Source organism: uncultured Parabacteroides sp. (assembly GCF_905196875.1).
In the GTDB taxonomy this organism is placed as follows: Bacteria; Bacteroidota; Bacteroidia; order Bacteroidales; family Tannerellaceae; genus Parabacteroides.
On record NZ_CAJJWO010000018.1, the window covers coordinates 1 to 83,614 of the forward strand.

Here is an 83,614-nt window from a genome sequence, read left to right on the forward strand (position 1 = left end):
AGCAAAGATAGAATATTGGTTTTAGATAGCAAAAATTATGGCTGACGGATTTATGAATAATTAGTATGTAGAAGAGAATAACTTTTAGTGGATGATAGTATACGATTGAGGGTATACTATCTATAAAACGTAAGAGATGGTTTTGATAAAATGATCATTTTGTCATTTTGATACCTATGCTGCGGGAGAACTCGTTGTATGCGGGGAAACGGACGGTGGTTTTCAAATAACGAACGGAGCAAACGTTGGGCATTGACATAATGATAGCGGTTTGTTTATAATGGTAAAATAAATTTCATTATTTGGGAAAGTCCCGGCGGGTAATTCACTCATCGGTTATCGGTTGGTTAATATACAGATGAAAATGTCAACCGGGAATAAGCTTATTCGGACGAGCTTCTGTGTACAAAAGGCTTTTGTATGATATAGATGAGGATGCTTTTAGCAGATATTTTCCGAAAAGAAAAATTCTCTGCGCGGTTGGTTCGGATTACCCGGCAGGTAATCGCGACTACCTGCCGGGTAGTTGGCATCGGGCAGAACTTAATTTGCAAATACCTGCCGGAAATTGGCTAATAGCCGGCTTTTAGGACTGCATAAAAAGAAGGTACTGTTATAAATATTCCATAAAACCGACCATTATGTTCATTGTTGTACTCAATTTACATCTGTTTGATATTTACGTAGCGAAGCATTTAATACACTAAAGCCTTTTTCTAATCTTCCCGATAAATAACACATTATTATCATTCTCATTCAAAGAAGTAGCCAGCTCTTCGAGTTTCTTTTTGTCCTGGGCGGGGCATTTGCCGGAAGCGAGATGAGTCTCTATTTGTTCTGCCAGCTGTCCCGGTTCCAGATTCTGGATAAAATATCCGCGGTAAAAGCGGTATCCCGGATTGGAGATCGGGAGATTTCCGTAGAAATCGTTTACGAGGCGGAAATGGGAGGAGGCATTCTTTTGCGTATCTACCAATATGTCTCCACCATTTTCCGGACCGTTTTTCCCAAAATAGTAATAAGTAATCATAAAATGGTTCGGTAGTCTGTAATAAAAATGTACCGGTTTCTCTTTCGGATTTGGAAAAGTCATGGTGAATTCCGGCAATAGCCGGTTGCCGGCAGGATCGTAGACAAAGAGAGTATCTATACTGGTGTGAAAGAAATCGAAATCGTTGCAGTTTCTGGGAGAAAAAACTTCTCCGTTGAAGTCACTTACTTTCGTTGTTGCGGTTGCCGGGATTTGTTGCAGGATGTTACCTTCCGGATCCATGCGGAAAGCAAAATACTCTCCTTCGGCAAAAGGCATGTGCACGACCGATAAGTTGCCGTCTGTGTTTAAGTATATTTTAGGCTTGTTGAGTCTTGTGGGGAGCTTGATGTCTTTTATCCAACTGCCGTCTGTACTATACATCATGATTTTGTCGCCGACAAAAGGAGAAAGAAAGATATGGCCGTTCTTTTCGTCGATGACTTCATCGTAGATGGAAATGGCATATTCTCCCGCCCCATTCCCCACAGAGCCGATATCATGCAGGAACCTACCCTCTTTATCGAAAAGTTTGAAGGGGGCGCCTTCTTGCCGTACCCCGATATACTGGTCGGTGGCAAGGGTGAACCAGGCTTTAAACATAGCTTTGTCGGAGTTGTCGAAATGTATGATTCGACAGTCGTTGATAAATTCGCTGAGCGGCACGTCGATGGTATCTTTCGCGAGGGCGAAGTCGCACACGGTCAGTTTGTGCCCGTCTATTTCAACAGTGGTGATACTTCCGTCGTTTGCTTTCTGCGTTTGTTGTTTCCGGGTGGAGGTGTCGCACGCTGATAAACATCCTGCTAACAGAATGGAGGAGAGGAGTAGGCCAGTTGTTTTCATACAAGATCATTTAAACTTATTTACTGTATACAAAAATACGAATGATTCGTAGTTACGGGCTGTTCGTACAGGAATGTTTGAGTCCGATTAGATTATATTAACTGTTCCGGAGTAAGCTCCAACTTGTGGCACAAACTGTGGAACCAATACGCTGTTTTGTGCCTGTATTAGGTGGAAATGTGCCCGGAAAAGTGTTAAAAAGTGCCGTTTTTAAGGAACAAGTGGCCGCCAATAAGCGTGTTTTTGCCGATTGTGTTCCGAGCAATAGGCTGGTAAAAGCCTGTTAAAAGGGGATTCGATGTAATTTGTCGGTTTAGGATTTATTGTTTGATAATCTGTGTTTTATCTGTGAAGTCGCTCTGGGGCGAGATTCCTCTTTTTAGTAATCGGGGGCAGATGGGGGCAGCAAAAAGCCCTTTTGGTAAACTTCTGTATAGTATGTTCCATGTTCCATCTACGACCTCCTCGTAGATGGAACATGGAACATCTTATTATAAAGTTTTCAAAACAGCCTTTTTGCTGCCCCCATCTGCCCCCCAATAAGATAAAATGGCTGCTGCAGCTAATTTATTTTACTCCGGCAGCTACCAAAAATAGTTGCCGCAGCCACTAAAAACGACTGCGGCAGTCATTTTATTTCTAAAACAAGCTCCAGGCCACCGTCAATCCCGCCATCACGATGGCTACCATGCTCATCAGTTTGATCAGGATATTCAGACTCGGGCCGGAAGTATCTTTGAAAGGATCGCCTACGGTGTCGCCAACAACGGTTGCTTTGTGGGCTTCGCTGCCTTTACCGCCGTGGTTGCCTTCTTCCACATGTTTCTTGGCGTTATCCCAGGCTCCGCCGGCGTTTGCCATGAAGATAGCCAGTACAAATCCGGTACTCAGACCGCCTATCAGCAGGCCGATCACACCCGTTACACCGAATATAAGCCCTGTCAGGATCGGGGCGATAATTGCCAGCAGGGAAGGTACGACCATTTCATGCTGTGCCCCTTTGGTGGATATTTCTACACAACGGGCGTAATCCGGTTCGGCTTTTCCGGTTAGGATACCCGGTATTTCGCGGAACTGGCGGCGCACTTCTTCTACCATGTGTCCGGCGGCACGCCCTACCGCATTCATCGTCAATCCGCAGAACATGAAAGCCATCATCGAACCGAGGAACATGCCCGACAAAACTTTCGGGTTCATCAGCGTAACGTCATAATAGACCATAAAATCGGAGAAAGAGGCTTTCGATACCTCCATCGTGCGACCGTCGGCAAACGAAAGAACTGTTTCGCCCAGTCGCAACAGACCGATCTTTATCTCTTCAATATAGGATGCCAGCAGCGCCAGTCCTGTGAGGGCAGCCGAACCGATGGCAAAACCTTTACCTGTAGCTGCTGTGGTGTTTCCCAGCGAGTCGAGGGCGTCGGTACGTTTACGCACCTCTTTTCCCAGTCCCGACATTTCGGCATTTCCCCCGGCATTGTCTGCTATCGGCCCGTAAGCGTCGGTTGCCAATGTAATACCCAAGGTGGAAAGCATTCCGACAGCGGCGATACCGATACCGTAGAGCCCCATTCCAACGTTATTGAAATCGAATCCGGAAGCAAAAAGGAATGAACAGATGATACCTACCACGACGGCCAGCACCGGAATGGCAGTAGATAACATCCCCAGTCCCAATCCCGAGATAATAACGGTTGCCGGACCTGTCAGCCCCGACTCGGATACCCGCTGTGTCGGTTTAAACGATTGGGAAGTGTAATATTCCGTGGCCTGTCCGATCACAATGCCGACCAGCAAGCCGATAATTACCGAGCAGCTGATCCAGAACCAGTTGTCGAGGCCAAGCAGGTACAGGATACCGAAGGTGGAAATGGCGATCAGTACGGAACTTAGGTTGGTACCTACAGCCAGTGCTTTCAGCAATTGCCGGATCGTGGCATTCTCGTTCGTGCGTACGGCAAATATTCCAATGATGGAAAGGACGATCCCTACGGCGGCGATCAGCATTGGGGCGATCACTGCTTTGTACTGCATTTCTACGTTTCCGGAAGAAACAAAGGCTGCAGCTCCCAGGGCAGCCGTGGCGAGGATAGAACCGCAGTACGATTCATACAGGTCGGCACCCATACCGGCAACGTCACCTACATTATCCCCCACATTGTCGGCGATGGTGGCCGGGTTGCGCGGATCGTCTTCCGGAATGCCGGCTTCCACCTTTCCTACCAAGTCGGCACCCACATCGGCAGCTTTCGTATAGATACCACCTCCCACGCGGGCAAAGAGGGCCTGGGTAGATGCACCCATTCCGAAAGTAAGCATGGTGGTGGTGATAATGGTCAGTTTATGTGTAGGATTTAATGCTTCATCGGGGATAAGTGCGTTCAGCAGGAAGTACCAGAAAGAGATATCCAGCAGTCCTAGTCCGACCACCACCAGACCCATCACGGCCCCGCTGCGGAAAGCTACCTGCAAACCTTTGTTCAGGGATGTACGGGCGGCATTGGCGGTACGGGCGGAAGCGTATGTGGCTGTTTTCATCCCCAGAAATCCGGCCAGCCCTGAGAAGAAACCGCCGGTCAGGAAGGCGATGGGAACCCATTCGTTTTGCACACCGAAACCATAGGCCATAATGGAAAACAGGATGACCAATACAAGGAAAACCGAAGCTACTACCTTGTATTGTTGCTTCAGATACGACATCGCACCTTCACGCACGTACGAGGCGATTTTTGCCATCGTTTCCGTTCCTTCACTCTCTTTCATCATTTGCCGGAAGAAGAACCAGGCAAATACCAGCGCCAGGATCGACGCAACGGGAATAATCCAAAAAATACTAGTTATCATAGCAGTTCGATTTAAAAGTTTCTTTCGGAAGAAGGCTTTCAAAGCCTTGTTTCGGTCACCGTAAATGTAGTAAAAATAAAGACGTAGAGAAACTTTTTTGGAAATAATACTGTTTCATTCTAAAAAAAACAGCATATTTGTTACCGTTAAAGAGATGAAACATACAATGACGCAAGATTCAAACCATACGACAACCTATAAATTGGGCCTGGCTCTGAGTGGAGGGGGTGCAAAAGGATTTGCACACATCGGTGTGTTTAAATTACTGGAAGAGTGTGGGTTGATGCCGGATATAATCGTGGGAACGAGTGTCGGTGCGTTGATGGGTGCTTTGTTTGCCGACGGTTATTCGGCAGACGAGATAAAAGAACTTTTTAGCGGCCGTGAATTCTCCGAGTTTGCACAGCTTCAACTTCCCAAGTCAGGGTTGTTTGACAGTAAACGTTTCCGGCATTTCCTGCGACGCCATTTGCGGGCAAAAACATTTGAAGATCTGAAAATTCCTCTGATCGTAATGGCTACCGACCTCGACAACGGCGAAAGCCATGAGTTCCGTAGCGGACCGATCGTGGAAGCTGTTACCGCTTCGTGCAGTATACCTATTATCTTCAGTCCGGTGGTTATCAACGGGGTGCATTATGTAGACGGCGGTCTGTTCCATAACTTCCCGGTTTCCATTATCCGCGATTCGTGTGAAAGGGTGATCGGTGTGAACGTGAGCCCGCTTGTTTCACAGAAATACAAGCAGACGATCTTCCATATTGCCGAGCGTTCCTATCATTATATGTTTCGCGCCAATACGATTGAAGACCGTGAAATGTGCGACGTACTGATCGAGGCGGAGGAGTTCGGCAAGTATAAAACCTTCGATCTGGAGAATGTGGATCAGATTTCCCAAATAGGTTATTCTGCCGCTGTCCGTGCATTCGAACTGGTAATACAAGAGAATAAATATGAAACTCTGGTAAAAGCAATTACATCCCATAAGACAAATATCCTTATGCCGTAATTGATTCCGGTCTATGCCGGAGTTACTTTTACCGATAACTTAAAAGTTGATAAAAACGATGAAACAAAAGGACAAAATGATCATATATCAGGTATTTCCCCGTTGGTTTGGAAATTCGACCTATCCATTGGTGAAAAACGGCAGTATTACGGAAAACGGAGTAGGTAAGTTCTCTGCTTTTACTCCTACGGCGCTGGCAAAGATCAAGGAACTGGGTACTACGCATGTTTGGTATACCGGTGTGATCGAACATGCTACCCAAACGGATTATACTGCTTACCAGATACGCAAGGATCATTCGGCTGTTGTAAAAGGGAAGGCCGGTTCTCCTTATGCCATAAAAGATTATTACGATATCGATCCTGACCTAGCCGATCGTGTGCCGAACCGTATGAAAGAGTTTGAGGCATTGGTGAAACGGACGCACGATGCGGGGATGAAAGTAATCATCGACTTTGTACCGAACCATGTGGCACGCGAATATCATTCGGATGCACGTCTTTCGTTTGTGGAAGATTTGGGACAACATGATAATACGACGAAAGCTTTCGATATTAACAATAACTTCTATTATATTCCCGGACAGCCTTTGCAGTTGCATTTCGGCGACCATCAGGAAGATTTCGAATACAGCGAGTTTCCGGCTAAAGTAACGGGAAACAACCATTTCGATGCAACTCCCGACCGGAACGACTGGTATGAAACCGTGAAGTTGAATTATGGAGTGGATTATGTGAATGGTGGCATCTGTCATTTCGACCCGATACCGAATACCTGGACGAAGATGCTCGACATCCTTCTGTTTTGGGCGGCAAAAGGCGTCGACGGTTTCCGTTGCGATATGGCGGAAATGGTCCCGGTAGAGTTTTGGAACTGGGTGATCCCGAAGGTGAAAGAGAAATATAATGTATGTTTTATCGCTGAAGTTTATAACCCGAACGAATACCGCAATTATATCTTCAACGGCCATTTCGATTATCTGTATGATAAGGTAGGCCTGTACGATACCGTACGTGCCGTGATGTGTAACCAGGCTCCGGCAACTAATATTTCCGGCTGCTGGCAGGCACTGGAAGGTATACAGCCACATATGCTGAATTTCCTCGAAAACCATGACGAGCAGCGTGTGGCGTCTTACTTCTTTGCCGGTGATCCGCGTCCGGGTATTCCGGGGATGATCCTGTCGGCCACTATGAATACTAATCCGGTCATGATCTATAGCGGTCAGGAACTAGGTGAGCCCGGTATGGACGAAGAGGGTTTCAGCGGACGTGACGGCCGTACTACCATATTCGATTACTGGAGCGTGGAAACTCTGCGTAACTGGATCAACGACGGTGCTTTCGATGGTGGTAAACTGACTCCGGATCAACGCCTTCTTCGTTCGAAGTACGCAAAAATACTGAACATAGCTAAAACAGAACAGGTAATTACTCAGGGAGTATTCTACGACCTGATGTATGCCAACTCACGCAATCCGTATTTTAATGTGAACCGCCAATATGTGTTTATGCGTAAATACCTGAATGAAGTGCTGCTGGTTGTTGTCAATTTCGATAAGAACGAGCAGACCGTACGGGTGAAAATTCCTTCTGAAGCATTTCATTCGCTGGGATTTGACGATAATAAGGCAGCCGTTCTGACCGATCTGCTGACGGGAGAGACGAGTATCAGTACATTGACGGCGGCTTGTCCGTTTCAACTGACTCTTTCTGCTTATTCTGGTAATTTACTGAAGTTTACGTACTCAAAATAATCCGCTCGCATACGGAATATAGATAGTGAGGGCAGGGGGACTTGCTCTCACTGTTGAAAGTTTTCTGAAGATAAGGAGATTATTGCAAATAAGTTTTGTACTTTTGCACCACAATTCAAATCTATTTACTTAAGATAAATATTCGGAATAATGAGTGCACAAACTCCTTTCTTGGTGTTTTCGGGAACCAACTCCCGGTATCTTGCAGAGAAAATTTGCAATAGTCTTGGTTGTCCTCTGGGACAGATGAACATTCAACATTTTGCTGACGGTGAATTTTCAGTTTCTTACGAAGAGTCTATCCGTGGTCGCGATGTGTTCCTGGTTCAATCGACATTTCCTAATTCGGACAATCTGATGGAGTTGCTCCTGATGATTGACGCTGCTAAACGTGCTTCTGCACACTCTGTAATTGCTGTCGTTCCTTATTTTGGTTGGGCCCGTCAGGACAGAAAGGATAAACCCCGTGTGTCTATCGGTGCGAAACTGATCGCTGATATGTTGAGTACAGCCGGTATCGATCGTTTGATTACGATGGACTTGCACGCAGACCAGATCCAGGGATTTTTTAATGTTCCGGTGGATCACTTGTATGCTTCTTCCATCTTCCTTGATTATATTAAAACGGAATTGCCTTTGGATAACTTGTGTATCGCAACTCCGGATGTGGGTGGTACGAAACGTGCCAGCAGCTATTCTAAGTATCTGGGATTGCCGATGGTTATCTGTCATAAGTCACGTTTGCGTGCCAATGAGGTGGCAGAAATGCGTATAATCGGTGATGTAGAAGGTCTCGACGTTCTTTTGGTGGACGATATGGTGGATACAGCCGGTACAATCACGAAGGCTGCCAACCTGATGTTGGAGAACGGTGCGAAGTCTGTTCGTGCTATTGCCAGCCACGCTGTTATGTCTGATCCGGCTTCAACACGTGTCGACCAGTCGGCGCTAACTGAAATGATCTTTACAGACTCTATTCCTTACGCGAAGAAATGCGAAAAGGTGAAGGTATTGTCTGTCGCTGATATGTTTGCCGAAGCGATCCGTCGTGTTTGCAGTGGCGAGTCTATCAGTTCTTTGTATGCTATTTGATTTTATACAAAATAATAAACAGGCACGGATTACACATTTATTTGTGGTTCCGTGCCTGTTTTTTTATGCTTATTCTCCAATATAGCCTTTTAGGGCATTGACATAGTTTTCGAATGCCTGCCTGCCGGGAGGTGCTATGCGGCAGGTGGTACGGGGTTTTTTCCCGACGAAACTTTTTTCAACTTCTATATAGCCGGCTTCACTGAGTTTGTCTATCTGTACGCTCAGGTTTCCCGCCGTAGCCTGTGTCTTTTCTTTTAGGTAGACGAAATCCGCTTCTTCTACCGAAAGAAGTATCGACATCACGGCAAGCCGTAATTGTGAGTGGAGTAACGGATCTAGTTCTTTAAACATTCTTTCTTGGCTTTATAATTAGTAACATGCCCGGGGATAATCATCATAAATACGAATGATAAACCGAAGTAAAGATACCACAAAATTGTTACTTTTTCTCCCATCATCAGCATAGTTAGCATATAAATGGCAATGATGAAGGCTACTAAAGGAGTATAGATCATCCAGCGCCCTTGTACGATAATACCGGTAATAGATACTCCCAAACCGCAGTATATCAGGGATAACGGTAGCATAAGAATGAAGTCGACGTATCTACCGAAAATAAACTCGATGGTACCTGTAGTCAGGAAAGTGATGATAAACATCCAACCCATTACCTGCCATACCTGCATGATTACTTTGTCGGTATAGGTAACGACTTTTGGAGGTTGTTGCTTTTTCCAGTAAGCGATGAAGGGCCATACAACAAACATCAGCATCCATCCCCAGCTCCATACTAAATTGTGTGTCAGGGTAATCAGTGTAAAGAGTATAATCGACAGGGCGGTCGTGAAATAACCCCATACCAGGAGATAATTCCCCTGACCGATCTCCATATTCTTTTTGCTGGAGTTTATCATTTGTGTGATAAGTTCCAGGCTTTCTTTCTCGTTCAATTGTTTTTCTTCCATGATACGTTTGTTTTATTTGTCATTTAATCTGTTTATTTCTGAATCGGAACTTCGTTCGACAGTTCTCTTTTTCACCTTTTGCCCGCTGTTGAAGTTCCAGGCCAAAGATACTTTAAATATCCGTCCCTGATGTCCGCTTTCAAAATGACTTTGCGCGGTATAAGCTTCGATATGGCTGGCAAAGTTATTGTAGCGATTGAAAATATTGTCGACCGAGGCGGTTATAAGCAACCGGTTATTGGCCAGCTTCTTCCGGACGGACAGGTTGAATATATGCCGGGACGCAATTTCGCTGTTGCCCGAATACAAACGGCTGGTTCCGTTATACTGTGCTTCCAATGTAATATTTGCAGGTAGTATAAAAGACAGGTTCGCATTGGCAAAAGCCAGATAATGATGCGCGAAGCCAGCCGTTTCGGTCATGCGGATATCCTGGCGGACACCTACGAAATTAGCAGAAAGGCTGCACCATGAAACCGGTTGCACGGGTATATTGGCGGCAATGAACCAGTGGTTTTCGACATCATGATTTTCGTAAGTGATGAACGATACATCGGGATTGGCGGCATCTTCTTTGCAGAATTCCCGGATCAGGTCGCGATGCAGGTTGCCGCCTATCGTCAGTGTATACCGGTAATTATAGACGATGGTTGCACTGAAACGGTTGATATGCGTCGGTTTCAGGTACGGGTTTCCCATGTTGTAGCTATAATCGGACGTTTGAAGACGGTTTGGATTGAGAGTGTAGAAGGCCGGACGTTCGATGTTGCGGGCATATTGGGCTACAAACAGCCAGGTTTTCAGGTTGTTGAATGCGTATGTCGCGCTCAGGTTGGGAAAGAGGTCGAAATAATCCCGCCGGATACGGTCGCTTTCGTTCGAAGTCCGGGTATACTCTCCCCTCAACCCGGCGATAAACGACCAGCGGTCGATCTCAGTCGTGAAGGAGGCGTATGCTCCCAGAATGTTTTCATTGTATTTGAGCGCATATCCGTAATCCGGATTGGCAGTCCACTTCCGCTCTTCCGACAAGCCTTCGTACTGGGAGTTATCATCCATGAATGTATGCGTATACTTTATTCCGGCGTTCAGCGACATTCCTTTCCTGATATGCTTCTTCATTGAAACGTCGGTGGTGACGATCTCGTAGATGGCATTTGCATTGCTGCGGTAGGTGCTGTCTTTATCCCCGTAGTGTAGCCGCTGCAGGACATGGTAGTCGTTCTTCCCGGTCGACTTCTTATTGGCGTAATCCACGATCAGTTTAAGGATGGAGCCTTTACTGTCAAAATGGTGCAGATAGTTGGCGGTGGCGGATAAGGTATTGTAATCCTCCTTCTGGCGATAATCGCCTGAGCTGTTTACCATAACTCCGTTCTTCGTCAATTCGGTCTGGCTCGAAGAGCTTCCTTTGGATACTTGTCTTATATATTCGATTTCTCCACCGATACTGTTGAGCGTATCGATTTCGAAGATTGTACCGATGCGTCCGGTGCCGTAGTTGGAACGGTTTTCGAATTCGGAACGGCTGGAAAAACGGTTGTTGCTGTCCGGGTATATCCGTTCGGAAGACATTTCGCTGTCATTCTCGGGCGTGAAAGAACCGGAGACGGCAGCGTTTACCATCCATTTCCCGATACGTGCATTCAGTGTTCCCGAAGGAAGATAGCGGTTCAGGGAAGAGGATAAGCCTGCCCCCATAATTACACTGCCCTGGATACCGTTGTTTTGCCGCCGGCGAAGCGAGATCAGTATGATTCCACCTCGTGAATTGGCTTCATATTCAGCTCCTGCAATCGGTATTACTTCTATCCGTTTTATATATTCCGACTTCAGGGAGCGCAGGTAGGCCATGAGTTCCCCGCCGGTCAGTCTGATCTCCCGGTTGTCGACGAATACTTTCGTGCCCTGGGCGCCGTTGATGGAAATGTCGTCTTCTGCCAGCCAGACGCCCGGTGCCTGCGACAGCAATTCTGTTCCGTCTTTTCCCGCTGACGGTGAAACCGATATGACAAACCGGTCTGCTTTACGTTCGATATTCCTGGCTTGTACCACCACCTCTTTCAGGGAATAGGTGGAGGTCTTTAGGACAAGGGTATCCTGGCCGTATACCGGTAATTGTATGTCTTTTCGTATCGGTTCGTATCCGATACATTGAGCGATTACCGTGTATGATCCGGCTTTTGCTTCCAGGATGTAATTACCGTTGCTGTCGGTTGTCCCGCCGGCTTTCTGATCGTTATCCTGTAGCAAAACGACTGTTGCATACTCTACTCCGTTTCCCTGCTCATCGGTCAGACGACCGGAATAGGGTTTTGTTTCTGCCGGCTTTTGGGCTATACCCGCAAAGCCGGCAGAAAACAGGTGCATTAGGAATAGGAGCCTTTTCATGATTTTATTCGTTTGACGGATAATATAACTTCAACTTAACTGTTTCTTCCTCTTTCTGAGTTTTACAGTTTTTCATTGCATATCCTTCCGCAGGCATTTTGTTGTCTGTGAAATCCATCTTATAATTACCGTTCTCATCATGAAAAACCGAAAGGTCGAACTGTTCCCATTCTACATTCTCAAGGGTAATGGTGGCTTCTCCTTTTTCCGGTTTTGCCATGCCGTAAACAGGTTGACTCTCTTTTCCGTACTGGGCCATGACAAGGATCGTACCTTGCTCTCCCCGGATATTGCTTACTTTTACAATAATGGTGCGTGCCCCGACTGTGCTATAACTGAAAATCATTGCCAGAATGATTAATAATGCTGCTCGTTTCATCGTTTCTCTTTCTTTAAATGGTGAAATAAATAAGTTTATAATATAAACCATGTATGGATTAAAAAAGTGTAAGGAGCTGCGCATTTCTCACCTACACGCTGCAAATATAAAATGGTTTATGTTGTAAACCAAATAATATAGAAGGAAAATGATGGAATACGGCATAAATTTATTTTTCGATGGGATCTGACAGGAGTTATATGCCTTACTAAATCAAATGTTTTTAAAGTCGTCGTTTCCATAGTTGTATATGTTATAGTCTGATACAAAGATATGTATGATAATTGACAAACGGTTACTCCGTTTCGTCAATTATCATACCGCTTCCCAGACAAAGGCGATGATCTTTATCGTAGACAACACCGTACTGGCCCGGGGCGATTCCCTGTATTTTGTTCTCTGATTCGATACGGTACAGGTCGCCTATACGGCGGATACGTCCAGGAGTGAAGTCTGGTGTATGACGGATTTTGAAGGTGATCTCCTTCTCATCGGCGAATTCTCCCCACGGATCTTCGGTGATGAAGTCGAAACCGTGCAGGTTGATCGTTTTGCCGTACTGGGTTTCCGGGTCATAACCGTTGGATACGTAGATGATATTGCGTTTGATATCTTTTTTGATAACGAACCAAGGACCTCCGCTAAGGCCTAATCCTTTGCGTTGTCCGATGGTATGGAACCAGTAACCGTTGTGTTTACCCAGTACTTTGCCTGTTTCCAGTTCGACGATCTTACCGACGCGCTTACCCAGGTAACGTTCGATAAAGTCGTTGTAGTTGATCTTTCCGAGGAAACAGATTCCCTGGCTGTCCTTACGCATGGCGCTTGGCAGTTTTTGTTCAGCGGCAATAGCACGTACTTCGGCTTTCATCAGGTGGCCGATGGGGAACATCAGTTTCTGTATTTGCAACCGGGTGATTTGTCCGAGGAAATCGGTCTGGTCTTTCACCGGGTCTTTGGCGGTAGAAAGCCAAACTTTTCCGTCGATCTCAGTCGTTGTGGCATAATGGCCGGTTGCGATCTTGTCGAAGTCTTTTCCCCATTTCTCTTCGAAGCAACCGAATTTGATGAATTTGTTGCACATCATATCCGGGTTGGGAGTGAGGCCGCGTTTCACCGAGTCGATCGTGTAGCTGACCACTTTGTCCCAATATTCATCATGTAGGGATACCACTTCGAAGCGGCAACCGTATTTGCGTGCTATATAAGATGTTATTTCTATGTCTTCTTCGGCAGGGCAGTCGATATATCCGTCTTTATCTTCCATACCGATACGGATATAGAAGATGGTAGGATCATATCCCGCCTCCTTCAACTGGTGGACTACTACGGAGCTGTCCACACCTCCTGATACTAATGCTGCTATTTCCATTCTTTCTAAATATATCGGATGCAAAGGTACAAAATATTAGGGTGATATTCCTACGGGTTCGATTTATTCGTTACCTTTGCGGGAGAGCCTTTCGTTGTAATACTTCAGAAAAAACAAAAGAATTAGTATAAATAATATGAGAAATACAATTGTATCGCTTATGACAGCAATGGCATTAACCGCCTGCACAGGCCAGAAGGGGGATAACGCCCAGGTTCCGCAGGGAGAGTTCGATTACGTAGTAGACCAGTTCGCAGACCTGCAGATACTTCGCTATCAGGTTCCGGGATTCGAGTCTCTTTCGTTAAAACAAAAACAGTTATTATATCATCTGGCGGAAGCTGCACAGATGGGACGCGACATATTCTTCGACCAGAATTGCCGTTATAACCTGCCGATCCGCCGTACATTGGAGACAATTTATACGGAATATAAGGGAAATCGTGAAGATGCGCAGTTTAAAGCATTGGAGACTTATCTGAAGCGGGTATGGTTCTCCAGCGGTATCCACCATCATTATGCTGAAGATAAGTTTGCTCCCGGTTTCACTCCCGAGTTCTTCCGGAGTTGTCTGGAGCAGGTCAACGTGTCGGATCTGCCTTTGCGTGAAGGACAGACATTGGAACAATTTATTGCCGAAATATCTCCGGTAATCTTTGATCCGACTGTCTTGGCAAAACGAACCGTACAGAGTGGCGATCAGGATTGGATACAGGCTTCAGCCAATAACTATTATGGTGGCGGTATCACTCAAAAAGAGGTGGAAGATTATTATGCAGCGATGAAAGTCGGTCAGGATACCGTCACTCCGATTTCTTACGGACTGAACAGCCGGCTGGTGAAAGAAAACGGTAAGGTTGTAGAAAAAGTCTGGAAAGTAGGCGGTCTTTATTCAGCCGCGATCGAACAGATTGTAAAAGAACTTCAGAAGGCTGTTCCCTTTGCAGAGAATGAAGCGCAGAAAGCTATCATCGAGAAGTTGATCGCATATTATCAGACAGGCGATCTGAAAACGTTCGATGCTTATTCGATCCTTTGGGTGGAAGATACTACCTCGGATGTGGACTTTGTGAACGGCTTTATCGAAACATACGGCGATCCGCTGGGAATGAAAGCCAGCTGGGAGTCAACCGTGAATTTTATCAATAAGGAAGCGACCAAACGTACGAAAGTGATCAGCGATAACGCGCAATGGTTCGAAGATCATTCTCCGGTAGACAGCCGCTTTAAGAAAGAAAAGGTGAAAGGGGTAAGTGCAAAAGTGATCACGATCTCTATGCTAGGTGGTGATTGTTATCCGGCTACTCCGATCGGTATTAACTTGCCGAATGCAGACTGGATCCGTCGTGATCACGGTTCTAAGTCCGTTACCATAGAGAATATAACCGAGGCTTACGACAAAGCATCGCAAGGTAATGGTTTCAATGAAGAGTTTATCTGGAGCGATACGGAACGTGAAGCTCTCAATAAATACGGCTTCCTGACCGACAACTTACATACCGACCTTCACGAATGCCTTGGACATGGTTCCGGTAAGCTTTTACCCAATACAGAGTCGGGCGCTTTGAAAGCTTACGACTCTACTTTGGAAGAGGCCCGTGCCGACTTGTTTGGACTCTATTATCTGGGGGATCCGAAGCTGGTAGAGCTGGGGCTGGTACCGGATGGCGAAGCTTATAAAGCTGAGTATTACAAATACATCATGAACGGTTTGATGACACAGCTTGTCCGCATCGAAGCGGGTAAGAACGTGGAAGAAGCACACATGCGTAACCGTCAGCTGATAGCTAAATGGGCTTACGAAAACGGTAAAGCCGACAATGTAATCGAATACAAGAAACGTGACGGGAAGACATACGTCGTGGTGAACGATTACGAAAAGTTACGTACACTGTTCGGGACCCTTTTGGCCGAAGTTCAGCGTATCAAGAGCGAAGGCGACTTCTCCGCCGGCAAGAAGCTGGTAGAGGATTACGCCGTGAAGGTGGATCAGGCATTGCATGACGAAGTGCTTGCCCGTTATGTAAAACTGAACCTGGCACCATACAAAGGTTTCGTCAACCCGGTCATGAAAGAAGTGAAGAACGATAAAGGCGAAGTAACCGATATCGTGCTCGACTATACTGAAGGTTATACCGAACAAATGCTCCGTTACAGCAAAGATTATTCATTCCTCCCATCTTACAACGACTAAGCGAATATGTTGCAAGACCAATTAAGAGAAATACGTACCCAACTCCGCATGGCTATGAATGGAGTTATCTCCACCAGCATGCGGGAGAAAGGGGTAGTTTATAAACTGAACTTCGGTGTTCCTCTACCCGAAGTCAAGCAGATTGCGGCAACGCATCAGCCCAGCTCGGAACTGGCAGCGGCTTTGTGGCAGGAAGACATTCGCGAGTTCAAGCTGCTGGCTCCCTTGTTGCAGCCCGTTGAGGAATTTCCGTTTAAACAGGCCGAGCAATGGGTGAAAGAAATACCTTACCTGGAAATTGCGGAGCAATGCAGCCGTAACCTTTTCTGCAAACTACCCTATGCCGATAATCTCCTCCTCGGACTTATCTTTAATGTAGAGGATGAGTATGCCCGTACGGTAGCCTATCTCATTTGGACAGAATTGTTTAAGGAAGGGAAGACGGTGTCTGCTCCGGTAAGAGCCGCCTTCATTGTAGAATGTATGCGTACGGTTGCCTGGCCCGACTTCGGCGTTTCCTGGAAAGAGAAGCAGGCGGCGGTGAGGGCAATGAAATTTTACGGACGTCAGTCTGCCGATCGTGCCAAACAAATATTGAGCGGTTTCGATGACTTTACGGAGTTTATGAAGACTCCCGAAGGGCAGGAAATCTATAATGAATTAAAATTTGAATTTGAATATTATAGCTAAGGCTTTGCGTTTAAAATAAATGCGCTAACTTTGTCGGTCGCGTGGTGTCGCAACAGAATGGATGAAAAGAAGTACATAGAGATGAAACAGTCATTTACGGAGTATCTGACTGAGAAAAAACTACGAAAGACCGAAGAAAGATATGCTATCTTTGAATGCATATGCGGTTTCTCTGGTCATTTCGACATGTACTCACTTCAGGAAAAGCTGGAAGAAACAAACTTCCATGTGAGTAAGGCTACGCTTTACAATACACTGGATGTGTTGGAGGATGGAGGGATGATTGTGCGGCATCAATTGAACGCTCAGTCGGTTCAATACGAACTGCGGGCCCTGGCGGAAACGCATTTGCATCTGATCTGTATGAAGTGCGGGGCGATCAGGGAAATGAAAGACAGCGTGTTGAAAAAGGATGTCTGCAATTTGAAGATATCCCGTTTCACACCCGAGTTTCATTCGTTATATATCTACGGGATATGCAGCAAATGTAAATTCAAGCTTCAGCAAAGAATTGGAAAATAAGAATATTAACAGCCTATTATAAAGATAAAATGAAAGTAGATGTTTTATTAGGATTGCAATGGGGTGACGAAGGCAAAGGTAAAGTTGTCGACGTGCTGACTCCCAACTACGATGTAATCACTCGTTTTCAGGGAGGTCCCAATGCAGGACACACATTGGAGTTTAACGGAGAAAAGTATGTTCTTCGTTCTATTCCGTCAGGTATTTTCCAGGGAGGAAAAGTGAATGTAATCGGTAATGGTGTCGTTCTCGACCCGTTATTGTTCAAACAGGAAGCCGAAGCGCTTGCTGCCAGTGGTCACGACCTGACCAAACAACTTTGTATTTCTAAGAAGGCACACCTGATCCTGCCTACTCACCGTATGCTCGATGCTGCTTACGAAGCAGCCAAAGGTTCCGGTAAGATTGGTACGACAGGTAAAGGTATCGGCCCGACATATACAGACAAGATCAGCCGTAACGGTCTCCGCGTAGGTGACTTGCTGCATAACTTCGATGAAAAGTATGCCGCTGCCAAAGCACGCCACGAAGCGATCCTGAACTCATTGAACTATTCTTACGATATCAAGGAACTCGAAGCCCAATGGTTTGAAGCACTGGAATACCTGAAGAAATTCAACCTGATCGATAGCGAACATGTCGTAAACAACTACCTGAAAGAAGGTAAGTCTGTTCTGGCAGAAGGTGCACAGGGCACTATGCTGGATATCGACTTCGGTTCTTATCCGTTCGTTACTTCATCTAATACGATTTGCGCTGGATGTTGTACCGGCTTGGGCGTATCTCCGCGTAATATCGGCGAAGTGTACGGTATCTTTAAAGCTTATTGCACCCGTGTAGGTAGCGGCCCGTTCCCGACTGAACTGTTCGACGAAACAGGCGATCAGCTTTGTACGTTGGGACATGAGTTCGGTTCCGTTACAGGACGTAAGCGCCGTTGCGGTTGGATCGACTTGGTAGCGTTGAAATATGCCGTTATGATCAACGGTGTAAGCCAGCTTATCATGATGAAGAGCGACGTGCTCGACGGTTTCGAAACGATCAAGGCTTGTGTAGCTTATAAGATCAACGGGGAAGAGGTAACAGAATTCCCGTTTGAAATCGACGATACGATCGAACCTGTATACGTTGAACTGCCGGGTTGGAAGACAGACATGACAAAGATGCAGAGCGAAGACGAATTCCCCGAAGAATTCAACGCATACCTCGCTTTCCTTGAAGAAGAGCTGGGTGTCCCTGTTAAAATCGTGTCGGTAGGACCCGACCGTGAGCAGACAATTATCCGGTATATCGAAGAATAAACATCAGATACTATTACAAAATGGCAGAAGACCACCTCTAAGCAGGCCAATCTTCTGCCATTTTTGTTTCTGGCAGACTTTTTGTAAGACATTTCTTGTATAACACTTAATTAATTAGAGCATTATGAGCATGTATTGGATTATATTTATTGGTTTTGCCTTGTTAAGCTGGCTGGTGTCTTCCCGACTGAAAAGCAAGTTTGAGAAGTATTCTAAGATTCCTATGCCTAACGGGATGACCGGAAAGGATATAGCTGAAAAGATGTTGCACGATAACGGCATCTACGATGTGAAGGTGATTTCTACTCCCGGACATTTGACAGACCATTACAATCCTGCCAATCAAACGGTAAACCTGAGTGAGTCTGTATATTATAGCAACAGTATAGCTGCTGCGGCTGTGGCAGCACACGAATGTGGTCATGCGGTACAGCATGCAACGGCATACGGCCCTTTGAAGATGCGTTCGGCTTTGGTTCCGATCGTAAGTTTTTCTTCTAACATCATGACCTGGGTATTGTTGGGAGGTATGCTGATGTTGCATACATTTCCGCAACTGATGCTGATCGGTATCATTCTGTTTGCAATGACTACGCTGTTCAGTTTCATAACACTGCCGGTTGAGATCAATGCCAGCCAGCGTGCTTTGGCCTGGTTGAGTAATGCCGGAATAACGAATGCCTATACACATGATAAGGCGGAAGATGCTTTGCGTTCTGCTGCTTATACTTATGTGGTTGCCGCTTTAGGTTCTCTGGCTACCTTATTATATTATGTGATGATCTTCCTGGGTGGAAGAAGTCGCGACTAAAGTTAGTACCGTATCAAAATAAAAAGCAGCCCGAGGCATTCTGAATGCCTCGGGCTGCTTTTTATTTTTTCTTTTTCTTCTCTTTACGTTCTTCCTTCTCAATAAAATAAACCCAAATTAGTGATCCTATAAGTAATATCATAGGAATTGAAAATGCCATGAGAATATTTGCCATAATTATTCCTCCTTTAATTTAATTAGAAATAAGCCAACTGTAAAAAAGGAAATGCTTGAGATGACTCCTGTTAAATAGATAACAATAGTGTTCTCTCCGAAATCCTTTAGTAAGGCTGTTACAACAACGCCTGTTGTTATGTACTTCGCTAAATCGATAGCAAAACTACCAATCTCGCCATACAATGCTTTCTTTTGTTTCTTTTTCATAGTCTCGTCATATTTTGATTACGTTACAAACGTAACGAAAAGAAACGGATAAAACAATCAACCTTCCCAATAAATAACGAAATTGAAACAAAATACCTACCTTTGCATTCCGAATAATAACATAATAGATAAAAGTCGGTTAGCTCCGACGATAAAGAAGAGCAAACAGTATATGCAGAAGCCATCTATACCAAAAGGTACAAGAGATTTTTCGCCCGAAGAAATGGCGAAACGTAATTATATATTCAACACGATTCGCGAAGTATATCATCTGTACGGATTTCAACAAATAGAAACTCCGGCCATGGAGAACCTGTCGACTCTGATGGGCAAGTATGGTGAAGAAGGTGACAAGCTGCTTTTCAAGATATTAAACTCCGGCGATTGCTTCTCCGGCATTACCGACGAAGAACTGGCCGAACGTAATGCCGTAAAGTTCGGTGTGAAGGCCTGCGAGAAAGGCCTGCGTTACGACCTGACCGTTCCCTTTGCCCGCTACGTGGTGCAGCACCGCAACGATATAACATTCCCTTTCAAACGCTATCAGATACAACCTGTATGGCGTGCCGACCGTCCGCAGAAAGGGCGTTACCGTGAGTTCTATCAGTGTGATGGCGACGTGGTAGGTTCCGACTCGCTGGTCAATGAAGTGGAACTGATCCAGATCATGGATGAGGTATTCCGTCGTTTCGGTATCCGCGTCTGCATCAAGATGAACAACCGTAAGATATTATCCGGTATTGCCGAAATCATTGGTGAAGCAGATAAGATCGTCGATATTACCGTAGCTATCGATAAACTGGACAAGATCGGCCTGGATAACGTAAACGAAGAACTTCGCAGCAAAGGCCTTTCTGAAGAGGCAATTGCCCGTCTGCAACCGATCATCATGCTGTCGGGAACCAACCGCGAAAAGCTGGCAGTTCTGAAAGAACAGCTGTCTACCTCGGAGATTGCTGTGAAAGGTATCGAAGAAATGACCTTCATCCTCGACCGTATCGACCTGTTGCCTATGCATTCCGAACTGGAACTCGACCTGACCCTGGCACGCGGACTGAACTATTACACCGGAGCTATCTTCGAAGTAAAAGCACTGGATGTTCAGATCGGAAGTATCACCGGTGGCGGACGTTATGACAACCTGACCGGTGTATTTGGCATGGATGGCGTATCCGGCGTAGGTATCTCTTTCGGTGCAGACCGTATCTTCGACGTACTGAACCAGTTGGAACTTTATCCTGCCGACTCGTTATTGACAACACAACTACTGTTCGTCAACTTCGGAGAGAAAGAAGAGAGCTATCTGCTGCCTATCATCGCCAAAGTACGTGCCGCCGGTATCCGTACCGAACTCTTCCCGGAAGCAGCCAAGATGAAGAAGCAGATGGGATATGCCGATACGAAGAAGATCCCGTTTGTGGCTATTGTTGGTGAAAATGAAATGAACGAAGGTAAGATAAACCTGAAGAATATGATCACAGGAGAACAAGTACCTGTGACCGTAGAAGAGCTGATCGCACAGTTCTAACCTGATTCAGAAAACTAACAAATACAACGACTTCTCCTGCTCAAAGAGAAGTCGTTGTCCTTTATATTTAAGCCTTATGAAGACATCTTGTTTAATTTTCGCAATTACTTTATTCATTTCTTCCTGCTCTTTCCAACCAAGAGCTTCCTGGGTGACAACCACTGAAAGCGAACCGTGGCAGGAACAATCCGACCTCGTTTCTGCTTCTCCCGATACCATTCCTGAGATCGACGCAATAATCCATACCCGTAAGAAACAACAGAAGATAGACGGCTTCGGCGCCTGTTTCAACGAACTGGGCTGGATCTCTTTGAGCAAACTCGACCCAATCGTAAGGGAAGAAATCATGGAAGAGCTCTTTTTCCCCGAGATAGGAGCGAACCTCACCATCTGCCGTATGCCGGTAGGAGCCAACGACTTCTCCCGCGACTGGTATTCCTATAATGAGACGGATGGCGACTTCGAAATGAAGTATTTCACCATTGCCAACGACCAGCAAACGTTGATCCCGTTTATCAAGAGTGCGCAGAAATACAATTCAGACCTGCGTATCTGGGCTTCCCCCTGGTGCCCGCCATCCTGGATGAAATACAATAAACATTACGCCTCTGCCTATACCGGCGAGAACTTTAACGAGAAATACCGCAACGGGCTCCCGGCCGATAAAGTCGGTTACGAAGGTACGGATATGTTTATCCAGGACTCTCTCTACCTGCAAGCCTACGCCTTGTATTTCTCTAAATTCATCGAAGCCTACCGCGAACAAGGTATCGACATCTTTGCCGTTATGCCGCAGAACGAATTTAACTCGGCACAAATATTTCCCAGCTGTTGCTGGACGTCTGCCTCTTTGGCAAACTTTATCGGCCGTTATCTCGGCCCGGCGATGAAAGAGCAGGACGTAAAAGTAATGTTCGGAACAATGGAACGTGCCAACGAAGCCCTGGTCGATACCATCCTGACCGATCCGGCAAGCAGCAAGTATATCAGCGGTGTCGGTTTTCAATGGGCAGGGAAAGGTGCAATCAAAGGTATACACGAACGTTATCCCGATATGAAGCTCTACCAGACCGAGCAGGAATGCGGTGATGGGCAAAACGACTGGAGCGGAGCCGTCTATTCCTGGAACCTGATGCGTCATTACCTCGATAACGGAGCTTCGGCTTATATGTATTGGAATATTTCGCTGGATAAAGGCGGTATCAGTCGGTGGGGATGGGCGCAAAACTCTCTGGTGGTTGTCGATCCCGATACGAAGACTTTCCGCTTCACTCCCGAATATTATGTCATGAAACACCTGAGCCACTACGTACAGCCCGGCGCTCGTAAACTCGAAACTTCCGGTCTTTTCGCTAACCTTCTGGCCTTTATCAACCCCGATAAAAGCATCGTAGTCGCTTTGGCTAACGAAGGAAACGACGACCGGCAGGTGTCTGTCGAAATAGATGGCCGCGTGTATCAACCTGTATTACCGGCACATTCCATTTCCACTCTCCTGATAGACTAACCGGTAGCCTACTATATATTAATGTAAGGGACGTTAGAAACTAATTCTTTCCTCCCTTATTTTTTTGCTTTTGAGCATGGTCGAAATCAATTTTGAGCTAGCTCAAAATTAAATTGAGGCATGCCCAAAAGAATAAAAATATAGCACTTAACAGTTAAAAGATAGTGACCTATGAACTACTTTACAGGCACTTTTGTTCTAGTCGGGAAGCTGGTAAGGCGGAAAGGATAGTCATCCTGTCAGTCGTGTCGGCACGATAAACTGTCGGGTTATGCAAATTTGTCAGTCTTTTTCCTGCCAATTGTTTTGGCACAGATTTCGCATAGGAGTAAACGTGAATTAGAAATACACATATTATACATAATATTATTAACATTAAAAATATATCGAAAGATGAACATTAGACCATTAGCAGACAGAGTGCTTATCAAGCCCGCTGCAGCAGAAGAAAAGACACTTGGCGGAATCATTATCCCGGATTCAGCAAAAGAAAAACCTTTAAAAGGTGAAGTTGTTGCCGTAGGTAACGGAACAAAAGATGAAGAAATGGTTGTTAAAGCAGGCGATACTGTACTGTACGGAAAGTATGCAGGAACAGAAATCGAACTGGATGGTGAGAAATATCTTATCATGCGTCAGTCTGATATCTTAGCTATTATCTAATTCATTAACGGACAATAAAAAAGTAATATAATCATGGCAAAAGAAATTAAGTACGATATGGATGCCCGCGACCTTTTGAAGAAAGGTGTGGACGAACTGGCAAACGCAGTAAAAGTAACATTAGGCCCGAAAGGCCGTAACGTGATCATCGAAAAGAAATTCGGTGCTCCTCACATCACAAAAGACGGTGTAACGGTTGCTAAAGAAGTGGAACTGGCTTGCCCGTTCGAAAACATGGGTGCACAGTTGGTGAAGGAAGTAGCTTCCAAAACTAACGACAACGCTGGTGACGGTACGACTACTGCTACTGTATTGGCACAGTCTATCATCGGTGTAGGTTTGAAGAACGTTACAGCAGGTGCTAACCCGATGGACCTGAAACGCGGTATCGACAAAGCCGTTGCCAAAGTGGTTGAAAAGATCGCTGACCAGGCTGAAGAAGTAGGCGACCAGTTCGAAAAGATCGAACACGTAGCTAAGATCTCTGCCAACGGTGACGAAACAATCGGTAAACTGATTGCTGAAGCTATGCAGAAAGTGAAGAAAGAAGGCGTTATCACAGTGGAAGAAGCAAAAGGTACTGAAACTACAGTTGACGTAGTAGAAGGTATGCAGTTCGACCGTGGTTACATCTCTCCGTACTTCGTAACAAATACGGAAAAGATGGAATGCGAGATGGAAAATCCGTATATCCTGATCTACGATAAGAAGATCTCTGTACTGAAAGACCTGCTTCCTATCCTGGAACCGGCTGTTCAGAGCGGTCGTCCTCTGTTGATCATTGCAGAAGATATCGACAGCGAAGCGTTGGCTACATTGGTTGTAAACCGTCTGCGTGGTTCTTTGAAGATCTGTGCTGTAAAGGCTCCGGGCTTCGGCGACCGTCGTAAAGCTATGTTGGAAGATATCGCTGTATTGACAGGCGGTGTTGTTATCTCTGAAGAAAAAGGCTTGAAGTTGGAAGGCGCTACAATGGATATGTTGGGTACTGCCGAAAAGATCACTGTAGACAAAGATACTACTATCATTGTGAACGGTGCAGGCGACAAAGCTGCTATCCAGGCTCGTATCGGTCAGATCAAGACTCAGATCGAAAACACTACTTCTGATTACGATAAAGAAAAACTGCAGGAACGTCTGGCTAAGATGGCAGGTGGTGTAGCTGTTCTTTACGTAGGTGCTCCTTCTGAAGTGGAAATGAAAGAAAAGAAAGACCGTGTGGACGACGCTTTGCATGCAACCCGTGCAGCTATCGAAGAAGGTACAGTTCCTGGTGGTGGTGTAGCTTACATCCGTGCTATCGAAGCATTGGAAGGCATGAAGGGCGAAAACGAAGACGAAACAACTGGTATCGAAATCGTTAAACGCGCTATCGAAGAACCGTTGCGTCAGATCGTTGCCAACGCAGGTAAGGAAGGTGCCGTTATCGTTCAGAAAGTGAAAGAAGGTAAAGGCGACTTCGGTTACAATGCCCGTACGGACAAATATGAAAACCTGTGCGCTGTCGGTGTAATCGACCCGGCTAAGGTAACTCGCGTTGCTTTGGAAAATGCTGCCTCTATCGCTGGTATGTTCCTGACAACAGAATGCGTAATCGCTGAAAAGAAAGAAGAAGGTCCTGCTATGCCGCCGATGAACCCGGGTATGGGTGGCGGAATGGGTGGAATGATGTAATTCTTTCTCCTGAAAATAAAACACGAAACGGCTGCTTCCGAAAAAGGAAGTGGCCGTTTTTTTATTATATTTGTCACGGTTTACATATATAATAATGTATAGTGATAAAGATTAAAGAAGGATTTAAGGGAGAGCGTTTTGTCTCTTTGCCGGACGAATTGCTGAACGCTTATAGCCGCGAGCCGCTTATCGGAAATCTGTATGTCCGTAAGATCGGTTTCTTTCCCAGGGTAAAGTACCATTATGTACAAAAAGACCAGGGATGCAGCTATGCCATGCTTATCTATTGTATAGAAGGGGAGGGTTGGTATACGATTAACGGTAAGACTTATCCGGTGAAACAGAACCAGTACATTATTATACCTCCGAATGTTTCCTATTCTTTCGGTGCTTCCGAACACGATCCCTGGACTATTTACTGGGTTCATTTCATGGGAAAACTCAGCGGGGAGTTTCTGCCCTCTACTGCGGTGCCGGGAACAATCCTGCCGGGAGAGTATTCACGCCTGCAGGACAGGATACAATTATTCGAGGAGATATACAGCTGTTTTTCGATGGGATATATTAAAGAGTATATGGTTTACTCATCGATGTGCCTGTATATGTTCCTCACCTCTTTCTTGTATCTGGAACAGTATCGGTATATTAATTTGCCTAATCATAAGGAATACTCTTTTGCTTCCCGTGTGATCCATTATATGAGCGAGCGTATGGAACATAACCTCACTTTAGAGCAGTTGGCAGCCTATTTCAAGTATTCACCTTCTCATTTTTCGATGCTTTTCCAGAAAGAGACGGGCGTATCGCCCATCAGTTATTTTATCCGGCTGAAGATACAGAAGGCCTGTCAGTATATCGTATTGACTAATCTGAAACTGAACGAGATATCTACAAAGCTGGGTTTTGAAGAGCCGGCTTATTTTTCGCGCACCTTTACAAAAGTAATGGGTATTTCTCCTTCCGATTACCGAAAGAAAGAGTCGGAGCATGGCAGAACACAATGAGGCTGATTTACTATGTCCTTAAAACCGCATTATTTGTACGATTTAATCCAAGAATCGGATAAGAAAGCATGGTTAAAGGGAAAAAAATATAACAAAAAAATAGTGCAACTGAAAAAGATATGTATCTTTGCAATACGATTTAGGTGCGAAGTATGCACAGATTAGAATGATAGAGATAAATCGTTAGAGCTTTATTTTATAGCAGCATAATATTATTTGAACTTTATATTTTATTACTAATTAAATTATTTGATTATGAACAAAAAGTTTTCTACTCTTCTTGTCGGCGCCCTGCTGACAACAAGTCTCGGAGCTTTCGCGCAAGGTACTACAACTGTGCATACCAATACAAATGAGATTGGTCACGGTATTACTCTTCGCCCAACTGCAACAGCTAGCGCTACTATCGGTGCTGGTGTCAATCATTTTGATGCAGACAAATTGTATCAATTGGCAGACGCAGATGGAAAAGTATTGATCCAGACTCGTAATTATCAAACAGGTGAATTGAATTTGAAGTTGGTGCCGGTAGCTAATGCTCCTATCAATGCTTCTTTGTGGTCTATCAAAGTAACCAGCGACAACGTAAGTGGTGTCAGCTATACGATGACCAATAAGGAAACAAACCTGGAGTTGGTTTACGCACATGTTAATGCAACTAAGTTCGATGCGCCGACAGTTACTTCAACCGGTTATTCAACTACTTTCTCTATCCTGGAAGGATGTTTGACTAACTGGACTTGGTATTCTACGATTTCTCAGAATACTGATTTTGATTTCAAGCCTATTTATTCTTATTTTGCAAATCGTGACTCGGTTGTTGTTCTGCAGAAGAATGTAAATAACGAGATCATTGCTGCAAAATATTCACACGTAGAAGCCGAAACGAATGTTCAGGCTATTACAGATGCTGTGAAATTGAAACCGGTTCTGGCTGGTGGTATTATCCTGACTGCCGATGACCTGAACAGAATGGTTGACTTCCAGTATGATGGTACATTCGGTATCGTTTCTGCCGTAGCTCCTAACACAGAAAGTCCGTTGCTGACAGAAAAGTTCACTGCTGTAGAACTTAATGACACAGACTTCCCTGTTGTTGCAGCTGCAACAGCTGGTGACGGAACTATTAGAAAGCAGCTGGGGCTTAGCGATGTTCCTGGTCCAGGTGCTTTAGTAGCGGAAGAATTCGTATATTTAAAGAATGCAAAGGGTGAAGTTCTGTCTGTTGGTACAGAATTCTATTCAAGCTTGAGTAAGGAACTGCCTTTGGTTCTGTTGGAAGATGCTCCTACAAGAGTTGCTATTCCTGATGGAACAAACTTGACAGCAGCTACTTGGGAAGCTCGCAGCTTGTTTAGATTTACTTACTATCCTTCAAATGATAGTTTGTTTATCGAGCCGATGAATGCTTTGCCGAAGAATCCAGCAAGTAGCTTATGGCAGAATTCGGATATCGCGTTCAACTCTGTTTATAACGATTTGACGAAACTTCATACTAGCCCTGCTACAGTAGGTGCAGGCCTTCATACTGCAGAAAATGGCCAAGTAGCAGTTCGTATCGCTTATTTGACAGAAGGTAAAGCAGTTATCACTGCTAAGAACACTGAAACAGATGGTGGTATCGAACTTCCGGGTTCTCTTCAGACTAAGTTTACTTTCAAAGACAGAAACTTCGATTATTTGGTTCGTGCTAACGTGCCTCAGGGATTATATTTCTTGAAAGATGTAGCTACCGGTAAGAATGTGGTTGACAACTTTATCGGTCGTCTGATGCTGGATGCTGCTACAACTGCTCAGGATTACAATGATATGCCGGCTACTATGTGGGTTGTTAAGACTACTGGTTGCGGTGCTGTTCCTACAGTTGCTGTTTACAACCGTGAATATGCAGACGAAGTATTCGAAGGTCAGCTTTATCAGGATAAGACAGGTGTTTACTTCATCAATCAGGATTTCAACAATTTCAGATGGAAAGAACTTCAGCACGAAGATACTTATACATTCACTGCTGTAGAAGATAATGAAGCTAAAACAAGTCCTCGTCATGGTTACAAGCACTTGAAGACTGAAGATCTGCTTTATACTAAGTATTATCTGAACTATAACCTGTTCGCAAATCAGGATCTTTATCTGAATGTGACTGAAGATAAGAGCTTTGCTCCGACTCCGGGTCAGTCTACTACTTATGAATTGATCGAAGCGAAAGATGTTCCTGTGGAAGATCAGGTAGCTATCGATGTTCCGTTCGGTTACGGTGCAGAAATCGGTTTGCCACAGTTGGCTAGAACTGCTTATGTGCTGAAAGTAAGCGACAAGAACCTGATCGATAACGATAAAATATATGTATATCTGGTAAGCCCGCAGGGTAAGACTCCTTACTACAAGGCTATGACTAAGGCTCAGGCTGAAGATAATGCTGCCGATAATCCTAAACTGGGTGTATTCTATCTGAAAGCTGACCAGGTGAAGGGTGACGAAATCTGCTATGTATTGGTAGATATCAACAGTGGTGCAGTTCTTGAATCTGATAATGGTTGGATGCAGGCACATTGCGAAGACGGTGTTGGCGAAATGAGCTACCTGCCTTTGAACAACGTAGCTACTGAAAGAGCAACTGCATTTGCAGTTATCACTGACAACCGTCCGTTGTATATGGATCTGGGTGAAATCGGTAAGACTATCAATATGTTCCGTGCAAGAGGTACAGGTTCTGAATACCTGTTCGAAGACGCTAACAACCAGAGCGGAGCTCCGCAGGTAGTGAAAGACTTCGGTTACCTGGGCGTGACAGCTGAAAAGATCCAGCCGATAGGTAAGGAAAGCACAAAAGCTTTGTATGCAGACTATGTAGTAAGCTCTTCTGACCGTATGCCTCAGTATCTGTTCGTTGTACGTCCGGATTCTGTAAAAGACGGCAAATGGTGTGACGCTCACGGTTACAACCCGAATTGCGAGCACGAAGTGGATTACAACGGTTACCTGGCCGGTAGCTTCCTGATCAACCTGACAGACTCTGTTCAGGGTAGCACGAACATGTTGAACAATCCTGACGTTTACAAATGGCAGTCTTACACTCGCCTTGGTTTCGTAGAAGGTGTTCACCAGGTAGATGCAACAGGCGAATACCTGTATATCCTGAAGAACGGTAAGAAATTGGCAGACCTGAGAACTAAAGACGGCGTTCTTGATCCTCGCGACCTGTACAACGAAGCTATCTTCGAAAAGAAACCGGTAGACGGCTTACATAAGAACTATGCATTCTCTCTGCGTTACACAGACGACGATCATAAAGACTTCTTACTGGAATCTAATCTGGATGGTGTATCTCACGTTGCTTCCTTCAAGGGTGCATGGGTGAAAATCCACAATGGCGTACCTGTATTGGCAGAATACACTGTAGATAACGGTAACCACGCAGATGACGATCAGAAGATGCAGGAATTGATCAACCAGGCTCAGATTTTCAACCTGGAAGATACTAGCGACTTCGCAACTTCTAACGAAGGTGTTTCTACATCAACTGTTAATGTAATTGCAGGTGAAGGTCAGATCACTATCCAGAATGCTGCTGGTAAAACAGTAACTGTAAGCAACATTCTTGGTCAGACTGTAACTGTTCAGACTATTAACTCTGACAACGTAACATTCTCTGCTCCTGCAGGTATCGTGGTTGTTGCTGTTGACGGTGAAAGCGCAGTGAAAGCTGTCGTTAAGTAAATAAGGCACTCCTGGTAAACCGTTAGGTTGACAGGTTACATACAACAAAGCCCCGCTGGTTATCCGGCGGGGCTTTATTTCTTTTGAACGTTTGTGGCGATTAATCATAAAAATATCTGTCATATATTTTGTAATATCAAAATAATCGCTACCTTTGCACCGCAATCATGAGAGATTGCTTACCTGAAAGTAATGAAATGCCCAGGTGGCGGAATTGGTAGACGCGCACGTTTCAGGTGCGTGTGTCGCGAGGCGTGCAGGTTCGAGTCCTGTTCTGGGCACTTCCGAAAGCGGACAACTGTAAAGTTGCCCGCTTTTTTTATATCCGTATTTTTTTATATATTTACGCCAAAATGGAGAGGATGCAGCAGTATACAGAAGATGAATTAGTAGAACAGCTACGAGATCCGGCCAGGCAAAGGGAGGCTTTTGCCCGGGTGGTAAATCTTTATGGGGAAAAGTTGTACTGGCAAATACGTAAGATGGTTTTGAGCCATGATGATGCAAATGATCTTTTGCAGAACACATTCCTGAAGGCCTGGACAAATATCGATTATTTCCGGGGGGAAGCAAAATTATCTACCTGGCTGTATAAGATTGCTATCAATGAATGTATCACCTTTTTGAACCGGCAGCGGAATATGAATAACGTGTCGATCGACGATACGGATGTTTTCCTGCTGGAACGTCTGAAAGGGGATGAGTATTTTGACGGTGATGAAGCGCAGATGAAATTACAGAATGCTATCCTGACTTTGCCCGAGAAGCAACGTTTAGTGTTTACCATGAAATACTTTGACGAGATGAAGTATGAAGATATGTCGGAGATGTTGGGGACTTCCGTGGGAGCCTTGAAAGCCTCTTATCATCATGCCGTAAAAAAAGTAGAGGAGTTTTTAACAAAAGACATTTAAACCTTTTGGACGAACGCTCGTCAAAAGAATATTAAAACGTAGGAGTATGGAAAAAGAACAAAATAATCTGGATCGTTTTAAAGGAAAGAATCCTTTTACCGTGCCTGATGGGTATATGGAGGATTTGACGGCTAATATAATGAGCCGGTTACCTGAGAAACCGCAAGTAGAGGTGAAAAAAATCTCTATGATGGATCGTATGCGTCCGTGGTTGTATATGGCAGCTGTATTTGCCGGACTGGGACTGTTCTTTAAAGCTATTGTCGGTATCGATGGTGATCAGAGTAAGACGGATACATTATTAGTTCAGTCTAATGACGCTTCTGCTACGATATCTGCTATACAGGATGCTGAGAATGAAGAATATCTGGAGTATCTGGAGGCACAGTACACGGATTATCTTTTAGCAGAAGAATTGGGCAATTATGAATAATTTGATGAAAAAAAGAAGTTATTAGCATATTTTTGTAATAATACTTGTATGAATAAAATATTTTTTATTACATTTGTGGCGATTTCAGTTTTATTCTCTTCGAAAGTGTTGGCGCAGGGAGATAAAGAACATCGACATTTTGACAAAGAAGCCTATCAGGCAAAGAGAAGTGCTTTTATTACGGCAGAAGTAGGTCTTACACCGGAAGAAGCGGCAGCTTTTATTCCGTTATGTAACGAGTTACAGCAGAAGATGTTCGAAGTTGGCCGTGAATGCCGTAAGTTGGCGAAGGAGGTGAGGCATAAAAAGAATCCGACAGACTCTGATTATTCTAAGGTTAACGATGAATGTCTCGGGGTAAAGATGAAGGAGGCTGCTTTAGAAAAAGAATATTACGAGAAATTCAAAAAAATATTATCGCCTGAGAAACTTTATAAATACCGGCGGGCAGAATATAAGTTTGCACGGAGTTTTATGAAAGGGCCGGACGATAAGAAAGATGGAAACAAGAAAAAATAAAATATTATCATTATTTGTGTTTTTTGTTTAGATTTAGTTTTGGCGTTTAAGTTAAGGGAGGGGTGGCGACGTGATGTCGGTTCCCCTTTTGTTTTTTATAACCCTTTCGATTTAGCTTCGTCCCAGATCTTATCCATTTCTTCCAGTGACATTTCTTTTAAAGAACGTCCTTCCTTAATGGTATGGTCTTCCAGGTAATTGAAGCGACGGATGAATTTCTGGTTCGTACGTTCTAGTGCATTATCCGGATTGATCTTGTATAAGCGGGCGGCATTGATCAGGCTGAAGAACAAGTCGCCGAATTCGCCTTCCATTTTGTCGGCGTCCATCTTGTTTATTTCCTCTTTCAGTTCGGTAAACTCTTCATGTACTTTATCCCATACCTGATCGCGCTGTTCCCAGTCGAAACCGACGTTGCGAGCCTTATCCTGGATACGGTGAGCTTTAACCACGGACGGGAGAGAGGAGGGGACACCTTCCAATACGGTTTTGTTTCCACCTTTTTCTTTTAGTTTTATTTGTTCCCAGCTCTGTTCTACTTTCTGGGCTGTATCGGCAGAGGCATCGCCGAATACGTGAGGGTGACGAAATATCAGCTTTTGGCAGAGGCTGTCGCATACATCTTTAATGTCGAAGGCTTCTTTTTCTTCGCCTATTTTAGCATAGAAGACGATATGCAGGAGCAGGTCGCCCAACTCTTTTTTGATGTTGTTGTTATCGTCTTTCATGATTGCGTCGCACAGTTCGTAAGTTTCTTCGATCGTGTTGGTGCGCAGGCTCTCATTTGTTTGCTTTCTGTCCCAGGGACATTTTACCCGGAGTTCATCCAGGATGTCGAGCAGCTGCCCGAAGGCTTCCATCTTTTCTTGTTTCGTTGACATATTATCAGGGCGGATAGACCACGCCAGGGTTTATAGTTATAAAAAAGGGGTAGGCAAAACCTACCCCCTATGGTGTTTTATTTACTTTGCTCTTTAAATGTCTTTAATCCGTTTTCAAGGAATTGTACATATTTCGATACATCTTCGTTGAAAGCATAAGACGGACCGAGCGGTTTGCCTTCGTCGTTCAATAGGATGTAGAACGGTTGGGCGTTAGCACCGAATTTGCTTCGTTGCAGATAGCTCCATTTGTCACCGATCGTTTTCAGCTTACGCACTTTGCCGTGTTCTTCGATCTCGATCGGATGAGGCAGTTTCGTTTTATCATCCACCATCAGGGTGATCAGGACGTAATCTTTTTCAAGTAACTGTTTTACTTTCGGATCTGTCCATACGGAAGCTTCCATTTTACGGCAGTTTACACAACCGAAACCGGAGAAGTCGATCATCACCGGCTTATTTACCCGTTTAGCATAAGCCATACCGCTTTCGTAATCGTCGAAGGCCGCATGTACTTCATCGTCATACAGGCTGAAATCCTGTGTATATAAAGGAGGAGCGAAAGCACTGATTGATTTCAGAGGTGCACCCCATAGTCCCGGAACCATATAAACGGCAAAGCCGAACGAAATGATTGCCATGAACAGGCGCGGTACGGAAACATATTTCACGTCGCTGTCGTGGCTGAACTTGATCTTTCCTAAAAGGTAGAAGCCTAATAGAACGAATATCACGATCCATAATACGATAAATACTTCACGATCCAGCAGGCGCCAGCCGTAAGCTAGGTCGGCAACAGAAAGGAACTTCAAAGCCAAAGCCAATTCCAGGAAGCCTAATACTACCTTTACGGAGTTCAGCCAACCACCTGATTTAGGCATGCTTTGCAGCATATTCGGGAAGATGGCGAACAAACTGAACGGGATGGATAATGCCAAGGCAAATCCGAACATTCCGATAGCCGGGCCAACGGCATTCCCCATCGAGGCAGCTTGTACCAATAATGTTCCGATGATCGGGCCGGTACAAGAGAAGGATACCAATACCAACGTAAACGACATAAAGAAGATACTCAATATACCGGTCGTCGAGTCCGCTTTGCTATCCAACTTTGTAGTCCAGGAAGCAGGTAATACCATTTCGAATGCTCCGAAGAACGAGATGGCGAATACAACCAGCAACAGGAAGAATATGATATTAAAGATTGCATTTGTCGATAAGTCGTTGAGTGCGCTGGCCCCGAATATACCGGTGATCAGTAATCCCATAACCAGATAGATAACGATGATAGACAGACCGTAAGTCAATGCATCGCGTATTGCTTTTTTACGATCCTTGGTACGTTTCAGGAAGAAACTTACTGTCATCGGGATCATTGGCCATACACAGGGTGTCAGCAGGGCAATCAATCCACCCAGGAATCCGGCGAAGAAGATAAATAACCAGGAGGTATCTGTGGCAGTAACAGTTGTATCACCGAATGCTTTCAGATTATCGATGACCGGTGTCCAGAGAGCAGCGTCGTCTGTCAGCTCATTGGCAATCTTTGCCGGACTCGAAATTATATTATCGGTCTTTGCTGCCGGGTCAGGAGTCGTAAGCGTTTCTGCTTCTTCCACCACCTGTTCGGTATCCGGCTGAATAGCCGTTACATCCTCTTTGTCGACAGCCGGGGCATCCGACAGTAAGGTTAGCTTTGTGTTCTTTGCGTCGAAAGTAAAGCTTACACGATCAGGCGGTAAACAGGTCTCGTCGTTGCAAGCCATGAATTCAACCTCGCCTTCAATCTTGAATTTCTTAGGATCGGTGATTTTGACTTTTTGAGTGAATGAAACCGTTCCCGGATACCAGCGGAGATCCATCGCGAACAGTTCGTCGTAAACTACAGTCGGTTTAACGGATGAAACCGGTTGTCCGATCAATTCGACCCCTTTTAAGGTTTCGAATGTGAATGAAGTGGAAACCGGTCCTCCCTCAGGCAGATTCATATCGTACAAATGCCATCCCTTCTCGGAAGTGGCGGTAAACACGATTTCTTTTTCGGCAGTTTTAGAGTCCTCCAGTTTGATTTTCCACTTAACAGGCTGATGTATCTGAGCCTGTACAGCCAGTGTTACGAACACCAGCAAAAAGATACTAAAGAGTTTCTTCATACTTGTCTATATTTCTGTCTTAGTTATTTAGCTAATGAAGCGAAAGCATCCGGAATACGTGTTTCAAAACGCATCTCTTCACCTGTCTCCGGATGAATAAAGAAGAGCCGTCGGGCGTGAAGCATCAGCCGTCCGGCGGGATCAGTTTCTGCGCCGTACTTATAATCGCCGGCGATGGGGTGTCCGATAGATTCCATCTGGACACGTATCTGGTTCTTACGGCCTGTCTCCAGGTCGAGTTCCAGTAAAGAGTAATGACCGTTGCTGTGCAGTACATGATAACGGGTGATGGCTTCCTTTCCGTCGCCCTCGGCTGTTACATATACCTGCATTTTGGCATTTTCAACCAGGTTGGAGACGATCAGGTCGGTGTTTTTTTCCGGCCGGCCTTCTACAACGGCAACATACGATCGCTGGGTGATGGCTGAATTCCAGTTAGACTGCAATGCTTTCTGCACACGCTGGTTCTTGGCGAACATCATCAAACCGGATGTATCGCGGTCGAGACGGTGCAGGACAAATATCTTATTTTTGGGATCGCTCTTTTTCACGTAATCGCTAAGCAGATGGTAAGCGGTACGTTCCTTTACACGATCGCTGGAGACGGACATGAGTCCGCTTTTTTTGTTGACCACTATCAGGTCGTCATCTTCCCAGACAATGTGTAGTAAAGGGTTGGTGAACTCCACTTTACCCCGTTCATAACTGATCTCGACTTCGTCTCCCGGCACTAAAGGAGCGTTGAACTGGGAAGTAACCTTCCCGTTTATCAAGATTTGTCCGTGGCCCAATAGCGCTTTAACGGAACTTTTGCTCTGTTGGCTCAGCAATTCGAACAGGAAAGGAAGAAGAGTGTTCTCTTCCTTCACCGATACTTTGCGTCCGCGAGGGGCTTTTTTTAGATTTGTGTCTTTGTAACCTGAGCGTCTTCCCATTTTATTATCATAAATAATTCACAAAGATACTGGCATTTGCGGAATGTTGCAAGTTGTGTTTATATATCTTAGTTATTAATCCATAGGGGATGCTTTATTTTGTGATTTTTTTCACAGCCAGCACATGTTTGCATGGGCCTCTTTCTCCCTGATATTTACTGTACCACTCACAGGTGCAACGTTCATTCCGGTCGTCCAGGATAACGGTGTGTCTGACTCCGCTTCCATCAACGCGCGCCTCGATCCGTTGCGGGGAGTTACTGATGATCTCGACTTTCCCCTCATCAATCAGTTTATCCGCTCCCTTCATACGTGGGTTCAGACTCATGATACGGCTTAATTTGAAAGGAAGGCGGCGGTAAAAGAACTGGTTGTCATCCAGATCGTATCCCAGAAGTCCCATTGCTGCCAGCCGGCCGGTAAGGTTATCCACCCGGTCGAAATCCAGCTGCTCGTTGATGGCAAATAATGTCGGGTTGAAAGCCTGGTTGGCATAAACATATTTGTCAAGTGCGTCTATCCATTCGTCTTCGACTTCATCTATCAATGATTCGAGTGCGGCACCTTCGCCGGAAAAGCCTCTCCATGAGTCGCGGGAAAGCGAGAAGCTGAAACGGATATTTCCGAAATAAAGCTGCCAGGTAGTCGATAGCATCGCTGGGTGAGGAAATATCTTCATCGAGTCGATATAAGGAATAAGCGGTTCAAGCAAACGCAATCGGTGAAGGCCGCCGATACAAATAGCATTTACAGATTTGACAGGAGTAAACATCGGAACGTTCCCTCTGACTGTCAGATAATAATCACTCTTCACTTGTCCTTTGGGGATTCCCCGGAATAGTTGTAAAGTTTGTATCTTGTTAAATGTATAAGCCTCTTCAGCGTTCGACAAATAGATTTGTACGGTACTTAGTCCTTTGATCCATTTGGTTGGTAGCGGTACTTTGCGTTCGGTGACTTTATTCCCTTCCAAATGCAACCCTACTTCTTTCTGTCCGATCGATAGCAGTACTTTCTCGTTTTGCCGGATGCTGCCTAAAGCTGTTAACATCGGTTGGTTAAAGTCAACGTTCGTTGTGCCATTCTCCAGAAACTCGCCGTCTATTCCATCAGGTAAGACATCGATACGGGCATAAACTCCCGCACAATGGGAAAATCCTTCAAACCGTATCCGCCCGTTTCCGGCTGTCACGATCGGATCTTTCAGCAGGGATAGCTGGAATGTCGACATGTTGAAACTCGACTTGACAATGTTTGACAACGCTATCAGACAACGAGCCATGATAAACGGGTTGGCAATATTTCCCCAAAAGAAACACGGTGCATCCGTGTTTTTCTGTATCTCACTGTATTTGGATAAGAACAGTTCTTCTTCATTTCCATGCCTGACGAGTCCGGAAGGACGGGCATAGGTGTAAGTAAGCAGATCTTCCATTTTTTATCTTTGCTTTTATTGGTTACCGATCAGTTGTTTGGCTATCTTTTTCAGGTTGCCTTCTTTTTCCCAGTCACCCAGGCGGGCAATCATCTCTGTCCGGGGTTTTTGTTTGCACTGCACCAACAGTTCATTGTATATTTCCAAGAGCTTCTTCAGGTTCTTTATCGGCTTTACCTGTAATTGCAGGCACATAGCTTCGACTGTTTCCAGCAGGGCTTTGCTATGCAACGGACTGACTCCTGTCAGGCTTTCCGACATCAGGTCGGTCAGTCGTTTGAGCGGGCAGAGTTCAAGACGTTCAATCTTCCCGAGTGCTATACCTAGCCGTTCGTTGTCAATCGTTTCCGATGCCACCCGGTCGATCCATATCTGACTGGCATAGTTGCGAACAGTCTTGTCCGGAGCCAATAAGCAGATGGCAAGGAATAAATAATGCATCTCTCTGAAAGGAGTGGCAATCTGCTGCATGAATGTGATGGCTGTTGTTATCTGAGTCTGCTCGGCTACTTCCCAGCTGCATCCGTAATAGATATTTTCGAAAACGATTCTGCCATAAAAGTTGTCCGGCATATTAGGAAATGCAGTCAGCAGATATTGAATATTGTTTTCGTTAATACCGCCTTGGTACCCTTCTTTCTTTTTCAGGGTATATTCCAGAAATAGAGGAGTGTGACTGTTTTCCCTGTTTTCATAATCAGGAGTGAGCCAATGCAGATCCGGTGTGGTTGCCGGATACCGGTCGTAATCTTTCTTTTCCCGGTTGTAATTGCCATAAGCCATATATTCTCGCATATAAGACTCCCAGGAATGATTGCCGAAAAGGTAAGCTTCTGGTATTTCGTTATATTCGAAAGAAGAAAATTCAGGAAAACGACATTCGGGCGAGCGGGTTATTCCGGCAATCATCCACCAGGCTGGATGTAGAAATTCGCCTTTCGGGGATTTGTTTACTCCCAGCAGGAATAGGAGCAAATCTTTGTATTCCCCTGATAATTTTTCCTGAGCCAACCGGGTGGCTTCGGAAAGATTTTCCGGCGCACAACGTTGTAGTGCCAGTTGCATATCCATTTCTTCCGGTTCTTCTTTCAGTTGCTGATATATAGAGAGTCTTTCCACGAACGTAGCCGGATCGATCCAAGCAGGGCTATGTGTCGGAGTTGATAGCAAAGGCAATTGCTTTCGTGTCTTCATTTTCTTCAGAGTGAAGCCGGCAATCCCGTAGAAACCTTGGAAACAAGTAGAAATAGATAGTTTGTCGAAGTCAACAAGCCGGCGGGAATAGTATTTGCTATTCTTATCCCTCTGAATATCGTTTTCGATTGCTTTCGTACGTATCTTTTCTATTTTGGAAAGCTTTGCAGGGTATTGCTTCATCAGCAGATTGCCGTAAGCAACAACCATATAGCAGGGAAGACCATCTATTGCAGGAGTGTCCCATTGACTTATGATTTTGTAGGCTTTTTGGAAAACCGGCTCTAAAAGGATCAAAGAGTCTTCATCCACCTGGTTGCCCCAGGCGATCAGGTTGTTTGCCAGCAAGTCGAAGTAATAAGTCTCTGGTTGGTCGAGTGCCTGTGAAAGGAAAAAAGCGAAGTCTTCAAACGAGTTGATTGAAGGGATTCGGTTGTCTTCCCGTAGCAAGGTCGCGGGTTCGGTTATTTCCGGATAATCCGGCAGAACGTCTGCACTTTCTTTGTTCTTCTCCAGATAGTCGGTCAATATCGGTTGCACGCTCATTAACAGATTCTCGGAGAAGGCGGCCAGCGCTTCGTTTATCTCCGTTCCGGGAGTCGCATAACGGGAAATCAACTCGGCCGTTTTCTTTTGGATCGCCTCATCTTTGGATAGAAAAGCAGTACAAAGGCTAATGCAGATCTCCTGACTGTTCTCCGGTTTCTTCTTCAATATGTTTTCGATAATAACCAGTGTTGTAGCAATGATCGATTTAACTTCCGAACTAAACAGGATCGGAAGATAGGGTAGGAACTCGTTAGTTTGGAATCGTTCTTCGATACAAAGTTTTTTGAATAAGTTCAAAGTTGTATTGACAGGCTTTGACTGTACACAATTTAGTGTGGCGAACAATTCGTCCTGCATCTCCAGCAACTCTCCAGCCGTAGGTTTCAGAGCTATAAACAATGCGGAGAACCAGCCGGTCAGTATTTTATTGTAGTTTCTGTTAGCTGTCAGCAGACATTCTTTCAGTACTCTCATCCGGTTGAGCCGACCGTTTGCTGTATAATGGATAAAGACTTTAATCCAGTTCCCTTCATTATTCTTTATCTCCTTCTGATTCAGATACCACCTGTCGGCCCAGTCGATGTTCGACGGGTATTCGAAGAGATACCAGATATGTTCATTCAGGGTAACCGGATATTTCTCGATCCGTTCCGGTTCGTATATTTTGCTGTTTCTCTTATCTTCTTTGAAAATGACATTCGGCAATACGGCTACGATCCGTTCGGCTGTCGGCGTGATATACCCTTTTTCCGTCCAGTCCATGAGGGTCAGATAACTTTTCCTGTTGAATTCGTTTTCACTATTTATATAGTTGGAAAGCCATGCCGGACAATACCAGGGGAGAATCTTTTCAAGTTCTTCCTCCGGTGGGAAGTTCCACCAGCGTAATGTCTTTATTTCCGCTTCTGTGAAGCATACAAAAGCGGAAACCCTTAAAATATATATTTTCTCTTCTCCCTGGAATCCTTGTCTGATGTCCCATTCTTCAAATCTTTTTAACTCCTTTTTGAGGAAAGGCACAAGTTCCCGTCGCTCTTTCTGTTCCAACTTTTGAAGGAAAGGGATGACTGCATCCTTATCGGCACGGTTATACAGGTCGGTAAATAGTTCTGTCATAATTGTTTATTAATGTAATTCCGTTAATGTCTCTTTTATGTTTGCGGACATAAATGCTGCAAGATAAGCAATATTCAAGAGAAAGATGCGATTGGTTAAGCTGAATGTGGCATATTTCAATTTTCCCGTCTTTTTTGCTTCGTAAATGATTAATTTCATCCTGTTGTTTAAAAGTTGGAATAATATATTACTTTTGCTAAAAAGGATTTGATTGGGATGGTTTATACTCAAAGTAATTTTGAAAAGATATATAAATTGTATTATCCGAAGATGTCTGCATTTGCCAGGAATTACATATCGGCAAATGAAGATGTGGAAAATATAGTACAGGATGTCTTTTTGGTACTTTGGGAGAAAAAAGATGAACTGGAACTGTCCTGTACACTTACTACCTATTTATTTACCCTGGTCAAGAACAGATGTCTGAATTTCCTGCGACATAAACTGATTGAAGAAGAATATAATACGCAGTTGAAAGATGAATTAGGCTTTAAGCTGTATGCTTTGGAATCGTTGGAGTATTCATATCATTCGGAAAAAGAATTGCAGGAGATCATTCAACGAGCTTTGGACACATTGCCGGAGCGTTGCCGCGAGGTGTTTATAAAAAGCCGTATCGAGGGACTGAAGTATAAGGAAATATCGGATGAGCTGGGAATCTCAGTAAACACAGTTGAAAACCATATTGTTACAGCCTTGAAGAAGTTACGTATAGAACTAAAGGACTACTTGCCCTTACTCTTGTTCTTAGTTAATTAATGTTTATTTCGAGGCGGTTTATAGTGGTCTTTCTCCCGGTGAGGGTTTAACTTTATAAATAAAGGAAAATATGTACGATCTGTTATCAAAATATTTGACAGGAAATATTTCATCAGAAGAAAAGCAAACTCTTTTTCAGCAATTGAAAGAAGATGCGGAACTGAAGAAAGAAGCAGCTGATATACAAAATTTGTCGGCGCTTATATCGATGGTCAGGGAAGAACATTCTGCCTCCGATATGCAATACAGGTCGTTTGTCCGTTTGAAGAAAAAGCGTGCTTTCTTATTTAATATGCGAAAAGTTGCCGGGTATGCTGCCATCGTGCTGTTCTCCGTATTGTCGACCTATTTATTAATGACTTATGCCGCGGAAGGAGGAGAGGAAGTCGCCTGTTACCAGGAGTTCTCAACACCTCCCGGACAACGTGCCAAAGTCTTATTGGCTGACGGAACCGAGGTTTGGCTGAATGCCAATTCTACTTTACGGTATCCGGAACGTTTTGATAGGAAACAACGGGAGGTAGAACTGCATGGAGAAGCTTTTTTTGAAGTAGAAAAAAATAAGGAGAAACCTTTTATCGTAAAGACAAGTAAAATGGATATACTGGTGACTGGCACAATGTTTAATGTGAGCGCTTATGAGACAGAAAAGTATTTTGTTACCTCTTTGGTTGAGGGTGCTGTTTCTGTTTCCTGTGCAAACGACCGAAATCGAACCTTTTCATTGCGTCCACAACAGCAAATTGTAGTGTCGGATTCTTCATCAGAAGTCACTTCATTTGAGGATATCGATTTTCTATCTTGGAAAGAGGGGGTATTTGTGTTTGATGATATGGTGTTGACGGATATTATTAAAAAATTGGAGTTATTTTATGATGTGTCAATTACTGTGAAAAACATGAAACTAGGTAACTACCGTTATACCGGAAAATTCAGACAACGTGATGGAGTGGAAAGCGTTTTGCGGAAATTACAAATTGTATATCCGTTCACTTTTACCAAGGATGATGAACGTAATCTAATTGTTTTACAGTAAATAATTCTAAACATGAAAAATTTGTATCGTTATGTTATAGCATTGACTATGACAACTATGGGTATTGTCTTGACATCATGTGTGGTACAGGATGAACCGATGGAAAAAGTAATAGAGAGAGGTTTGAACCGGACAACGGAGCAAGCTTTGTTGATGGCTAAAAAGTTAGAACCGGAGGATGGGAAATTGCCGAAATCAATAGGAAAAGACGGTAAGCTGGAAATGAGTGGTTATGGTTGGTGGTGTTCGGGATTTTATCCGGGAACGCTTTGGTATTTGTATGAAAATACCCCTATACCGGAATTGAAAAAGTATGCCGAGTTGTATACAGCTCGTGTAGAACCTGCAAAGAATGTAACTAATAACCATGATGTCGGGTTTATGTTGAACTGTAGTTTTGGTAATGGATACCGATTAACTCAAAATCCGGCATATAAAGATGTAATGATTACCGGTGCACGTTCATTGGCAACCCGCTATAATGAACATATCGGTGTTATCCGTTCATGGGATTTCAATAAGTCCAAGTGGCAATATCCGGTTATTATTGATAATATGATGAATTTGGAGTTTCTTACAGTCGTTTCCCGTATGGCGGAAGAAAAACAGTTTTATCAGATCGCAGTGAATCATGCAAATAAGACAATGGAGCATCATTTCCGTTCTGACTACAGTTGCTATCATGTTGTATCGTATGATACAATAACCGGTCTGCCTCATATAAAACAGACACATCAGGGATGGTCCGATGAATCGTCCTGGTCCAGAGGTCAGGCATGGGCATTGTATGGATATACCATGATGTACCGTGAAACAGGTAAGAAGGAGTATCTTGAACTGGCAAATAACATAGCGGATTATCTGATGAATCATCCGAATATGCCGGAAGATAAGGTACCCTATTGGGACTTCGATATGCCTGAAATACCGAACACGACGCGTGATGCTTCAGCTGCTGCTATTATGGCATCTTCGTTAATAGATTTAAGCCAGATGAATTCGAACGAGTTTGGTGGAAAATGTTTAAAAATGGCGGAGCAGCAGATTCGTTCATTGACTTCAGCCGCTTATCTGGCAGAAAAAGGTACTAATTGTAATTTTGCTTTAATGCATTCTACCGGACATTTTAGGGGTAATATTGAAGTGGATGTTCCGCTTACTTATGCAGACTATTATTATGTAGAAGCGTTGATGCGCATGAAGAAATTACTGAATGAAAAATAATGTTCATATGAAAAAGTGGTTCGTCTTGTTCTTTTTATTTTCAGTTTGTTGGATGTCCGTTTTACAAGCACAAAATAAAAAAGAGGTTCCTACAGGGGCAGAAGAGCGCAAGTTGTGGATTGAAGTTTTGACAAAGATTGCAGATCCTGTTTTGATAAATTTGGCAGATGGGACTTTAAAGCAGAATATGCCTTATGAATCTTTAGATAAAGAGCGAGGAAAGTTTTCCCATTTGGAGGCTGTAGGTCGTTTGGTGTGTGGGATAGCTCCCTGGTTGGAGCTTGGGACGGATCAAACTCCCGAAGGAAAGCTTCGTGAAAAGTATATAAACCTGACTTTGGCCGGTTTGAAAAATGCAGTAAATCCAGCTTCGCCCGACTATCTGATTTTCGGAGAACCTCATCAACCTTTGGTAGATGCCGCCTTTTTAGCGCAAGGCTTATTGCGTGCCCCTAAACAGCTATGGGGAAGAATGGATGTAAAGATCCGGGAGCGCATGGTTACGGAATTGAAGCGAAGCCGTAATATAAAACCAAATGAGAATAATTGGTTGTTGTTTGCTTCTATGGTGGAAGCCGCTTTATTGGAATTTACCGGTGAATGCGATATGCAGCGTTTGACTTATGGTGTGTTTAAATTTCGTAATCAGTGGTATAAAGGAGATGCGTTTTATGGAGATGGTCCCAGGTTTCATATGGATTATTACAATAGCTTTGTGATTCATCCTATGTTGACGGATGTTTTGGTTATCATGCGAAAACATAATTTGGAAGGCGCTGATTTTTTGAATGAACAATTATTACGACATGGTCGTTATGCAGCCCAGCTAGAGCGGTTTATTTCTCCGGAGGGGACTTTTCCGGTTGTTGGCCGGTCGATTGTTTACCGTACCGGTGCTTTCCATGCTTTGGGGCAAGCTGCATTGATGCATATATTGCCTTCTCCCGTACAAGCTGCTCAGGTGCGCTGTGCATTGACGTCTGTAATTCGGAATTTATTTTCTTCATCAGCAAACTTTGATAGACAAGGGTGGCTTCGGGTTGGTTTTAATGGCGGAGGACAGATCCGGATTTCTGAATACTATATCAATACGGGTAGTGTTTATTTGTGCGCTACAGGCTTTCTTGCATTGGGGCTTCCTGAAACAGATGGCTTTTGGTCTATGCCTTATACTGAGTGGACAGGGAAAAAGGCTTGGGATGGAAAACGAGTGGAGGCTGACCATGCGATCAAATGAGTGCGGTTAATATATGTTAAATGTAGAGGTGTTTATAGTGGTATTCGAAACTTACAGAGTTTAACTTTAAAAATACAGGAAAAACATGTGTAACCTTAAAAATAAAATGCCTATGGTTTAAAACGGAAAAATCTTTTTATATATAAAAAGCAGGCTGGTGCACGAACACCAGCCTGCCGGAATATCTAACACTCTTAGTCAAAGAAAGTATTAAACATTTAATTTTACAAAGGTATGGAAAAATATACTTTGTCAGTCTTATTATGTCAAAGAAAACACTTTAAGAAGTTTTTTAATATTATGAGAATTTCTACATTATTCTTGTTTGTCTGCATTTTCACATCTTATGCATCTAATGTAAGTTCACAGACTGCAAAAGTGAATATTACAAACACTCGTATGACAGTTGAAGCTTTTATCAAACAGGTGGAGCAAGAAACCAGTTATATGTTTGTTTATAACAAAGGAGAGATCGATGCCAATAGAACGGTTTCATTGAAAAAGGGAGAGAATGCGGTTCTTGACTGCCTGAATGATATTTTTGAGAAATCTGGTATTTCCTATGTTTTTGAAGATGATTATATTGTATTAACAAAACGGGATAAAGAAAGAACTTCTGTTAATACTGTAGTTCAACAGTCAGGGACGGTAATTCAAGGTACGATTACCGATGAGACTGGGTTAGCTGTTATTGGAGCAAATGTTGTAGTGAAAGGTACGACTATTGGCACAGTTACGGATATGGATGGTCGATTCTCTTTGGAAGTACCTTCGGATGATGTGGTTTTAGTTGTTTCTTATATAGGGTATGCAGAACAGTTGATTCCGGTGAAAAAACAGAAAAACTGGGTAATTGTGTTGAAAGAAGATTTGCAGAGTTTGGACGAAGTGGTGGTTGTCGGTTATGGTACGCAGCGTAAAGGAAATATTGCAACGGCTGTTACAACGGTCAAGTCGGAAACGTTACAGAACCGTCCGGTACAGACTGTGGGTGAAGCCCTGCAAGGGCACGTGCCGGGTTTGATGGTAACAGGCAAAGGTGCTCCAGGTGAAGCTCCTTCTCTCCAATTGCGTGGATCTTCTGTATTGAAAGCCGATAATTCTACAGCACCGTTGGTGTTGGTAGACGGTGTTCCTGCCGATTTTAACTTCTTGAATCCGGAAGATATCGAGAGCATCAACGTTTTGAAGGATGCCGCTTCGTCTGCGATCTACGGGTCGCGTGCTGCTAATGGTGTCTTGTTGATCACAACGAAACGAGGAAAAGAAGGCAAACCGACGTTTCGCTATAATGGTTCCGTGGGAGTGAACACACCAATGCACATGCCCAAAACAGTCAGCTCGGCTCAATATGCCCGCATTATGAATGAGGCTGCGGATAACATGGATCAAGGATCGGTTTATACGGTTGAACAGATAGCTAATTATGAGAAGGGAGGAGATCCGAACCGATATCCGAATACGGATTGGTTGGATTTGGCCATCCAGAATAGCGTGATGACCCGTCATGGTATCGAGGCTTCCGGCGGTACGGAAAAAGTGAAATATCTAGTGAGTGCAGGAGTCGACCATCAAACCGGCATATTTCCGATGACGCAACAGAACGTATTCAACGTTCGTTCGAGTACGGATATCCAAATCAGCAAGAAATTAGATCTTTCTTTTGATATGCGTTATCAATTGCGGGATATGGAAGCGTTGAACAATCAAGGGGATATTTATAAGCAGATTATTCAGTCAGATCCGACAATGGTTGCTTATTATACGGATGGAACTTATGGCTACAATGCCGGTTTCTTTACCAATCCGCTGGCTTCGTTGTATGAAGGTGGGCAGAAGTTTACAAATCGGCACGAAGCATCCGGACTTTTCAAGTTGAACTATGAGATCATCGAAGGGTTAACGTTCACGGGAATCGCCAATGTGAAATATACCTTCAAGGGCGAGGAGTCGCAAAGCCGTAAGTTAGTTTTCAAGAATTATTTTACACAGGAAATCTTTGAACAATATCAAAATAACTTCTCTGATCGCCGTGACCAGAACAATTATTATAATTTGCAGGCATTGTTGAACTATAAAAAGAGTTTCGGCATTCATAATCTCGATATCCTGGTCGGTTACCAGCAGGAAAGCGAAGACAGCGACTGGTTGAAAGGCTCACGTTCCGGTTATCCGACGGATATTATCTGGGAACTGAACCCCGGTCCGAAAGATAACTGGAGCAATGATGGTAATGGAGAGCATTGGGCATTGGCTTCTTTTATTGGTCGTATCAATTATGATTATGACAACAAATATATCTTGTCGCTGAGTATGCGTTCGGATGCCTCATCTCGTTTTGCAGCGGGAAATCGTTGGTCGACGTTCCCCTCTATTGCTGCTGCTTGGCGTCTTTCGCAAGAATCTTTCATGGAAGGTACGCGTGATTTTTTGGATGATTTGAAAATCCGTGCCTCTTGGGGGCAGACTGGTAATGCGAACGGATTGGGTTTGTATCCGAGCTATACGCTGGTTTCGACAGGTGGTTTGATCCTGAACAATAGCTATCAGCAGATTGCAGATCTAAAGACGATCGGGAACACGGAGTTGACATGGGAACATTCGGATATGTTCAATATTGGTATGGATGCCCGGTTGCTGAACAATCGTTTGAATTTTACGAGTGAATATTATGTCAAGAACACGCGGGATATTTTGTTGGCAATGCCGGTTCCGTTAGAGTATGGTTTCGGCAAGCCGAATGTGAATATCGGTCAGGTTCGAAATAAAGGTTGGGAATTGTCATTGGGTTGGAGCGACCGGGTGAATGATTTCGGATATAGCATCTCTGCCAACTTGTCTGACAACCGAAGTGAAGTAGTCGACTTGGGAGATACAGGCCCGTGGAAAGGTTCGGATACCTATACGGAAGTTGGCCTGCCGTTCAACTCCATCTACGGATATGAATCGATGGGCTTGTTCCAGTCGGATAAAGAAGTGGCGGATGACCCTTTCCAGAACTCGAATACGGAAGCCGGTGATATCCGCTACAAGGATCAAAACAACGATAACAAAATTGACGCGAACGACCGTGTCGTCTTAGGTGATCCGACTCCGCATTTTTTGTATGGTTTGAATTTGTCGTTCGATTATAAGAACTTCGATTTTGGAATGTTCTTCCAGGGGATCGGTCAGAAAGACCGGATTGTAATGGATACTTTTGTCCGCCCACTGCATAATGCTTCAGTTTTTGAACACATGTTGGATTATTGGTCGCCACAGAATACGGATGCCAAGTATCCGCGTATCCTGAATAAGGAAGATGCTTCGCATAACTATGAAACTTCTGATTTTTGGATGATCAATGCTGGCTACTTACGTATGAAGAATCTGACGTTGGGCTATACCATTCCGCGGAAGGTGCTATCTTCTACCGGTTTCAGTCGTGTACGTGTCTATTTCACGGCTAATAACCTGTTCACGATTTCTGATTTCGTGCCGGGTATGGATCCGGAGGCTGCAAATGGATTTGCTTATCCGTTTGCCCGTACTTATTCGTTTGGTTTGAATGTTCAATTTTAAAAAGTAAGGAAAGATGAAAACAGTAAAGAAATATATATATGTGATTGCTTGTTCGCTGAGCTTGGTTTCGTGTGACAGCTTTTTGACAACTCCTCCGTTGGACCAGATTTCGGAAGACCAATGGTGGAGCGACAAGAACCAATCGGAAATGATGGTGAAAGGGACGTATCAACATATTTATGGTCCCAGTGAGGTCGCTTTGCGGGACTGCCTCAGCGACAATGCGACCCACCGTGAAGGGAAATACAAACAAATGGGTAATGGGACGTACACGACCCAGAGTGCTGCTGTAAAGGATGAATGGAAATATGGTTCCATTGCCAAGCTCAATTATGTGTTGGAAGGTTTGGAAAAGGCAAAGGGCAATCTTACAGAGTCGGAATATTTGCGTTATACTGCAGAGGTTCGTTTCATCCGAGCATTTATTTATTATAACATGTCATTCTTTTTTGGGGATATCCCATTGATTAAAAAAACATTAACGGTGTCGGAATCGCGCGAGGTTTCTCGTCAGCCCCGTGGAGAGGTGTTGGCCTTTGTCCTGGATGAATTGGAAAACTATGTCCTACCGAACATCAATGCGATTGAAGTCAATGAGAGCGGACGTGTGAACGAACAGGTGGTGAATGCCTATCTTTCTCGTGTTTATTTATATGAAAAGAATTATGAAAAGGTATTGGAGTATACGGACAAGGTTATCAAATCCGGTGACTATGAACTGTATGCAGACTACGACGGCTTGTTTCGTCCACAATCCGATGGCACGAATAAAGAGGTTATTTTCGAACGCCAGTACAGTTCTCCTTTGGTTGTGCATGAACTGAATCGCAACCTTTCGTATGCCTCCGGTGTCTATTCCGGTTGGTCGCATGTGTTGGTTTTGAATGAATTGGTTGATGAATATGAATGTTTGAATGGACACTTTGTTTCCGAGTGTGAAGCGTTGGGTTGTGAGTACCATCAGAAACGCCTTAATATGGAAACGAATACGCACCGTGGAGAATATGATTTTCGTGATCCCCGCCTAGATGCAACGATCGTATGGCCGTTCAAAGAATGGGTCGTGGATGGGGCTGTTCGCGCCCGTTATGGCGTGGATGACCCGAACAGTGCCGATTACCTGCAAAAGGAGGTACATATGACCGGATATATGTGTCAGAAATGGGTCGATATGCGTGGTGAATTTGCTGACCGTACATTGGCCGATAAGAATATGACCATACTGCGCTATAGCGATGTTTTGTTGATGCGTGCCGAAGCATTGATCGAATTGGACCGTAATCTTCCGGAGGCGGTTTCTCTACTCAACCAGATCCGCAGTCGTGTCAATATGCCGAGTATCGAAGTGGCTTCACAGTCAGTTTTGAGAGAAAAACTACGTCATGAACGGAGAATAGAAACTGCTTTTGAAGGTTTGCGTTATTTTGATATTATCCGTTGGCACATCGGTGATCAGGTGAAGAAAGGCAAAGTGTATGGCGCTCGAATGAAAGCAATCAGTGAAGATATGGATCATAAATACATAGAAGAGCGTTTTTGGGAGGACAAGATGTATCTTTTCCCCGTTCCGCAGGAGGCAATGGACAATAATCCGAACTTAGTGCAAAATGAGGGATGGGATTAATCTTCTTTTTGGTAATCATTTTGGATGGGGACATGTTGAAAGGTGTCCCCTCCTTTATTGGCATGTAGCTTATGTTATTATCGGAAAATAGCAGAATATTTTACCGGGGTAACAGGTTTTGTTATCAGGGGGTAAGTATAAATGAATGTGTATTATAACTATTGGATGGAAATGAAGATTTTGTGTTGGAAAACTTTTTGGTTCGCTCTATTTTTAACAGGATGTTTGTTGGATGGTAGGATGGTGAGTGCCAATGACGGTGAGGCAAACGTTTTGGATAAATTGACGACAAAGCAAATTGATTGGGAACGTTTCTTGTCCCGACATGATATGCATTGGAATGAATTGACTGCCGATCCGGTCGAACCTGCTTATGATGGCAAGCTCCGGACCGGATATTATGCGGGAGCACTTATGGGGAACGGGTTGATAGGTACTAATCTATATAAGTTGAAGGAGAATGTTTACCGGTTGAATGTGGGGCGGAGCGATGTGACGGAGGTCAGGAAGCCTTATAACTTGTTTAATTCGGGTCGTCTTCCCATTGGATATTTTACATTGCAACTCCGTGGAAATGTGAAGGACGAGCAGATGCACCTCTCTCTTTACAATGCTATGACAGAAGGAACTTTTACGACGGATAAGGGGAAGGTGCTGTTCAAAACGTTTGTTCATGCAGAAAAAGACTATATTGTATTTGAAACGGAAGCGGCGGGCACAGAAGTGGATTATGTGTGGGACTTTGTACCCCAGCAAGCTATCAGTCCACGTTGTCGTCTTTCAGGTAATGTCCCTGCGGAATATTTGAACAAGGACGGTTTGGCGAATCCTTTGCCCCAAAAAAAAGTGGACGGGGATGTACATCTGTTAGTGCAAAAGCTGGTGACAGACACAACGTTCCGGACTGTTCCCCAGGTGTATGTAGTGGGATGGAAAGAGATAAAGAAAGGAAACAAACGCCGTATTTTGGCTACGGTTTCCCAAGAGAAAGACGAGGCAGCGGCTGTCGCTTCTGCCAAATTTATTATCAATGAGGGGGCGATGCAGGAGGCAAGCCGCTTGGAAAACAGCCATAGGGATTGGTGGAATGCTTTCTATAAGCAGGCGGCATTTTTATCTTTTCCAGATACCATGATTGAAAATTTTTATTGGACCCAATATTATAAATTCGCTTCTACTGCCCGTCCGGGAAAGCCGGTTGTGGATTTGCAAGGTGTATGGCCCTCGTGGGATACTCCTTGGCCGGCGATTTGGATGAATCTGAACATTCAGTTGACCTATTCTTGGCAGACCAAAGCAAACTTGGGATGCCTTGCTCAACCTTTGTGGGATGCTCTTTGGAGGAATCGTGATAATTTGAGGCGTAATGTGACAGATATCCCGGGGCAAGAAAACTGGTATGATGCCGCTTGCCTGCCACGTACGGCAACCTACGACTTCCACGCTCCGTTGGATCCGGCCGAAACAGTCGATAAGAACGAATATGAGGTAGGCAATCTTACGTGGACACTTTTCTATTATTGGCAATATTGCATGGCCTATGGGGACACGCAGCAATTGACGGAAAGAGTATTCCCTCTTTTGAAATCGGCGGTCAATTTATTTTTCCACATACGTGTTTCCCATAATGGTAAATATGGTTTGCCTCCTACTTCTTCTCCTGAATATATACAGACCAACATTGGGCCGAATGCCAATTACGATTTGGCTAACTTGCGTTGGGGGTTACAGACACTGATCGATATTGATACGACTTACCGAATCAATGATCCGATGTTGCCCCGATGGAAAGATTTTTTAGAAAACTTGGTCGATTATCCCTATAGCCCGGAGACCGGTTTCAAAGTGAGCGACAAGTATGAATTTATGAATACTTCGCATAGGCATTATTCACATTTGTTTATGATTTATCCTTATCACATGTTGGATTGGGAGAATCCGGCAGATTGTGCCAAGATGGAGTTGAGCCTGGTTCGTTGGAAAGGTAATCGGGGTTTTTCTCGTACTGGAAAGGCTTCCATGCTGTTGAGTAAAGGGGATGGAAACGGAGCTTTGGAACAGATGCTCTTGTTTTTCCAGCATTTACTTGGGCCGAATACTTTGTATCCTGAAAATGGACCGTGTATGGAAACGCCAATGGCTGCCGTTTCTACGTTGCATGAGTTTTATATGCAGGATTGGGGTGATAAGATTAGGGTGTTTTTCGGAGTCCCTTCTTCCTGGAACGATGCTTCGTTTGTCAATCTGCGTGCTAACGGTGCTTTTTTGATAAGCGCGACACGGAAAGCGGGGCGGAATACGCTTATACAGGTGGAGAGTGAAAAAGGGGGGATTTGCCGGTTGCAGACAGGCATGTCGGTTGCAAACCTTCAAGTGGTTGATTTGACTGGAAAAGCAAGAAAGTTTACCGTAGTTTCTGAACTGGATGGGACGATTGAGATGCTGATGGTAGCAGGTGAAATCGTCCAGGTGATGGATAAAAGCAGGGGAACAGGCCGGAGATAAACCAGGAACTGCTAATAATGTTTGTTTGAGGATTTAATTTAAGATAGAAAATGAAATATGTATATTGGGTAATTTTATTTTGTGGAGTTTACTTATGTAGTTGTAATTCTGCCGATAGCCCTTTCAAGAAAAAGTCATCGTTGGAACTTTGGTATGCAACTCCTGCCGATGGGGTGGAAAAAGATAATCCTTACGTTTGGCCGGACGATGAACCTTGGCTGGAAGCTTTGCCTGTGGGTAATGGATATATGGGGGCTATGGTCTTTGGAGGGTTTGAAACAGAGCGTTTGCAGCTAAATGATAAGAATCTTTGGTCCGGCTCTCCGCAAGAGGCCAATCCGGAGGGTTTTTATGATTGTTTGTCGGAAGTCAGATCTTTATTGTTGCAGGGGCATAATCGAGATGCTCAGAAATTGGCAGCAAAGGGATTGGTTTGTAAAGGTGCTGGGACCAATCGCGCGTATGCTGCAAATAAACCGTTTGGCTGTTATCAAACTTTAGGGGATTTGTATATTGATTTTCATGATATAGATAATGAGTATAAAGATTATCGGAAATCTTTGAATTTAGAAACGGGAGTGGTTAATGTTTCTTATTCTATAGATGGAAACCGGATAGAACGAACTTGTTTTGCCAGTTATCCTGATCGGGTACTTGTTTACAAAATTAAGTCTAAGGAAAAAGGCAAATTGAATTTTTCCGTTCGAATGGACAGACCAGAACGATATGAGCTGATAGAAGACCAAGGACAATTGTTGATGTTTGGTTCTATGGATAATGGTTGCGGAGGTGAAGGAATGAAGTATTGGGTGCGTTTGGATGCTACTACCAAGGGTGGTGAGAAAAAAGTAACAGACAGTTTGATGACTATTACGAATGCAGACGAGGTTTGCCTTTATCTAACGTCAACCACTGATTATGTTGGAGCCCCGGACTATATCGATGCAGATTTCAAAGAAGATACACGAGGCGTTTTGCAGAATGCTATGAAACAGCAGTATGCGGATTTATTGCAAACACATATACAGGATCATTCCACTTTTTATGAACGCGTGGATCTATCTCTTGTCCCTGCAGATTATGTCGATACGATTCCGACGAATGTCAGAGCTGAAAAAGTACGTGGAGGAGGAGAGGATTTATATTTGCAACAATTGCTTTTTCAATATGGACGTTATCTGCTGATTGCCTCTTCGCGCGAGAACACGTTGCCTGCTAATTTGCAGGGCGTTTGGTGTAACAAGATCAATTCGGCCTGGAATGGTGATTATCATATGGATATCAACTTGCAGATGAATTATTGGCTGTCACAAGTGACGAATTTGCCGGAAATGTTTGAACCGTATGTTTCATTCATGGAGTCATTGCAGGCCAGTGGACAAAAAACGGCTATGGAACTTTACCATTCAAAAGGTTGGTGTGTGCATCCTGTCGTAAATGTCTGGGGATTTACTTCTCCGGGTGAAGGTGTTGGTTGGGGGTTACATTTAGGTTCTGCGGGCTGGTTGTGCCAGAATCTATGGGAACAATATGCTTTTACGCAAGATATCTCGTATTTACAGCGAATTTATCCCATCCTGTCGCGTGTGGCTCTTTTTTATACGGACTGGTTGACGCTTGATCCTTCTGGTGATTATGTTTCCATGCCTTCCATCTCACCGGAAAATACTTATGAAACGGAGGAAGGGTATAGGTTGGCTATTTGTGCAGGGACTGCGCATGACCATCAGGTGATTCGGGATTTGTTTACCAATTACCTGAAAGCATCGGAACTTTTGCAGGAAGAAGATACTGTGACCCGGAAAGTCCGGAAACAGTTGCTTGCGTTGAAAAAAGATCAAATAGGCCACGACGGGCGTTTGATGGAATGGAACCGGGAATATAAGGAGGCGGATCCGGGACACCGGCATATCTCACATCTGTATGGTCTGTTTCCGGGAAACCAGATAACGGAAGATACTCCAACACTATTTAATGCAGCCCGTAAGTCTTTGGATTATCGCATTAAACATACCAAAGGGCATGTTGCTTGGAACTTATCTTGGCTGACATGTGTCGGTGCCCGTTTCAAGGATGCAGATTTTGCGTATGGATCATTTTTGAAATTACAGAAAGACTGCTTGGCTGATAATTTATTTACACTTGGTCGTCCTTATCAGATTGAAGCAGGGTTTGGCTTGACCGCAGGAATGGCTGAAATGTTGTTACAAAGCCATAATAACGTCATTTGCTTGTTACCGGCTTTACCGGAGGCATGGAAGAATGGTTCTGTAAAAGGTTTGTGTGCAAGAGGCGGTTATGAGATATCTATGGAATGGAAAGAAGGTAAACTGAAGAGTGCTAGTCTTTATTCAAAGATGAAAACCGGAAAGGTATTCATTGTTTATAACGGGAAACGTATGGAAGTTTATTTGGAAAAGGGAAAATCTCGTTTACTAAAAGTTAATGATTTTAGTGGAGGTCAATAATAAAAAATTTAATATCAATAAAATGCAAAAATCAATGACAAGAAATATATTTATTATACTGTTTTTACTGGTTACAGTCCAGTTGTCAGCACTGGATATGCCGAAGTTTTCTACTGCTGGTTTTTACGAACTCCCCAATACTGGTCGTGAAGTCTATTCGATGAATCTGGCCTGGCGTTTTATGAAAGGTGATGTAGAGGGGAAACCTTATTCGATTGATTACAATGATTCGGATTGGCAGGTTGTTTCTGTTCCTCATGGTTTGGAGTATTTGCCGTCAGAGGCAAGTGGCTGTGCCAATTATCAGGGTATTGCCTGGTATCGTAAACGTTTTACTCCGGATGAACGCTTGAAAGGGAAACAATTGTTTATTCATTTTGAAGCAATCATGGGTAAAAGTGAAGTTTATGTAAATGGTAAATTACTGAAAGAATATTATGGGGGATACTTACCCGTAATAGTGGATGTAACAAATGTTCTGAAATGGGGAGAAGAAAATGTGATAGCTGTAAAAGCCGATAATGGCGATGATCCGCTTTATCCTGTCGGCAAAGCTCAAAATATGCTGGACTTTACTTATTTCGGAGGTATTTACCGTGATTGTTGGCTGATTGCGCATAATGATGTGTTTATAACCAATGCGAATTATGAAAATGAGGTAGCAGGAGGAGGACTGTTTATTTCGTATGCGGATGTATCGGAAAAGAGTGCTGTTGTAAACCTGAAGGCGCATATTCGTAATAATTCAAAAAAGAATGAACGGGTTTCGATCTCTTTCGAGTTGAAAAATAAGGAGGGAAAAGTTGTTCAGCAAGCTTTAAAAAAGGTTTCGGTTGGAAAAGGGAAAGCTTCTTATGCTATCACTTCTATGAAAGTTAAAACACCTTTGTTGTGGAGTCCGGATAGTCCTAATTTATATCATTTGGATGTGAAGGTTAAAGATGATCGAGGAACGGTTATAGATGGATACCGGCAGCGAGTTGGAATCCGGAGTATTGAGTTTAAGCAGACTGATGGTCTATGGATTAACGGTAAGCGTTATGACGGTAAATTGATGGGGACGAATCGTCATCAGGATTTTGCTGTTCTTGGAAATGCTTTGCCTAATTCCATGCAATGGAGAGATGCTAAAAAACTGCGTGATGCTGGTATGAAGGTTATCCGTACACATTATGTGATAGATCCTGCTTTTATGGATGCCTGCGATGAATTGGGATTGTTTGCGTTGGTAGAAGTTCCTGGTTGGCAGTTCTGGAATAAGGAACCGATTTTTGGAGAACGTGTTTATTCGGATATACGGAATATGATCCGCATTCATCGTAATCATGCTTCTTTATTTTTCTGGGAGCCCATCTTAAATGAAACACACTATCCGGATGAGTTTGCTAGGAAAGCGTTAGATATTTGTGAAGAAGAATACCCTTATCCATACAGTATAGCTGCATGTGACCATGGTGCGGCAGGAGATCATTATTATTCTTTGTTGTTGCGTCCTATTGAGTCTAAATTGCGTACGGATAAAACTTATTTTATCCGTGAATGGGGAGATAATGTAGACGATTGGAATGCTCAGAATTCGGATAGCCGTGTGGCACGTAGCTGGGGAGAAATTCCAATGTTGCTTCAGGCAGAACATTATGCGAAACCTTCTTATTTGAAAGAATTTCCGATTTTATGTTATGAAACGATTTGTAATAAACCGAGCCAGATTGTCGGAGCATGTTTCTGGCATTCGTTCGATCATCAGCGCGGTTATCATGCCGATCCTTTCTACGGTGGGATGATGGATGCTTTCCGTCAACCGAAAACATCTTATTATATGTTCATGGCTCAGCGTTCTCCGAAAAAGAGTGATCTGATAGCTGATAACGGACCTATGATTTACATTGCGCATGAACTTACTCCTTTTTCACCGGAAGATGTGACGGTATATTCCAATTGCGATGAAGTCCGCCTGACGGTTTTTAAAGAAGGAAAAGAATATACTTATAAGAAAGACCCTTCTCATAAAGGTATGCCTTCGCCTATTATAACATTTGAAAATGTCTTTCATTTTATGGAATGGAAGGCTATGGCACGCGCCGGAAAGCAAAAGGATGCTTATCTGCTGGCCGAGGGATTGATTGATGGTCAAGTTGTAGTAAGCCATAAGCGTTATCCTTCCGGTCAGGCCGACCATATTTCTCTCCGTCTTGACAATGAGAAGGTTCCTTTGAAAGCTGATGGTTCTGATGTTGTAACCGTAATAGCCGAGATTGTGGATAAGCGCGGTACGGTGAAACGTTTGAATAATTCTGTTATCCGGTTTGAAATAGAGGGAGAAGGCCGATTGTTGGGTGACGATTCAACAGGTAATAGCCCATGTGAAGTTATTTGGGGGACAGCTCCGATATTAGTACAGTCGATAACTACATCTGGGAAGATAAAAGTAATAGCTTCCATGCAAAATCCTGGGCAGTCACGTCCATTGGAAGGTGTGCTGGAGTTTGAAAGTGTTCCGAATGAACAAAAAGAAATCTTTTCACAGAAGGAGTTGTCTTTATCCGGACAGTCTGGCTCTGTTGTTAATCTTTCCGTAAGTAAAAGTGATCTGGAAAGGGAGAACGAGCGTTTGCGTAAAGAATTAAATCAGTTGAAAGTGAAAGAAGTGGAAAAACAGCAAACACAGTTCGGTGTAGGTATCAATGATTGATGTATCCTGAATTTATAGGCGGAACATGCTATATGATAATATTTTTTGTACCTTTGCACATCAAAATAACGGGTACAGCTGGCCCATGTTAAATAAGGATATAATTAGAATAAAACAATATGGAAATTGCAAGTAAGTACAACCCCGCCGAAGTAGAGGGAAAGTGGTATCAGTATTGGTTGGATAACGGCTTCTTCAAGTCGAAACCAGACGGTCGTGAGCCGTACACAATCGTTATTCCGCCCCCTAACGTCACCGGCGTACTTCACATGGGACACATGCTTAACAATACCATTCAGGATATCCTGATCCGTCGTGCCCGTATGCTGGGTAAGAACGCTTGCTGGGTACCGGGTACCGACCATGCCTCTATCGCTACCGAAGCAAAGGTGGTGAACAGACTGGCACAACAGGGAATCAAGAAAACAGACCTGACCCGCGACGAGTTCCTTAAACATGCCTGGGAATGGAAAGAAGAACACGGAGGCATCATCCTGAAACAGTTGCGTAAACTGGGTGCATCCTGCGATTGGGACCGTACGGCTTTTACGATGGACGAAAAACGTTCGGAAAGCGTATTGAAAGTTTTTGTCGATCTGTTCGACAAAGGGCTGATCTATCGTGGCGTGCGTATGGTAAACTGGGACCCGAAGGCCCTGACTGCTCTTTCCGATGAAGAAGTAATTTATAAAGAAGAACATAGTAAACTGTTTTATCTCCGTTATAAAATCGAAGGGGAAGACGGTTACGCAGTTGTCGCAACTACCCGTCCGGAAACGATCATGGGGGATACTGCCATGTGTATCAATCCGAACGACCCGAAGAACCAGCACCTGAAAGGTAAGAAGGTGATCGTTCCGCTGGTAAATCGTGTAATCCCGGTTATCGAGGACGATTATGTAGATATCGATTTCGGTACAGGTTGCCTGAAAGTGACTCCGGCCCATGATGTAAACGACTATATGCTGGGCGAGAAATATAACTTGCCTTCCATCGATATCTTCAACGATAACGGAACATTGAGCGAAGCTGCCGGTTTGTATATCGGTATGGATCGTTTCGATGTTCGTACACAGATCGAAAAAGACCTGGAAGCTGCCGGCCTGTTGGAAAAGGTAGAAGCATACGAAAATAAGGTAGGTTACTCGGAACGTACCAATGTGCCTATCGAACCGAAGTTGTCTATGCAATGGTTCCTGAAGATGGAACACCTGGCACAGATCGCTTTGACTCCGGTTATGAATGACGACCTGAAGTTCTATCCTCCTAAGTTCAAGAATACATACCGTCACTGGATGGAGAATATTAAGGACTGGTGTATTAGCCGTCAGTTATGGTGGGGACATCGTATCCCGGCTTATTATCTGCCGGAAGGTGGTTATGTGGTAGCCGAAACACCAGAAAAGGCATTGGAACTGGCGAAACACAAGAATCCGGCACTGACAATGGCCGATCTTCGTCAGGACGACGACTGTCTGGATACCTGGTTCTCTTCCTGGTTATGGCCTATCTCTCTGTTCGACGGCATCAATAATCCGGATAACGAAGAGATCAACTATTACTATCCGACCAGCGACCTGGTAACAGGCCCGGATATCATTTTCTTCTGGGTAGCCCGTATGATTATGGCAGGTTACGAATATAGAGGCGATATGCCGTTCAAGAATGTTTATTTTACCGGTATCGTTCGTGATAAACTGGGACGTAAGATGTCGAAGTCATTAGGAAACTCCCCCGACCCGTTATTGCTGATCGAACAGTACGGAGCCGACGGTGTTCGTATGGGATTGATGATGGCAGCACCTGCCGGAAACGATATTCCTTTCGACGAAGCTTTGTGCGAACAGGGACGTAACTTCAATAACAAGATATGGAATGCCTTCCGTCTGATTAAGGGTTGGACGGTCGACGATACGATTGCACAGCCGGAAGCATCGGCTACAGCTGTTAAATGGTTCAAGATGCAGTTGGATAAGACGATTGCTGAGGTAGACGATCTGTTTAGCAAATATCGTTTGAGCGAAGCGATGATGGTTATCTATAAACTGTTCTGGGATGAATTCTCTTCCTGGTATCTGGAAATGATTAAGCCGGGCTATCAACTGCCGATTGATAAGGTGACTTATCAGGCAACACTCGGTTTCTTCGACGCGTTGCTCCGTTTGCTCCATCCGTTCATGCCATTCATTACGGAAGAACTGTGGCAGGCTCTCGAACCGCGTAAGGAAGGTGAAAGTCTGATGGTTGCATTAATGCCTGAAGTTACACCGGTGGATGCTGCTTATCTGGAATCATTCGAGATCGTGAAAGAGATTGTGAGCGGTGTCCGTACGATCCGTCTGCAGAAAAATATTCCGAATAAGGAAGAATTGACTTTGCAGGTATTAGGCGATCATAACGATGATTTCAACCCGGTAATCGCTAAGATGTGTAACCTGTCTGAGATTGCAAGGACTGACGATAAGGCTGCCGGCGCCGTATCCTTCCTGGTTCGTACCACGGAATATGCTGTTCCTCTGGGTAGTATGATCAATGTGGAAGAAGAGTTGGCTAAATTGCGTGAAGAACTGAAATATCAGCAAGGCTTCCTTGTCTCCGTTACAAAGAAACTGAGCAACGAAAGCTTTGTAAGCAAAGCCCCGGCCAAGGTAATCGATATGGAACGTAAGAAACAAGCCGATGCTGAAAGCAAGATCAAATCGATAGAGGAGAGCATTGCTGCATTAACGAAATAATAATTTACAAAGGACGGCGGGAAGATAATCATTCCCGCTGTTTTTTTCTTTTACATTCATCATTCCTTCATACAGGTGCCTACTGTTTTCCGATAATACCCTACATCTTTAGCTCTAATATGGCTATTCTTTCTGGTTTTGAGTTATCCTTGTTTTATTTTTCTGGATAAAGCTTATATTTCTTTAATTTTTACTAACTTGCAGCCCTTGTTATTTACATGGTGTATAAGAAATGAGGGAAATAAGAAAAAGGCTGTTCATCATCTTTTGTTTTTTAGGAAGCTTTTGTCTTCCTGTTACTTTGTATGGTGCTAATGATGTTTCAGATGCGCTGTCTCTCGATTCGCTCTTTGAGATGGCACAGGCAAATGTACAGCAACAAAAGGGCTTTGAGTATGCCACACAATTACTGGAAGAAGCCCTACGTCGGAAGGATCGCTATCAGGAAGCGAATGCCATGTTTTGTCATGTCCGTTATTATTATTCCAAGAATACCGACAGTATGTCTTTCTGGATGCAAAAGGCATTACCTCTCTTTAGGGAACAAAAGAGGTATGTAGAGTATTTCCGGATGAAGGCATGGTATATTTATGTTTTGAATCGTTCGATGCAAAATGAAGAAGCCCTGAAATATGTTGACGATTTAAAGGAAGAAGCGAGCAGTCTGAATTTTCCCGAAGGCATAGAGATGGCCAATCAGGCGCTCGCCGATTTTTATTTGTCCAATAATCTGGGGGAGGAAGGTGTCGCCCTGTATGAAGAGGTTATACATAGCATGGAAATGAGAAATGCACCTCTTATCAAGCGTATCAATATTATCCGGCAACTCATGAATAAAGCTTTGGATCCTGAAACGAGATTGAAATATGTTGAGCGGTTGGATGATTACATTAAGATCTGTAAGGGAAAAGGGATTGAGTGGTTGGATGATGAAATATCTATATATTATCTGGAATATGTCATGCACCGGCACTATGCCATAGAATATATAGGAAGGGATAAACTCAAGGAGGCGTTGGACCACTTGCAACAAGCCCAGGCACTTCTGACAAAATACGAGATGTATAATTATGAAATAGAGTTGAAGACAATTTATGGCTCTTATTATCAGCATAGTAAACAGTATAACAAGGCCTTGGCGATTTTTGATACTTTATTACCTGTTTGGCGCCAGAGGAATACGATGGGGGGGTACCTCGATATGTTGGATCGTAAAGCTGATGTTCTATTGAAGATCGGAAGGGATAGGGAGGCATCGCAACTCTATAAAGAATATGCTTTTTTGAATGATTCATTATCGAAAGTCCGTTTTTACGATAAACTGGCGGAAATGAATGCGCAACATAAGGTAGACAAACTGGAAATAAAAAACAAACAGATGGATCTGGAAGTTGCTCAGGCACATTCTCAACTTCTTCAAGTGGGAGGAGGAGCCGTTCTCCTGTTTATTTTGTGTTGCCTGTTGGGGTATATATCTTATAGTCGCCATCGTTACGGGTTGCAGTTGAAACAGGCTAAAGAGAAAGCAGAAGAAGCCGACCGGATGAAATCGACTTTCCTGGCTAATATGAACCATGAAATACGTACTCCGTTGAACGCCATTGTCGGTTTCTCTCAGGTGCTGGTAGATGAGGATGATCAGGAAACCCGGCAGGAATATGCCAATATTATACAAAGTAACAATGAACTGCTTCAGCGTTTGATAACGGATGTCCTTGATCTATCGAAGATTGAGTCGAATACAATGGCTTTGAATTATGCGATGCACGATCTTCCTGTCCTGATGAAGGAGATCTATAATGTGATAAAGCTTAGGATGCCCGAAAATGTAAAACTGGAACTTAATGAGTGCCTGCCACAACTTTTTTATACCGATCGTAATCGTCTTACACAAATTCTTACTAACTTGCTGACCAATGCAATCAAGCATACGGAAAAAGGTTTCATCCGCTTTGGTTATGAGGTGACAGAGACAGATGTCGTCTTTTCGGTAGAAGATTCGGGAGAAGGTATCCCCGAAGATAAACAGGAAAAGATATTCAGCCGTTTCGTTCAGTTGGATGACTGGAGTAAAGGAGTAGGCCTGGGGTTAGCAATTTGTAAAGGACTTATTACCCAGATGGGAGGGACGATCGGTGTTTCTTCCGTGTTCGGTGAAGGTTCAACATTTACAGTCGTTTTACCTCTGAAAAAGCCGTAATATATTATTTACATAATTTACCATGAAGAATTCTAGAAGAAACTTTTTTAGACAAGGACTTGCCGGCGCTATATTATTAGGCTCGGCTAGTGTAGTAAAAGCCGGTTTGCCGGACAGGATCATTCCCAAGGCTGCCAAGTCGATTAATCCCTGGCGATTGGGGATGGCTGGCTATACATTTGTTAATTTTGATTTGGACACAACCCTAAAGACTTTGGAGAGACTGGATATTCATTATCTTTGTATCAAGGATTTCCACTTGCCGATGGATAGTACCGACGAACAGATTAAAGCATTTCATGAGAAATGCGCCGCTCATAAAGTGACGGGGTATGCGGTTGGTCCTATCTATATGAAGAGTGAACAGGAGATCGACCGTGCTTTCGAGTATGCGAAACGCGTAGGTGTAAAGTTGATTGTGGGCGTTCCCAACTACGAATTGCTCCCGTATGTGGACAAGAAAGTGAAGGAATACGATTTCAATTATGCAATCCACCTGCATGGTCCCGATATTAAAACCTATCCGGACGCAACGGATGTCTGGGAGCATACGAAAGACCTGGATCCGCGTATCGGAATGTGTCTGGATATCGGTCATGACCTGCGTAACGGTTGTAATCCGGTTACCGACTTGAAGAAATATCATACCCGTGTGTTTGATATGCATATCAAGGATGTAACAGACTCATCGAAGGCAGGTATCGGTATAGAGATCGGTCGTGGAAAGATCGATTTTCCGGCATTAATGAAGATGATGCGTGAAGTGAACTATACTGGTATGTGCAGCCTGGAATACGAGAAGGATATGAAAGATCCTTTCCTCGGTATCGCAGAGTCGATCGGCTATTTCAAGGCGGTGAGCGATATTGTATAATGTAGGGGCGAACTTAGTTTCGCCCTCTTTTAAACAGAAGAGTGATGAGAAGTGCGTTTTATTTATTGGCAATCGGCTTGTTGACGTCTTGTAGTTCTGTCAATTATGTGGCGATTGAAACATACAATCCGGCGGAGATTACTTTTCCGGAAAATGTCGGTAAAATACTGGTTGTGAACAATGCAGTGCCGCAACCGGATGATGTCGGTTGTCAGCTTAGTCTGTTTGGAACCAAGCAGGATACCTGCCATGTAAAAGTCGACAGTGCCTTGTTTGATGCGTGTCGCGGATTGGGAAAGGCTATGGTCGATGTCTCTTTTTTCAATGACGTGCTTCTTTATAACGATGCAACCCGTAAGGATGATGTTTATTATGAAGATAGGAAACTGACTCAAGAGGAGATTAATGCATTATGTGATGAAACAGGAACCGATGCGGTTATATCGGTAGATCGTATCTTATTCGAGTCTCAAAAGGATATTGTTGCTTTTGCGGAAGGTTTTATCGCCGGAGATATCAGTGTGAAGATGTCGGGGGTAATACGTGGGTATCTGCGTAACAGGCCTAATCCTTTAGCTACTGTTTATGTGACGGACAGTCTTTTCTTTTCGGAAAGCGCCTATAATCAGATCCTTTTGGATCAGATGTTACCTACGATGGAAAATGCCGTGCGTACATCGGCCGAGTATATCGGCATGAAAGCCAGTCCAAACTTTGTACCTCACTGGAGCCGTGAAACGCGCTGGTTCTATTCCGGCATGGGAGCACGCTGGAAAGAAGCTACTGCCTATGCCCGGACGGAAAAATGGGAGAAGGCAACCGAGCGGTGGAAACAATTGTACAATAACTCCAATAGTTGGAAGACACAGGCGAAAGCCGCATCGAACATTGCTTTGGGGTATGAAATGAAAAGTGAGTTGAAGGAGGCATACGAATGGGCGAAAAAATCGTACGAATTATTTAAGAAGAATGAAGGTGACGAGAGTAAGAATGCCCGTCTTTTATACCTTTATGTAGAGGCTTTGATGAACCGGATACGTTCGGATAAAAAACTTAATATGCAATTTGGAGAATAATATCATATATTCTCCGAATTATTACTACTTTTGACAGACGATTCAAAAAGAATAAAAAAAGAGTTATGAGTGCAAATAATGCAAAGATTCAGTCTGTCCTGGAGACAACCTTTACTTCCGCTATCGGAAAACTGACTGCTGACGATTCCAATAGCTATCACAGTGATCTATATGTCCAGGCAGACCCTGAAAGCGGGGAACTGCAAATCTATGACGAAGAGGAACGGTTGCTGGATAAGACGATCGTATTCGACTGGGTAGGCTGTCCCTGTGAAGAAGACAAATTCAACAAGCAGGTAGCCAACAGTGTAAAATCTGTGCTGACTCTTTTAGTTGCGAAAAATATATTTGACAGTCCTCACATCATGAAACCTTTCTCTGTTAACCTGACAGACGAGGATTTCGTTGTAATAGAGGAACTTCTCTTCCTTGACGACGAAGTTTTGCGTGCCGACGATCCGCTATTGAAAGATTTAGATGCAGATTTAGATGATTTTTTAGCCAAACTTCTTTCAGATGTCGAATAGAGTTTTTACATTTGTGCCCGAATTGAAAAACAAGTAACAAGTAATATATAATGTTGCCGAAATAGCTCAGTTGGTAGAGCAACGCATTCGTAATGCGTAGGTCGCCGGTTCAAGTCCGGCTTTCGGCTCACAATGTCAGGCAGTTATCCAGAAAAGATAACTGCTTTTTTTATTGCTTTTCATTGTTTGTTTAAACCTGTATTTTCTACTAATTGCAATTTTAAAATAATCGAGTAAAACAATATGAATAAAAAAGAAGTGATTTTCGTACTCTTAAATGAGTTTGCCGATTGGGAAGGAGCTTATATCGCTACCTGTCTGAATATAGGCGTAAAGCCCGGAAACCCTGTCAACTATACAGTAAAGACAATGTCTGTAACGAAAGACCTTGTTATGTCGATAGGTGGCTTTAAGGTATCGCCCGATTACGACATAAATGATATACCAAAGAATCATTCCGGATTGATATTGATTGGCGGCATGCATTGGTTCTCACCCGAAGCTGCACAAATCGTTCCGCTTGTAGAGAAAGCTATTAAGGAAAATAAATTGGTTGCCGGAATATGCAATGCTTCGGTTTTTCTTGGGGCGAACGGATTTTTAAACAATGTAAAGCATACAAGTAACGGAGTGGATTACCTGAAACAATATGCAGGAGAGAAATACATGGGAGAAGCTAACTATGTTGACAAGCATGCTGTAAGAGATGGTAATATTGTTACCGCCAACGGTACTGCTCCATTGGATTTCTGTCGTGAAATCTTATATGCATTGGATGCTGATACACCTGAAATAATAGAAGAGAGTTATCAGTTTTACACGAATGGTTTATCGCCGAAGTAATCTCTTAAATAAAGAGACATTTTTTATTTCAGTATGCTTGAAAGTTTTACCTTTGTCCTGTAAATCATCATTATCTATGAATATATGAATGAAACCATTCTGAACGGTTTATTAAATCTGTTTGCAGTTTTTGCTTCGGCTGTGCGCATCGAGGAACAGCAGGCAAGCCGGGCGGTTCATTTTTATTTGTCCAGTCATTTTGGTGTTCGTTCTCATAAAGAGTATATTGAGTTATACAGTGAGTTGCGGAGTATGTACGACGATCCTCTTTTTCCTGTGGATAAGGAGAGAGTAGTACGTAATATCTGTGAGCAGATGAAGGTGAAGCTGATGGCGGAAGAACAACTTCTTCTCCTGATCCGCTTTGTGGAGTTTGCTTATTCCAATAGTGAAGAGTTCGAGAACCATCTGTCTCTTTTTCATCTGGTGGCCGATATTTTTGCCATTCCACAGGAAGAGTTTGACGACATACTTGCATTTATAGTCGGTAAACCGTCTTCTTCTTTGCTTCTTATCAGTGGAGAAGAGACTGGAGCTGAAAACCATATAACCCGTAAGGGAATGGACGGATTTATCCGTGTACTATTTATCCGTCGGTTCGATAAGCAGATATTTACCTATTATGGCACAGGGGGCGTTTTCATGAACGATATCCCATTATCATCGGGAATATTTTATGCCTGGCAGCACAGTAGCGTATTGAAAGGGCCTTTATTTCTTCCGGTTTATTACAGTGATTTATTGACTGTCTATAATAAGAATGAACGGAAAGAAACGATTTCTCTGGCAGGTAGAGATTTGAATTTTACTTTTAAAAATAGCTCTAACGGACTGCATAACTTTTCCTTCAACCTGGAGTCGGGACAACTGGTCGCTATTATGGGAGGAAGTGGAGTCGGTAAGTCTACTTTACTGGGTATTATGAACGGGAATATTCACCCGGACGAAGGGAGTATAACCGTAAATGGCTATCCGTTGGATGCCCCTGAAGCCCGGCAACTGATCGGTTTTGTTCCGCAAGACGATTTGTTGATTGAAGAACTTACCGTTTATCAGAACCTCTGGTTTACAGCCCGCCTTTGTTTTGCCCGTCTTTCGGAACCAGAGATTAAAGAACGGGTCGATACGGTCCTGAAAGATTTGGATCTGGAAAGTATAAAAGATCTGGAAGTCGGTTCGCCCATCCGTAAAACGATCAGTGGCGGACAACGTAAACGGTTGAATATCGCTCTTGAACTGATTCGTGAGCCGGCTATTCTGTATCTGGATGAGCCTACCTCCGGTTTGTCTTCGTCAGATTCAGAGAAAGTTATTATGTTGTTGAAGGAACAGACCCACCGTGGAAGGCTGGTTGTCGTGAATATTCACCAACCATCGTCGGAAATCTATAAGTTGTTCGACCGCCTTTGGTTGTTGGATCGGGGAGGGTATCCTATCTATGATGGGAATCCGATAGAAGCGATTATCTATTTCAAGCAAGCGGCCAAATATACCGATCCGGATATCAGTGTTTGCAGTACCTGCGGAAATGTCAATCCGGAATTGATATTGAACATCATAGATTCGAAGAAGATCGACGACAGCGGTAACCAGACGAATATCCGGAAGTTTACCCCTGAGGAATGGCATGAGAAATATGTTTCGGAGAGGCCTGCTTACACAACTGTCGAGGAGAAAGATTTGCCTGACAGCAAACAGCGGAAACCTTCCTGGTTTAAGCAATTCTGTATTTTCCTGGAACGGAATATCCGAACAAAGTTGGTTAATAAACAGTATCTGGTAATCACCTTACTGGAAGCTCCTCTGTTGGCATTGATTGTCGCTTTGCTTACTCGTTATGTGGATGGTGACGAGTATACTCTGCTTGCCAACAAGAACTTTGTGTCTTATATCTTTATGTCGGTTATTGTCGTGACCTTTATGGGGTTAAGCATAAGTGCCGAAGAGATCATAAAAGACAAGCCTATCCTGAAGCGTGAACATTTTCTCCGGTTGAGCCGCAGTAGCTACCTCACTTCCAAGATGGTCTACCTTCTGATAGTATCGGGACTGCAGTCTTTGCTTTTTGTTTTAGTGGGGAATTCTATCATGGGAGTTGGATGGGAGATGTTCGGTATCTGGTGGAGTATCCTTTGGGCTACCTCTTTCCTGGCAAACCTGACGGGATTGATCTTGTCGCAGTCGATGAATTCTGTTGTAGCCATCTATATCACGATCCCTCTTTTGCTTATTCCGCAGATATTACTTTGTGGATTGGTGATCAAGTTCGATGACCTGAATACCCGTGCATCGAAGGAAAATAAAGTGCCGCTGATCGGTGAAATTATCCCTTCACGCTGGGCTTTCGAGGCCTTGATGGTGGAGCAGTTTGCCGATAATGCTTATAACCAGGCTTATTTCCCAATCGAAAGAGAAAAGTATCTGGCACAGTATTATGAGAATATACATGCAAAAGAGGTGCGTAGGCTGGCTGAACAACTGGAAATAAAGGATGACTCCGACAAACGATTGACGGTAGAAAATGAACTGGCTGTGTTGGGACGTGCTGCCCGTATTGCTCCTTATGAGAAGAGCGAAAGCTATCTGTCGTATTTGGATAAGGTGGATACAGCTCTGCATGAACGTGCGCATAACTTTACTGCTTATCTGGATCAGGTGCAACAGGAAGATATACGTGAGAAAGGAACTGAGTGGGTAACTACCCAAAAGAGAGAACACCATAACTCTGCTATCGAAGATCTGGTGATGGGAGCCGGTGGGCGCAATTTTTATAAAGAGTACAGCCATCGTATTTATCCTGCGATAGGTCAAATATATGTAGTTCCGGATAACCCGTATGGCAGAGCTCCTTTCTATGCTTATGAGAAAAATTTGGGTGGTATTTCAATTTCTACGTATAATTTTAATTTATTGATTATAGGTTTCTTTGCATTTTTAGCGATTATCGCTATATTCGCAGAGTTTCCGGGACGTTTCCTGAGAGAAGAGTGAAAAAGCTGGAATATAAATTATTAAATAAAGTAACATGAAAAAGAGTGTATTAAGCGTGCTTGCAATAGCCGCATTAATGGTAGGCATGGTTTCCTGTAATGGAGCTAAGAAATCTGATGATGCCCAGAAAACGGAAGAAGCAGCCGTTATAGCCGGTAAAGCTCCGAAAGATTTGTTGACAGAAGAGGTAAAACAGGAAACTGTTAAGTTTCTGGCTGATATGCCGGAGTCTGAGCTTCCTTATCGTTTGTCAAGCGGCGAAGTTCAGGTTAAAGTGGCTGATTTGACATATATGCTGCCGGTAGCTAAAGCTGCTGAACTGAGTACTGCTACACAGAAAGCACGTGCACTTGGTATGTATATGGCTGATTACAACGTATTGAAAGCTATCGGGCAGCCTACTGCTGAGGTAGAAGGTGCTATTGTAAAACTGGCTACAGACCTGAATGTTTCTTTTGTATTGGATATCCTGAAAGAAGAAGCTCCGAAAGATGCAACTAAAGAACAATTGCAGGCTTTCATGAATGCACAGGAAGATAAGATCATCGATAAGATGGCTGCAGAAAACAAAATAGATGTACAGATCGAGATCTTAGGTGCATCTTCTGCTGAATATGCTTGTCTGTTTGCTAATCCTACATTGGTTGTTAAGGGGGATGCTACATCTGCCGGTCTGTCTGCCAATATGGAAAAACGTGTGACTATGCTGGAAGAAGTAGTAGCCGACCTGGCTTCTTATTATCCGGACCTGCAACAGCTGGGCACAACTATCAGTCCGCTAAAAGAAAAAGTGACAACAATTCAGGATGCCAGAGCTGCTAATGCAGAAATCATGGGTATCCGTGATGCTTTATTGAAATAAATACATATATATAATGTATATAAAAAAACGGAGATGTGCCGATCGGTGCATCTCCGTTTTTTTATCCGGTAAAAGTAAGTTAGCCTTGATACGTGATGGACAACAAGGTGATGTCGTCCGATTGTACGGCTCCGACAACGAACTTTCCAACCTTCTCTGTTATTTTATCAACGATTTCTTTCGGACTCTTTCCGATCAACTCCTGACAGTTTTCAAGCAACCGCTGTTCGCTGTATTGCTCGTGGCGGGTATTCATCGCTTCTGTGATTCCGTCGGTGTAGAGCAACAGGTTGTCTCCCGGCAATAGCTGTAAAGTCTTTTCGTGATAGGTGATATCGTCTATGCTTCCTAATATAAAGTCGTTTGTCAGCGGTACGGATACAACTGTATTATCTGCTTTCATCAGGATAGGAGGGTTGTGTCCTGCATTGCAATAGGTCACGAGGCCTGTATTCAGATTCAGTATGCCATAGAATACGGTGACAAACATTTCGTTTGTATTTTCCTGGCAAAGAAATGCATTCGAACGTTGCATACACGTGGCTGCAGAGTTCTCATTCAGTGCTATTGTCCGGATAACTGTCCGGCTGATCGCCATAAAGATGGCGGCCGGGACTCCTTTGCCTGCAACATCTGCAATTACGAATCCCAAACGATCCTGGTCTATGCGGAAGAAATCGTAAAAGTCGCCTCCCACATATTTAGCCGCATTCATATAGGCATAGATATCGAATGACTTCAGTTCCGGAAACGGCGGAAACGTTTTTGGCAGGATGGTCTGTTGTATTTCCTGAGCGATATGCAGGTCGTTACGAATAGACTCCAGCTGTGAGTGTTCCTGTTGTGCCTTCTTGATGAAGGATATCTGTTCGGCTGCCTTTTCGATCGTACGTTCCAGGTCTTCCAGGTTGATTGGCTTTGTCGTAAAGTCGAATGCCCCCTGGTTCATGGCACTACGAATATTCTCCATATCGCCGTAAGCTGAAACCATGATACATTTCAGAGCAGGATTCTGCATCTCATTTATTTTGGCAAGCAATGTCAGCCCGTCCATTTCCGGCATGTTGATGTCGCTTAATATAACATCGAAATCCGGTTGGACAAGCATGAGTTGGAGTGCTTCCAGTCCGTTGTGTGCAAAATAGAATTCATATTCTCCTTTCTTTATCTTGCGACGGAAGTATTGGGTAAGCAACCTTTCCAGGTCTAATTCATCATCTACACTTAATATTTTTATAGCCATGACTTTTGTCTCTGTTATTGTTGGATAGGAATAGAAATAGTAAAACGGGTATATTCGCCGGGACAAGACTCCATCCCGATCGTACCGTTGTGTTTTTGTTCGATAATCGATTTAGTGATCGACAACCCCAGGCCGGTACCTTCCCCGATAGGCTTTGTAGTGAAGAAGGGGGTATAAAGCTTCTTCTTTACCTCTTCGGAAATACCCTGTCCGTTATCTTCTATAACCAGGGCGATACGGTCGCCTTCTTTCTTTAGGGAAACCTTGATTGTGGGCTGGTAAGCTGTGTCGGCTGCCTCTTTCGACTTGCTGAATACGGCATAACAGGCGTTGTTCATCAGGTTGAGTATGGCACGGCTGAAGTCCTGCGGAATAACCTTTACCAATGGCAAGTCGTCGGCATAATTCTCTTGTATAGCCACGTTGAAGCTTTTATTATTCGCTCTGACGGCATGGTAAGAAAGCCATATATATTCTTTGGTCAGCTGTTGCAGGTCGGTAGGGATATATTCGTCGTCTTTGCCACGTGAATAGAGCAGGATACCACGCACAATGCTCGAAGCGCGGTTGCCGTTCTCTTCGATCTTACTCATATTCCCCTCCAGGTCGGACATAATTTCTTTGATCTCTTCGACCGAGTCTTCCGGTAATGCATCCCCGAGTTCGTCCAACACTTCCTGCATATCCTTTAGTAACTTCTGCGAAACTTTGCTGAAATTGATTACGAAGTTGAGCGGATTTTGTATCTCATGCGCAATACCGGCACTCAATAATCCGAGCGAAGCCATCTTTTCCTGCTGGCTGATCTGCTTCCGCAGATTCTCAATCTCTTTTTGGGTATTCTCATTCATTGTTGATCCTTTTTTGACTGATGGGAATTGTAATTAGGAATTCAGTATAGTTATCCTTTTCGCTTTTTGTCAGGATCGACCCCTGATGGTTTAGGATAACTTCACGGCAGAGATACAACCCGACACCGGCTGCTTCGGCCGAAGGTTTCGTTGTAAAGAATGGTTCGAATATCCTGTCTTTGATATTGTCTTCGATACCTATTCCGTTATCGTAGATACTGATAAATGCAGTATTGTTCGCTTTTTCCTCCAATTTGATCGTAATAAACGGAGTGAAACTTTCTTTCTGGAGTTTCCGGAGCAGTGCATAAATACTGTTTTTAAGAATGCTGCCTATTGCTTTATTCATCTGTTCGATATCGATTTCCACCATAAGCGGCTTTTCCGGGCATTCGAGATTTATCTGTATCTGGTTTTCTTCAATTTCTTTCCTGAATAATTTGTTGACGACATCTATATTGACCTTACACAACTCGCTCAGATCGGTCGCAGTAACATCGCCGTGACGGTCTTTCAACAACTCTTCCATAGCTTTGACGATGCGGACCGTGTTACAACCATGCTCATTGATTTTTTGCAGGTTGCCTTCTATCATATCGAGTATTTCGACGCTGTCTTCATAAATTTCTTTTGTCATGACGGCTCGCTCGTCCGTGATGTTCTCTTTCAATTCCTTGATCAGGTCTGCCGATAGGCCGGCAAAGTTATTGATATAGTTTACCGGATTGAGGATACGGTCTACCAATCCCTGTGTAAGCTGTCCTACGGTTGCCAGCTTTTCCTTCCGTACCAGTTCGTCCTGCGCTTCGGCCAGAGCATCCAGTGCTTTCGACAGTTTTTCCGATTCTTTCAATACCTGGTCGCGCTGGATACGGAGCTCAATGGTACGTTCTTCCACTATCTTGGCAAGGTATTCTTTTTGTTTCAGCTTTTTCCGCAGACGTCCCTTCAGGATATAAAGGATGATCTGTGCAACGATCGTGATACCGGGAATCGTCTCCCAATCGTAGTAAAGTCCAGCAATAATAAGTATCCAGCCTACCAGCGTCAGCTTTTCTATGATGCGCAGCTGTCTTTTGAGGGATGCTATTTCTTTTATATCGAAGTCGGCCATATCACTGAATTTCTTTAGTCATTGTTAATATATTCTTTCCTTCGGAGCGGTCATATCTGACATCCGTCATCAATTGTTTAACCAGGAAAATACCTAGTCCGCCGATCGGGCGTTCTTCTACCGAAAGGGTAATATCCGGTTCCTGATTTTCCAGCGGATTGAACCGGATGCCGTTGTCGGTCACAACTATTTTCAACAGTCCCTCTTCACACCCCATGTCAATGCGTATATCCCCTTCTGAATTGGGATATGCATATTGAATAACATTCGTCACAGCTTCGTCCATCGCCAACTTTATCTGTATGAGCAATGTTGCATCGATACCGCAATGTCCAGCCTGCTGTTCCAGGAAATCATATAGAAGGGCAAGCTGGTCAGGATTATTCTTAATATGTAGTGTGCTGGTCATTTTACCGGAGTTTGGATCTTATTACTCAATGGTAAGGAAAGAGTTGAATCCGGTTATTTTGAATATATCCATAATGCTGCTCTGGATATTCCTCAACACGAAAGTTCCGCCTTTCTGGCTCATCTTTTTTTGTAGAATAAGAAGTAAACGCAGGCCGGCACTGCTGATATAACTAAGGTCGGTGCCATCGAGTATTACTTTCTTTACATCTCTCTCAAGGATGTCCATGATCTCTTTTTCCAAATCGGGCGAACTCAAGGTATCCAGTTGGCCGGAAAGACTGATCACTGTCTCTATTCCGTGTTTTATTTTTATTTCCATATTCTTTTCGCTTTCAATTTAAGCAAATGTAAATATTATAATCTAACACAGCAAGTTATTATCTTGATTTGTTAGTTCCGGCTTACTTCTTTGTAAGCCGGCTGATTCCGCGTGCAATTTCACCTACCCAGAGAACCAGAGAGGAAGAACCGATAATGATACCCCAGTCTTTCAACGATAGAGGAACCACATTGAACATTTCTCCTCCGAAAGTAACGATCAGATATTGGCCGATAAGGATCAACAATGCTACAAACAGGAAGCTTTTGCTCTCTTTCAGGTTGGCGAAAGCCGAACGGCCTTCCATGAAGGCTTTGGCATTGAACATATTCCAGAACTGAAGCATCACGAAGAAGCTGAAGAACCAGGACAGGTCGTGCGGAGTTAATCCGGTTTGTGCGTGGAAGTAATATAATACTCCCATCAGGATGATGACGAAAGCCAGGCCTACTCCGAAGATGTTGTAAGCCATCGGACGAGTGATGATAAAGTCGCCGTCTTTTCCGCTACGGCGGGGGCTGTCTTTCATAACCCGTTCGTTAGGAGGAAGGGAGGCCAGTGCCCCGGCTGCGAATGTATCCATGATCAGATTTACCCACAACATCTGAGTAATGGTAAGGGGCGATTCGGTTCCGAACAGCGAGCCCAGCAATACGATCAGACAGGCAGCCACATTGATTGTCAGCTGGAAGAGCAGGAACTTCTGGATGTTACGGTACAGGGAACGTCCCCACATAACGGCGCGGGTAATACTTCCGAAGGAGTTATCCAGGATCGTAATATCGCTGGCTTCTTTGGCAACGGATGTTCCGTCTCCCATCGAAAGGCCTACCTGTGCGGCTTTCAGAGCCGGAGCGTCATTCGTTCCGTCACCGGTTACAGCTACAACGGCTCCTTTCTTTTGTAATAACTGGACCAGGCGTTGCTTGTCGGTTGGACGGGCACGACACATAATTTTCAGGTCGAGTACACGATCCAATGCTTCTTCATCGGTTAAAGCCTCGAAGCCCGGGCCGGTGATGATGTTACGGTCGGTATCTTCCGGTTTCCATGTTCCGATCTGACGACCGATCTCTTTGGCTGTTCCCGGTGTATCTCCTGTTACGATCTTTACGTCTATGCCTGCATTAAGACAGCTTTGAACGGCTGCGGGTACATCTGCCCGGACTGGGTCGGAGATAGCAACGATTCCCAGGTAAGTCAGGTCGGTTCCATGTAGGCGTCCGTTTACGAAATAGGCTTCGTCTTTCCCGTCTTCAATGATCTGGTAAGCGAACCCGAGTGTACGCATCGCCTGATTCTGATAATTCAATAGTTGCTTTTCAATATCGGCCTTGCAGGCTTCTACCGGCTTGTATTCTCCGCCGGTCGCTACACGCTGGCTGTTTGCCAGTACGATTTCCGGAGCACCTTTGACGTATAATATCTTTTTACCGAGCAAAGCGGACTGTACGACAGTTGCCATGTACTTTCTTTCTGTTGAGAAGGTGAGCTGTGCCAGAACCGGTGCTTCCTCCCGTAATGTCAGATAGTTCTGGCCTTGGCTGTTCAGCCAAAGCAACAGGGCTGCTTCGGTGGGGTTACCCAATGTCTTTACTTTATCTTCCGAGAAGTCAAGATAGGCGGTAGAGTTAACCGAGATACCTTCTTTGATCAGGTTGCTTAGTTCATCTTCACCCAGTTTCTGGTCTTTTAGGTTGTAAAAGTTTGTCTGATAGACCTGCATCTGGTTTTGTGTCAGTGTTCCGGTCTTGTCTGTACAGATCACGGTTGTAGCTCCCATTGTTTCACAGGCATGCATCTTACGGACCAGGTTGTTCGTCTTAAGCATCCGGTTCATGCTGAGCGCAAGGCTCAGGGTGACGCTCATCGGCAAACCTTCGGGGACGGATACGACGATCAGGGTTACTGCTATCATAAAGATATTCAGTATATGAGATATTAAATCCATTACCGGCATACCGGAAGAAGTGAGGAACAGTTTGACCAATAGGGCGATAAAAGTAAGCCCGGCTACCGTGTATCCACCTTTACTGATCACGGCGGCAAGTCCTTTCAGTTGCATCTGCAATGGAGTCTCGACGTCACTTTCTATTTGAGAGCCTTCATAAACTTTTCCGTATCCGGTAGCATCACCAACCAGTTCGACTTCCATCACACCATGTCCGTCTACTACGGTCGTTCCACGCATCACAGCGTTGGATGGGTAAGTTGCTTCGTTATCGAATTCTGCTTCGTTGGTCGTTTTGCTGATGATCGGTTCGCCGGTCAGGGTCGACTCGTTAACCTGTAAGGAAATAGCTTCCAGCAGTCGACCGTCGGCGGGTATTTCTTCTCCCGTTTCCAGTACGACGATGTCGCCTACTACCACTTCTTTCTTAGTGATCTGGCAGATATTCCCTTCGCGGATTACTTTTACGAATGTATCATCGTTCACTGTGTTCAGTATATCGAATGCTTTGTTGGCTTTCAGTTCAAAAAAGAACCCTACGCACGAAGCCAGCATGATGGCAAAGAATATACCGATCGGTTCGAGAAAAGCGGTGAAGCCCTTTGCTTCCGGTCCCCAGCAATGTACACCGGCAATGATCATCGACAACAACCATGCTACCAGCAGGATCTTAATGATCGGATCATTGAACTTTTCGAGGAACTGACTCCAGAGAGAAGCTTTCTCGGGAGGTGTAAGGATATTTTCGCCGTGAAGGCGCCTGCTTTCTTCAACTTCTTGTTTGGTTAAGCCCTGATACTGATGTTTCTTCTCCATAAATTTGTTTATTCTGATTCAGAATTATAATGTACAGCAAATTACGTAAAGTTGACGGACATACGCAAGTGCTTTAGTTCTTAATTGATAAATAGAATAAATAAAGATTCTGTACATACATTTAACAAGATAGCACTATAGTCCTGATACCCCTGTTACTATAGTGCTAAGGCCATGTTTTGCTGCTATTTTTTTTCACCTAGTTAAGCCTTTTATTGAGTAATACTTTGTTAACTGTTTATTGTGTTAAATTAACGGATATGTCATAAACTTTTAGCTTCTGTGATTGTCTTATATATAAAAGGCAAATAGTGTGTTATTTATTTAAGGTTATGAAGAATGTTAGGTTATTCTGGTTACTGGGGATTGTCCTTGTTATAGCAGGGCAATCCCTTTGTGCCCAAACCAAGAAGGAAAAGAGAGAACAAAAAGAAAAAGAAGTAAAAGAATTAATAGAAAGTAAACGGTTTACGATAGATGTGAACCGTGCGATACCCATGGGGGGGCGTTCTCTCAATCTGACCTCTCCCTATTCTCTGGAAATGCGCGGCGATTCGGCTATTTCCTATCTTCCTTATTTCGGAAGAGCATATTCGGCTCCTTATGGTGGCGGTGACGGGTTACGATTTGAAAAATCAATTACCGATTATCAAACCTCTTTCAACAAAAAGGGAACCGCTCAAATACAGTTTCGTGCCCAGACAGACGACGATACATATACATTCAATGTACAGGTATTCTCTAATGGTTCCGCAACTATAAATGTGACACCTGTCAATAAGCAGAATATCACATTCTACGGGGAGCTGGCTCCTAAGAAAAAGGAATAAATAGTCGTCCCTGCCGTGCATTTCTTTCGGCAATACGCTTATTTACTTTAGCAGTAAATTCGAAGTTTTTAAGTCCCCAGTCGGGAGCGATCAACAGCTCTTTCGGGGATTGCGATACAAACCTCTCTACTACAATAGAGGGGTTTAATTTTTCTATAAAGTCGATCACCAGGTCGATGTATTCGTCGGCCGTATAAAGATGGAACTCTTCCGGATGATCGGCATATTCCTTTGCCATGCGGGTGTTACGGATCAGTTGCAATTGATGAAGCTTTAGCGTAGTGATCGGTAATGCGGATAATCGATCGGCATGATGCAGTATCTCTTCGCGGCTTTCTCCCGGTAAGCCCAGGATCAGATGGGCGCCGGTGTAGATGCCTCTTTCGGCTGTTCGGCGGATAGCTGTTTCCGATTCCTCGTAAGTATGTCCGCGGTTGATGCGGATCAATGTTTTATCCAAAGTACTTTCCAATCCGTATTCTATCATCACGAACTTTTCTTTGGCGAGGGCGGTGAAATAGTCCAGTAAAGCTTCCGGCATACAGTCCGGGCGTGTTCCGACGATCAGCCCGACAACTTCGGGGTGCGATAAAGCTTCCTCGTATTTAGCCTTCAAAGAGTCTAACTCATCGTATGTGTTAGTATACGCCTGGAAGTAGGCCAGGTATTTCATTTCCGGATACTTGCGGGAGAAGAAGCGGATGCCTTCTTCCAATTGTTCGGATACGCTTTTCTCCGTATGGCAATATTCCGGGCTGAATGTCTGGTTATTACAATAAGTACATCCTCCCCAACCCTTTGAGCCGTCGCGGTTAGGGCAGGTGAAGCCGGCGTTTATAGAGATTTTCTGTACTTTGTAAGGGAATACTTTCCGTAGAAAATCACCGAAATCATTATAAGGCTTTACGTTTTCCATGAGGCAAAGGTAATTTATAATGGTTAATCACCAATGTCCGGTGGTTAATTTAACGATAAAATGCCCGGGCTTACCCGGGCTGGTACATAAATTACCTTTAAAGGTGAAGGGTTTACCATGATAAAATGCTAACTTTGCGACCTATTCAAAATAAAATTAGAAGTATTCATGAAACGATTGGGTGTTGGTTTCTTGCTTTCATTGGCGATAATTGGAAGCGTATCTGCTCAGAACGGGAGCAAACGTGTAGATTTAAAAGAAATTACAGATGGTAAATTCCGTCAGATAACGGCTATTGGAGAAATGCGGTCGTTGCCGGATGGTGAGCATTATACAGCAATGAACAAGGATCGGAGTATGATCATTAAATATTCATATCGTACGGGTAATCCGGTAGATACCTTGTTTAATGCCCGCACTGCCCGCGAATCGACATTTGATGACTTCGATGGATATGATATCAGCAGTACCGGTCATCATATATTGGTTTGGAGAGAGACTGAACCTATTTATCGTCGTTCGTTCAAGGCAACCGTTTACGATTATGACGTTCGTCGTAACTACGTAAAGCCTTTGTCAGACTCGAAGAACAAACAGATGATTCCGACTTATTCGCCTGACGGACGCATGTGTGCTTATGTTGTGGATAACAATATATGGGTTCGTAAGTTCGATTACGATACCGAAGTGCAGGTAACCAAAGATGGTGAATTGAACAAAATCCTGAACGGTATTACCGATTGGGTATACGAAGAGGAATTTGCAGTAACAAATCTGATGGCCTGGTCGCCCGACAGTGAGTACCTGGCTTATGTACGTTTCGATGAGAGTGAAGTTCCGGAATATTCCATGCAGATGTATGGTACCGGTTTATATCCGGGTTATTACAACTTTAAATATCCGAAAGCCGGAGAAAATAACTCGAAAGTAACCGTGCATTCTTATAGTGTCGCTACTAAAGATATCAAGGAACTGAAAGTGCCGGTCGAGGCAGACAGCTATATCCCGCGGATTATTTTCACGACTAATTCCGACCAGTTGGCTGTAATGACTTTAAACCGTCAGCAGAACCTCTTCAATATGTATTATGTAAATCCGAAGAGCGGTGTATCGCGCCTGATTCTTCGTGATGAAAATAAATGTTATGTGGATTCCGAATGGTTGACTTCTATTCATTTCTTCCCTTCCGGATTTACTTATGTAAACGAACAGGACGGCTATTCCCATATTTATCTGTATTCGCCGACGGGTGTAATGCAGCGTCAGGTGACGAAAGGAAACTGGGATGTAACCCGTCTGATCGGTTACGACGATGCAACAAAAGTCACTTATTACGAATCGGCAGAAGAAAGTCCGTTGCGTCGTTCTGTCTATAAGATAGATGCGAAAGGTGTAAAAACGAAGTTGACGGATGCAGAAGGAACGAACAGTGCCGACTTCAGTGATAACTATGCTTATTTTGTTAATACCTGGTCGAACGCGAACACTCCCGCAAAGATTACGGTGAACGAAACGAAGACCAAAAAAGAGTTACGTGTATTGCAGGATAATGCAGCATTGAAAGAAAAACTGGCCGGTACGTCTTTCTCGAAAAAAGAATTCTTCAAAGTACATACAGCTTCTGATTATGAGCTGAATGCCTGGATCGTTAAACCGGTGAATTTCGATGAATCGAAGAAATATCCCGTGTTAATGGTTCAATATAGTGGTCCTAATTCACAACAAGTATTGGATAAATACGGTTTTGACTGGGAACATTATCTGGCTGCTAACGGATATATAGTAGTCAGTGTGGATGGCCGGGGAACCGGTGCACGTGGTGAAGCCTTCCGCAAATGTACATACTTGCGGATGGGTGAATTGGAATCCAGAGACCAGGTGGAAGCTGCACAGGCATTAGGTAAATTGCCGTATGTGGATGCCAGCCGTATCGCCATCTGGGGCTGGAGTTTCGGTGGATACAACACATTGATGTCGATGAGCGTAGGTAACGGTACTTTCAAGGCCGGTATCGCAGTGGCTCCTCCGACAGACTGGAAATATTATGACTCGGTTTATACCGAACGTTTTATGCGTACGCCGAAGGAAAACTTCTCGGGCTATGCTGCAACATCGCCTATCCGTCTGGCAAAAGACTTGCAAGGTAAGTTATTGCTTGTTCACGGTACTGCTGACGATAATGTACACTTCCAGCAAACGATGGATTATGCAGAAGCATTGGTACAAGCTGGTAAACAATTTGATATGCAGGTTTATAAAGACCGTAATCATAGTATTTACGGTGGCAATACCCGTTATCATTTGTATACCAGGATGTCTAATTTCTTATTTGATAATTTATAATGCCAGAACATTTGAGAAAGCCGGATTGGTTGAAGATTCGGCTTGGAGGGAACGAACAGTTCACGCGGACTAAAAGTATTGTTGAGTCTCATTGTCTGCACACGATCTGTACGAGTGGTAAATGCCCGAATATGGGAGAGTGTTGGAGTCGTGGAACTGCAACCTTTATGATTGCCGGTGAGATCTGCACCCGTTCCTGCCGTTTTTGTAATACGCTTACAGGCAAGCCGCTGCCGTTGGATCCGAAAGAACCGGCCAATGTAGCAGAAAGCATCCGCCTGATGAATTTGAAACATGCAGTAATAACATCGGTCGACCGGGATGACTTGCCGGATATGGGAGCCCAGCACTGGGTGGATACTATCCGTACGATCAAGGAGGTTAATCCGGAAACAACAGTCGAAGTGCTGATCCCCGATTTCCAGGGACGTCTCGATCTGGTAGACAGGGTTGTTGCTGCCGGTCCTGAAATTATTTCACATAATATGGAAACCGTACGGCGTATCAGCCCGCAGGTTCGTAGTGCTGCTAAATATGATGTCAGTTTATCTGTCCTGGCCCGTATAGCCGGACAGGGGGCAACAGCGAAAACCGGTATCATGGTCGGTCTGGGGGAAACTCCGGATGAGGTATGCTGTTTGATGGACGATGTGCTTGCAACAGGGGCTTCCGTATTAACAATTGGACAATATTTACAACCTTCAAGAAAAAATATTCAAGTTTCCGAATATGTTACCCCAGAGCAGTTTGAGTCTTATAAATCAATAGCTTTAGAGAAAGGTTTCCGGATGGTGGAGAGTGCTCCGCTGGTTCGTTCCTCTTATCACGCCGAAAAGCATGTTTGATTGCGAAAACATTTAACAAATTGCGTTGTTATATTATTAAAGTGCGAAGAAAGGGGGAAAGGGTATGAACAAAGTTAAGAAAGGATTGGACAACCAAGCCATTGGCCTATTGCCATTGCTGTTGTTTATGTTTTTGGACAATTACTTTTCTTATCTGTTGTCTTTCATCATTGGCGTTACCTTTTGCTTTGTATGTATTTTTCTCTATCAGGTCTTAAGTAAGGATAAGGTATATCAATTCCTGCTGTTGCCTTCGGCAATGACGCTGGTGTTATATTCTATTTTTCTTTGCTTGAAACTCGAGCCGGTCTTGTTTATTTATTCTCCGTTGATTACGGAAGTGTTGTTGGTTGTTGTACTTGCGTTTATCGGTTTTACCCGGCGCTCGGTACTAAAGAAAATACGAACATCAGCTCATCCGACTTATAAACGGACTTTAATGCGGACAACATTGAATGAATTTTATTTCATTGCCCAGCTTGTTCAGAATTTATATACATTGCACCTGTTTGCCATTCTGGTATACAGTATCCTGCCGGATACGATGCAGAGTGTACATACAGAGCGTTTCCTTTACAGGGAACTAGGGGTATTGGTTGGTGTACTGGTTATTCTTTATGAACAGGTACGTTTGTCGTTGATGCAAGGTAGTTTACGGAAAGAAATGTGGTTGCCGGTGTTGAATGAAGGAGGAAAAGTGATTGGTTGTATTGCACGTTCGGTAAGTCGTACGTTGCCAAAGAAATACTACCATCCGATCGTCCGGATAGCCGTTATTCATGACGGAATGCTGTATTTGATGAAAAGGAGTAAAGAAGCTTTCGTGTCTCCTGATACGATCGATTATCCTTTCCATAGTTATGTGTTATTCAGGCATAGTATTGAAAGTACTGTGCGTGAGTCGGTGGGCGAACTGGCCGAACAGGAGGATATAACACCTCGTTTCCTGATACGTTATACGTTCGAAAACGAGAAGGTTAAACATTTAGTATCACTTTATGTGATCTGTCTTCGTACGGAAGAGCAACTGAGTCAATGTAAAAAGGCAGGCGGAAAGCTGTGGACTGCCAAACAAGTGGAAGAAAACCTGCATTCAGGTGTATTCAGTGAATACTTTGAGCAGGAGTTCTCTTATCTTCAGAATACGATATTGCTGGCTGAAAATTTCTGCTGCGGAAAGTAATAGACTTACTATCTAATACCGAGTTCTATCACTTCCAGGTCTTTAATATTCTTGCCATCGATAACAAAACGTACAAGCGTACGGACCTGGTGAAAGCCGCTCTTTCCGGCGGCTCCCGGGTTAATATATAAACAATTAAGATATTTATCATAAGCAACTTTCAGAATGTGCGAATGACCCGCTATGAAGATATTCGGGCGGGTATCGTACAATTCTTTCCGGATAGCCGGGTTGTATCGTCCCGGGTAACCGCCTATATGCGTCATCATCACATTTACTTCTTCTACTTTGAAATGAGCCACTTCGGGATATTCCAGCCGGAGTGATTGCCCGTCTATATTTCCGTATACCGCCCGCAAAGGTTTCAGGGCAGCTAGCCGTGCCGCCAGTCCGTCCGAACCTATATCTCCTGCATGCCATATTTCATCGCATTCTGCGAAGTATTCCGCATATTTATCATCCCACCAGGCGTGAGTATCCGAGAGAAGTCCAACTTTAATCATAACAATTTCTTTTATTCTACAAAAGTATCTATATTTACGCAGCTAAGAATAGAATACGATGGAGAATTCATATAAATACTTTAAACGCGACATCAGTTGGCTTTCTTTCAACTACCGTGTCTTGCTGGAAGCGGAAGATGATACGCTGCCTGTTTACGAGCGGATCAAGTTCTTGTCTATCTATTCTTCCAATCTGGAAGAATTCTATGAAATACGTGTGGCTGAACACCGCGGAGTGATCATGAAAAAGAACTTCACCGAAGAAAGTGGTGCCGAAGCCGAAGAAGTGTTGACCGAGATAACGAATGAAGTGAACCGCCAGCAACGGGAATATTACCGGATCTTTTCGGAAAAGATATTGCCTGAATTGCATCGGCAGAACATTTACCTGTATCAGGGAAGCGAGCCGGAACCTTTCCATGAAGAGTTCGTTCATAACTTCTTTAATGAAGAGGTTTTCCCTTTCCTGTCGCCCGTAATGATACAGGCCGGAGATATCCGTACGTTTATCCGCGACCGCCGTTTATACCTGGTGATCCGTATGATAAAGAAAAGCAAGCGGAAACCGGAAGAGGGACAGGCTCCTGAATATCATTATGCCATGATGAAGATACCGTATGCCAAGGTGCCCCGTTTTATCGAGTTGCCGGAGCATGAAGGGAAGTTCTATATCATGTTTATCGATGATATTATTCGTGCCAACCTGGCCAATATATTCCCCGGATATATTATCGACAGCTGTTACAGCATCAAGATATCGCGTGATGCCGATATTTACCTTGAGAATGAGAAGGGGAATATCGTGGAGAGTATCCGTAAGAAAGTGAAGAAACGGAAGATCGGCGACCTGAGCCGTTTTATGTACGACAGGGCGATGCCGGACGATTTCCTTTCTTTTATCTGTGATGCGTTCGGTATTACTGCGGATGATCTGGTGGTGGGCGGCCGTTATTTGAATTTGCAGGACCTGGCCAAGTTGCCTAATCCGAAAGGAAAAGAGTTGGAGCAGCAGATACCTTCCCCTATGCGTATTCCTTATCTGGATGAAAAGGGATCTGTGTTCCGTGCCGTGAAGAAGAAAGATATCATGTTGCATTTCCCTTACCAGTCGTTCGACTACCTGATCCGGTTCCTGATGGAGGCCGCTTTCGATCCGAAGGTAGACGAGATAAAGATCACCCAATACCGGGTGGCGGAAAATTCGGCAGTGATCAATACACTGGCCAGTGCGGCCCAGAACGGGAAGCAAGTACCGGTCTTTGTA

At 44.0% G+C, this 83,614-nt stretch carries 59 protein-coding genes, 2 tRNA genes and 1 pseudogene; 41 read left to right on the top strand and 21 right to left on the bottom strand.

The annotated features are described in order from the left end of the window. Window positions 1-703: 703 nt before the first annotated feature. Window positions 704-1,876 carry a 6-bladed beta-propeller gene (locus QZ076_RS08355; protein WP_293712381.1) on the bottom strand — a complete coding sequence of 391 codons (1,173 nt, stop codon included), beginning with the start codon at window positions 1,874-1,876 and terminating at the stop codon, window positions 704-706. Between the two features lie 639 nt (window positions 1,877-2,515). Further along, the gene (locus tag QZ076_RS08360; protein WP_293712384.1) at window positions 2,516-4,720 is read right to left on the bottom strand and encodes a sodium-translocating pyrophosphatase; all 2,205 of its coding nucleotides are present in this window, start codon (window positions 4,718-4,720) and stop codon (window positions 2,516-2,518) included. A 166-nt stretch (window positions 4,721-4,886) separates the two neighbouring features. Here QZ076_RS08360 and QZ076_RS08365 point away from each other — a divergent pair, with 166 nt between their 5' ends. The 3 genes from QZ076_RS08365 (at window position 4,887) to QZ076_RS08375 (ending at window position 8,577) form a co-directional block, all read left to right on the top strand. Continuing rightward, entirely contained in the window at window positions 4,887-5,729 is an 843-nt protein-coding gene (locus QZ076_RS08365) for a patatin-like phospholipase family protein (RefSeq protein ID WP_293712386.1), read from the top strand. 58 nt (window positions 5,730-5,787) lie between these two features. Next, a complete protein-coding gene (locus QZ076_RS08370) occupies window positions 5,788-7,485 on the top strand; it encodes an alpha-amylase family glycosyl hydrolase (RefSeq protein WP_293712389.1) in 1,698 nt (565 codons plus the stop codon). 150 nt (window positions 7,486-7,635) lie between these two features. After that, window positions 7,636-8,577, top strand: coding sequence for a ribose-phosphate pyrophosphokinase (locus QZ076_RS08375; RefSeq protein WP_293712392.1), 942 nt, complete (start codon window positions 7,636-7,638; stop codon window positions 8,575-8,577). 69 nt (window positions 8,578-8,646) lie between these two features. Here the strand turns inward: QZ076_RS08375 and QZ076_RS08380 are convergent, their stop codons facing one another. The 5 genes from QZ076_RS08380 to mnmA all read right to left on the bottom strand — a co-directional run bounded on the left by QZ076_RS08380 (window position 8,647) and on the right by mnmA (window position 13,687). Further along, the gene (locus QZ076_RS08380; protein WP_075556209.1) at window positions 8,647-8,931 is read right to left on the bottom strand and encodes a transcriptional regulator; all 285 of its coding nucleotides are present in this window, start codon (window positions 8,929-8,931) and stop codon (window positions 8,647-8,649) included. Next, the gene (locus tag QZ076_RS08385) at window positions 8,916-9,545 is read right to left on the bottom strand and encodes a hypothetical protein (RefSeq protein ID WP_293712394.1); all 630 of its coding nucleotides are present in this window, start codon (window positions 9,543-9,545) and stop codon (window positions 8,916-8,918) included. Before QZ076_RS08385 ends, QZ076_RS08380 begins: the two co-directional genes overlap by 16 nt. 12 nt (window positions 9,546-9,557) lie before the next feature. Continuing rightward, window positions 9,558-11,936: an outer membrane beta-barrel protein gene (locus QZ076_RS08390; RefSeq protein ID WP_293712396.1), complete on the bottom strand. Its 2,379-nt coding sequence runs from the start codon at window positions 11,934-11,936 to the stop codon at window positions 9,558-9,560. Between the two features lie 4 nt (window positions 11,937-11,940). Next, the gene (locus QZ076_RS08395; RefSeq protein WP_293712398.1) at window positions 11,941-12,315 is read right to left on the bottom strand and encodes a DUF2141 domain-containing protein; all 375 of its coding nucleotides are present in this window, start codon (window positions 12,313-12,315) and stop codon (window positions 11,941-11,943) included. 295 nt (window positions 12,316-12,610) lie between these two features. Next, window positions 12,611-13,687 (bottom strand): tRNA 2-thiouridine(34) synthase MnmA, encoded by a 1,077-nt coding sequence (gene mnmA, locus QZ076_RS08400; RefSeq protein ID WP_293712400.1) that lies wholly within the window; start codon window positions 13,685-13,687, stop codon window positions 12,611-12,613. Window positions 13,688-13,823: 136 nt separating this feature from the next. On the opposite strand from mnmA, the gene QZ076_RS08405 reads away from it, so the two are divergent. From QZ076_RS08405 to QZ076_RS08425, 5 genes are all read left to right on the top strand, one after another. Then, window positions 13,824-15,881, top strand: coding sequence for a dihydrofolate reductase (locus tag QZ076_RS08405; RefSeq protein WP_293712401.1), 2,058 nt, complete (start codon window positions 13,824-13,826; stop codon window positions 15,879-15,881). 6 nt (window positions 15,882-15,887) lie between these two features. Continuing rightward, the gene (locus QZ076_RS08410) at window positions 15,888-16,571 is read left to right on the top strand and encodes a DNA alkylation repair protein (RefSeq protein ID WP_293712403.1); all 684 of its coding nucleotides are present in this window, start codon (window positions 15,888-15,890) and stop codon (window positions 16,569-16,571) included. Between the two features lie 57 nt (window positions 16,572-16,628). Beyond that, a complete protein-coding gene (locus tag QZ076_RS08415; RefSeq protein ID WP_365325071.1) occupies window positions 16,629-17,093 on the top strand; it encodes a Fur family transcriptional regulator in 465 nt (154 codons plus the stop codon). 29 nt (window positions 17,094-17,122) lie between these two features. Then, on the top strand, window positions 17,123-18,394 hold the full coding sequence (locus QZ076_RS08420) for an adenylosuccinate synthase (RefSeq protein WP_293712408.1): 1,272 nt from the start codon (window positions 17,123-17,125) through the stop codon (window positions 18,392-18,394). 124 nt (window positions 18,395-18,518) lie between these two features. Beyond that, window positions 18,519-19,205 (top strand): zinc metallopeptidase, encoded by a 687-nt coding sequence (locus tag QZ076_RS08425; RefSeq protein WP_293712410.1) that lies wholly within the window; start codon window positions 18,519-18,521, stop codon window positions 19,203-19,205. Between the two features lie 177 nt (window positions 19,206-19,382). On the opposite strand, the gene QZ076_RS08430 is transcribed toward QZ076_RS08425, so the two are convergent. Continuing rightward, window positions 19,383-19,589 carry a DUF6722 family protein gene (locus tag QZ076_RS08430; RefSeq protein WP_293712412.1) on the bottom strand — a complete coding sequence of 69 codons (207 nt, stop codon included), beginning with the start codon at window positions 19,587-19,589 and terminating at the stop codon, window positions 19,383-19,385. Window positions 19,590-19,761: 172 nt separating this feature from the next. On the opposite strand from QZ076_RS08430, the gene hisS reads away from it, so the two are divergent. The 10 genes from hisS to QZ076_RS08480 all read left to right on the top strand — a co-directional run bounded on the left by hisS (window position 19,762) and on the right by QZ076_RS08480 (window position 31,548). Next, window positions 19,762-21,117 (top strand): histidine--tRNA ligase, encoded by a 1,356-nt coding sequence (gene hisS / locus QZ076_RS08435; RefSeq protein WP_293712414.1) that lies wholly within the window; start codon window positions 19,762-19,764, stop codon window positions 21,115-21,117. A gap of 76 nt (window positions 21,118-21,193) precedes the next feature. Next, window positions 21,194-22,624, top strand: coding sequence for a glycoside hydrolase family 30 protein (locus QZ076_RS08440; RefSeq protein WP_293712416.1), 1,431 nt, complete (start codon window positions 21,194-21,196; stop codon window positions 22,622-22,624). A gap of 393 nt (window positions 22,625-23,017) precedes the next feature. Beyond that, window positions 23,018-23,287, top strand: a complete 270-nt coding sequence (locus QZ076_RS08445; RefSeq protein ID WP_028728476.1) for a co-chaperone GroES — start codon at window positions 23,018-23,020, stop codon at window positions 23,285-23,287. A gap of 33 nt (window positions 23,288-23,320) precedes the next feature. Further along, on the top strand, window positions 23,321-24,961 hold the full coding sequence (gene groL / locus QZ076_RS08450; protein WP_122360914.1) for a chaperonin GroEL: 1,641 nt from the start codon (window positions 23,321-23,323) through the stop codon (window positions 24,959-24,961). A gap of 101 nt (window positions 24,962-25,062) precedes the next feature. Continuing rightward, window positions 25,063-25,965 (top strand): AraC family transcriptional regulator, encoded by a 903-nt coding sequence (locus QZ076_RS08455; RefSeq protein WP_293712423.1) that lies wholly within the window; start codon window positions 25,063-25,065, stop codon window positions 25,963-25,965. Window positions 25,966-26,220: 255 nt separating this feature from the next. Further along, window positions 26,221-29,682, top strand: coding sequence for a DUF6383 domain-containing protein (locus QZ076_RS08460; protein WP_293712426.1), 3,462 nt, complete (start codon window positions 26,221-26,223; stop codon window positions 29,680-29,682). A 199-nt stretch (window positions 29,683-29,881) separates the two neighbouring features. Next, window positions 29,882-29,963: transfer RNA gene (locus QZ076_RS08465), tRNA-Leu, on the top strand. Window positions 29,964-30,044: 81 nt separating this feature from the next. Continuing rightward, window positions 30,045-30,596 (top strand): sigma-70 family RNA polymerase sigma factor, encoded by a 552-nt coding sequence (locus QZ076_RS08470; RefSeq protein ID WP_293712518.1) that lies wholly within the window; start codon window positions 30,045-30,047, stop codon window positions 30,594-30,596. Window positions 30,597-30,642: 46 nt separating this feature from the next. After that, on the top strand, window positions 30,643-31,029 hold the full coding sequence (locus QZ076_RS08475; RefSeq protein ID WP_129729278.1) for a hypothetical protein: 387 nt from the start codon (window positions 30,643-30,645) through the stop codon (window positions 31,027-31,029). A 48-nt stretch (window positions 31,030-31,077) separates the two neighbouring features. Beyond that, window positions 31,078-31,548: a hypothetical protein gene (locus QZ076_RS08480; RefSeq protein WP_293712430.1), complete on the top strand. Its 471-nt coding sequence runs from the start codon at window positions 31,078-31,080 to the stop codon at window positions 31,546-31,548. A gap of 95 nt (window positions 31,549-31,643) precedes the next feature. Here QZ076_RS08480 and mazG read toward each other — a convergent pair whose 3' ends face one another. The 5 genes from mazG to QZ076_RS08505 all read right to left on the bottom strand — a co-directional run bounded on the left by mazG (window position 31,644) and on the right by QZ076_RS08505 (window position 39,811). Further along, entirely contained in the window at window positions 31,644-32,429 is a 786-nt protein-coding gene (mazG, locus tag QZ076_RS08485; RefSeq protein ID WP_293712432.1) for a nucleoside triphosphate pyrophosphohydrolase, read from the bottom strand. A 77-nt stretch (window positions 32,430-32,506) separates the two neighbouring features. Continuing rightward, window positions 32,507-34,582, bottom strand: a complete 2,076-nt coding sequence (locus tag QZ076_RS08490) for a cytochrome c biogenesis protein CcdA (RefSeq protein ID WP_293712434.1) — start codon at window positions 34,580-34,582, stop codon at window positions 32,507-32,509. A gap of 23 nt (window positions 34,583-34,605) precedes the next feature. Beyond that, window positions 34,606-35,517, bottom strand: coding sequence for an RluA family pseudouridine synthase (locus tag QZ076_RS08495; protein WP_293712436.1), 912 nt, complete (start codon window positions 35,515-35,517; stop codon window positions 34,606-34,608). 94 nt (window positions 35,518-35,611) lie between these two features. After that, window positions 35,612-36,952: an SWIM zinc finger family protein gene (locus QZ076_RS08500; protein WP_293712438.1), complete on the bottom strand. Its 1,341-nt coding sequence runs from the start codon at window positions 36,950-36,952 to the stop codon at window positions 35,612-35,614. Window positions 36,953-36,967: 15 nt separating this feature from the next. Beyond that, complete coding sequence (locus QZ076_RS08505) at window positions 36,968-39,811, bottom strand: DUF6493 family protein (protein WP_293712441.1); 2,844 nt, start codon at window positions 39,809-39,811, stop codon at window positions 36,968-36,970. A 216-nt stretch (window positions 39,812-40,027) separates the two neighbouring features. Between QZ076_RS08505 and QZ076_RS08510 the strand changes: the two genes are divergently transcribed. The 18 genes from QZ076_RS08510 to QZ076_RS08595 all read left to right on the top strand — a co-directional run bounded on the left by QZ076_RS08510 (window position 40,028) and on the right by QZ076_RS08595 (window position 69,025). Next, window positions 40,028-40,570, top strand: a complete 543-nt coding sequence (locus QZ076_RS08510; protein WP_293712444.1) for an RNA polymerase sigma-70 factor — start codon at window positions 40,028-40,030, stop codon at window positions 40,568-40,570. Window positions 40,571-40,640: 70 nt separating this feature from the next. Further along, window positions 40,641-41,606, top strand: a complete 966-nt coding sequence (locus QZ076_RS08515; protein WP_293712447.1) for a FecR domain-containing protein — start codon at window positions 40,641-40,643, stop codon at window positions 41,604-41,606. A gap of 12 nt (window positions 41,607-41,618) precedes the next feature. Beyond that, entirely contained in the window at window positions 41,619-42,830 is a 1,212-nt protein-coding gene (locus tag QZ076_RS08520) for a glycoside hydrolase family 88 protein (protein WP_293712450.1), read from the top strand. 52 nt (window positions 42,831-42,882) lie between these two features. After that, window positions 42,883-44,067 carry a DUF2264 domain-containing protein gene (locus QZ076_RS08525; protein WP_293712519.1) on the top strand — a complete coding sequence of 395 codons (1,185 nt, stop codon included), beginning with the start codon at window positions 42,883-42,885 and terminating at the stop codon, window positions 44,065-44,067. Window positions 44,068-44,466: 399 nt separating this feature from the next. After that, window positions 44,467-47,628, top strand: a complete 3,162-nt coding sequence (locus QZ076_RS08530) for a TonB-dependent receptor (RefSeq protein ID WP_293712453.1) — start codon at window positions 44,467-44,469, stop codon at window positions 47,626-47,628. Window positions 47,629-47,641: 13 nt separating this feature from the next. Next, the gene (locus QZ076_RS08535; RefSeq protein ID WP_293712455.1) at window positions 47,642-49,252 is read left to right on the top strand and encodes a RagB/SusD family nutrient uptake outer membrane protein; all 1,611 of its coding nucleotides are present in this window, start codon (window positions 47,642-47,644) and stop codon (window positions 49,250-49,252) included. Between the two features lie 228 nt (window positions 49,253-49,480). Then, window positions 49,481-51,757: a hypothetical protein gene (locus QZ076_RS08540; RefSeq protein WP_293712458.1), complete on the top strand. Its 2,277-nt coding sequence runs from the start codon at window positions 49,481-49,483 to the stop codon at window positions 51,755-51,757. Window positions 51,758-51,807: 50 nt separating this feature from the next. Beyond that, window positions 51,808-54,225 carry a glycoside hydrolase family 95 protein gene (locus tag QZ076_RS08545; protein ID WP_293712460.1) on the top strand — a complete coding sequence of 806 codons (2,418 nt, stop codon included), beginning with the start codon at window positions 51,808-51,810 and terminating at the stop codon, window positions 54,223-54,225. A gap of 34 nt (window positions 54,226-54,259) precedes the next feature. Next, a complete protein-coding gene (locus QZ076_RS08550) occupies window positions 54,260-56,917 on the top strand; it encodes a sugar-binding domain-containing protein (protein WP_293712463.1) in 2,658 nt (885 codons plus the stop codon). 119 nt (window positions 56,918-57,036) lie between these two features. Beyond that, window positions 57,037-59,652 (top strand): valine--tRNA ligase, encoded by a 2,616-nt coding sequence (locus QZ076_RS08555; RefSeq protein WP_293712466.1) that lies wholly within the window; start codon window positions 57,037-57,039, stop codon window positions 59,650-59,652. A 232-nt stretch (window positions 59,653-59,884) separates the two neighbouring features. Next, window positions 59,885-61,852, top strand: a complete 1,968-nt coding sequence (locus QZ076_RS08560) for a HAMP domain-containing sensor histidine kinase (protein ID WP_293712469.1) — start codon at window positions 59,885-59,887, stop codon at window positions 61,850-61,852. A gap of 22 nt (window positions 61,853-61,874) precedes the next feature. Then, window positions 61,875-62,726, top strand: a complete 852-nt coding sequence (locus QZ076_RS08565; RefSeq protein ID WP_293712472.1) for a sugar phosphate isomerase/epimerase family protein — start codon at window positions 61,875-61,877, stop codon at window positions 62,724-62,726. A 44-nt stretch (window positions 62,727-62,770) separates the two neighbouring features. After that, window positions 62,771-63,802 (top strand): DUF6340 family protein, encoded by a 1,032-nt coding sequence (locus QZ076_RS08570; RefSeq protein WP_293712474.1) that lies wholly within the window; start codon window positions 62,771-62,773, stop codon window positions 63,800-63,802. Window positions 63,803-63,867: 65 nt separating this feature from the next. After that, a complete protein-coding gene (locus QZ076_RS08575; RefSeq protein WP_293712477.1) occupies window positions 63,868-64,329 on the top strand; it encodes a hypothetical protein in 462 nt (153 codons plus the stop codon). A gap of 55 nt (window positions 64,330-64,384) precedes the next feature. After that, a tRNA-Thr gene (locus tag QZ076_RS08580) sits at window positions 64,385-64,457 on the top strand. 115 nt (window positions 64,458-64,572) lie between these two features. Further along, window positions 64,573-65,172: a type 1 glutamine amidotransferase family protein gene (locus tag QZ076_RS08585; RefSeq protein ID WP_293712480.1), complete on the top strand. Its 600-nt coding sequence runs from the start codon at window positions 64,573-64,575 to the stop codon at window positions 65,170-65,172. Window positions 65,173-65,256: 84 nt separating this feature from the next. Beyond that, the gene (locus tag QZ076_RS08590; RefSeq protein WP_293712483.1) at window positions 65,257-68,163 is read left to right on the top strand and encodes an ATP-binding cassette domain-containing protein; all 2,907 of its coding nucleotides are present in this window, start codon (window positions 65,257-65,259) and stop codon (window positions 68,161-68,163) included. Window positions 68,164-68,197: 34 nt separating this feature from the next. After that, window positions 68,198-69,025, top strand: a complete 828-nt coding sequence (locus tag QZ076_RS08595) for a hypothetical protein (RefSeq protein ID WP_293712486.1) — start codon at window positions 68,198-68,200, stop codon at window positions 69,023-69,025. Window positions 69,026-69,104: 79 nt separating this feature from the next. Here the strand turns inward: QZ076_RS08595 and QZ076_RS08600 are convergent, their stop codons facing one another. The 6 genes from QZ076_RS08600 to QZ076_RS08625 form a co-directional block, all read right to left on the bottom strand. Beyond that, entirely contained in the window at window positions 69,105-70,268 is a 1,164-nt protein-coding gene (locus tag QZ076_RS08600) for a SpoIIE family protein phosphatase (RefSeq protein ID WP_293712488.1), read from the bottom strand. Between the two features lie 14 nt (window positions 70,269-70,282). Continuing rightward, on the bottom strand, window positions 70,283-71,119 hold the full coding sequence (locus QZ076_RS08605) for a HAMP domain-containing sensor histidine kinase (RefSeq protein WP_293712491.1): 837 nt from the start codon (window positions 71,117-71,119) through the stop codon (window positions 70,283-70,285). After that, window positions 71,112-72,233: a HAMP domain-containing sensor histidine kinase gene (locus tag QZ076_RS08610; RefSeq protein WP_293712494.1), complete on the bottom strand. Its 1,122-nt coding sequence runs from the start codon at window positions 72,231-72,233 to the stop codon at window positions 71,112-71,114. The genes QZ076_RS08605 and QZ076_RS08610 overlap by 8 nt, the downstream gene beginning before the upstream one ends. Before the next feature lies 1 nt (window position 72,234). After that, window positions 72,235-72,642 carry an ATP-binding protein gene (locus tag QZ076_RS08615; protein ID WP_293712497.1) on the bottom strand — a complete coding sequence of 136 codons (408 nt, stop codon included), beginning with the start codon at window positions 72,640-72,642 and terminating at the stop codon, window positions 72,235-72,237. Between the two features lie 21 nt (window positions 72,643-72,663). Further along, entirely contained in the window at window positions 72,664-72,963 is a 300-nt protein-coding gene (locus QZ076_RS08620; RefSeq protein ID WP_129729248.1) for an STAS domain-containing protein, read from the bottom strand. An 82-nt stretch (window positions 72,964-73,045) separates the two neighbouring features. Then, window positions 73,046-75,730, bottom strand: coding sequence for a calcium-translocating P-type ATPase, PMCA-type (locus QZ076_RS08625; RefSeq protein WP_293712504.1), 2,685 nt, complete (start codon window positions 75,728-75,730; stop codon window positions 73,046-73,048). Window positions 75,731-76,062: 332 nt separating this feature from the next. Between QZ076_RS08625 and QZ076_RS08630 the strand changes: the two genes are divergently transcribed. Further along, a complete protein-coding gene (locus QZ076_RS08630) occupies window positions 76,063-76,560 on the top strand; it encodes a DUF4251 domain-containing protein (protein WP_293712507.1) in 498 nt (165 codons plus the stop codon). On the opposite strand, the gene QZ076_RS08635 is transcribed toward QZ076_RS08630, so the two are convergent. Continuing rightward, the gene (locus QZ076_RS08635) at window positions 76,544-77,476 is read right to left on the bottom strand and encodes a TIGR01212 family radical SAM protein (RefSeq protein WP_293712510.1); all 933 of its coding nucleotides are present in this window, start codon (window positions 77,474-77,476) and stop codon (window positions 76,544-76,546) included. The two genes, QZ076_RS08630 and QZ076_RS08635, sit on opposite strands and share 17 nt — an antisense overlap. 168 nt (window positions 77,477-77,644) lie before the next feature. Here QZ076_RS08635 and QZ076_RS08640 point away from each other — a divergent pair, with 168 nt between their 5' ends. From QZ076_RS08640 to QZ076_RS08650, 3 genes are all read left to right on the top strand, one after another. After that, window positions 77,645-79,819: a S9 family peptidase gene (locus QZ076_RS08640; RefSeq protein WP_293712512.1), complete on the top strand. Its 2,175-nt coding sequence runs from the start codon at window positions 77,645-77,647 to the stop codon at window positions 79,817-79,819. Next, window positions 79,819-80,664, top strand: a complete 846-nt coding sequence (lipA, locus tag QZ076_RS08645; protein WP_293712514.1) for a lipoyl synthase — start codon at window positions 79,819-79,821, stop codon at window positions 80,662-80,664. Before QZ076_RS08640 ends, lipA begins: the two co-directional genes overlap by 1 nt. A gap of 64 nt (window positions 80,665-80,728) precedes the next feature. Beyond that, window positions 80,729-81,847, top strand: a complete 1,119-nt coding sequence (locus QZ076_RS08650) for a hypothetical protein (protein ID WP_293712516.1) — start codon at window positions 80,729-80,731, stop codon at window positions 81,845-81,847. An 8-nt stretch (window positions 81,848-81,855) separates the two neighbouring features. Here QZ076_RS08650 and QZ076_RS08655 read toward each other — a convergent pair whose 3' ends face one another. Then, window positions 81,856-82,350, bottom strand: coding sequence for a metallophosphoesterase family protein (locus tag QZ076_RS08655; protein WP_293712517.1), 495 nt, complete (start codon window positions 82,348-82,350; stop codon window positions 81,856-81,858). Window positions 82,351-82,408: 58 nt separating this feature from the next. Here QZ076_RS08655 and QZ076_RS08660 point away from each other — a divergent pair. Continuing rightward, a pseudogene (locus QZ076_RS08660) lies at window positions 82,409-83,614 on the top strand (RNA degradosome polyphosphate kinase); the annotation flags it as partial.

What these genes read in the sequence shown, in the direction of transcription:
- QZ076_RS08655 (WP_293712517.1), bottom strand. Translation starts at nt 82,350, where the DNA reads ATGATTAAAGTTGGACTTCTCTCGGATACTCACGCCTGGTGGGATGAT.
- QZ076_RS08380 (WP_075556209.1), bottom strand. Translation starts at nt 8,931, where the DNA reads ATGTTTAAAGAACTAGATCCGTTACTCCACTCACAATTACGGCTTGCC.
- QZ076_RS08420 (WP_293712408.1), top strand. Translation starts at nt 17,123, where the DNA reads ATGAAAGTAGATGTTTTATTAGGATTGCAATGGGGTGACGAAGGCAAA.
- lipA (WP_293712514.1), top strand. Translation starts at nt 79,819, where the DNA reads ATGCCAGAACATTTGAGAAAGCCGGATTGGTTGAAGATTCGGCTTGGA.
- mazG (WP_293712432.1), bottom strand. Translation starts at nt 32,429, where the DNA reads ATGTCAACGAAACAAGAAAAGATGGAAGCCTTCGGGCAGCTGCTCGAC.
- QZ076_RS08640 (WP_293712512.1), top strand. Translation starts at nt 77,645, where the DNA reads ATGAAACGATTGGGTGTTGGTTTCTTGCTTTCATTGGCGATAATTGGA.
- QZ076_RS08470 (WP_293712518.1), top strand. Translation starts at nt 30,045, where the DNA reads ATGCAGCAGTATACAGAAGATGAATTAGTAGAACAGCTACGAGATCCG.
- QZ076_RS08390 (WP_293712396.1), bottom strand. Translation starts at nt 11,936, where the DNA reads ATGAAAAGGCTCCTATTCCTAATGCACCTGTTTTCTGCCGGCTTTGCG.
- QZ076_RS08605 (WP_293712491.1), bottom strand. Translation starts at nt 71,119, where the DNA reads ATGAATGAGAATACCCAAAAAGAGATTGAGAATCTGCGGAAGCAGATC.
- QZ076_RS08505 (WP_293712441.1), bottom strand. Translation starts at nt 39,811, where the DNA reads ATGACAGAACTATTTACCGACCTGTATAACCGTGCCGATAAGGATGCA.
- QZ076_RS08480 (WP_293712430.1), top strand. Translation starts at nt 31,078, where the DNA reads ATGAATAAAATATTTTTTATTACATTTGTGGCGATTTCAGTTTTATTC.
- QZ076_RS08585 (WP_293712480.1), top strand. Translation starts at nt 64,573, where the DNA reads ATGAATAAAAAAGAAGTGATTTTCGTACTCTTAAATGAGTTTGCCGAT.
- QZ076_RS08490 (WP_293712434.1), bottom strand. Translation starts at nt 34,582, where the DNA reads ATGAAGAAACTCTTTAGTATCTTTTTGCTGGTGTTCGTAACACTGGCT.
- QZ076_RS08500 (WP_293712438.1), bottom strand. Translation starts at nt 36,952, where the DNA reads ATGGAAGATCTGCTTACTTACACCTATGCCCGTCCTTCCGGACTCGTC.
- QZ076_RS08590 (WP_293712483.1), top strand. Translation starts at nt 65,257, where the DNA reads ATGAATGAAACCATTCTGAACGGTTTATTAAATCTGTTTGCAGTTTTT.
- QZ076_RS08550 (WP_293712463.1), top strand. Translation starts at nt 54,260, where the DNA reads ATGACAAGAAATATATTTATTATACTGTTTTTACTGGTTACAGTCCAG.
- QZ076_RS08570 (WP_293712474.1), top strand. Translation starts at nt 62,771, where the DNA reads ATGAGAAGTGCGTTTTATTTATTGGCAATCGGCTTGTTGACGTCTTGT.
- QZ076_RS08370 (WP_293712389.1), top strand. Translation starts at nt 5,788, where the DNA reads ATGAAACAAAAGGACAAAATGATCATATATCAGGTATTTCCCCGTTGG.
- QZ076_RS08440 (WP_293712416.1), top strand. Translation starts at nt 21,194, where the DNA reads ATGAAGACATCTTGTTTAATTTTCGCAATTACTTTATTCATTTCTTCC.
- QZ076_RS08635 (WP_293712510.1), bottom strand. Translation starts at nt 77,476, where the DNA reads ATGGAAAACGTAAAGCCTTATAATGATTTCGGTGATTTTCTACGGAAA.
- QZ076_RS08615 (WP_293712497.1), bottom strand. Translation starts at nt 72,642, where the DNA reads ATGACCAGCACACTACATATTAAGAATAATCCTGACCAGCTTGCCCTT.
- QZ076_RS08575 (WP_293712477.1), top strand. Translation starts at nt 63,868, where the DNA reads ATGAGTGCAAATAATGCAAAGATTCAGTCTGTCCTGGAGACAACCTTT.
- QZ076_RS08545 (WP_293712460.1), top strand. Translation starts at nt 51,808, where the DNA reads ATGAAATATGTATATTGGGTAATTTTATTTTGTGGAGTTTACTTATGT.
- QZ076_RS08445 (WP_028728476.1), top strand. Translation starts at nt 23,018, where the DNA reads ATGAACATTAGACCATTAGCAGACAGAGTGCTTATCAAGCCCGCTGCA.
- QZ076_RS08650 (WP_293712516.1), top strand. Translation starts at nt 80,729, where the DNA reads ATGAACAAAGTTAAGAAAGGATTGGACAACCAAGCCATTGGCCTATTG.
- QZ076_RS08375 (WP_293712392.1), top strand. Translation starts at nt 7,636, where the DNA reads ATGAGTGCACAAACTCCTTTCTTGGTGTTTTCGGGAACCAACTCCCGG.
- QZ076_RS08515 (WP_293712447.1), top strand. Translation starts at nt 40,641, where the DNA reads ATGTACGATCTGTTATCAAAATATTTGACAGGAAATATTTCATCAGAA.
- QZ076_RS08495 (WP_293712436.1), bottom strand. Translation starts at nt 35,517, where the DNA reads ATGGGAAGACGCTCAGGTTACAAAGACACAAATCTAAAAAAAGCCCCT.
- QZ076_RS08600 (WP_293712488.1), bottom strand. Translation starts at nt 70,268, where the DNA reads ATGGCTATAAAAATATTAAGTGTAGATGATGAATTAGACCTGGAAAGG.
- QZ076_RS08535 (WP_293712455.1), top strand. Translation starts at nt 47,642, where the DNA reads ATGAAAACAGTAAAGAAATATATATATGTGATTGCTTGTTCGCTGAGC.
- QZ076_RS08565 (WP_293712472.1), top strand. Translation starts at nt 61,875, where the DNA reads ATGAAGAATTCTAGAAGAAACTTTTTTAGACAAGGACTTGCCGGCGCT.
- mnmA (WP_293712400.1), bottom strand. Translation starts at nt 13,687, where the DNA reads ATGGAAATAGCAGCATTAGTATCAGGAGGTGTGGACAGCTCCGTAGTA.
- QZ076_RS08405 (WP_293712401.1), top strand. Translation starts at nt 13,824, where the DNA reads ATGAGAAATACAATTGTATCGCTTATGACAGCAATGGCATTAACCGCC.
- QZ076_RS08630 (WP_293712507.1), top strand. Translation starts at nt 76,063, where the DNA reads ATGAAGAATGTTAGGTTATTCTGGTTACTGGGGATTGTCCTTGTTATA.
- QZ076_RS08365 (WP_293712386.1), top strand. Translation starts at nt 4,887, where the DNA reads ATGACGCAAGATTCAAACCATACGACAACCTATAAATTGGGCCTGGCT.
- QZ076_RS08460 (WP_293712426.1), top strand. Translation starts at nt 26,221, where the DNA reads ATGAACAAAAAGTTTTCTACTCTTCTTGTCGGCGCCCTGCTGACAACA.
- QZ076_RS08415 (WP_365325071.1), top strand. Translation starts at nt 16,629, where the DNA reads ATGGATGAAAAGAAGTACATAGAGATGAAACAGTCATTTACGGAGTAT.
- QZ076_RS08475 (WP_129729278.1), top strand. Translation starts at nt 30,643, where the DNA reads ATGGAAAAAGAACAAAATAATCTGGATCGTTTTAAAGGAAAGAATCCT.
- QZ076_RS08625 (WP_293712504.1), bottom strand. Translation starts at nt 75,730, where the DNA reads ATGGAGAAGAAACATCAGTATCAGGGCTTAACCAAACAAGAAGTTGAA.
- QZ076_RS08555 (WP_293712466.1), top strand. Translation starts at nt 57,037, where the DNA reads ATGGAAATTGCAAGTAAGTACAACCCCGCCGAAGTAGAGGGAAAGTGG.
- QZ076_RS08610 (WP_293712494.1), bottom strand. Translation starts at nt 72,233, where the DNA reads ATGGCCGACTTCGATATAAAAGAAATAGCATCCCTCAAAAGACAGCTG.
- QZ076_RS08560 (WP_293712469.1), top strand. Translation starts at nt 59,885, where the DNA reads ATGAGGGAAATAAGAAAAAGGCTGTTCATCATCTTTTGTTTTTTAGGA.
- QZ076_RS08360 (WP_293712384.1), bottom strand. Translation starts at nt 4,720, where the DNA reads ATGATAACTAGTATTTTTTGGATTATTCCCGTTGCGTCGATCCTGGCG.
- QZ076_RS08530 (WP_293712453.1), top strand. Translation starts at nt 44,467, where the DNA reads ATGACAGTTGAAGCTTTTATCAAACAGGTGGAGCAAGAAACCAGTTAT.
- QZ076_RS08510 (WP_293712444.1), top strand. Translation starts at nt 40,028, where the DNA reads ATGGTTTATACTCAAAGTAATTTTGAAAAGATATATAAATTGTATTAT.
- QZ076_RS08425 (WP_293712410.1), top strand. Translation starts at nt 18,519, where the DNA reads ATGAGCATGTATTGGATTATATTTATTGGTTTTGCCTTGTTAAGCTGG.
- groL (WP_122360914.1), top strand. Translation starts at nt 23,321, where the DNA reads ATGGCAAAAGAAATTAAGTACGATATGGATGCCCGCGACCTTTTGAAG.
- QZ076_RS08525 (WP_293712519.1), top strand. Translation starts at nt 42,883, where the DNA reads ATGTCCGTTTTACAAGCACAAAATAAAAAAGAGGTTCCTACAGGGGCA.
- hisS (WP_293712414.1), top strand. Translation starts at nt 19,762, where the DNA reads ATGCAGAAGCCATCTATACCAAAAGGTACAAGAGATTTTTCGCCCGAA.
- QZ076_RS08595 (WP_293712486.1), top strand. Translation starts at nt 68,198, where the DNA reads ATGAAAAAGAGTGTATTAAGCGTGCTTGCAATAGCCGCATTAATGGTA.
- QZ076_RS08410 (WP_293712403.1), top strand. Translation starts at nt 15,888, where the DNA reads ATGTTGCAAGACCAATTAAGAGAAATACGTACCCAACTCCGCATGGCT.
- QZ076_RS08620 (WP_129729248.1), bottom strand. Translation starts at nt 72,963, where the DNA reads ATGGAAATAAAAATAAAACACGGAATAGAGACAGTGATCAGTCTTTCC.
- QZ076_RS08355 (WP_293712381.1), bottom strand. Translation starts at nt 1,876, where the DNA reads ATGAAAACAACTGGCCTACTCCTCTCCTCCATTCTGTTAGCAGGATGT.
- QZ076_RS08395 (WP_293712398.1), bottom strand. Translation starts at nt 12,315, where the DNA reads ATGAAACGAGCAGCATTATTAATCATTCTGGCAATGATTTTCAGTTAT.
- QZ076_RS08430 (WP_293712412.1), bottom strand. Translation starts at nt 19,589, where the DNA reads ATGAAAAAGAAACAAAAGAAAGCATTGTATGGCGAGATTGGTAGTTTT.
- QZ076_RS08385 (WP_293712394.1), bottom strand. Translation starts at nt 9,545, where the DNA reads ATGGAAGAAAAACAATTGAACGAGAAAGAAAGCCTGGAACTTATCACA.
- QZ076_RS08520 (WP_293712450.1), top strand. Translation starts at nt 41,619, where the DNA reads ATGAAAAATTTGTATCGTTATGTTATAGCATTGACTATGACAACTATG.